Origin of the sequence: Leifsonia sp. NPDC102414 (assembly GCF_044765685.1) — a bacterium.
In the GTDB taxonomy this organism is placed as follows: domain Bacteria; phylum Actinomycetota; class Actinomycetes; order Actinomycetales; family Microbacteriaceae; genus Leifsonia.
Genome location: NZ_JBIWKN010000003.1, coordinates 53,953 through 165,457 on the forward strand (window position 1 = coordinate 53,953; position 111,505 = coordinate 165,457).

Below are 111,505 nucleotides of genomic sequence, written 5' to 3' on the forward strand. Positions count from 1 at the left end.
CACCAGGAGCGTGTCGTCGACCATGGAGGGTGAGTGGGACTACGACCTGAACTGGCGCCCGGTCAGGGGTTTCGCTGTGCGCCCTATGTGGCTGGCCGCGGTCATGGCAGGGCACGCGCGCGTGGCGTCCGGTCTGGCGATCGACGCTCCCGTGCTCACGATGGTGTCGGCGCGCTCCACGATTCTGCCGAGGTGGACGCCGGAGATGCTGAGCTCGGACATCGTCCTCGTGGTGGACGAGATCGCCCAGCGCGCCCTCAAGCTTGCCCCGACCGTGACCGTCTCCCGCATCGACGGCGCCCTGCACGACATCTTTCTGTCCCGCGAGCCGGTGCGAAGGCACGCGTACGCTGAGCTGCGCCGCTGGCTGCACGGCTATCTGCGCTGAGCACCGGACGAACGGGATGCACGGGATGCGCGCGCCCGCCGGCGCAGGACACCGCGCATCCCGGACCGGCTAGCGGAAGTTGACGAACTGCAGCGCGACGTCGAGGTCGGCGCCCTTGAGCAGGTTCATCGTGGCCTGCAGGTCGTCGCGGCTCTTGGAGGAGACGCGGAGCTCGTCACCCTGGATCTGCGACTTGACGCTCTTCGGCGCTTCGTCGCGGATGAGTTTGTTGATCTTCTTGGCGGCGTCCTGTTCGATGCCGTTCTTGATCCCGGCCTCGATGCGGAACTCCTTGCCGGACGCATACGGCTCGCCGGTGTCGAGCGACCGGAGGGAGATGCCGCGCTTGATCAGCTTCGACTCGAACACCTCGAGGACGGCCTTGACGCGCTCCTCGGTGTTGGCCTTCATCAGGACCTTCTCACCGCTCCACTCGATGGAGGCGCCGACGTTCTTGAAGTCGTAGCGCTGCTCCACCTCTTTGCGCGCCTGGTTGAGGGCGTTGTCGGCCTCCATCTTGTCGACCTTGCTGACCACGTCGAACGATGAGTCTGCCATTCGTCGCCACCTTCCTGAGAGAACCACGGGTGCCGTGCGGCACCACACAATTCAAACAGGGTCGGCCGCGAACGCCAATACGGGGCGACTACGCGGTCTGCTGCAGTTCGGCCAGATAGGTTACGTGGCAGCCGTCTCCGCTGCACTCCACGCACACCGTGACCTCTTCGTCGTGCTGGAACGGGTCGGCGCCGGTTCCGTCGCACCGTTCGCAAATCTCCAAGGTTCTCATGCCGACGATTCTGCGCCGCACCACCGACATTGCGGGCAGTGGATGCGGGGTGTCGCGGATCGGCGCTGAGCCCGCAGTGCGCATCTCCTCCTCCGGTCGAACCGCACGTGGTACGAGGGTCCGACGACACGCCGCCGCGCGCTTCCTAGGCTCAGGGGCATGCGACTCACATACGACCCGGAGCTCGACGTCGCGCACTTCCGCCTCGACGTCCCGACCGATCCGTCCCTGCCAGACCGCTCCGCCGTTCCGGATGCTCCGGCAGCAGGGGCGCATATCGATGCGGAGTTCGACGCGGCCGGGTTCCTCGTGGGGTTCGAGGTGCTCGGGGCGCACCTCGTGCTGCGGCCGGACGTGCTCGCCGCGGCCGAGCGCGCGAGCCGCGCCTAGCTCGGGGACGCTCCACCCGCATCCATCGGGCGCACCAGCGGCAGGTAGATGGTGTCGATGATCTCGGCGACCGTCTCCGGCGGCACCGGCTTCAGCGTCATGATGGCGTCGTGCCGGAAGAGGTCGAACGGCAGCGCAGCGATGCGCGGCGTGAGGCGTGCAGGGTCGATCTCACCGCGGGCGATCGCCCGCTCGAGGATGACGTCCATCGCCGTCGTGCTGCCACCGAGGAGGACCTCGCGCAGGTCGGCGAGGCTCGTTCCCGTCTCGGCGAAGTAGCCCCCGAGGTGCACGCTGAGCGCTGCGGCGAACCCGAGCCTCGTCCGGTTGGCGATGTCCAGCAGCGCGATCAGGTCGCCCCGGAGGCTGCCCGTGTCCGGGGTGGCCGGACGGTCGCGGGTGCCGGCGCGGGCGATGGCGGCCCGCACGAGTTCCTGCCTGGTCGGCCAGCGACGGTACACCACGGGGCGGCTGGTGCCGGCGCGGGCGGCGACGGCGTCGATAGTGAACGCGGCGTAGCCGTTCTGCACCAGCTGGTCCCAGGCGGCGTCGAGGATCGCGTTCTCCAGCTCGACGCCTCTGCGGCGGCGAGCGGGTGCTTCCTGCTCGACAAGATCCATTTGCGTATCTTATCGCGTCGGCCTATGATCGCCATAAGATACAGTCGCGTACCTTAAGGAGACATGGTGGCGGAGAAGACCAAGCTCGATCCAGGGGTGGTCCGCATCGCGGTCGTGGTGATCGTCGGCGCGCTCGCCGTGATCTTCGACACGACGATCGTGAGCGTCGCCCTGCACACGCTCGCAACGGAACTGCACACCTCCGTCGACACCATCCAGTGGGTCAGCACGGGATACCTGCTCGCCCTCGGAGTCACCATCCCCATCGTCGGCTGGGCACAGCAGCGCATCGGCGGCAAACGGCTCTGGATCATCGCCCTCGCGATCTTCCTGCTCGGCTCCGTGCTCTGCAGCCTGGCCTGGGACGCGCCCAGCCTGATCGGGTTCCGCGTGGTTCAGGGGATCGGCGGCGGCATCATGCTCCCGCTGATGTCCACCCTGGTGATGCAGGCGGCGCACGGCCAGAACCTGGGCCGCATCATGTCGGCGGTGAGCCTCCCCGCGGTGCTCGGCCCGATCCTCGGGCCGGTGCTCGGCGGCCTCATCCTCAGCTTCCTCGACTGGCGCTGGCTGTTCTGGGTGAATGTGCCGTTCTGCGCCGTCGGGATCGTCCTCGCCATCCGGATGCTGCCCAGGGACACGCTCGGCGCGCGTCCCAAGCTCGACTGGGTGGGACTCGTGCTGCTCTCACCGGCGGTCGTGGGACTGCTCTACGGGCTCTCGAACGTGAGCAAGGACGGCGGCTTCGCGCGCGGCGACGTGCTCGTGCCCGTGATCGCCGGCGCGCTCCTGCTCGCTGCGTTCGCGTTCTGGTCGGCGCACCGTGCCGGCGCAGCGCTCGTGGACGTCCGGCTGTTCCGGCACCGCCCCGTCTCGTCGGCGTCGGCTCTGCTGTTCCTTTCCGGCGCATCCCTGTACGGCGCGATGCTGCTCCTACCTCTCTACTTCCAGGAGGTCAGGGGGACGGACGCGCTCGGCGCGGGCCTGCTTCTCGTACCGCAGGGAATCGGCACGCTGTTCAGCCGGGCGGCGGCAGGGCGGTTCACGGATCGCTTCGGCGCCCGCTGGGTGTCCGTGATCGGGTTCGCGATCGTCGGCATCGCGACGGTGCCGTTCGCATTCGCCACACCGACGACGAACGAGTGGATGCTCATGGCAGCGCTCCTCGTCCGCGGCTTCGGGCTCGGGGCGGTCACCATCCCGCTGATGACGGTCGCGTTCGTCGGGCTGGAGCGCTCGGACGTTCCGCACGCGAGCATCCTGACCAGGATCGCGACCCAGCTCGGCGGATCGTTCGGGGTGGCGCTCCTCGCGGTCATCCTGCAGGGCGCCGCGGTGGGGGCGCACTCGCTGGCCGGGATCGCAGACGCGTTCGACCAGGCGTTCTGGTGGGCGATCGGGTTCACGGTGCTGGCGATCGGACTGTCGCTGCTGCTCCCCGGCAGGCCGGCGGCAGCAGACGTGGCGCCTGCCGCGCCCGCCGTCGCCGCCCCGCCCGCCGTCGCCACCGCCCCCGCAGCCCCGGCGCCCGCACCCGCATCCGCACCCACCGGGGATATCCCCCTGCGGTAGGGGGCACGAAGTACCGCCGGGTGACGCGCCGCGCATCCCGTCTTCCTAGCCTCGGATATGGGCGGAATACTCCGTCCGTATCCGAGGGGAGCACGGGATGGACGCAGTCAACGAGCTGATCGCACAGACGGTGTCATCGCCGTGGATCTATCTGGTGGTCGCCGTCGTCGTCTTCGTCGACGCGTTCTTCCCTCCGGTGCCCAGCGAATCCGTGGTGATCGCGGCGGCCGCCGCGAGCATCACGCTCGGCCAGCCGAACATCGCGCTCATCGTGGCGTGCGCCGCGGTCGGTGCGATCGTCGGCGACAACGTCACGTTCGCGATCGGCCGGCGCGTCGGGGTCACCCGCTTCCGGTGGATGCGCCGGCCCAGGATGCAGGCGGCCGTCGGCTGGGCGCGCGCCGGTCTCGACCGCCGCGCCGCCGTGCTGCTGCTGACCGCGCGCTACATCCCGGTGGGCCGCGTCGCCGTGAACCTGGTGGCGGGGGCGTCCGGCTTCCCGCGGCGCCGGTTCTTCGGGCTTTCCGTCCTCGCCGGGCTGTCCTGGGCGGCGTACTCGGTTACGGTGGGACTGCTCGCAGGACACTGGCTGCACGGCAACCCGCTGCTCGGGATGCTCGCAGGCATCGCGATGGGACTGGCGACCGGTGTGCTCGTCGACGTGGGGATGCGGGTGGCCGCACGCAGGCGGGCGAAGCGGGCGGCCCGGACGGCGCCGGAAACGGAAACGGAGCCGGAGCCGGGACTGGAGCCCGTCCCGGGCACCCACCCCGCAGCAACGCCCCCCGGCGCACACGCAGGTGACCGCACGACGGGGTGGCAGCAGGCGGAACTGACGTCAACGCGACGTGCAGGACAGACGGAACGACGATGAGCGGATTGACGATGACGACCAACCAGCCCCCTCTGCGCAGCAGACTCGACGGCCCGCTCGTCCTCCTCTGGGGCGTCGGCTCGACCGCCGCGGTGGTGATCCTGGTGCTGACCTCCGCGCTCGGCTCCGCCGTCTATGGCATCCCCGTCGTCCTCGCGCTCGGTCTCGGCCTGGCGCAGGCGGCGTCCATCGTGCTCGCGATCGTCGCTCCGCGACCGGCCGTCGTGGTCTCCGTGGTCGCCTTGGTCGCTGCCGCCTTCGCATCCGTCCCCGACGGCGCGAGCCCATGGCCGATCGCCGTCCCATCGATCGTGGCGCAGTGCTTCGTGCTCGCGATCGCCACGCTGCGCTCGGATTGGCGGGTCGGCCTGGTCGGCTGGGCAGGGGGAGCCCTCGGCGGCATCCTGGTCGCGCTCATCGCGGCGCGGCCCCCTGCGACGTCCGGTGCTGTCATCGCCGACCTCATCGTCTTCGGCTCGGTCAGCGCTGCCGTGCTGCTCGGCGCGGTTCTCGTGACGAAATGGCAGGATGTCCGCCGCGAGCTGATGAGGGAGCAGCGGATCTCTGCCGCTGAGCTGTCGCGCCGCGAGCTCGCGGAGGAGCGCACCAGGATCGCCAGGGAACTGCACGACGTCGTCGCCCACGGCATGTCCGCCATCCAGGTGCAGGCCTCGAGCGCCCGTTACCGCATCCCGTCGTTGAGCGAGGAGGCGGCGGAGGAGTTCGACGACCTCGCGGCGACGGCCAGGGCCGCGATGGCCGAGATGCGCAGACTGCTCGGCGTGCTGCGCAGCGAGGACACCGTGGTGGAGACGGCGCCGCAGCCGGGGATCGGCGAGATCGCCGGCCTGGTGAGCCGCGCATCCCGTGCCGGCGGCAGCGTCGTCTTGGAGGACCGCCTGCCGGACACACCGCTCGACCCCGCGGTCTCACTGACGGTGTACCGCATCGTGCAGGAGGCGCTCAGCAACGTGGCCAGGCACGCCACGGGAGCCGCGACCGTCGTGCGGCTCGAACGGACGACGCAGACGGACGGCTCCGGCGACACGCTCGACGTCTCCGTGCGCAACGAGCGCGCCCCAGGACGCCCAGCCTCCGCCCCAGCGCCGGACTCGGGTGGACACGGGATCAGGGGGATGCGCGAGCGCACCGCTCTGCTGGGTGGCAGGCTGGAGGCGGAACGCACGGACGACGGCGGCTTCGTCGTCCTGGCCAGCATCCCGGTCCCGTTGAAAGGAACAGCATGACCATCACCGTGCTCATCGCCGACGATCAGGCGATGGTGCGGGCAGGGTTCGCCGCCATTCTCGACGCGCAGGACGACATCACGGTCGTCGGCCAGGCGGCGGACGGCGAGGAAGCCGTCGCGCTCGCCAGACGCCTGAAGCCGGACCTGGTGCTGATGGATGTCCGGATGCCCGGAATGAACGGCATCGACGCCACGAGGGAGCTCGTCCACCCGACCACCAGGGGCGAACCGCATCAGCCGCTCGTCCTGGTACTCACGACTTTCGACGCGGACGACTATGTGCACGAGGCGCTGTCGGCCGGCGCGAGCGGGTTCCTCCTCAAAGACGCGACACCGGGCGACCTCGTGCAGGCGGTGCGGGTGGTGGCGGCAGGGGATGCGCTCCTCTCGCCGCGCGTGACCAAACGCCTGCTCGAACGGTTCGCGGCGCAGCGCCCCGCCGGGACGCGGCACGCGCTCCAGCTCGCCGACCTCACCGAACGGGAGCGCGAGATCCTGGTGCTGATCGGCAGGGGCCGCTCCAACGGCGAGATCGCGGCCGAGCTGTTCATCGCGGAGCAGACGGTGAAGACCCACGTCAGCCGCATTTTCAGCAAGCTGGGCCTGCGCGACCGCGTGCACGCGGTGATCCTGGCGTTCGACGCCGGGCTGGTCGAGCCGGCGCCGTAGCCACGTCGCGGAGTCCACGCACCCCATACGGCGGTACGGGATGCGATTGGCTCCGCGGACGGACGACCCCGCCGAAACCCCGTTGAGACGCTTCCCCCGACGGCCCACCGCGGGCCGGACGGGAGAGATGGCATGTCGCGCTCGATGGTGGCGGAGGAATCGCGTGCTCTGCACGGCGGGGTTCCGGATGGGGTGCACGCTGGGGTGTCCGGCGGGGTGGGGGTCCGTTGTGAAGCTGGAATCGAGCGTGCCGCATCCACTCGGGACGCGGCGGTCGACATCGCCAGGGCGGGGTGCCTGGTGGTCGTCGTGCTGCTGCACGCGCTGATGGTCGGGGTGAGCGTGTCCGGTGGCGCCCCCGTGCTGCAGAACGCACTCGACGGCTGGCCAGGGCTCGCACCGCTGACCTGGCTGGCGCAGGTCATGCCGCTGTTCTTCGTGCTCGGCGGGTTCTCCAGCTTCCTCCACTGGTCAGGGATGCGCGACAGAGGCACTGCGCCGGCCGCATACCTCGCCGGGCGGATGCGACGGCTGCTGCTGCCGGCCGTGGCCGCCATCGCCGCCTCCGCCGTCGCGCTCTCGGTGCTCACGCTGTGCGGGGTGCCGTCGTCGATGGTCGCCACGGCGGGATTCCGGCTGAGTCAGCCGCTCTGGTTCCTCGGGGTGTACCTGCTGTGCACCGCAGCAGTGCCGCTGATGGTCGCCGCGCACCTGCGGTTCCCGATCCGGACAGTGGCGGTGCTCGCGGCGCTCGCGGTGGGCGTCGACATCGTTCGCGCATCCACGGGGCTGACGGCGATCGGCTTCGCCAACCTGCTGTTCGTCTGGCTCCTGGTGCAGCAGCTGGGCTTCTGGCTGGCGGACGGCACGGTCGCTTCGCTCTCCCGCCGGACGCGCGGCGCAATCGCCGTCGGCGCCCTCGGGACGCTGGTCGTGCTCGCGGCCACGGGCGTGTACTCCTTCGACCTCCTCGCCAACCTCAACCCGCCGACGTTCGCCCTGGTCCTGCTCGGCGTCGCCCAGCTGAGCGTCTTCGACCTCGCCCGTCCTGCCCTGCGCCTCCTGGCGGGCACCCGGATGCTCGCCACGGTCGTCCGCGCGATCAACGCCCGCGCGATGACCATCTACTCCTGGCACATGCTCGTGCTCATCGCGCTCGCCGGAGTGCTCCTGCTGTCCGGGATGCCGCTGCCGCAGCCGCGCACGGCGGACTGGTGGGCGACGCGCGGGCTGTGGCTGGCGGTCGTGGCCGTCGCGGTGACGGCGGTGGTCGCTGTCGCGGGACGGCTGGAGGCTGGGCGGGTGCAGTCTGGTCAGCGGACGGCACGGGTGCCGTCTCGTGCAGTGGGGGCGGCGCTGGTGGACGATGGCCGTTGGGCCGGTGCGCCGCGCGTCTGGCTGTCCGTCGCATCCGGAGCAGGAGGCGTTCTGGTGGTGCTGCTGGCCGGGTCGGCGGTGGCGGGCTGGGTCATCGGCTGCGCGCTGGTCGCCTGCGCCATCGTGCTGGCCAGGTCGGGCACGCCAGCCGCCGCGACCGCTGCGCGGATTCTGCCGTGAGCAGAATCCGCTGGAGGTGCGGGCGCGTCGGGGAGAGCGGGCCTAGGCTGGCGGACACGTCGACGAGACGAGGAGGGGACATGCTGCTCAGACATGCGATCGGGGCCGTGCTCCGGCGGTTGCGGCTGGAACGCGGAGAGACCCTGCGTCAGCTGTCCGAGACCGCCAGCGTCTCCATCCCGTACCTGTCGGAGATCGAGCGCGGCCGGAAGGAGGCGTCGTCCGAGATCCTCGCCACGCTGTGCCGCGTCTTCGACATCAGCGAGGGCGAACTGCTCACCAGAGTCGCCGCCGAATTCGCCGCAGCGGACCTCGTCCGTGTCCATCCCGCCCACACCACGCCTGTGCGCGAGCTCGCCCCTGCCGGGCACCTGGTCGCGTCCGCGCCAGGTGAGCTGCGTATCGCCGACGACCTGCGCACCGCCGACGAGCTGCGCATCGCCGACGAACACGGCCTCGCCGTCGGCGCTTCAGCCGACGTCCTGCTCGCGGCCTGACGGTCCTGCCCCGCCTGGCGCGCATCCACCACCGGACGCGCATCCGCCTTCGGGCTCGCGTCCGCCGCCTGGCCCGCATCCTCGGCCATGCGCTCGTCGGGGCGCGGCCTCTCGTCGCCCGAGTCGACGTGCAGCATAGGTCACCCTCTCGGTAGCGCCAGCGTCGAGCCGACCACGTGGTCGACGAAGCCGTATGACAGGGCTTCGTCGGCGGTGAACCAGCGGTCGCGGTCGCCGTCCTCGAGGATCTGCTCGATCGGCTTGCCGGTCTGGATACTGGTCAGCTCCGCCATGCGCCGCTTGAAGTAGAGGATCTGTTTCGCCTGGGTCTGGATGTCCGCCGATGTTCCGCCGAACCCGCCGTGCGGCTGGTGCATCACGACGCTCGCGTTCGGCAGCGCATACCGTTTGCCGACGGCGCCGGAGGAGAGCAGGAACTGTCCGGCCGACGCCGCGAAGCCGAGGGCGACCGTCGCGACGTCCGCCTGCACGAAGTTCATCGTGTCGAAGATCGCGAACGCCGCGGTGATCGAGCCGCCAGGAGAGTTGATGTAGAGGTAGATGTCCCTCTCCGACTCGATCGAGTTGAGGATGAGGAGCTGGGCGCAGATCTCGTTGGCCGAGTCGTCTGTGACCTCGCTTCCGAGGAAGACGATCCGCTCCTCGAGGAGGCGTTTGAAGATCAGCTGATCCGGTGTGTTGTCGGTCATTGTGCTCATGGGCCAATCCTGTGAGCGGAGGCTGCGCGGGCGCCAGCGTTTCTGCCCGGCGCGAATCTGCCGACGGCAGAGGGGACGAGCGCGAGGCAGGGAGCAGGCTGGATGAGCGCTGATTTCCGCTGCGGGCGTTGGAACAGTATCCTTGTCGAGCGCCTTCGATCACGAGAACACTGGTGGTCGGGAGCGCCAACGGCGAGTTACCCAAGCGGCCAAAGGGATCTGACTGTAAATCAGACTGCTCAGCATTCGGGGGTTCGAATCCCTCACTCGCCACATCGGTAGAAGAAGGGGCTCCCGCAGCAAATGCGGGAGCCCCTTCTTCGTCCATACGCGGTGGGTGTGCCGCCTGCGTGCGGCGGCGAGGGCTGCACGTCGGGGTCAGGCAGTTGCAGCAGGGTCGTCGTTACTGACGTCGAACCACTTTGCCGCTGAGCCGCCTTCCTCTTCCCAGTCCGACTCAGGCGACGTCCCCGGAGTCGGAACCGTGAAGGTGATCGCCGCGGCCGCCAGAGCCACCAGCGCCACCCGATCGGTCTCGCGCTCCGTCGCGTCGCGGAGTTCTGCCGCAAACCGTTCGTGATCTGCGACGACGCGCAACCCGATCTCGTGGAGGCGTTGCGCGATGACGCCCGCGAGGCCGGAGTTGAGCTCGGCGAGGTTGGTGTTCGATATCTCAAGCCGGCGGTCGGAGACCCGCACCTCGACCGTCGAGTAGCCGGCGCGATTGAGCGTGTCGCGCGTTTCCGGGCCGAGGATGGATTCGATCTCAGGGCGGGTAGGGCGGCGGGTGAAGACGGCCGAGACCGTGTAACGCTCCGGAGCATCCGGAGTCAGCAAAGTGGAGGGGAGAGCGTCGGCCAGCACAGCGCCGAGCCCCAGTTCCGCCACAGACGGGGAACCGATTTGTGCATTCATGATCGGACGTTACGCCTGCACACTGTGCCCCTTCCCAGCTTCCCTGGTGTGCGTGACGAGGTGGCGGACGCGCGTCGATTCTTGCAACTCGTCACCCGTCCCACACGCCCCCGGTGTCTGCCAGGCTGTCTTCATGCCTTCCAATGCCGAACTCCGGGATATCGCGCTCACCGTCGCCCGTCGCGCCGCCGACCTCGCATACCTGCGCAGGTCGGAGGGGGTGGAGATCGCCGCATCCAAGTCGTCGCTGACCGACATCGTGACGCGGGCGGACCGCGAAGTGGAGCACCTGGTGCGGGAGGCCATCGCGGCATCGCGGCCGCGCGACGGGTTCCTGGGGGAGGAGTCCGGCGGCGGTGAGGGGACGAGCGGGCTCACCTGGGTCGTCGATCCGATCGACGGGACCGTCAACTACTTCTACGGCATCCCGGCGTATGCGGTGAGCATCGCGGTCGTCGAAGGCGACCCCGATCCCGCCACCTGGCGCACCATCGCCGGCGCCGTCGTCAATCCGGCGAGCGGCGAGGCGTTCACGGCCTCGGCCGGGGGCGGGGCCAGGCTGAACGGCCGGGAACTGCACGTCAACCGGGATGTCCCTCTCGAACTCGGCCTCGTCGGCACGGGGTTCGGCTACGACGCCCGCAAACGGGAACGGCAGGCGGCGTTCGTGGCGCAGCTCATCGGTCAGGTGCGGGATGTGCGGCGCATCGGGGCGGCGTCGCTTGATCTGTGCAGCGTGGCGGCCGGGCGACTGGATGCGTACTTCGAGCGCGGACTCAACCCGTGGGATCACGCGGCGGGCGCCCTCGTCGCGCGCGAGGCCGGGGCGCTGGTCGGTGGGCTGGGAGGCGGACCGGAGGGGGAGGACCTGCTGGTGGCGGCGCCTCCCGGACTGTACGAGCAGCTGCATCCGCTCGCCGACGCCTTCTACTCGGAGTGGCGCTGATATACCGATCTGGCTGGATTTCTTGCGGAACGGTTTGGGAAGTCGGTTATCTTTTCGTTACATTGGGAGGGTTGCCCAGCATCAGTGCAAGGGCATTCCCCTGTGAACGTCTGAGAAAGATCGAAAGCCGACCGCTCCGTTGACTCCCGACCGCCCGACCTCCCCGATGCCCGCGCGCTCCAGCGAGACGTCGGCGACTCCGGATGCGGGCCAGCCGACCCGGCGGGAGCTCAGGGAGAAGGAGCGGGAGCTGGCGGCAGCTTCCGCGAAGGTCCCGCGTCGATCCCGCCACGAGCAGCCCCCGGCCCGGTCGACCCCCTCCAGCACGCGCCCCCGCGCCCGCACGGGCCTCAGCGTCACCGCCATGACCTTCGTCATGGCCATCGGCGTCGCCACCTCGGTCCCAGCTATGGCGCTCCTCACCGAGGAGGACGTCCGCATCCAGGCGCTCAAGGCCGAGTACGTCGCTCCGAGTGCGCCGTCCGGCTCTGTGCAAGACCTGGCCATGCCCGTGGAGGTCGGCGTCGCATCCATCGCCCGCGACGGCGTGCAGGTCAGCCCGAGGGAGAAGGTCGCCGGGCTCCGCTCGATGCGCATCGCCGACACGTTCACGAACAACCCCGGCGGCGCCGTCCAGTGGCCGTTCCCCGTCGGCGTGCCGATCTCCGACTGGTTCGGACCGCGGTCCGCGCCGACGGAGGGCGCATCCACGAACCACATGGGGGTCGACTTCACGCCGGGGTCCGGCGTCCCCATCCAGATCATGGCGGATGGCGTCGTACGCGAGGTGGTCAGCGGAGACAACGGCGGATGCGGCGTCAACGTCACGATCGACCACATGATCGGCGGTCAGCTCGTCAGCAGCAAGTATTGCCACATGCAGTCCGGCTCTGTCCGGGTGAGTGTCGGTCAGCAGGTTCGGGTGGCGGAGACGGTGGGGCTCGTCGGCAACACCGGTGTGTCGACCGGAGCGCACCTGCACTTCGAGATCCTGCTCGACGGCACCCGTCAGGTCGACCCCTATGCGTGGCTGAAGGCCAACGCGTCCTGACAACGACGAGATGCCAGCAACTGTGCTCGCATCACGGGGATGCGGCGCAGTTACTGGCATCTCGCCAGGCCGGTGGAGATCCTAGGCGCGGAGCCAGACCGTAGTGTCCTGGGGAAGCTCGCGGCCGATGAGGTCAGCACTCGCGAGGAGCACCTCACCGTCCGGTAGCGCCACCGGCCCTGTGCCGACGTTCGCCATCACGAACACATTCCCCGAACGGAATGCGAGCACATCCTGTCCCAGGTCAGCCCACTCCAGCGCGCCGAATGCGAGGTCGTGCTCGCGGCGCGCGGCCAGCGCATCCTGGTACATCGTGAGGGTCGAGCCCGCGACGCCCTCCTGGGTGTCGCGCGTGTACGACGCCCAGGATGCGGGCTGCGGCAGCCAGCTCGCGGCTCCCGGCCCGAAGCCGTACGAGGGCTCCGTGCCCTCCCAGGGCAGAGGAACGCGGCAGCCGTCGCGGCCGTACCGCTCGCCGTTGGTGCGGAACCAGGTCGGGTCCTGGCGCGCGGAGTCCGGCAGGTCGATCGCCTCAGGCAGCCCGAGTTCCTCGCCCTGGTACAGGTACGCAGAGCCCGGCAGTGCCAGCATCAGCGCTGTCGCGGCACGTGCCCTGCGGAGCGCGAACGCCGTGTCGGGGATGCCCGTGGACTTCGGGCCGATGCCGTGACCCTGCAGGTTCTCGCCCTCGAGGGCGAGCCGGGTGGCGTGGCGGACGACGTCGTGGTTGGACAGCACCCAGGTGCTCGGAGCACCGACGCTCGCGAACACCGAGATGGAGCGGTCGATCACCGTGCGAAGCGCTGCGGCGTCCCACGGCGTTTCGAGGTAGCCGAAGTTGAAGGTCTGCTGCATCTCGTCCGGGCGCACCCAGCGGGCCAGCTTCTCCAGCGGCTCGACCCAGGCCTCGCCGCAGAGCACGCGGTCGCCCTCGTACTCCTCGAGGACCGTGTGCCAGTCGCGGTAGATGGCGTGGACGCCGTCCTGCGCGAAGTACGGAGGAGTGGGCGGCTCCGTCGACGCGTGCGCGCCGATCTCGGGCTCCAGGGCGACGCCGCCCATGCTGCCCGCGTTGGCAGGGGGCGTGTAGTCGGGGAGGCCGGCCTCCTTGACCATGCCGTGCGCCACATCCACGCGGAAGCCGTCGACGCCGCGGTCGAGCCAGAACCGCAGAATGCTGCGGAACTGCTCCCACACCCAGGGGTTCTCCCAGTTGAGGTCGGGCTGCGACTTGTCGAACAGGTGCAGGTACCACTGCCCGGGGGTGCCGTCCTGCTCGGTGATGCGGGTCCAGGCCGCGCCGCCGAAGATCGACTCCCAGTTGTTCGGCGGCAGCTCTCCGTGCTCGCCATTGCCGTCGCGGAACATGTACCGCTCGCGCTCTTCGCTGCCGGGAGCAGCGGCCAGTGCGGCCTGGAACCAGGCGTGAGCGCTGGAGCTGTGATTCGGGACGATGTCGATGATGACGCGCAGGCCGAGGCTGTGCGCGCGCTCCAGCATCGTGTCGAAGTCGGCGAGCGTGCCGAACAGCGGGTCGACGTCGCAGTAGTCGGCGACGTCGTATCCGCCGTCGTTCTGCGGCGAGGTGAAGAACGGGGACAGCCAGACCGCATCCACCCCCAAGCTGCGGAGCGCAGGCAGGCGGTGGGTGATGCCGGGCAGGTCGCCCATGCCGTCACCGTCGGCGTCGGCGAACGAGCGCGGGTACACCTGGTAGATCACGGCGGAGCGCCACCACTCCCTGCCGGGGCTGCTCGGCGCCAGCGCGCCAGTGGATGCGGTCGGCTCAGCGGACGCGTTCTGTTCGGGCGCGGATGCGGGGGACGTGATGGTGATCACCTGTCTCGGAAGTGTGGGATGGATCGCGGCTCCGTTGGCGCTCACCCGACATGCTAGCTGCCCCCGCCTCAGCGCTGGATGTGCGCCGCCTGCCGGGAGTGGATGCGGTCTAGTCGCGCCAGTGCGACGGCCGGAGCAGGCCCTCGGGGAGGAGCGTGCGCGCATCCCCTCTGGAGGCGTTGACCTGCACCTGCGTGAGGTAGATCGCGGTGCGCAGGTCGGCGCCGGCGATGTTCGCGTCGCGCAGGTCGGCGCCGATGAGCTCGGCGAACGAGAGGTCCGCCCCGGACAGGTCGGCGGCGATCAGCAGCGCGCCGCGGAGTTCTGCGCCGCGCAGGTCGCGCCCGGCGAGTTTCGCGCCGAGCAGGTCGGCGCCGGGAGAGATGCGCCGATCGGGCACTGTGGCCGGCGCATTGGCCTCGCGGGTGAGGCGGCTCGCGATGCGCAGCAGCTCGGCGACGGGCGCGCGCAGGTCGTCGACGTCGACACCCAGGATGCGGTCGGCCGGCGCGTCAGCGACCAGCGCCACCTCGTCGCGCGCCGCATCCAGCTGGGGTCGCAGGGCGGTGGCTGCCGGCATCCGCGCGGCCTCGTCGATGTACCAGAGCAGTTCGTGAAGCTGGCGCATGATCGGGAAGACGGCGAACATCTCGCCGCGAAGCTCTGGGCGTTCGCGCCAGTCGCCGCCGTCGAAGGTGTGCTGGGTGACCTGCTGGCCCGCCCCGAAGCAGTCGAACACCGTGCACCCGCTGAAGCCGCGCTCGCGCAGCTCGGGGTGGATGCGGCAGCGGTGGTCGTCGTCGAGGTTCACGCACGGTTCGCCTGCCGCTTTGTCGAAGGCGAACTCGGAGGAACGGGCGAACGCGAGCGCGACGCAGCAGAGTCCGACGCACCGCGCGCAATCGGCGGCGAGGTCGGCGCGGTCGCCCCGTTCGATCGTCTGCATTTCTCCACACTATTCACACCGCGTAACTTCTCCACATCTTCAGGCGTTCCCGGAATAGGGCACAGGCACCCGCGTTAGCGTGAGAGCACGGTCAATCGACGCCATCGAAGGAGAACCACGAATGACAGCACCCCGCCGCACCATCGGATCGTCCGACCTCTCGGTCTTCCCCCTCTCGCTCGGGGGCAACGTCTTCGGCTGGACGGCCGACCAGGCCACCTCGTTCTCCGTCCTCGACGGCTACCTGGATGCCGGCGGAAACTTCATCGACACGGCCGACGGATACTCCGCCTGGGTGCCGGGCAACACGGGCGGCGACAGCGAGCGCATCCTGGGGCAGTGGTTCCAGGCGCGCGGAAACCGCGACGACGTCGTGCTCGCCACCAAGGTCAGCCAGCACCCCGACTTCAAGGGTCTCGCCGGCGACAACATCCTGCGCGCGGCCGACGCATCGCTGGAGCGCCTCGGCTCCGACCACATCGACCTCTACTACGCCCACTTCGACGACCAGACGGTTCCGCTGGAGGAGACCGTCGGCGCGCTGTCGAGCCTCGTCGACGCAGGCAAGGTGCGCTACATCGGCATCTCCAACTACTCCCCGGAGCGCATCGAGGAGTGGTTCTCGATCACCGAGGCGAACGGCCTCCACCGCGCCGTCGCCCTGCAGCCGCACTACAACTTGGTCGAGCGCGACTTCGAGGAGAAGTACCGTGCTCTGGCCGAGCGCGAGAACCTCGGCGTCGTGCCGTACTTCGCGCTCGCCGCCGGGTTCCTCACCGGCAAGTATCGTGACGGCGTCACGGTCGACAGCGCCCGCGCCGCCGGGGCGTCGACGTACCTCGACGACCGTGGCCGCTCCGTGCTCGACGCGCTCGACGAGGTCGCCGCTGCACACGACGCCTCCGTCGCCTCGGTCGCTCTCGCCTGGCTCGCCGCGCAGCCGACCGTCGTGGCGCCCATCGCGAGCGCACGCACCATCGACCAGCTGCCAGACCTCCTCGCCTCGGTGACTCTCGAGCTCACCGCCGACGAACTGGACGCGCTCACCGGCGCCTCCGAGGAGCGCGAAGCGGCCTGACCTGCGCGCGATCCGCCGGGCCTCGGCCAGGGGCGGCCCCCGCTCCGAACCGCGGCCCGGCGGGTGTACGAAGCACCCTCGCGCAGATGGTATTCTCTTACGGTTGCCAAAAACGCGAAGCGAAAGCTCGCAGGCTTCGCCCCCTTAGCTCATTGGTAGAGCACTTCCTTGGTAAGGAAGAGGTAGTGGGTCCGATTCCCACAGGGGGCTCCCTCCTCCCGACACACGTCAGCGGGAGGCAGCGGCGGGGTAGCTCAGGTGGTTAGAGCACACGGCTCATAATCGTGGTGTCGCGGGTTCGAGTCCCGCTCCCGCTACTGGCCCCGAGATCTCGCCATCTCGGGGCTTTTTTGCTGCCCGCTGCCGGACGAACTCCACGTCGTCGCGCCTTGCCGCGCAACAATAGACCCATGTCCGAGCTCACGTCGTCCGGTCTCAGCCATCGGCTGGTCAGGATGCGCGGCCGCGACCCCGAGGAGCAGCATCGGGCGGCGACGCCGCTCGAACTGCTCTTCGACCTCGCGTTCGTGGTCGCCTTCGGGCAGGCGGGCGACCAGCTCTCGCACCTCGTCGCCGGCGGGCACGTGCTGCCGGGGCTTGGCGCGTTCGCGTTCGCGATGTTCGCGATCTGCTGGGCGTGGATCAACTTCTCCTGGTTCGCGTCCGCCTACGACACCGACGACTGGTTCTACCGGGTCACCACGATGGTCCAGATGATCGGGGTGGTCGTGCTGGCGCTCGGCCTGCCTGCGATGTTCGCGTCCGTCGAGCACGGCGACGCGTTCGACAACGGTGTGATGGTCGCCGGGTATGTCGTGATGCGCATCGCGATGGTGGCCCAGTGGTTGCGGGCAGCCGCGCAGGACGAGAGCAGGAGGAGCGTCGCGCTGACCTACGCGGGCTTCGTGACCCTCGCGCAGATCGGCTGGGTGCTGCTGGCGTTCGCCGCCGTGCCGTTCGACACCGTCCTCATCCTGGCGCCGCTGCTGTTCATCGTCGAGTTAGGCGGGCCGATCATCGCCGAGGTGAGGCTCGGAGGCACGCCGTGGAACGCATCCCACATCGCGGAGCGGTATGGACTGTTGACGATCATCGCGCTCGGCGAGGTGCTGTTCGGCACCGTCACCTCGGTGGCCGCGCTGGTGGCGAAGCAGGGGTGGAGTGTCGACGCCGTGCTCGTCGTCGTCGCGGGGGTCGGGCTGACGTTCGGGCTGTGGTGGTCGTACTTCATCGTGCCGTCCGCGCAGGTCCTGCGCCGCCATCGACGGCGAGCGGTCGGATGGGGATACAGCCACATCGTCCTGTACGCGTCGATCGCGGCGACCGGCGCTGGGCTGCACGTCGTCGCCTACCTGGTGCAGGGCGAAGCGGCGATCGGCGAGACCGGCGCCATCCTCAGCGTCGCGATCCCCGTGCTGGTGTTCTCGATCGTCCTGTTCCTGCTCTACACGTATCTGATGCACGAGGGCGACCCGTTCCACCTCGGGCTGTTCGCCGGGACCGTCGCGATGCTCGCCGCTGCCGTCGTGGTCGCCGCCGTCGGTGGGCCGATCGGGGTGAGCCTCGTGCTGATCACGCTGTCGCCCGCCGTGGTGGTCGTCGGCTACGAGCTAGTCGGCCACCGGCACCAGGCCGCAGCCCTCGCGAGGCAGGCGCGGTAGAGCCACCGTGTCGAATTGAGTCCGGCGCTCTGTACAGTGCGTATAGCCGCGGTGATCTCGGCCGCACCTACGATCGCCGTGAGTCGAAGAACGAACAACACCGACTGAACGGGACGGAAGACGGACTATGAGCAGCATCGAACGTGACGTGGTGATCGTGGGCGCAGGCGCCTCCGGTCTGACAGCGGCCACCGAACTGAAGAAGGCCGGGCTCAGCGTCGCCGTGCTCGAAGCGCGCGACCGCGTCGGCGGACGGCTCTGGACCGACGACGTCGACGGCGTCACCCTGGAGATCGGCGGCCAGTGGGTCTCCCCCGATCAGGATGCGCTCATCGGCACCCTCGACGAGCTCGGCCTCGAGACGTACGAGCGCTACCGCGAAGGCACCAACATCTACATCAGCCCGACCGGAGAGCGCCGCACCTTCGACGGCGAGATCTTCCCCGTCCCGCCCAAGACCGAGCACGAGATCGTCAGCCTGATCGACAAGCTCGACGCGCTGGTGGCCGAGATCGACCCCGACCGGCCATGGGAGCACGCGAGAGCGGAAGAGCTCGACGAGATCTCGTTCCGCCGCTGGCTGGAGACCCAGACCGACGACGAAGAGGCCCGCCTCAACATCGGGATGTTCATCGCCGGCGCCATGCTCACCAAGCCTGCCCACTCGTTCTCCGCCCTGCAGGCGCTGCTGATGGCCGCATCCGCCGGAAGCTTCTCCAACCTCGTCGACGCCGACTTCATCCTGGACAAGCGGGTGAAGGGCGGTCTGCAGCAGGTGCCGCTGCTGCTCGCGGAACGACTCGGCGACGACCTGCACCTGAACGCGCCTGTGCGCGTGCTGCGCTGGGACGATGCGGGCGTGACCGCCGTCGCCGACGGCGTCGAGGTGAAGGCGCGGTTCGCGATCCTCGCCCTCCCTCCCGTGCTGATCAGCCGCATCTCATACGAGCCGCCGCTTCCCCGCCGCCAGCAGCAGCTGCACCAGCACCTGTCGATGGGCTTCGTCATCAAGGTGCACGCCGTCTACGAAACGCCGTTCTGGCGCGAGGACGGATACTCGGGAACGGCCTTCAGCCCGTACGAGGTGGTGCACGAGGCGTACGACAACTGCTACGACGGCGATCCCCGCGGCACCCTCGTCGGCTTCGTCTCCGACGAGGCGGCGGATGAGGTCTTCCGCCTGTCGCCAGAGGAGCGCAAGGCGCGCATCCTGGAGTCGTTGTCGCACTACTACGGGCCCAAGGCGCTCGACACGGTGGTCTACTACGAGAGCGACTGGGGCAGCGAGGAGTGGACCCGCGGTGCGTACGCCGCGAGCTTCGACATGGGCGGGCTCGCGCGCTACGGCGCCGATCTGCGCACTCCTGTCGGCCCCATCCACTTCTCCTGCAGCGACATGGCAGGCAAGGGCTACCAGCACGTCGACGGCGCGATCCGCGTCGGCCGCGAGACCGCTGCGGCCATCATCGCGAAGGCGTAGCGACTGCTCGCCTTCGCCCCAAAGCTGGGCGCGGCCCGTCGTGGAGTGCCGCGCCCGCCCCGGTCGCGTCCCGTCCGTCCGCGGACGGGGCGCGACCTAGACTGACCAGGTGGAAACGGGTCAGGTCATCGTCACGCTGCAAGATGTCGCCGACCGTGCTGGAGTCTCACGTTCCACGGCGTCGCTCGCCCTCGCAGGCAAGGGCAGGATGTCGGACACCACGCGTCAGCGGGTCCGCGCCGCGGCGGACGAGCTCGACTACGTCGTCAACATCATCGCCAGGAACCTGCGCACCGCGCGGTCCGGCGCTGTCGGACTGTATGTGCCGGACCAGACGCTGAGCTTCCGGTACTACATGGATGTGGCCTTCGGGGCCGTCGAGCGCGCCCAGGAGTCCGACCTGCTCGTCACCCTGATGCCCACTGCGTTCACACCGCGGTCGGGGATCACGGAGCAGCTGGACGGCTTCCTGGTCATCGACCCGGTCGACGACGACCTGATCGTGCAACGGCTCCTCGCGGGGCGCAGCCCCGTCGTCGCAGGCGAGCACGTCTCCGACGAGATGCGCGAGCCGTGGGCGACGGTGTTCGGCGACCACCGGGCCGGCATCAGGATGCTGCTCGACCACCTGTGGGAGCGCGGCAGCCGCAGACCGGCCGTGATGCTGCCCGACCCCGCCATGGCGTGGGGGCGCGAGATGGCGGACGGCTACTACGCCTGGTGCGCGGAGAAGGGCGTCGAGCCGCAGCGGCTGCTCGGCTGGTTCGACACGACGATGGATGAGGTGCGCGACGCGCTCGACGCTCTCCTGGCGGGGGAGGGGCGACCGGATGCGGTGATCACCGCACCCGAGGGGGTCGCGATCGTGGCGCTCGAGTCCATCCGTGCGGCGGGGCTGGAGCCCGGCCGAGACGTTCTGATCGCAAGCTATGTCGACAGCGATTCCCTGGCGGTTACGCAGCCCTCGATCACCGCGTTGGATCTCCGGCCGCGGGAGATGGGACGGCGGTGCATGGAGCTGCTGGTGCGCGCTCTGGAGGGCGGCGAGCGGGAGGACGTCGAGATCCCGATCAGCATCATCGAGCGCGGCTCGACAGCAGACGGCGTCCCCACCGCCTGATCGCACCCGGGTGACAGCGTACATTCGGTGCGCTCACAGCTTCGGAATCAGTTGTGAAGAATCGGTTTTGCAAAACGATTCTTTCGTGCATAATCGATTCACTTCACGAAATCGATCGAAACCTGTGACGCGCTCGAAACACGGGCTCCATACAGTCGGCTTACCGAATCGACCCAGAATCGACACCGAGCCGTTCAGATCACAGAATCAGCACTGACGCCTCGAGCAAAGGAGCCGGGCCCATGGGCCTCACCGACACCACCCCGACAGAGCCCGCCGACGTCGGCGGAGCATCCGGAGCATCCGCCGCCCCCGCCACCGGCAGCCTGCGCACCAACGCGCTCGGCACGGGCGGCATCGTATTCATGGTGATCTCCGCCGCGGCGCCGCTCACCATCGTCGCCGGAATCGCACCCCTCGCGATCCTGATCGGCGGCATCGCAGCGCCCCTGGTCTACACCGTGGCAGGAATCGTCCTCGGCATCTTCGCCGTCGCATTCATGGCCATGACGAAGTACGTCAGGGCCCTCGGCGGTTTCTACACCTACATCAGCGAGGCCCTGGGCAAGGCGGTCGGTCTCGCCTCCTCGTTCGTCGCGCTGTTCTCGTACAACGCTCTGCAGATCGGCCTGTACGGGCTGCTCGGAGCCCAGGGGCACGACCTGCTGAAGAACGAGTTCGGCATAGACGTGCCGTGGTGGGCCATCGCGATCGTCGGCGTGCTCGCGGTGTTCTTCGTCGCATACCGGGGCGTGGACGTCGGCGCGAAGGTGCTCGGTGTACTCCTCAGTTGCGAGGCGCTCATCCTGGTGATCTTCGCGGTGGCCGTGCTCGTCCAGGGCGGCGCGGAGGGCATCACCTTCGGCACCTTCAGCTGGGACGCGCTGCTCAATCCCGGCCTGCTGGGGATCTTCGGCTTCGGGTTCGCCGCCTTCATGGGTTTCGAGTCCACCACGCTCTACCGCGAGGAGGCGAGGAACCCGGAGAAGACCATCCCTAGGGCCACGTACATCTCGGTCGCGTTCATGGCGATCTTCTACGGCTTCGTGGTGTGGGCCGTCATCGTCGCGGTCGGAGAGTCGCACGTTCAAGAGGCGGCGTCGAAGGACGCGGCCGGACTCGTGTTCGCTCAGGCGGGGCACTATCTGGGGCCGTGGGCCGAACTCACGATGTACCTGCTCGTCATCACAAGCGTCTACGCCAGCCAGCTCGCGTTCCACAACGCGATCAACCGGTACACCTTCTCGCTCGCCCGCGACGGCGCCCTGCCGCGCATCCTGCACCGCACCAACCGCGCGGGCTCTCCGTGGATGTCCGGGCTCCTCCAGACGGCCATCGCGCTGGTCGTGATCGTATTCTTCGCAGCCATCGGCGGCGACCCGTACCTGCAGTTGCTGCTCTGGGTGAACAGCCCCGGCGTGCTCGGCGTGATTGCCCTGCAGATCATCACCTGCGTGGCCGTCGTGGTGTTCTTCGCTCGCAACCGCTCGCTGCCGCGGAAGTGGTACGTCATCCCGAGCGCCGTGGTCGCCGGCCTCGCAATGCTGGCCGTGCTCTACATCCTCTGCGCCAACCTCGACCTGCTGACGGCGGGCGGTCCCGTCGTCAACGCGATCATCCTGGCGTCCGTCGCCCTGGTGTTCGTGGTCGGACTGGTGCTCGCACTCGTCTGGAAGCGCACCCGCCCCGGTGTCTACCAGCGCATCGGCGGAGCATCGGAGGCGGCAGATGTCTGAGCGCTTCGATCTCGTCATCGTCGCCGAGACGGTGCTCACCCCGGACGTCATCGACGGCGCGGCGCAAGCCGGCAGGCTCGCCGTCGCCGTGCGCGACGGCCTGATCGCCGGGGTCGCCCCAGAGCGGGAGGCACGCGACGCCGGGTGGTTCGACCTCGCCGGCCGCGTGGTCGACGCCGGCGACGCCACGGTCGCAGCAGGCTTCGTGGATGCGCACATCCACCCGGTCATGGGGCTGCGGCTCACCAGGGGTCTCGACCTCTCCGGGATCACCGACCGTGTTGCCGTGCGCAGCGCGATCGACGATTACGTCGCCTCCTTGGACGGCGCCGGTTCCGACGCCGCCTCCGGCGACTGGGTGCTCGCCTGGGGGCTCGACCCCGCCGTGTTCGACGGCGGCGCGTTCGGCAACGATCTGCTCGACGGCGTCGACGGGGGCCGTCTGCTGTTCATCACCCTCTTCGACGGTCATTCCGCCCTCGCATCGACGGCGGCCGTCGCGGCCGCAGGCATCCGCGGCGACGAGGTGTTCCCCGACGCGTCGTCGCTCGGCCTCGACGAGGCCGGCCGCCCCAACGGGATGCTGTACGAGTTCGCCGCTCAGCAGCTCGTGCTCGCGCGCATCCCCGACCTGACCTTCGACGACAGGGTGGAGCAGTTGCGGCGTCTCCTGCGAGGGATGGCGGAGACGGGCATCGTGGCAGGGCAGATGCTCGACCTGATGGACCCGGATTCCTTCGACCTGTTCGCAGAGGCGGAGCGTCGCGGCGACCTGCCGATCTCCGTGCGGATCTCGCCGTCCCTGTTCCCTGGCTTCACGGACGCCGACCTGGAACGCTACGTCGGGTTCCAGTCGCTGGCCGGTCGCCGTTGGCACGTGCGCGGCGTCAAGCTGATGATCGACGGCACCATCGACAACGGAACGGCGTGGCTGTTCGAGCCGGACACCCGCGGCGAGTCGACGGAGTCGATCTGGCTCGATCCATCGGAATATCAGCGCGCGGTGCGCTTCTTCCACGAGCGGAGCATCCCGACCACGACGCACGCGATCGGCGACAAGGGCATCTCGTTCGTCGCAACGACGCTCGGCACGCTCACCCCGAACGGCACGCAGCACAGGATCGAGCACATCGAGACGCTGCCGGACGACGTGCTGGATCAGATCATGGCCGCGGGCGCAGCGGCGAGCATGCAGCCGACGCACTGCACGCACTACACGCGAGCGGACCACACCGACAACTGGTCGCAACGGCTCGGGGACGCACGCGCGGCATTGGCCTGGCGCACGCGTGACCTCAGGGAGCGCGGGGCGATCGTCACGCTGGGCTCCGACTGGCCGATCGCGCCGTACGATCCGCGCGGCATCCTGGCGGCCGCGCAGCTCCGGCGTCCTGCCGGTCGCCCCGAGATCGAACCGGTCGTCCCCGACCAGGCGCTCACCGCCCGCGCATCCCTGGAGGGGTACACCAGCGAGTACTGGCGCTCGGTCGGAGAGGCGGGCGGGATCATCGCGGTGGGGATGCCGGCGGACCTCACGGTGTTCGCCGACGACCCGCTGCACACCGACCCGGATGCGTTCGCCGAGACGGCTGTGCTGCTCACGGTGGTCGGCGGCGAAGTCGTGGTGGATGCAGTGGCGCTGGTGGATGCGGTGGCGCCGGCAGATGCGGTGGACGCTGGCGTGGGGGCGGCCGGGCAGTAAGCCGGCCGCCCCAGGGCGTCAGGCCGTCACGGCGTGTGGAACCGCCCGGCCGCCGCGTCCTCTGCCGACTGCTTCTTGAGGATGAAGTGCTGCTTCTTGCCCGTCGCCGTGTACGGCAGCTCGGTCACGAAGGCGTAGCGGCGCGGCCGCTTGTAGTCCGCGAGCGACACGCTCGCCCTGCAGTGCGCATCCAGGGCAGCAGCCGCCGACTCCGGATCCTCCAGCCTGCCCGTCCGCGGCTGCACGTACGCGACCACGATCTCGCCCCACTCCTCGTCGGGAAGACCGACGACGATGCTGTCCGCCACGTCGGGATGCGCCGCAAGCACCTCCTCCACCTGCACGGGATGCACGTTCTCACCGCCCGAGATGATCATGTCGTCCTTGCGCCCGATGATCGTGACGATCTCGTTCTCGTCCCAGCTGGCGAGGTCGCCCGGATACATCCAGGCCCCGCGGAACTTCCTGGCCTGCTCCTCGTCGTTGTGCATGTACGCGTAGCCGCTCTTGACCGTGCGCATGATGACCTCGCCGATCTCGTGGCCGTCCTTCTTGGCGAGGTCGTCAGGGGCGGCGATCCGGTCGTCGCCGTAGACCTTCACCACCGCCACGTCGTCGTCGAGGCAGGCGCGCCCTGCCGCTCCTGCCGCGTCCGGCAGATCCTCCGGACGCAGGTAGGTGTTCCAGAACGCCTCGGTCGTGCCGTAGCCGTTGGCGATCCGCTGGGTCAGCACCCGCTGGTAGCGGAGCGCCGCAGCCCGGTCGAGCGGGGCTCCCATCGTCACGATGCCGTGCAGGGACGACAGGTCGCGAGGACGCGCATCCTGAGCGTCGGCGAGCCGTTCCAGGTTCGTCGGCGCCCCGATCACGTACGTCAAGCGGTGGTCCTGGATGCTGTCCAGCACGAGGTCGGCGTCGAAGCGGGGGAGCGCGACCACCTCGGCGCCGACGTAGAACGCCGTGTTGGGGCCGGCGCAGTAGTTCCCCCCTCGGTGGAACCACGGCGACATGTTCATGGTCTTGTCGGTCGGGGCGAGCGGGAAGTGCATGATCACGTCGTGCGCCGTCAGCACCTCGTTGAGGCTGGTCAGCGGAACCGCCTTGGGCATCCCCGTGGTGCCGCTGGTGTAGAGGCGGGAGGTCTCGTCCCACACGGTCGCGCCCTCCGGCGCGCGGAACGACGGAGCGTCCGGCACGAGCAGGTCGTCGAACCGGATCGCGCCGTCGATGAGGCGGCCGTCTCCGACCCCTGCCAGGACGGCCGGGCGGTGCGCGGCGATGGCGAGCGCCGTCTCGACGTCGTCGGCGGCCGCCGTGTCGTAGACGAACACCGCTGGGCGGGAATCGTCCAGGATGTGCGCCGTCTCACCGGGCGCCAGGCGGAAGTTCATCGGCGAACTCACCGCACGCAGGCCTTGAGCCGCGACGTACAGGAAGGCGAACTCCGGGGTGTTCATGAGCTGGTACGCGACGATGTCGCCGACGCCGACGCCGTGCGCGGCCAGCCCGGCGACGAGGCTTCCCGTCACCCGGCCGAGTTCCGCGTATGTCCAGCTCCGGCCGGTGGGCGGGTCGGTGAGCGCCGGTCGGGACGCGTAGCGGTGGGTGTTTCGCTCCACGGCCGACGCGTATGTGAAGTGCTGTTCGAACACGGAACGGAGCGTGCTCGGGTCGTACTCGGTGTTCGGCTCCGCGACGGCTGGGTGCGATGGGTCGGTGAGGGTCATGTCTCTCCTCGGGTCGTGGCGTGGGTTCAGGCGTCCGTCGGGCGTCGACCCCGTTTCTCTTCTGTGGGGGGCGTGTTCCGTCCGAACTCGGACCAGAACGGGGGTGCGACGACGGTGAGCCCGCCGTCGACCACGAGCGTGTGGCCGGTGATGTAACCGGCGCCTGGGGATGCGAGGAAGCGCACGGCTTCGGCGATGTCGTCGACCGTGCCGAGCCTGCCGAGAGGGATGCGGGAGGTCATCGTGTCGAGGTCCGGCACGCCGTCGTGGCCATAGAAGTAGTGCAGGGAGTCGGTGTCGACGAGCCCGCCGTTCACCGCGTTCACCGTGATCCCGTCCCGGCCGAGCTCGGCGGCGATGTGCCTCGTCCACGATTCGACGGACGCCTTGTCGGAACCGATCGAGCCGTAGAGCGGGAAGGCACGGTGGCTGCCGTAGCTGGTGACGGCGACGATGCGTCCCCCGCGTCCTGCACCGGACCGTTCGTCCCGCATCCGTTCTGCTGCGCGCTGGGCGAGGAGCACGAACGAGCGAACATTGGTCGCCCAGGAGCGTTCGAGGTTCTGCGCGCTCAGCTCGGTGAACGGTTTGAACGCGGACGCCGCCGCGCTGGCGACGAGGACATCGAGGCCGGAGCCGGGCGGGAACTCATCGTCGAAGAGACGGTCGATGTCCTCCAGGCTCTCCAGCTCCAGCCGGTGAGCTCGCGCGGAGCCGCCGTCCGCCGCGATCCGCGAAACGAGTGCCTGAGCCTCGTCTTCCGATCGGCGGTACGTGAAGACGACGTCGGCACCGTCTGCGGCGAGCGACTCCACGATCCGGCGGCCGATGCCGCGCGACCCGCCGGTGACCAGCGCCCTGCGCGCTGGCGCGCGATCATTCGCGTTCTGCGCTCGGTTGGCGCGGTCGTTCGTGCCGTCAGTGCCGGCGGATCGGGTGTCGTTCGTCGTCGCTCCCGCTGAGTGAAGATGGGTCGTCGCGATGCTGCGTCGGCCAGTCTAGTCTCGGCGGAGGGTGCCTCCGCAACCGGCGGGTCAGACCGCGGGCTGCTGCTGCGTGATGCAGTGGATGCCGCCACCGCGGGCGAACAGCGGGCGTGCATCCACTGCCACGACGCGGCGGCCGGGGTATGCGTCGGCCAGGATCGCTGCCGCTTGGTCGTCGCGCTCGTCGCCGAAGCTGCAGGCGATGACGCCGTCGTTGACGAGCAGGTGGTTGATGTAGCTGTAGTCGGTCCAGCCGTCGTCGTCGCGGAGCGTAGCCGGCGCGGGGACCTCGATGATCTCGAGGGACCGGCCGGCCGCGTCCCGTGCCGCTTCGAGCGTCTCGCGGATCTCGCGCGTCACCGCGTGATCGGGATGCGCCTGGTCCGTCTGAGCGTGCAGCAGCACCACGCCGGGCCTGGCGAACGCGGCGACGATGTCGACGTGACCGCGCGTGCCGAAGCGCTCGGAGTCGCGGGTGAGGCCGCGCGGAAGCCAGATGGTCGTCGTCGCGCCGATGGTGCGCTCGAACTCCGCCTCCACGTCGCCGCGGGTGATGCCGGGGTTCCGTCCAGGGTCCAGTTGGACGGTCTCGGTCGCGAGCACGGTGCCCTCCCCGTCGACGTGGATGCCGCCGCCCTCGTTCACCAGGGCGCTCGAGACGATGGATGCTCCTGCCAGCTCGCCGACGACCTCGCCGATCCTCGCGTCCAGGTCCCACTGGGCCCAGTCCTGCGCGCCCCAGCCGTTGAACACCCAGTCGACGGCGCCGAGACGGCCGTCGTCGCCGACGACGAAGGTCGGGCCCATGTCGCGCATCCACGCGTCGTTGAGCGGCGCCTCGTGCACCTCGATGTCCGCCGACAGGTAGCGCGGGGCGATGGCGCGGTCGCGCGGGTCGATCACGACGGACACCGGCTCGAACTCTGCCGCGGCGTTCGCTACGGCCGCCCAGGTGCTGCGCGCCTCCTCTGCGTCCTCTTCTGTGTCGCCGAGCGTGTAGCCGGCCGTCGGGAAGGCGAGCCAGGTGCGCTCGTGCCGCGCACCCTCGTGGGGCATCCGCCAGCTCATCGGGTGGCCTCCGCTCCGAGCACGCCGTACGTGTCAGGGCGGCGCGTGGCGAGGAACGGGAACAGCGCCAGCCAGTCGCCGCGCTGCGGCAGGTCGAGGTCGACGACGAGCACCCCCTTCTCATCGCGCGGCGCCTCCGCCAGGATGCGGCCGTACGGGTCGCTCACGAACGACGAGCCGTAGAAGGTGTTGCCAGGGGTACCGTCCGGTCTGGTCTCCGACCCTGTGCGGTTCGGGACGACCATGAAGGTGCCGTTGGCGATGCCGTTGCCGACGATCACCTGGCGCCAGAGCGGCTGCGTGTCGAACTCCGGATGGTCGGGCTCCGAGCCGATCGCCGTCGGGTAGACCAGCACGTCGGCACCCTGCAGGCTGTACGCGCGGGCGACCTCGGGGAACCACTCGTCCCAGCAGGTCGGCAGGCCGAGACGGGCGGGAATGCCGGCGACCTCGTGCACGGGGTACGGCTGGTCGGCTGGACCGGCGCGGAAGTACTTGTCCTCGTAGTATCCGGCGGTGACCGGAATGTGCAGCTTGTGCGTGGTGGCGACGATCTCGCCGCTCGGGGCGACGATGATCGCGGTGTTGAGTCCACGGCCGTCCTCGTCGCCGGTGCGCTGGTAGAGCGACGCGTGCACGTAGACGCTGTTGGTGGCGGCGGCGCGCGCTGCCCAGGTGCGGGTCGGACCGGTCTCGAGGTCTTCGGCGAGCACGTCGGCGCGTCCGTCCGGAAGCGTGTCGGCCGGGTAGCGGGAGAGCGTCAGCTCGGGGAGGAAGACGATCTGCGCGCCCTCCTTCGCCGCCAGGGCCACCGCGCCGTCGAGCTCTGCTTCGAGCGCGGCGATGTCGGGCTGCCAGGCGTGCTGGACGACGCCGATGCGCAGGGGAGCAGCGTCGTCGCGGCTTCCCTGCACGCGGGCGAGGGAGGTGGGAGGGGTCGTCGCGCGGACGAGGGCGAAGGTCATCGTGGCCATCCGGTTTCTCGGGGAGCAGGTGCTAAAACGAATAGTGTTCGTTTATTATGCACAGGAGACGTGAATGATGGAAGAGGGGGCGCAGAGATGCCGCGACCGACATCGCCGATCCTGAGTGCCGAGCGGATCGCAGACGCCGCCATCGACCTGGTCGACGCCGGCAAGCCGTTCGGCGTCAACGCCCTCGCGCGGCAACTGGGCGTCACGCCGTCGTCGCTCTACAACCACGTGGACGGCCGGGATGCGATCGTCGAGCTGATGCGCGGACGCCTCGCCGAGCGTGCGGCCATCGTCGTTCCTGCCGGGCTGGCGTGGGATGTGGTGGTCGAGTACGTGGTGCGGGAGCAGCGTGCGATGTTCGCCGCGCATCCACTGGTGCTGCCGCTGCTGGTCGGCAAGCCCGTCACCGATGCGCTGGTGCTCGGCTACTACGAGGCGCTCGCCGAAGCGCTGCTTCGCGCCGGGTTCCCCGACGAGGACGTGCTGGTGATCGTCGCTATCCTGGATGCGTTCGCCCTCGGTTCCGGGCTCGACCTGTCGGCCCCTCCCGACGTGTGGCGGGCACAGTCCGGCACTGCGCTCGCCCGACTGGTCGAGAGCGGGGAGCCGGGAAGCGTCCGTGCCGATCGGGCGTTCGACCTCGGCGTCGAGCTGCTGATCTCCGCGCTGCGCGCCCGCCTCGCAGGGCATTCCAGCCCGGCGCTCCAACGCCCGGAAAGGCTTTCATAGCACAGGACCGGATCATAAAATTTGGCATTCGGCATGTAGGATGGCACCACGAGGCCGTGAGTGATCCGGCATCTCGTGCGGACGGATCGCCTGAACGGGTACAGGCGCCGCCCGGATTACGCGAGCGTCCTAGCGCGCCGCGTCGGTGCCCCCAGCTGTTTCGGGTTCAGCTGGGGGCATCTTTCCGTCCCGCACCAAAAGAACGAGCCCGGACTTCTTCAGGCGACACCCCGTAGGGCACCGTGAAGAAGTTCGGACTCGATGGCTTCGGTGGATTGGATCAGACGGCGCGGATCGTCCAGCCCGCGGTGGCGGAGGCGCCGGGGGAGAGGACGACGAGGTCCGTGCCGGAGTTGAAAGCGTCTGGCGGGCAGGTCATCGGCTCGACGGCGAGGCCGATGCGGTCGGTCGCGGGATCGTCGGTGTCCGCGGTGTGCACCTGCACCCACGGGCACGCGCTGTCCCAGCTCATCGAGACCCCGCTGCCGTCGGCGGCGTGCAGCCAGACCGTCGCGGTGTCGGACTCGTCCCTCTGCAGCCCGGTGAACGCGTGGTCGATGAACGTGTCTTCGATCGGGCGCGGCTCGCGGAAGTCGAACACCCCGTCGCCCTCCGTCGCCACGTCGGCCAGGCCGACGGGGATGAGGCGGTCCTCTGTGACGGTGAGCACCGTCGCCGCGGGCAGGGTGAGAGTCCAGTCGTCCACGCGGCCGTCGCCCGCGACCAGGTACGGATGCGGTCCGGTGCCCCACGGCGCGTCATCGTGCCCGGTGTTGGTGGCCGTGACGGTGGTGTGCAGGCCGTCCTCGTCGAGTTCGAAGGTCACGACCACGTCGACGCGGTGCGGATATCCCGCCTGCGCCTCGACGGTGGCGGAAAAGGTGACACCGCTCCCCGAGCGCGCGACGGCGGCGAAGTCGAGCCAGCTCGCCAAGCCGTGCAGGGCGTGGCCGCGGCCCGGCTCCGTGAGGGGGAGCTGCTGCTCGATCCCGGCGAACGTGTACCTCCCGTCGACCACGCGGTTCGGCCACGGGGCGAGCGTCGCCCCGCGATAGGCGGGCCGCACCTCGTCGGCGTCGAAGGGGACGATGAGCGGCCGGCCCTTGTACTCGAGGGTGCGCAGCGACGCGCCGACGGACGCGATGGTGGCGTGGTAGTCGCCGGCGGTCAGGCCGAAGTGCGTTCCGGAGATGGGGGTGGTCATCCGTCCATTCTGTTGCACCGGATGCGTCCCCGCATAGCGGCAGGGATCGCGAGCGCTGCGCTGGACGGTGCGGCTGTGCTCCCGGCCCGGCATCTCGGGCGACGTCGAGCCGTCCACCGCGCTCTTGTCATTCGTCGGATCAGTCGCGCGAGCGCGTCGCGGCGCGCAGCGCGGCGTACAGGTCGGCGCGCGCCGCGAAGCTGCCCAGGTCGACGCCCAGGATGCGCTCGGCCTCGGCGACCCGTGTGCGGAGCGTGTGCCGGTGCATCCCGAGCTCGCGGGCGGCCACGTCGTATACCCCGTTGTGGTCGAGCCAGACCCGCAGGGCGCTGGGGAGGTCCTGGTCGGCGTCGGCGAGCGGGGCGATGGCGGCCGTCGCGACGGCGCGGGCGTCCGGGGTGTCCAGCAGGGCGAGCATCCCGCCTCCCGCGATGTCGTCGAAGCCGCGGAGCGGCCGGTCGGCGTCCGCACGCTCGCGCGCCGCCGACGCCTGCGCGAGAGCCGACGACAACTCCGTGAGGGGCCCAGCGGCGGAGATGCCGCCGCGGAGGTCGAACCGGGCAGCGAGCTCCGGCAGCCCGGACGGGGCGGCGTCCTCTTCGAGGACGACCAGGTCGTGTCCGTCGCGGGCGAAGAACAGGCCGGGCCGTGTCTCCAGCACGTCGGCAGCCGCCGCGATCGCGGTCCCGCCGAGCACGGCGACGCGCACCGGCCCTGACGGCAGTGCGCCGAGCACCGGCTCGGCCACCGTCTCCGCCAGCGCTCGGTCGCCGGCGAGCAGCGCGCGCCACACCGCCGTGCGCAAGCGGGTGCGGGCTGCGTCGGTCGCTCTGCTCTGCTCGAGCGCGAGACCGGCCAGCGCGACGACGCCCGTGACCACCTGCTGCGCCGCCTGATCGAGTCCCGCAGACCCGACCGCGAGCACACCGCGCAGACGTCCGGCCGCCCCGAGGGTCTGCAGCGCGAAGGTCTGGCTGCCGTCAGCGCTGCCTCCTCCGTCGACGTCGGCGCCGCCGTCGGCTCCCGCCCCGCCGCCCCTGCCGCCGCCCGCGGTGCCCGCGGCACGGCGGCGGGCCCGCAGCAGCGGCTCTGCCGCCGCTGTGATCGCGTCGCGTTCGACCGCCGTGAGCGCACCGGCCGGATACGCCCTGTCCAGTTCTCCGTCCGCCCCCACCAGGGCGACGGGCCGCTCGATCTGGCGGGCGAGCTCCGAGAGCACGGCACCGAGCGCATCCGGTCGCAGCGCCGCCAGCGAAATGGCACGCGAGGCGCGGAGCGCCCAGGTGTTGCGCGCGTAGGTGTCCGCCGCCACCCGATCGGCCACGAAACGCGCGATGGCGATGAAGGGTGTGCGGTACGGCACCTCGAACAGCGGAAGCCCGAGCCGTGTGCACGCCTCGACCAGTGCATCCGGGGTCCCTGCGCGCACCACCTCGGTGCCGAAGCCGAGGCCCGCGATCCCGTGCTCGACCAGGCGCGACACATACGACTCCACCTCCCCTGGCTCTCTGGTGATGAGAAGCACCTGGCCGGGGGCGAGGAACCGCGTCGGGTCGTCGATGTCGGAGCTGTGCGCCCAGTGGATGCGCGCATCCAGTGCAGCAGACACGTTCGGGGTGAGGAGGCGCAGGCCGAGATCCGGCCGCGCGAGCAGCTGGGCGATGGTGGCGGGCACGATCCACTCCGATCCGCCAGGCTGTCCAGTGCTGGCGAACAGATTGTACACGGTGGCTAATTGACGACGGGGTCGGCCTCCATACGATTCCCCCATGACCATCCTCGACTCCTCTCCCACCGTCACCGGCGGCCCGGCTCTCCCGCAGGAGCGCAGGCTCGTCACCGCCATCCCCGGCCCAGAGTCGCGCAAGCGCGCAGAGCGCAAGGCGCAGGCCGTCGCGGCGGGCGTCGGCACCACCCTCCCCGTGTACACTGTCGCCGCTGGCGGCGGGGTGATCGTCGACGTCGACGGCAACTCGCTCATCGACTTCGGCTCCGGCATCGCCGTCACCGGGGTCGGCAATTCGGCTCCGCGCGTCGTCGAGGCCGTCACCGCGCAGGTGGCCGCGTTCACCCACACCTGCTTCACCATCGCGCCGTACGACTCATACGTCGACGTGGCCGAGGCGCTCAACCGGCTGACGCCCGGCGATCACGCCAAGCGCAGCGCCCTGTTCAACTCCGGCGCGGAGGCCGTCGAGAACGCGGTCAAGATCGCCAGGCACTACACCGGCAAGCAGGCCGTCGTCGCCTTCGACCACGCCTACCACGGCCGCACCAACCTCACGATGGGCCTCACGGCGAAGAACCAGCCGTACAAGAACGGCTTCGGCCCGTTCGCTCCGGAGATCTACCGCGCCCCGCTCAGCTACCCGCTGCGCGACGGCGGGCTGTCCGGCGCCGAGGCGGCCAAGCGCTCCATCACCATGATCGAGAAGCAGATCGGCGCGGCCAACCTCGCCGCGATCATCATCGAGCCGATCCAGGGCGAGGGCGGCTTCATCGTCCCGGCCGACGGCTTCCTGCCGGCGCTCGCCGACTGGGCGGCCGCGAACGACGTCGTCTTCATCGCCGACGAGGTGCAGACCGGCTTCGCCCGCACCGGCACCATGTTCGCCTCCGAGCAGTTCGGCATCGTGCCCGACCTCATCGTCACCGCCAAGGGCATCGCGGGCGGCCTGCCGCTCTCCGCCGTCACCGGCCGTGCCGAGATCATGGATGCGCCGCAGCTCGGCGGCCTCGGCGGAACCTACGGCGGCAACCCGCTCGCCTGCGTCGCCGCGCTCGCCGCGATCGAGACATACGAGACCGAGGACCTCGCCGCCCGTGCCCGCGCGATCGGCGCGATCCTGTTCGACAAGCTCGGCGCCCTGCGCGACGCCGACCCCCGCGTCGCAGAGGTCCGTGGCCTCGGCGCGATGGTCGCCATCGAGCTCGTCGACGAGAACGGCGAACCGGATGCCGCCCTCACCTCCAGGGTCGCGGCAGCCGTCCACGCCGCGGGCGTCGTGCTGCTCACCTGCGGCACGTACGGCAACGTCATCCGGTTCCTCCCGCCTCTGAGCATCCCGGACCACCTCCTCGTCGAAGGCCTCGACGTCGTTACGGAAGCACTGGTGAACGCATGAGCATCGCAGAAGAGACCACGACCGCCACGCTGACAGAGCGCGAGAGCGACCTGCTCTCCCGCGTGCCGGACGGCCTGTACATCGACGGCCGCTGGGAAGCGGGAACCCGCGACCCCATCGAGGTCATCGACCCTGCCACCGGCCGCGTGATCAAGCGCATCGCCAACGCCACGCCTGAGGACGGCATCCGGGCGCTCGACGCGGCAGACGCGGCGGCGGAGGCGTGGGCGGCGAGCCCGCCCCGCACCCGCGCGGAAATCCTGCGGAAGGCGTTCGACCTGCTGCAGGAGCGCCGAGACGACTTCGCGCTGCTGATGACGCTGGAGATGGGCAAGCCGCTGGCCGAGGCCAACGGCGAGGTCACATACGGCGGCGAGTTCCTGCGCTGGTTCAGCGAGGAGGCCGTGCGCATCGGCGGTCGCTACGGCCAGAATCCGGAAGGCACGGGCACGATGGTCGTCTCGCAGCGCCCGGTCGGCCCGTGCTTCCTCATCACGCCGTGGAACTTCCCGCTGGCGATGGCGACCCGCAAGATCGCCCCCGCCCTGGCCGCGGGATGCACGGTGGTCGTCAAGCCCGCAGAGCTCACTCCGCTCACCACCCTCTTCTTCGCGAAGCTGCTGGAGGACGCCGGGGTTCCCGCCGGGGTCGTCAACGTGATCCAGACCAGCACGTCGAGCACCGTGTCAGGGCCGATCATCGCGGACCCGCGGCTCAGGAAGCTGTCCTTCACGGGCTCGACCCCTGTCGGGCAGCGGCTGATCGCCCAGGCGGCGCAGAATGTGCTTCGGACCTCGATGGAGCTCGGCGGCAACGCGCCGTTCGTCGTGTTCGAGGACGCGGACGTCGACAAGGCGGTCGAGGGCGCGATGCTCGCGAAGTTCCGCAACATCGGCCAGGCGTGCACGGCGGCCAACCGCTTCATCGTGCACGAGTCCGTCGCGGAGGAGTTCGCCGAGAAGGTCACCGCCAGGGTGAACGCGCTCCGGCTCGGCCCTGGCACGGAGGAGGGCGTGACCATCGGCCCACTCATCGACGCCAAGGCTGTCGCATCCATGGTCGAGCTGGTAGGGGATGCGGTCTCCCGCGGAGCCCGCGTGCTCACCGGAGGGAACGCGCCGGAGGGCGACGGCTTCTTCTTCGAGCCGACCGTCATCGTCGATGTGCAGCCGGGCAGCACGATCCTGGCCGAGGAGATCTTCGGACCGGTGCTCGCGATCACCACGTTCGCCACGGAGGACGAGGGCGTCGCTCGCGCCAACGAGACGGAGTACGGCCTGGTCGGCTACGTCTTCACCGAGGACCTGGCGCGCGGTCAGCGCATGATCGACCGCATCGCCACCGGCATGATGGGCCTGAACACCGGCCTCGTCTCGAACGCCGCCGCGCCGTTCGGCGGCATCAAGCAGTCCGGCCTCGGCCGCGAGGGCGGCGCGGAAGGCATCCACGAGTACCTCTCCACCAAATACACCCTCATCCCCGCCTGACCCCCCCGCGAAACAATCGAGTCCGGACTTGTTCACACTCGTGACGGCGTGTCGCATGCATAAGTCCGGACTCGATGGTTTGGGGGAGGCGGTTCAGAGGGCGTTGGCGCTGGCGATCCCTCCGAGCCAGGCGAGGGAGGGCTTGGGGGTGCGGACGAAGGTCTCGCGGTCGACGGCGATCAGGCCGAAGGTCGGGCGGTATCCGCTCGCCCACTCGTAGTTGTCGAGCGCGCTCCAGTGCAGGTAGCCCTCGAGCCGGATGCCGTCCTGGATGGTCGCGTGCAGCTCCCGGAGAGCCGCATCCGTGTACGCGATCCTGCGCTCGTCGTCACTCGTCGCGATCCCGTTCTCGGTGATCATGACCGGCACACCGCCGGAGAGCTCCCAGGCGCTGCGGACGCCCTCCGCGGCGGCGGGCGGGTAGAACTCCCAGCCGGTCAGCGTCGTCTCGACGTCGTCGGCCACCGGAAGAGGACCTTCCGGGCCGATGAACGTGCGCGTGTACGCCTGCACGCCGACGAAGTCGTCGCCCGCGGACTGCTCCAGGTACCAGTCGTCGCGCGGATAGCCGTACTCGCGCAGCTTCTCCTCCGACCCCGGCTCGCCGTTCGAGCGGAACGCCTGCGTCGCGATCGTCCAGCCCGACTTGAGCCCCGGCACCTGCGACAGCACCTCGCGGGAGCGCTTGTGCGACGCGAGCAGAGCATCCGCGACTCCGAGGTCCGGGTTCGGCAGGCCGTAGGCGACGAGGTTGGCCGCGTCCTCTCCGCCGGCGAGCATCGCCGCGATGTTCGGCTCGTTGATCGTGCAGACGTAGTCGACGCCGTCGGAGACGATCGGAAGCGCCAGCTCGGTGTACCGCGCGAACAGGTCCGCCGCATCCGGCGCCCGCCAGAAGCCGTCGCGCTCGAACCAGCGCGGCACGGTGAAGTGCATCAGGGTCACGACGGGGTTGAGGCCGAACTCGTGGGCCGCGTCCACCATGCGGCGGTAGTGGTCGATCTCGGCGCGCGAGACGAAGCCGCGCTCCGGCTCGATGCGCGCCCACTCGACGCTGAACCGGTAGGTGTTGAGGCCGGCGTCCGCCAGCAGCTTCATGTCCTCGCGGTAGCGGTGGTAGCTGTCCATCGCGTCCCCGGACGGCTCGACGATGGAGGTGCCAGGCGTGTGCTCGTGCACCCACCAGTTGCTGTTGATGTTGTTGCCTTCGATCTGGTGCGCCGCGGTGGCCGCGCCCCAGAGGAATCCATCGGGAAAGGTGAGCACGTTACTCCTGTGGTGTTTCGGTTGACGGTCGGGAGGAAGTGATGGTCGAGAGGAAGGCGTCCAGCGCGGAGAGGGTGGCCTCCGGGGCTTCGAGCTGCGGGGAGTGGTGGCCGCCCTCGATCACCGCGTAGCTCGCACCGAGCCGTTCGGCCATGTGCTGCTGCATCGGGATGGGCCACGCGTCGTCGAACTCGCCGTGCGCGACCAGCACTGGGACAGCGGATGCGCGGAGCGCGTCGGTCGTGTCGTGGTCGGCGCGCAGGATCTCGGCCCCGGCGAGCAGGTTGTCGCTGGACGTGCGCTCGGCGCGGAGCCGGAGGAACGCCTCGTCCGGGCTGAGCGCGGAGTCCGGCTGTCCCACCGTGTGCGGGTTGTCCCGGTTCCAGAGGCCGATCGAGCCGGACTCGGACACCGTGTCCGTGGTCTGCTGGTGGCGGCCGGGCCAGCCGGTCGGGCCGGAGCAGAGCATGGTGAACGACGCGAACGCATCCGGAGCCGCGATGGTCGCCTCGCGCGCCACGACACCGCCCAGACTGTGCCCGATGAGGTGCACGGGGCGACCGTCGCCGATCAGGCGGGACACCTCGACCGTGTCAGCAGCGAGTGCGTCGAGCCGGTAGTGCTCGACGCCGGAGGGCGCTGCAGAGTCAGCCTGACCGCGCTGGCTGTACGCCCACACATCCCAGCCCTCCGCGGCGAGCAGGGGAAGGAAGGTGCGGAAATCCTCCTTGGAGCCGGTGAAGCCCGGCACGAAGAGGACAGTGCCGCGCGCATCCGTGCCGGTTCGCGCATCCCGTGCCGGCGCGTGCAGCGCGGTGAGTGTGCCGACAGCAGCGGGGAGGCCGACGACCTCGACGCCGTCCGGGATGGGCATGGCGCCGAACGGGGCGATGGGGGCGAACGCGGTCATGCCAGTGCCTCCCTCGCGCGAGCGGGGTTGGGCACGGCGTCGAGCAGTTCGATCGTGTACGGGTCGGACGGGTGCCGAAGCACGTCGGCCGTCTTCCCTCGTTCGACGACGCGTCCGGAGTTCAGCACCATGATGTCGTCGGTGACCAGCCGCGCGGAGAGCAGGTCGTGCGTGATGTAGAGGAGCGAGACGCCCCACTGTTCGCGCAGGTCCTCCAGCAGGGCGAGCACTCCGGCGCGCAGCGTCACGTCGAGCATCGAGACCGGCTCGTCGGCGATGAGCACCTGCGGGTCGCTCGCCAGCGCGCGCGCGATGACGACGCGCTGGCGCTGACCGCCGGAGAGCTGGTGCGGGAGCTTGGAGGCGAACTGCTCCACCGGGGTGAGGCCGACGGTCTCCAGCAGTTCGAGCACCCGGTGACGGGCATCCTTGCCGCGGAGGCCGGTGAAATTGACCACGGGACGGGTGAGCGCGTACTCGACCGTGTGCAGCGGGTTGAGGGCGGCGTACGGGTCCTGGAACACCATCTGGACGTTCTTGTGCAGGTCGCGGATGCCGCGCCTGTTCAGCTTCGCCACGTCGGCGTCTCCGAATCGCACCGTGCCGGAGGTCGGCTTCTCGACGCCGGTCAGCAGCTTCGCGATGGTCGATTTGCCCGATCCGGAGGCGCCGACGAGCGCGAGCGACTGGCCGGGCTCGAGCGTGAACGAGACGGCGTCGACCGCCGTCACCTCGCTTTCGCCGCGCCGCGGGGCCGGGTACACCTTCGAGACGCCGTCGACGACGATGGCCGCCTGTGCTGCGCGTCCTTCGCGCTGGCGAACAGCCGTGGATGCACCGGGTGCGGCCACGGATGCGCCGGCGCCGGATGCAGTCGCGTGGGCCGCGCTCGCGTCATCGCGTCGCGCCGGGAACCCCGGGAGCTCCACCACCTCGGCGCGCGGGTCGGCGTAGTGGCTCAGCAGCATCCGCGTGTACTCGTGCTGCGGCGCCTCCAGGATCTGCCTGCTCGACGCGTCCTCGACGATGCGGCCGTCGTGCATCACGAGCACGCGCTGGGTCGCTTCGAGCACGACGCCGAGGTCGTGGCTGATCAGGATGGCTGTGAAGCCCTCCGACTGCTGCAGCTCGGTGATCGTGTCCATGATCGCGTGCTGCACGAGCACGTCGAGCGCGGTGGTCGGCTCGTCGAACACCATCAGGCGGGGTTCGAGAGACAGGGCGAGCGCGATCGAGACGCGCTGGCGCATCCCACCGGAGAGCTCGCCGGGGAAGCGGGCGAGCACCTGCTCGGTGAGGCCGACCTTGCCGACGAGCTCGCGCATCCTGTCGTCCCAGCGGCCCTTGGGGACGTGGCCGTGGGCGTGGAAGATGTCGGCGAAGTGCTTGCGGATGGTCCGCACGGGATTGAGGGCGTTCATCCCGGACTGCAGCACCATGGCGAATCCGCCCTGGCGCTGGCGGCGCAGCTCCTCGTCGCCGAGTTCGCGGATGTCCTGGCCGCCGAACAGGATCTCGCCTCCGTTGGTGCGCGCCGGCGGCTTCTGCAGCCTGGTTAGCGCGAAGCCGAGCGTCGACTTGCCGGAGCCGGACTCGCCGACCAGGCCGACGAACTCGCCTGCGCCGACCGTGAACGACACGTGGTCGACGGCCTGCACCGGCGTCTGGCCGGCCGATTCGTAGATGACGGAGAGGTCGCGGACCTCGAGCAGCTCGCTCATCGTGCGCTCTTTTCTTTCGCAGGGCGTCCTTCTCGGAGGCGCGGGTTGCTGATCGCGTCGACGCCGAAGTTGATGAGCGTGAGGCTCATCGCCAGCAGCGCGATGCACAGACCGGGAGCGAACAGCAGGATCCACTGCCCGGTGAGGAGGGCGTTCGAGTTCTGCGCCCAGTAGAGGATGGTTCCCCAGCTCACGATTGACGAGTCGCCGAGTCCGAGGAACTCCAGACCGGCCTCCGCGAGGATTGCGGCCGTGGCCGCACCGAAGAAGCTGCCGGTGATGAGCGAGGTCATGTTGGGCAGGATCTCGTTGAACACGATCCGGAACGGCCGGTCGCCGGAGAAGCGGGCGGCAGTGACGAAGTCGCGCGAGCGCAGCGACTGGGTCTGGCTGCGCAGCACGCGGGCGCCCCACGCCCATCCGGTGATCACGATGACCGTCACGATCATGAACAGCCCGCCGTTCTGCAGGTAGGCGGCGATCACGATCATCAGCGGCAGGCCGGGGATGACGAGGAAGAGGTTCACGAAGAAGTTGACCACCTCGGCGCCGAAGCCCCTGATGTATCCCCAGCTCAGGCCGATCAGCACGGCGACGACCGTGGAGAGCAGGCCGGCGATGAAGCCGACCGCCACGCTCACGCGCGCCCCGTAGATGAGCTGGCTGAGCACATCCTCGCCTGCGGCCGTCGTGCCGAACCAGTGCTCAGGGCTCGAGTCCGCGTTGCGCGGGAAGCCGTCCTGCGTCGCGCCGTACGGGGCGAGCAGCGGCGCGAAGATCGCGACGAGCACGAAGAACGCCAGGATGATGAGGCCGAGCCTGGACTTCCAGTTCGACCACAGCGTGGATGCTGCGCGCCCGATGAATGCGAGCCTGTGCGGCGGCTTCGCCCCTCCCGAGGTCGAGGCATCCGTGGAGATGGACTTGAAACTCTGTGTCGTGGTCATCGGCGGGTCCTTGGGTCGAGTACGCCGTACAGAATGTCGACGAGGAAGTTGGCGACGAGAACGCTGACGGTGATGAGGAGGAACAGCGCCTGCATCAGCGGGTAGTCCTGGCCGATCACCGCGTTGAACAGCAGGAAGCCGATGCCGGGGTAGCCGAACACCTGCTCCACCAGGATCGAGCCGCCGACCACGCCGCCGAGGGCGAGGCCGAAGCCGGTGAGGTTCGGCAGGATCGCGTTGCGTGCGGCGTACTTCATGGCGACGGTGCGGCCCTTGAGGCCGTTCGCCTCGGCGAACGTCACGTAGTCGTCGCCGAGCGTGTTGATCATGGCGTTGCGCATCCCGAGGATCCAGCCGCCGATCGACGTGATCAGGATGGTGACGGCCGGGAGGATGGCGTGATATGCCACGTCGACGATGAAGTCCCAGCTCCACGACGGCGTGGCCGTCGGCCCGAAGGCGCCGGAGGTGGGGAACCAGTGCAGCACGTAGCCGAGGAAGAACAGCAGCAGCAGCGCCGTCCAGAAGTACGGGAACGTGCTCGCGAAGGTGCCGGTCAGCGTCGGCAGCGAGTCGAGCCAGGTGTTGCGGCGCCAGGCGGCGAGCACACCGAGCAGCGTTCCGAGCACGAACGCGACGATGGTCACGATGCCGAGCAGCACGATCGTGTACGGGAATGCCTGCCCCACCAGCTCGGACACGGTCTGCGGATAGAAGGTGTACGAGACGCCGAAGTCGAACGTGACCACCTGGTGCAGGTAGCTCACGTACTGGTCCCACAGGTTGCCGCCCGGCACGCCGAGCTGGGCCTCGATGGCCGCTCGGGTGGCGGCCGTGACGGGTCCATTCTGCGACAGCTTCGCGATGGCGGCGTCGGTGGGGGAGCCGGGCATGAGCCTCGGCAGGATGAAGTTCAGCGTGACCGCCGCCCACAGAGTGAGGACGAACAGGCCGAGTTTGCGGAGCGCGTACGCCATCGGCCTACTCACCGTCCTTCCTGAGCGTGAGATGCGTGAACACGAGCAGCGGGGTCTGGTCGTAGGTCTGCGGCGGCGCGTACGGGTTCTTCGCGTCCGGCCAGCCGGTGAACTTCGCGTCGTTGTATAGGCCCCAGAGTCCGCCGTAGTACAGACCGATCACCGGGAACTGGTCGTAGACGACGCGCTGCAGCTCGTGACTGAGCTGGAGCCGCTTCGCCTCATCAGTGGTGACCTTGTACTCCTGCAGCAGCTCGTCCGTGGCGGGATCGCTGTAGCGGCCGAAGTTGCTGGCGGTCGCCTTGCCCATCGGGGCGGCGAACTCGCTGGAGAGCAGGCCGTTGTACGCCTGGAAGATGATGCCGCCTCCCATGCCGCCCATCGCGACCTGGAAGTCGCCGTTCTGGATGGCCGCCTGATACCCGGGCGGCTGCGGCTGCTTGATGGAGACGTCGATGCCGATGGCGCCGAGCTCCTTGCGGACCTCCTGCACGGCACGGAGCCAGTCGGAGTAGCCGTTGGCGGTGGTGATGGAGAAGGAGAACTGCTTGCCGCTCGCATCCACCAGCTTGTCCCCCTGCTTGGTGTACCCGGCGGCGGCGAACGCGTCGAGGGCTCCTGCGGTGTTCTGCTTGATGATGCCCTGATCCGGGATGCTCGGGTCGAGCTCGTCCTTCTGGTTCGGCAGCATGAGCCCGGTCTGGCCGGCGGCGGTCATGTAGCCTTCCGTGGCCGCGTCGGCGATCTTGTCCTTGTCGAGCGCGAGCGAGATGCCGCGCCGCACATCCAGGTTGTCGAAGGGCTTGACCGTGAGGTTGGGCATGAGACTGATGACGCCGCCCGGTGGGAACCAGTACTTGTTGTTCTTGTTGGCGGAGACCCAGGTGCCCTGCACGTCGCTCATGAAGGCGTACGCCCAGTCGAAGCCCTTGGTGGCGATGTCGAGCTCGCTGGTGGCCGAGGGGAGCACCAGGTGCTTGACCTGCACCTTGTCGGCCTGCCAGTACGACTCGTTCTTGTCCATCGTGTACTGCTGCGAGGAGAAGTTGCCGAGCGTGTACGGGCCGGTCCCGACAGGGTTCGGGTCGCGCCAGGTGTCCGGGTTCTTGACGTCCTTCCAGATGTGCTGGGGGACGATCAGCGTCTGCGAGATGATGTCGGACGCCGGGGCGTCCGCCTCCTTGAGGTGGACGATCAGGTGGTCGCCCTTCACCTCGAGAGTCTTGATGTGCTGCCAGGCGCCCTTGAGGTCGAGCGTCGGGAACTTCTTGATCAGGTCGAGCGTGAACTTCACGTCCTGGACCGTGAACGGCTTCCCGTCCGACCACGTCGCACCGCTACGGATGGTGTAGTCGATCGTCTGCGGGTCCGGCAGCGCGATCTTCGACGCCAGCCAGGGCGTGCCCTTTCCGTCGAGCACGTTGATGACCACGAGCGGCTCGTAGATGTAGCTCGCTGCTGCTCGCTTGTTGACGAGATACGGATTGAAGTTGCGCTCCATCATCGGAGTGCCTTTGTCTGCGGCGAGCAGCATCGTGTCCGCCGGGATCGACGGGTCCTGCTGGCTCTGGATCTTGATGCTGCAGCCCGAGAGGGCGAGAGCGGCCGCAGCCAGCGTCGCGAGCATCGCGAGTCCCCGGCGTCTGGTGCCGGTGTGTTTCGTGTGCGTCATTGCCACCATCCTTGCTTGGTACGCGGACCACTGTAAGCGCATACATTCACTTTTGCAAGGTGTCCCCCAAAGTGGGGTCCCCCGGAATGAGGACAGACCGGTATAGTCGGGGTACGCCATCGGCTTCCCGAAAAGCCGGCGGAGTCCTCTCGGCACCGTCGAGAGCGTTTACCCGCTTCGCCTGTCGATGCGGTGCATGGGGGATCGTGCTAGGGAAGCGTCTCCGTGACCCGTTGTCGGGCGTGTATGTATGGAAAGTACCCGACTTCCATGTCCACAATCTCTGACACCCCTATGCCCGCACCCCTTCTGTCGGTGGTCGACGACGTCGCCCCCGGCCGCTGGATCGCCATCTCATCGCTCGACGCCTCCCGCAGCGTCGGACTGGCGAGCGGCGCCACTGTCGAACGGCTGACCGCCGCTCTCTTCGGCGTGCTCCCGATCAGCGCTGCGACGGCGACCCCGCTCATCGGCTGGCTCGCCGACCCAGGCGACGACGCCAGCATCGACGCGTTCTACACGGTGCAGGGCACCGCACGGGACGCCGAGCGCCGCACCTTCGAGATGCTCAGTCTCACCGCCGTCCCCGACGACGCCTGGCACGCAGTGGATGCGGTGATCACCGTCGACGCGCCGCAAGACTTCGTCTTCTTCGTCTGCGTCGGCGGCCGCGAGCCGCACACCGTCGTCGACCTGCTCCGCGAGCGGGTGACGCTGGCCGCGTGAGCGCGTGAGCGCGTGAGCAGAGCGCCCGACGAAAACCGAGTCTCGCCGGGCGCCGCGGCTACAGAGTCGCCGTCGTGCTCCACACGCGGTAGCTCCACAAAGAGTTCGGGTCGAGAGTCGATGTCGTGACCAGCGCTGTCAGCTTCGACTCGTCCGGCAGTGTCCCGTATACGGTGCGAGCGAAGCCAGGATTATGTGTTCGTGCGTACCCAGTTACCCCCGACCCGATCGAGCTGAGCACCGTCCAGTTCCCCGTGCCCGACCACATCGCCGACCCGGAGATCGAGTCCACCTGCACCGAGCTGGAGATGTAGTTCGGATTGGAGGTGGGATACGGGTGCGCTTCTCTGATCAGGAAGAACACGTCACGTGTGGGGGAGTACGCGATGTCGAAGTTGTTGAGGTAATCGGCTGCGCCTGTGCTGTCCGTGAGGCCGGTCGTCTGGATCTGATGGCGGCTGCTCACGACGGGCGCGCCGGTGGCGAAACTGATCTGGGCGAAGTTGCCTTTCGAATCGGACGGTGTGCTGGTGTAGCCGGAGGTCCAGGTGAGCACGACCGTGCCAGCGGCGGGGTCGACCGAGGTTGCGCTCGGCTGCCCTGCGCCCCACTGTGTCGTCGGCTGCGCAGGGTCGAACGCGATGACAGGCGATGGATACTTCGTCCAGGGCCCGTCGAGACTCGTGGCGAAGGCGACGCCGATCTGGTTGTGGCATGAGCAGTCGGCGTCGTTGCCGGTGTAGAACATCGCGTAGCTGAACGCGGTGCCCGCGATGGTCGCGTTGACGGCGACGACGCTCGGATCGCAATTGTGGAAAGAGTCCCATCCTGTTCCGGTTCCGCTGAGGACGGAGGCGCTGGAGACCAGGGTTGCGCCGTTCAGCTTCGTCTCGAAGATGTCGTCGCGTACGGTGCCGGATGTGCGGCTGTGGCAACTCCACATCCGGTTGGTGGTGCCGGGGATGAGGTCGGGTGCGTAGCTGTATCCAGTGGTCTGGACGGAGGTCGGCGTGTAGACCAGCGAGGGCGTCGACCACGACCCGATTGCGGTCGCCGTCGTGGGCACCGATACCGCGACCAACATACCGATCAACACGGCGGCAGCCGGCCGCCACCCTCCGATGCGTCGCCGGCCGGATCGCCGTTTCTCGTTCTCTGACATCGTTGTCTCCTTCTGCGTGGTCGAGCTCTCCGGTTGTCCGAGCCCGATGGCCCAGGAAGCTACTCCTGTAGATAGGAAAAACGCAAGCATCTGATTACGATTCTATAAATCCTGACGTGCAAGTTGCGACGGCGGATCTACACGAGTAGAGTCCCATCAGGCAGCGCGGCTGATGAGGGTGAACGCTCCATCCGCTCCTGCCGGCCCGATTCGCGAGAGTCACGGTAGAACACCAGAGACGATACCGGCGCCACTCAGTGGCGGAAGGAGCACCCATCCATGACCCAGCTCAGTGCCGCTGACAGCGCGACACGGGACTCGCCGGCATACGTTGACACGTCGCCGACGTCGATTGTGCTCGATACCGACATCGGAACGGATGTCGACGACATCCTTGCCCTGGCGGTCATTCTCGGATCGCCGGAACTCTCCCTGAGCGGTGTGACCACCGTCTACGGCGACGTCGAACTCCGTGCTCGCATGGTGGCGAGGGCCATACGCTCCGCCGGCGCATCGCTGCCGCCGATCGTGCCAGGCCGATCACAGACCAGGTCCGGGCGACCGGTGTGGTGGCCGGGACACGAGGGACGTCTCATGCATGGCCTCGAGGACGAGGCGATCGACAGCGGCGACGCCGTCGCCGTGCTCGCAGCGAGCGAGACGGTCGTCGGCATCGGGCCCCTTACCGACCTGGCGGCGCTCGCCGAACTGCCGGGCCGCCGCACCAGCCACGCATATCTGATGGGCGGCGATTTCGGTGCACCATCGCGTGTCGAGCACAACATCCGCTGCGACGTCGCTGCGGCAGATGTCGTCTTCCGCTCCTCGCTCCAGCTCACCGTGGTGGGCCTCGACCAGACCGAGAGGGTACGAATCGACGCGCGTATGCTCGACCGGATCGCTGACGCCGGCGAGTTCGGTGCCATGCTCGCGGCCGAGGTGCAGCAGTTTTGGCGGTTCGCCGAACAGGACTACAACGTCCCGCACGACGCGATAGCCGTGTTGAGCGTGATCAGACCCGACCTTTTCACGTTCTCCTCCGGAGTCATCGAGGTCGACACCTCCGGGGAGTCCGCAGAACTAGAGGGCATGACCCGCTTCACTTCTGCGGAGGGCGGCCGCCACCGTATCGTCACCGATCTCGACACCGCCGCGGTATCGGACGAGATCGTACGCCGCATCCTGAGATCCACACGTCACAGCAGCACCCCACTCAATGAGGAGAATCACCGATGAGACTGTCACGAACAAAGATCGCTGCTCTGGTCGCCGTTGCGGCCAGCGCTGCCATGGTCCTGGCCGGATGCTCGGGAGGAGGCGGCTCGTCCAGCGGAGACAAAGTCACGCTCACCTTCGCCAACGCCGACCCGTCTGCGACCTGGGCGAAGGTGATCGCCGGGTTCGAGAAGGCCAACCCGAACATCACGGTCAAGCAGCTCAACATCCCGTACGCGCAGTACACGAGCACGATCAATCAGCGTATGGGCCAGGGTGGGGGCGGCATCGATCTCCTGGTGGTGGATGCGGGCGGCGCGGTCGCCGACTTCGCGCACCGCGGCTATCTCGCCGACCTGAGTGACATGAAGGCGGACGCCGTGAAGGCCGCGGTCAGTCCGGACATGGTCAGTTCGCGCGAGGTGGATGGCAAGCTGTACGCATTGGAGACCTGGACGACGTCGCAGTTCCTGTACTTCAACAAGGACATCCTGGCGAAGGCCGGGATCGAGGCGCCTTCCCCCGACCCGACGAAGCCGTGGACGTATGAGCAGCTCACGGAGGCCGCCACGAAGGTGAAGGACGCCAACGCGGCACAGTATCCCTTCCTGTTCGACCAATGGGACTCGTACTACCAACTCCAGATGGTCGGTGTCTCCGCCGGCGGAGGCGACGGTATCGACGAGAAGGGCACAGTGACGTTCGCGGATGCCGGCTGGCAGAAGGCCCTCACCTGGTATCACGACCTCTTCACATCGGGACTCTCCCCGCGCGGTATCACGAACGACAAGAACGGCGCCCTGTTCCAGACGGGCAAGAGCGCGTTCATCGTCTCCGGCCCGTGGGGTCTTCCGGTCGCGCTCAAGGGCAAGCTGAACTTCGGTATCGCTCCTGCGCCGTACTTCGCAGCCGGCAAACAGGCGACGTCGACGGACTCCTGGTCGGTCGCAGTCTCTGCCAAGTCGAAGCAGCAGGAGGCGGCCAAGAAGTTCCTCAGATACCTCACCATCGACGCGACAGGCAATGCGCAGTCGGCCGAAGTTGCGGGAATCACCCCGACCAACGAGGTGGCATTCGACGAGTACGTCAAGGCGGCCGACGCCTCGGTAGGCGCGGCGTCAGCGAACTTCGGCGACATCCTGGAGTACCAGCTGAAGAACAACGCGGTGCACCGTCCAGCGGTCGTCGGGTACAGCCTGTTCGAACCAGGCGCGAATCAGATGTTCTCCGACATCCGCAACGGCGCCGACCCGAAGTCCCGTGCTGAGCAGGCCGATACTGAGATCCAGGCCCAGATCGAACGGCTCAAGTAACGATGCAACTCGTGCACGAACGGGCGGCGACGCGCACATCGCGTGCGCGCGCCGCCCGGCGATCCCACCGGGGCCGGAGGAACGCGCTCTTCGGCTTCGCCCTGCTCACACCGGCACTCGTGGCGTTGATCACAATGCGAGTCATCCCGATGATCAGTGCCGTCGGACAGAGCTTCCAGCATCAGTCGATGGCTACAGGTCAGACGACGTTCGACGGCTTGGCGAACTACGTATTCCTTTTCACCGACCCAGGGTTCTACTCGGTTCTGCTGGTGACCCTCGTCTTCAATTTGATCCTCAACCCGGTGATCGTGGTCATCGCGACCGCACTGGCGCTGCTGCTTTCTCAGCGCATCCCGTTGGTGGGGCTGTGGCGGTCCCTCATCTTCGTCCCTGCCGCTGTTCCCGGCGCGGTCGTTGCGCTGATCTGGAGCACGGCCCTGCAGCCGGACGGTTTGGTGAACGCAGTGCTCACCTCTGTCGGCCTTCCAGCCCAGCCGTTCCTCACCTCGAGCGGTCAGGCGGCGTTCTCGATCGGGATCATGGTCACCTGGGGCGCGATCGGCTACTGGATGATATTCATCATCGCGGGACTCGGTGACATCCCGGAGTCGCTGTACGAGGCGTCGAAGCTCGACGGCGCCGGATGGTGGCGTCGACTGTTCGCTATCACTCTGCCTCTGCTGAAGCGACCCATGTCGTTCGTGCTGATCGCCTGCACCGTCGGCAGCTTCCTGCTTTTCGCGCCGATCCAGATCCTAACCAAGGGTGGCCCGGAAGGCTCCACCAACCTGATCATGTACGACATTTACAACCGCGCCTACCTGCTCAACGACCTGGGCGTCGGCCAGGCTGAGGTCGTGGTGCTGCTGGCGATCCTCTCGATCGTCGTCGCTATCCAGTTCCGGCTCCTGAAGGACGATACGAAGTGAAGCAGACCAAGACTGCCCGATTCCTCCTGCTCGCTGCCGCGGTCGTCACAGCGGTCGTCGTGTTCCTGCCGCTGTGGTGGGTGTTCGTCTCATCGCTTCGACCGGGCAACACGTACGTGAATTACATGACGCCGCTGTCTTGGATGGCGTTCATACCGGTCGGCGGCGACTTCAGCAACTATGCGGGGCTTCTCTCCGGACAGTTCGCGCTCGGCCTGTTCAACAGCTTCTTCGTCGCGGCGCTCACGATCTTCTTCGGCCTCGCCATCGCGGTCCCGGCCGCGTACGCGCTCTCGGCGATCGAGTTCCGCGGCCGGGGTCTGGTGTTCGGGTTCATCGTGCTTGTAGCGATGATCCCATTCGATGCCATCGCCATTCCGCTCTCCTCGCTCTTTCAGCAGTGGAGCCTCAGCGATTCGTATGCCGGGCTTGTGCTGCCCGCACTTGCCAACGGCTTCGCCATCTTCGTGCTTCGGCAGTTCTTCCTCGGCATACCAAGCGAGCTCATCGACGCTGCGGAGGTGGATGGTCTCGGTCACTTCGGCACGCTCTGGCGAATCATCCTCCCGCTGTCCAAGCCGGCGCTGATCGGCGCGGGGATGATGCTGTTCCTCTCGCAGTGGCAGGCGTACCTCTGGCCGCTGTTGATCGGAACATCCCCGGAGCGACAACTCGCACCGATTGCCCTGGCCAATCTGAGCACGCTGTTCTCCGTGGACCTCGGCCAGATCCTCGCCGGGTCGTTCGTGCTGAGCGTCATCCCGATGATTCTGCTGCTGTTCTTCCAGAAGCAGTACACACAGTCGCTGTCGACGACCGGTCTGAAGGGATGACCAGCGCAAAGGGCCAGGTCGTCGCTGTCGGTTCGATCAACGCCGATGTGACGTTCGCGGTGCGCCAACTCGTGCGACCTGGCGAGACGGTCGCCGCGCTCGGTTCTCGTACGACGCCCGGCGGCAAGAGCGCCAATCAGGCCGTCACGTCCGCGTTGCTCGGGGTGCCCACGCGCCTGATAGCGACTGTCGGGTCCGACCAGAACGGCGAACTGGCGCTGCGCGAAATCTCCGCAGCCGGGGTGGACGTCGACGCGGTCAAGGTCGTGAGCGGCGCAGAAACCGGAGTCGCCTTCATCTGCGTGGACGATGCCGGCGAGAACGCCATCGTGCTCTCGCCGGGCGCGAACACGCTGCTGACAGCGGAGACGATCGCGGGAGTCTCGTTCGACGACGCGGCGGTCGTGACGTTGTGCTTCGAGGTCGGCGACGAGACGGTCGTCGCCGCCGCCCGGTCGGCTAACGCCGCTGGTGCGCAGGTCGTGCTTAACCTCTCCCCGGCCCGGCCGCTCGACGTGGGACTCGCGACCCTACTGACCGTCCTCGTCGTCAACGAGCATGAGCTCGGGATCGCCGCTGGTGCGACGCTGGATGCGGCCGATGACGCCGACCTGTCCGCCGCTGCCGACGCGTTCGGCGTTCCTGCGCTCGTGGTCACCTGTGGCAGTTCGGGTGCCGCGGTCGTGTACGGAGTCGGCGCCGATAGGAGTATCGTCCGCGTGCCCAGCCCCGCCGTCACGGCTGTCGACACCACAGGGTGCGGCGACGCGTTCCTGGGAGCGATCGCCGCAGAGCTCGCGCAAGACTCGACGCTTCTGGACGCAGTGAGGACGGCCGTGCTCGTCGGAGCATATGCGGCGACAGGTGCAGGCGCTCAGCCGTCGTATCCAACGCGCGCAGCACTCGAGGACTGGCTTCGGTAGCAGTCCGCCTCGTCCCCCGGCCGGTTCAGTGCGTGCCGCACGACTCGCGAATCACCAGACGGACGGGGATGCGACCAGGCCCTCTCTGGCCAGGCCGAAGCACAGCCGCGAGGGCCGCGGAAGCGATCTCGTTGACGGGCTGCTCGATAGCGGTCATCGGCGGGTCGCTGTATATGGCGTCGTCCGTGCCGTCGAACGAGATCACGGCGAGGTCGTCTGGCACGGCAACCCCCAGCTCTCGTGCTGCGCGCAGGAGCCCGAGGGCCTGGACGTCGGAACTGACGAAGACCGCATCCGGCCGGTGGTCAGGATCCTGCAACAGAGCTCGGCCCGCTTCGTATCCGCCCTCGCGGGAGAATTCGGCGCGTTGCAAGAAGGCGAGTCCCGCTGTGGCGTCGGCCGCGCGCAGGGTGCGCTCCCAGCCATTGACGCGATCGTCGGCTCCGGGGGCGCCCTCGGGGCCGGCGATGTGCGCGATAGTTCTCTTGCGGTGGGCGAGAAGGTGCTCCACCGCTTGTCTGGCCCCGTCGGAGTTGTCGACGAGGATCGACGCTTGGCCTGCCTGAGTGCGGTGGTCGAGGTAGACGGTGGGGACATCCCTCGTCTCGTCGACCGACGACGGTTCGAGACTGACGACGATCAGTCCGTCCACCTGGCGGCCGACCAGGGACTCGACCTGAGCCGCCTGGCGCGCTGGGTCGTTGTCGGAGTCGCCCAGGAGCAGCGCGAAGCCCTCGTCGAACGCTTGGTTGGTGATCGCCCTGGCGAGGGAGCCGAAGTAGGTGTTGCTCACGTCGGGGACCACGAGGCCGACCGCAGTGGCTTTGCGGGTGCGCAACGCCCGCGCCGCCGCGTTCGGGCGGTAGTCCAGGGCGTGCATGGCGTCCAGGACGCGTTTTCGCGTCGCGGCGGCGACAGGGCGAGGGCCGTTGTTGATCACGTAACTGACGACCGCCGTGCTGACGCCAGCACGGGCGGCGACATCCGTACGCGTCGCGGCGCGCACCGGCTCGTCCTCCCGCGGTTTCCTCGCAGAGCGACCGTCCGTCATTTGTTCCCTTTCGTCACATCACATCATGGCGCACTTTGTAGTCTATTCGAGTAGACTCGCGATATGGCGACACCTGTCATCTCGATCACCGACCTCTACCACCCGCCTGAGGACCCAGGGGACAACTTCGACATCGTGCTCCCGTTTGGTAGCGACAGGGTGGCTCCGAGGCGTCATCCTGGACGCTTCCATCGAGAAACGCGAAGCCGTCGTGGGCGGTGTCGACGGGTACCCGGGGCCGCGCGACCCCGGCATCATCCCCGTCTCCCAGCTCAACGCCGTCTTCGGCACCAACGTGCCGTTCGGAACCGCGCCGTTCGCGAGGATGCGCGCGCTCGACGACACGATGGAGGACGTGCCAGCCTTCCAGCAGACGGGCATCGATCTGCTGCTCGGGTTGCTCGCGGAATCTGCGGAGCCGGTGCATCTGATGTGCTTCGGTTCTGCCAGACCCCTCGCCGTTGCGTTCAACCGCGATCCTGGCCTCCTCCGCGAGAAGGTGGCGCGCGTGCACCTCTCTGCAGGCTCGACCTCGCTCGACTACCTCGAGTGGAACGTCTACCTCGACCCGATCGCCATGTGCAGAGTCGTCGAATCGGGCCTCCCGCTCGCGCTGTACCCGTGTGCCACCGGTGTCGACTGCTACTCCTACGACACCCACAACACGTACTGGAGATTCAGCGACCTTCGCTGGATCGAGGACCTGCATCCCGCGCTTCGCCGTTACCTGCTCTACGGACTCGGCCGCTCCAGTAGGATCGACTTCCTGCGCGCGCTGGACGAGGAACCGCCGGAGAGTCTGAAGGCCGACGTCTACGGGCGACAGCACGCGGTCTGGGAGACGGCAGCGTGGATGCTGGTATCCGACTCCGAACTGGTGCGTCATCACGACGGTACGTATGAGATCGTCGGCAGGGAGAGTGTCGTCGCCTCGGACGCGGTGATCCTGAACCGGCAGGTGCCATGCGTGGTCGATTCGCATCCCACCGGCCTGTACACGTTCTCCGTCACCGACGGCGACGGCGACGGAGCGCGTGCGACCGTCTTCGAGCGCGGCGATCCCGCCGAGTACGAGAGGGCATTGCAGGAGGCGCTCCCGCGGCTGTACCAGTCGTTCGCGCCGTCCGCCGCGTCATGGCAAGGCACGACCACCGGGCTGAGAGAAGACGGCCTGCCGCGGACGTATGCCGGTCCTCTCTGATCGGTGCGATGTTGATCAGCTCGGCTCTGAGCTCTCCCGGAGGTAGACCTCAACCGGGAGGCGCACCGAACCGGCCGGGCGATCCGGGTCGGCCAGACGCCGCACGAGCAGTTGCACCGCGGCGCGGCCGAGCAGTTCCATCGGCTGCTTCACCGTGGTGAGTCTCGGGGTCGACAGGCGTCCGGCGTCGATGCCGTCGAAGCCGGTCACGATCAAGTCGCCGGGCACGTCCACGCCGCCGATGCGGGCGGCGTCGATCACGCCGAGGGCCATCTGGTCGTTGGCGCACACCACCGCGCGCGGCAGCGCACCGCCTGCGAGCAGCTCACGGCCCACCCTGCGGCCGCCGTCGCGAGTGAAGTCGCCCCTGTGCTCCGGCGCGTCCGGCACGGGCAGCCCGCGCTCGGCGAGTGCGGCGCGGAAACCGGCCCAGCGCTCTGCGTCGTCGGGGGAGTCCAGGCTTCCTGCGACGTAGACGAGGTCGCGCACCCCGAGGTCGTCGACGAGGTGCCCGGCGAGGGTGCGCATCCCCTCGTCGTTGCTGACAGAGACGTGGTCGAGTTCGTCTCCGCTCCTGGCGCCGGCCATCACGACCACGGGGATGCGGCGGGCGAGCTGCGAGAGTTCCTCGTCGCTCGCGCTCCCCGCCAGCACCACCAGGCCGTCGACGCGCCCCGCCATCTCCCGCACGGTCTCCGTCGACGTGGCGCCCCTGCCCACTCCGACGAGCAGCACGAAGCCGTTGCGCCAGGCCTCCAGCTCGCTGCCGCGCAGCACCTCGTCGAAATAGAGATTCAGCTGGCGCGTGTCCGCTGCGCCGCCGACGTCGCGGATGATCGTGGTGCGACTGGCGGCGTCGTCCGGGGCGTCGAGCGGCACGTCGGAGATATCGTCCATCGCGTCGAGGCCGGGAAAGAACAGGCCGAGCACGCCGGTCTTGCGGGCGGCGAGGCCGCGGGCTGCTCCGCTCGGGACGTACCCGAGCGCATCCACCGATGCCTGCACGCGTTCGCGCGTCGCCTCTTTGACGGTCTCCGGGCGGCTGAACACGCGGGAGACCGTCGCAATCGACACACCGGCGTGTGTCGCGACGTCGTAGACGGTCGGATTCCGGCCCATGTATGCGCTTCCTTACTGCTTCGAGCATCCCCACTATACGCAGGCGCCTCCGCGGACGCCGGGTTCGTGGGAGGCTGGCAGCATGGACGAAACGATCGAAGTAGTGGTGGTCCGCGTCTTCACGGACGACCGTGGCGCGAACGGCAACGAGCTGGGCATCGTGCGCAGCTCCACGGCGACGGCCGGGCGGGAGCAGGCGATCGCCTCGGCGCTCGGATTCAGCGAGACGGTCTTCCTCGACGCGCTCAGCGAGGACGGCGAACTCGGGCGCGTCGCGACCATCCGCATCTTCACCCCCGCAGCAGAGCTGCCGTTCGCCGGGCACCCCAGCGTCGGCACGGCGTGGTGGCTGGCCGAGCAGGGCACACCGATCACGATGCTGCGCGAGAAGGCCGGCGTCGTGGACGTGACGTACGGCTCCGAGGACGAGCCGACCTGGATCACCGCGGAGGCCGAGTGGGCGCCGACGTTCCAGTGGCTGCCGCTCGAGTCTCCCGCCGACGTGGATGCGCTCGACCCGTTCGCGTTCACCGAGGGGCAGCACTACGCATACGCCTGGATCGACGAGTCGGTCGCCCACCTGCGCTCGCGCATGTTCGCCCCGGCGATGGGCATCGTCGAGGACGAGGCGACAGGGGCGGCGGCGATCGCCCTGACCGCGCGCCTCGGCCGCGACCTGCGGATCAGCCAGGGAGAGGGCTCCGAGCTGCTGACGGCCATCGAGGGCGACGACCGCATCGGGGTCGGCGGCCGCACGGTGTACGACCGCACGATCAGCGCGACCCTGTGACGGCGGCCGTGCGGATCGTCGAGCATCCCGTCGGGGAGCCGGGCGAAGGCCCGTACGGGGTCGCGGTCACCAGGGACGGCGGGGTGTGGTTCACCCTTGTGCACGGCGGCCGCGTCGGCCGGTTGTCGCCCGATGGCACCGTGGCATACCTGTCGCTCGGCGACGGCTCGCAGCCGTCGCTGCTCGCCGCCGCGACGGAGTCGACAGTGTGGGTGACCGACAGCACAGGCAACCGCCTCGTGCACCTCGGGCTGCGGGACGCGGCGATCGACCTGATCGGAGAGGTCGCCGTCCCGACGCCTGACGCCCAGCCGTTCGGGGTCGTCGCGCTCGACGACGGCACCGCCTGGTTCACCGAGCTCAACGCAGACGCGCTCGGCCGCATCGACATCCTCGGCAGGGTGGAAGAGTACCCGGTCGGCCGCGCCGGTTCGTTCGTTTCCATGATCGCGACCACCGGAGACAGCCTCTGGTTCACCCTCAACGCGGCCGGCCTGGTCGGTCACGTGCGCGGAGGGGATGCCGCCATCGCGTTCACCGAGCTGCCAGGCGACCCGTCCGGCCCCGTCGGCATCGCCGTCGCAGCGGACGGCGGCGTGTGGGTGGCGCAGATCCTCGGCGACGCGCTCGCGCGCATCCATCGGGGCGTTGTCTCCGAGGTGCCGCTTGCGCAGGGCGCGAAGCCGCACGCGGTCGCCGCCGACGAGGACGGCGGCGTGTGGGCGACCCTTTGGGGGGCGAACCAGCTCGCGCACGCGACCGCCGATGGCGAGCTGACCCTGCACGATCTGCCGACGGCAGAGTCGGAGCCGCACGGCCTCGCGGTCGCGGCGGACGGCACGGTGTGGGTGGCACTGGAGTCCGGCGCGCTCGCCGAGGTCGCTCCGAGCCGACCGGCTTAACCAGGTGTGGTCCCCGGCCGAAGCCGGGGACCACACGATGGATGCTGGGACTAGCCGGCGACGCCGACGTACTCCGCCGACTCGTCCGGGGTGGACGTGCCGTCTGCGAGGTTGGCGCGGAGGGCGGCGCCGAGCGTCGCATCCACGTTGGTCCAGTACTGGATGGCACGCTCGCGGATCTCGGCGTTCTTCACGCCGCCGACTGCTCCGGTGATCGTCTCGAGGAAGCGCTCCTTGGCCTCGGCGTCGTAGACGTCGCGGTAGAGCGTTCCCGCCTGGCCGAAGTCGGAGTCCTCTGCGTGCAGGGTCGCTGCCGAGCGCACGAGGGCGCCGTCCGACTCCCACGAACCCTCGCCGGCGCGGGCGGCGTCTGCGACGGGCCCGCCCTTCGAGTTGGGCGCGTAGACAGGGGCCGATGCCGGCTTGAAGCCGTGGCGGCCCGCGCCGTCCTGCGAGTAGTTGTGAACCGGAGCGTTCGGCGCGTTGACCGGCAGCTCGTTGTAGTTGGTGCCGACCCGGTACCGCTGGGCGTCCGGGTAGGAGAACACGCGCGCCATCAGCATCTTGTCCGGGCTGATGTCGATGCCGGGGACGGTGTGGGCGGGGGAGAACGCCGCCTGCTCGATCTGCGCGAAGAAGTTCTCCGGGTTCTTGTTCAGCGTGTGCACGCCGACCTCGATCAGCGGGTAGTCGCTGTGCGGCCAGACCTTGGTGAGGTCGAACGGGTTGAAGCGGTACGTCTTCGCATCCTCGTACGGCATGACCTGCACGGAGACCTTCCACGCCGGGAACTCGCCGCGCTCGATCGCCTCGTAGAGGTCGCGGCGGTAGTAGTCGGCGTCGGCGCCTGCGATGGCCTCCGCCTCCGCGCCGTGCATCTCCTCGTTGCCCTGGAAGGCGTGGAAATGGTACTTGACCCAGAACTTCTCACCCGCGGCGTTGATCCACTGGTAGGTGTGCGAGCCGTAGCCGGGCATGTGCCGCCACGATCGTGGGATACCGCGGTCGCCCATCAGGTAGGTGACCTGGTGTGCAGACTCTGGCGAGAGGGTCCAGAAGTCCCACTGCATGTCCGCATCCCGCAGGCCGGAGCCGGGGAGGCGCTTCTGCGAGTGGATGAAGTCCGGGAACTTGATGCCATCGCGGATGAAGAACACCGGGGTGTTGTTGCCGACGATGTCGTAGTTGCCCTCGGAGGTGTAGAACTTCACCGAGAAGCCGCGGACGTCGCGCCAGGTGTCGGGGGAGCCCTGCTCGCCGGCGACCGACGAGAAGCGCTGCAGGGTCTCGGTGGTGGTGCCTGGCTGGAACACCGCGGCCTTCGTGTACTGCGACACGTTGCCGGTGACGACGAACGTGCCGAACGCGCCGCCGCCCTTGGCGTGGACGATCCGCTCCGGGATGCGCTCGCGGTTGAACTGCGCGAGCTTCTCCACCAGGTAGCGGTCGTGCAGCGCGGTGACGCCGTCCTCTCCTGCGGTCAGCGAGTGGGCGTCGCTGCCGACCGGGGTACCGGTCTGGGTGGTCGTGTAGTTCTCCGACATTCAGTCTCCTTCGTCACTCGACGCGCGACGGGGCTTTCGCCGCGCGCTCCTGGCAGGACGGGCACAGTCCCCAGAACGTCACCTCGGCCGTGTTCACCGAGAAGCCGGACGCGTCCGACGGGGTGATGCACGGCGCGTGGCCGACGACGCAGTCCACATCCGCCACGGCGCCGCACGAGGTGCAGACGACGTGGTGGTGGTTGTCGCCGATGCGCCGCTCGTACAGAGCGGGCGAGCCTGCCGGCTCGATGCGCCGCACGAGGCCGGCGCCGGTCAGATCGCCCAGGACGTTGTGCACGTTCTGGATCGAGGTGCCCGGCAGGGCTTCGAGCACGCTGCGGAAGACAGCGTCGGCGTTCGCGTGGGGATGCGTGGCAAGGGTCTCGAGCACCGCGACGCGGCCCGCCGTGACCCTGAGCCCTGCGGCGCGCAGTGCGCTTTCGAGCTGTGCCGTGTCCATGTCACGAGCCTAGTCTGTTTTGAATGATTCAAAAAATGCGGACGATCAGTGCCGCACATTGCGCGACTGCAGCCTGGTCTCCTCCAGGTCGAGCATCGACTCCGCTTCCTCCAGGATGCGCGATGGGTACGCTCCGCGCGTGCGCTCCTCCAGCAGGCGGTCGCGCTCCGCGTTGACCACCGCGAGGCGCAGCGTCCGGTAGAGCTGATGCGGCCTGCTGTCGGCCGGCACGTCGTTGAGCAGGATGCGCTCCCAGGCGGACTCCGCACGCAGATAGGACGACTGGCGCACCCGCTCGACCACCTCGGGGTCGATGGGGTCGGAGACGCCGGCCGCGCCCTCCGGGTCGTCGAGCACGGCGAGGCCGTCGTTGCTGAGGTCGTCGAGCAGGTGGGCGAGCTGCTGCCTGTCCGACTTGGTGTCGATGCCCTCGATCTTGAGCACGCGGATCAGCCAGGGCAGCGTGCCGCCCTGCACCACGAGGCTGACCACCGCGACCGTGAAGGCGATGAGGATGAGCTGCGGACGGTACGGGATGCTGCCGTCGTCCGGCAGGGACTGGGCCGCGGCGAGCGTGACGACGCCGCGCATCCCCGACCAGCCGAGGACGACGCCGCCTCGCCAGTCGATGTCCTCCTGGCGGAGCTGCTCGAGGTCGGCGCGGCGCCGCGCATACCTGGTCTCGAGGCGCTGCTTGCGGAACGCCTCGCGCCTGGTGCGGACCGGATGGTCGCGGAAGTAGCTGATCATCAGCCACTCCCGGAAGGTGGCGTTCTCCGCCAGCCGCGCGCGTTGCCGGAGGGCGAGCACGAGAGGGCCGATGAGGACGAACCGGATGATGACGAGCGCGAGCGTCGCCAGCAAGCCGATGCCCACCGCATCCCAGACGCTGAGGATCTCGGGGTGCTCGACGTCGGCGACGAGCGTGCGGATCTCCAGGCCGATCAGGAGGAAGACGCCGTTCTCGAGCAGGAACTGGATGGTGCGCCAGTTGATGCGGTCGGTGATCCTCGCCTGGGCAGTGAAGTGCTTCGGGGCGGCGTGCCCGGTGTAGAGGCCGGCGATCACGACGGCGAGCACGCCGGAACCGTGCGCCGCCTCTGTCGGCATGAACGCGGCGAACGGCACGGCGATCGACAGAGCCGTGTCGAGCACGGGGTCGTTCAGCTTCGAGCGCACCCAGACGGAGACGATGCCGGCCGCCAGTCCGATGCCGAGGGCGATCACCACGGCGTAGAAGAAGTCGAACACGCCTGCCCACGGCGTCGCGAGTGCCCCGACCGCCGCAGCGATGGCCGTGCGCAGCAGAACCAGGGCGGTCGCGTCGTTGACCAGGCCCTCGCCTTCGAGCACGGTCAGCAGGCGCGGAGGGAGTCCGAGCTTGCGGCCGATCGAGGTCGCGGCCACCGCATCCGGAGGGCTGATGATCGCGCCGAGGGCGACGGCTGCCGCCAGGTTGAGGTCCGGCAGGATCGTGAAGAGCAGGAAGCCGGAGGCGAACGCGGTGATGATCACGAGGATGACCGAGAGGCCGGCGATCGGGGCCAGGTTGCGACGGAAATCGGTGAGCGGGACGCTGATGGCCGCCGCGTAGAGGATGGGCGGCAGGAGGCCGTCGAGGATGATCTCGTGCGGGACCTCGATCTCCGGGACGCCGGGGAGATAGGAGAGACCGACCCCGACGAGGACCAGGATGATCGGCGCCGCGACACCGAGCTTTCGTGAGAACGCGGCCACGGCGACGATCACCGAGATGGCGATCACCGCGTAAAAACCGAGTTCCATATATCCAATCCTAGAGGGCTACGTGCTGGTGCGCGGTCGTGGGATGTCGCTCGACGGGGTCAGTGGGCGCGGAGTCCGTCCATCGCGATGGCGATCACGCGGTCCCGCTGGTCGTCGTCGTCGAACGCGACGCTGGCGATGCCGGAGAGCATGCGGACCACGTCCTGGATCTCCGCGTCCTCGCGCATCTCGCCGGCGGCCTTCGCCCTGTCGAGCAGCGGTTCGCCGGCGTCGTAGAGCGACGTGCGGCAGGTGAGGAGGACGGGGGAGTCCTTGTTGAGGCCGTCGACCAGCGCCTTCTTGGTGCCGATGTAGCTGACGAACCTGCGCACCCAGGTCTCGAATCCCGCCCACGGTTCGAGGGACTCGGCCGCCTCGGCCGCCCTGACCACTGCATCCACCTCGTCGACGTATACCGCTTCGACGAGGGCGTCGCGGGTGGGGAAGTTGCGGTAGAGCGTGCCGATTCCCACTCCGGCACGGCGTGCGATGTCCTCCAGGGATGCACTGGTGCCGTTGGCCGCGAACGCCTCCCGCGCCGCGGCGAGCAGCGCGTCGAAGTTCCGTCTCGCGTCCGCCCTGTGCGGGCGGGTCGAGACGGCGGTCGGGGTGGTGCTGGCCAATTTCTCCTCCGGAAGGGGTTGCAAAGTGGAGGCACCCTCCGCTACTGTGGTGTAAGCGGAGGCAACCTCCGATCGGAGCCAGCCTCCATTCTAGCCGATATCTGCATCGGCCACACCCCTCGAGAACGGAAGAACTCAATGTCTCGAACCCGTCCGGGCCTCACCTTCGCCGTCCTGGCGCTGAGCGCAGGCTCCTTCGCCACTCTGCAATCCCTCGTCGTCCCCGTCCTCCCCGTCATCCAGACCGATCTCGGCACCACGACGGCCGGTGTCACCTGGACCATGACCGCGTGGCTCATCTCCGCCGCCGTCGCCACCCCGCTGCTCGGCCGCGTCGGCGACATGGTCGGCAAGCGACGCATCCTGGTGCTCGCCCTCCTCGCCGTCGCGCTCGGCAGTGTGGTCGCCGCCGTCGCGCCCACCATCGGCGTGCTGATCGGCGCCCGCATCATCCAGGGTCTCGGCGGCGCCATGTTCCCGCTCGCGTTCGGCATCATCCGAGACGAGTTCCCCGCGCACCGCCTGCCGTCCGCGATCGGCGCCATCGCGTCCATCATCGCCATCGGCAGCGGTCTCGGCACGGTCCTCGCCGGGCCGCTCGCCGACGTGCTCAGCTGGCGCGGGCTGTTCCTCGTCCCCGCCGTGTTCACGGTCGCAGGCGCGGTGCTCGCACTGCTCTTCATCCCCGAATCGCCGACGCGCGCCGTCGGCGGGGTCAACCCGTGGTCGGCCGTGCTCCTCTCCGGCTGGCTCGTCGCCCTCCTGCTCCCGCTCAGCACGGGTGCGCAGTGGGGCTGGGGGTCGCCGGCCGTCGTCGGGCTGCTCGCGCTCTCCGCACTGCTGCTCGCCGCCTGGATCATCGTGGAGCTGCGCTCCCGCGCGCCGCTGGTCGACATGCGGCTGATGCGCGAGCCTGGTGTGTGGTCGATGAACGCGGCGGCGGTGTTCGTCGGAGCGTCGATGTTCGCGGTGTTCGCGTTCTTCCCGCGCTTCGTGCAGACGCCGGTCTCCACCGGGTACGGGCTCGGCGCATCCGTCGCCGAATCCGGGATGCTGATGCTCCCGATGCTCGTCACGATGGCCGTCACCGGCTTCCTCAGCGGACCACTCGCCCGCTGGATCAGCTTCCGCAGCCAGATCGTGCTCGCCGCAGCGCTGATGGCGCTCGCCGCGATCTCGCTCGGGCTGCTGCACGGCAGCCTCGTGGAGGTGGCCACCGCATCCGGAGTGTTCGGGATCGGCCTCGGCCTGGTCTACGCGGCCATCACCAGCGTGGTGGTGCAGAGCGTCCCTGCAACGCAGACCGGGGTGGCCAGCGGGATGAACGCCAACTTGCGCACGGTCGGCTCGGCGATCGGGGCGGCCGTAATGACGGCGCTCGTCACCGGCTCCACGGCCGCGGACGGGCTGCCGACGGAGGCGGGCTACAGCGAGGGCTTCGTGGTGGCAGGGCTGCTGTCGGCTGGAGCGCTCGTGGTGACGGTGGCGGCGATGGTGCTGATGCGGGCGCCGCGCGAGGCGGCGGTGGCCGAGGTGGCGGCGCTCACCCCCGAGGCGGAGACGGTCACGGAACTCGCGCCGGTCGCCTGAGCTCGCCCGGCGTCGCCTGAGCTCGCCGGCGTCGCCCGGCCGACGGCCGCACGGTGCGAAACTGGATGCGGTGAGAGAGGGGCCAGGATGGGGATCTTCGGCCGCGGGCGTCGGTCGCGCAGGGCGGACATGCGCCCGTTCGACGGCAGCGCGCTGGACTCCCCGAAGCCGACCACGCTCGCGCACGCGCTCGACGAAGGCCTGCTGATCGCCGACTACGCCGTGCGCATGGCGGTGCGCAACCGGATGATGACCGAACTGCTCACCACGGACAGCGCCTTCGACGCCTCCCACTTCGCCGGGGTCGCGGCCGAGGCCGTGCTGCGACTGGCCGACGAGGCGGACGCGTCGGAGGCGCGCATCGTGCGCGAGCAGGCCTGGGCGGAAGTCCAGGACGGTCGCGCGGAGCACACCCACGACTACCGCACGGCGGACACGCTCAATCTCCGCCGTCGCGAGGCCCTCGCCAAGGCGACGGCGGCAGCCCTCCGGGAACGCGCGGCCGACACCGAGTACCTCGCCGGCATCGTCGAGGAGTCCAGGCTGGATGCCTGGCGGGAGCTGTCCGGCGTGGTGGAGGAGACGGTGCGCATCCAGTCGGTGGGGGTGGACGACACGGGCAAGCCGCAACGACTGGATGCGCTCCGTCGCGACCTCGCCGCCCTCCGCCGCGCCCGCACCGTGCGCAAGCGGCGCCGGTGACGGGAGCCGCCTGCCGGAGAATGGACGCATGACCTTCCACGCCTCCGACCGGCTCGTGCCTGTGACGGTGAACCGGATCGAGATCGAGGCCCACGTGCCGTTCGAGACGCTGCGGCGCGCGTTCGAGGCGGAGGTGCCGCTGGTGGATGCCGCCCGGTTCGAGAAGCTCGTCGCCGACGGGGCGGAGTGGAAGCGGTTCGCGCAGGAGGCGGAGGGCAACGGCATCCACCGGTTCGTCGCGTTCTGGCGGCACTACCCGACGCCGATCATGCGGGTGGGCGGGGCGGACATCCCCAGCGCGAGCTATCTGATCGGCGACTACGTGACCGCGTCCAGGGTGTTCCGGCACGATCCGGCGGCGATGCTCTACACGCCGACCAGGATCGAACTGCACGCGGGCCGCAACGGCGGCACCATCGTCACCGTCGACCAGCCGAGCTCCCAGCTCGTGAGCCTCGGGAACAACAAGATCACGCAGGCGGGCTACGAACTCGACCGGATGCTCGGCGACCTGCTCGAAGAGCTCGGCCTGCCGCGTCCGGCGGCGCTGCGGCGGTAGCCGCCTCGCAGCTCCTCAGACTGTGCGCGACGGCGCCTCCGCCTGGGCGACCGGCACCAGCCGCTGCAACTGCGTCACGTGCTTCGGGCTCAGCTCGTCCAGGCTCGCGACCTCCAGGAGCTGCATGGTGCGCACGATCTGGTCGCGCAGGATTTCGATCGTGCGGTCGACGCCCGCCCTGCCGCCCGCCATCAGGCCGTACAGGTATGCGCGCCCGATCAGCGTGAACTTCGCCCCGAGCGCGTACGCGGCCACGATGTCCGCGCCGTTCATGATGCCGGTGTCGATCGCGATCTCGGTGTCTGCACCGACTTCGCGCACCACCTGGGGGAGGAGGTGGAACGGGATCGGGGCGCGGTCGAGCTGGCGGCCGCCGTGGTTGGAGAGGACGATGCCGTCGACGCCGAGGTCGACCAGGCGGCGGGAGTCCTCGACATTCTGGACGCCCTTCACCACGATCTTGCCGGGGAACAGGTCGCGGATGATGGCCAGGTCGTCGAAGCTGATCGACGGGTCCATCGCCGCGTTGAGAAGGTCGCCGACCGTGCCCCCTGTCGCGGAGAGCGACGCGAACTCGAGCTTCGGGGTGGTGAGGAAGTCGTACCACCACCACGGGCGGGGGATCGCGTTCACGATCGTGCCGAGCGTGAGCTGCGGCGGGATGGAGAAGCCGTTGCGCTTGTCGCGGAGCCTGGCTCCGGCGACCGGGGTGTCGACGGTGAAGAACAGTGTGTCGAAGCCGTTGGCCGCAGCGCGGCGGACCAGTTCGTACGAGATCTCGCGGTCGCGCATCACGTAAAGCTGGAACCAGTTGCGGCCGGTGGGGTTGGCGGCTTTCACATCCTCGATGGATGTGGTCCCCAGCGTCGACAGCGTGAACGGGATGCCCGCAGCCGCGGCAGCGCCGGCGCCGGCGGTCTCGCCCTCGGTCTGCATCAGCCGGGTGAACCCGGTCGGCGCGATGCCGAACGGCAGAGCCGACGGTCCGCCCCAGATCGAGCACGAGGTGTCGACGGTGGACACGTCGCGGAGGATCGACGGGTGGAATTCGATGTCCTCGAACGCCTGCCTCGCCCTGGCCAGCGAGAGCTCGCCCTCCGCCGCACCCTCCGTGTAGTCGAACGCCGCTTTCGGGGTGCGGCGCTTGGCGATCCTGCGCAGATCGTCGATCGTGAGCGCGCCCTGGAGCCTGCGCTTCTTGGCGTCGAGCTCCGGCTTCTTGAACTTCATGAGCTCCAGGAGCTCGGCGGGCTTGGGAACCTGGCGAGTGACCATACTGTGCTGCCTAACGCGTCTCGTGGTGATTGGTGGACGCCGCGGGGGAGGCGTCCCGGTAGTACCCGCTGATGTGGTCGTGGACGAGGGCCTGCGATCCTGCCGGGTCGCCTGCGCCGATCGCGGTGAGGATTCCGCGGTGCTCCTGCCGCAGCCGGTCCGCCATCGCCGGCCAGTCCGGGATGCGTTCCGCTCCGCCGATCACGTAGCTCTCGATCGAGCTGCGCAGCCCGGCCATCATCGCCGCCACAACGGTGTTGCCTGAGGCTTCGGCCAGCGCCAGGTGGAAGCGGGCGTCGAGCGCCAGGAACTCCTGCGGGGTGAGGCTCCGCGCATCCATCGCGTCGAGGAGCTGGGCCGCCTCCGCGAGGTCGACGTCGTCCGGCCGATCTGCGAGGTCGACGGCCACGGAGGTCTCCAGCAGCAGGCGGGTGCGCACCACGTCGGCGACAGGGAACCCGCTGGCCGCGACCTGCAGCCGCATGAGGGCCTGCATCCCGCCGACCGGCCTGGCGACGATGATCGCGCCGGAGCTCGGCCCGGACCCGGTCTGCGTGCGGACGAGGCCCATCGCTTCGAGGACGCGGATTGCCTCGCGAACACTGGAGCGGGCGACGCCGAGGTCGGCCGCGAGCGCCCGCTCAGGCGGGAGGTGGTCGCCGAGCCGCAGGTCACCGTCGACGAGGCGGCCCTCGATCGACGCGAGCACACCCTCCCAGGCGCGGGGTTCGGTCGGCATCTCACTCCCTCGTGTGTGGTCTGACCATGTGGTCAGTCCACAGTAACCGTCTGACGCCGCGCTGTCCAGGCTCCCCGGGCAGACGGATGGTCCCACGGTCTGACACCCGTGGGACCGCCGCGCGATCCGCCCACGCCATCGCCGCCCGTAGCGTCGAAGCATGAGCAACAGCCCGACCGCATCCACGCCAGCAGCCGACAGCACGCCCCCACCCGGACGACGCGTGAGGAAAGGGCTGAAAGTCACCCTGCTGTCCATCGCCGGCGTACTCGCCGTCGTGGTGGTCGGCCTGATCGGCACCACGACCGTCAATGCCATCGCCAGCGCCTCCGAGGCCGACGACATCGAACGGTACGGCCGGCTGGTCGACGTCGACGGCAAGAAGATGAACGTGGCTGTGCAGGGCGCAGGCGACCAGACGGTCGTGCTCCTGCCCGGGTTCGGTACCGCATCCCCCGTGCTCGACTTCGCCCCGCTGGTCGACGAGCTGAAGTCGCACTACCGGGTGGTCGTGGTCGAGCCGTTCGGCTACGGCCTGAGCGACGAGACCGAGAAGCCGCGGACGAGCGCGAACATCGCCGGCGAGGTGCACGAGGCGCTGCAGCAGCTGTCGATCGACAGGTATGCGCTGATGGGCCACTCGATCGCCGGCATCTACGGCCTGGAGTACGTGAACCTGTTCCGCGACGAGGTCACGGCGTTCGTCGGCATCGACAGTAGCGTTCCCACCCAGCCGGGAATGGATGCGGAGTTCCCGATCGACGCACTCCGCACGGCGAAGTCGCTCGGACTGGTCAGGGTGCTCAGCGCTGCGGCGGGCGATCCGTACGCCGGTCTCCCGTTCAGCGACGAGCAGAAGAAGCAGATGGGCATCCTGTCGTTGCGCAACGGCTTCACGGCGACGTATGCCGACGAGATGGAGCACTTCGCATCCAACTTCCGGGATGCGCAGAGGCTGTCCTTCCCGAAGGACCTGCCGCTCCTGCTGTTCGTCCAGGACGACAACACGGACGTGCCTGGCTGGCTGGCCCTGCACGAGGAGCAGGCCGCCGCCTCCGATCGGAGCGAGCTCGTGCGGCTGAAGGCCGGGCACTACCTGCACCACACGAAGTCTCCGGAGATCGCAGCGGCCACCGAGGCGTTCCTGGCTGCGGGATAGCATCGTCCGTGGCAGGATGCTTGCGATAGGGCATCCTGCCGCCACGCATCCGATTGCCACGCATCCGATCGCTACAGGAGGTCGACGTGACCGACCGCAACCACCGCGTCGCCGTGCTCGTGCTCGACGGCGCTAAGCCGCTCGACGTCGGCATCCCTGCGCAAGTGTTCTCGCACCGCCCGAGCATGCCGTACGAGGTGCGGGTCTGCGGTGCGGCGCCCGGGCTCGTCACCGGAGGCGACGGCCTGTCGTACCATGTCGCCGGGGGGCTCCGCGCCCTCGAAGACGCGGACACCGTGTTCGTTCCCGGCTACCGGGAGCCGGCGACCACCGAACCCCCGGATGCGGTGGTCGCCGCCCTGCGCGCAGCCCACCAGCGCGGCGCACGGCTCGCCGCCATCTCCACCGGGGCGTTCGCGCTCGCCGCGGCCGGGCTCCTCGACGGGAAGAGGGCGACGACGCACTGGCACTACACCAGGGCGCTCGCGCGGCGTCATCCGCTGGTGCGGGTGGATGAGAACGTGCTGTTCGTCGACGAGGGAGACGTGCTGACCTCGGCGGGGGCCGCATCCGGGATCGACCTGTGCCTGCACCTGGTTCGCCGTGATCATGGCGTCGCGCTCTCCAATCGCGTCGCCAGGCGGCTGGTCGCTGCGCCGTACCGCAGCGGAGGGCAGGCGCAGTATGTTCCGCGCAGCGTGCCGGAGCCGCTTGGCGACCTGTTCGCCGGGACGCGCGCGTGGGCGCTCGAACACCTCGCCGAACCGCTCACCCTGGAGCAGCTGGCGCGCAACGCCAACGTCTCGGCGCGGACGTTCTCTCGGCGCTTCGTGGAGGACACGGGGTACACGCCGATGCAGTGGGTGTTGCGCGCCAGGGTCGACCTGGCGCGCGAGCTACTGGAACGCAGCGACCTCGGCGTCGAGCAGATCGCGGCTCGTGTCGGGCTGGGCAGCGGAGCGAACCTGCGGCTGCACTTCCAGCGCATCCTGGGCACATCGCCGACCGAGTACCGGCACACGTTCTCGGCCTGACGCGGGCCGGGCGGATGCGCGGGGATGCGCGTGGCGCGATCCTTGCGACCGGTGGCATTCAACGCGGCGAGATCCTTGCGCACCGTGTCCTCCACGCCACTGTTACTCGCCTCGTGGCGCTCGCAGCATGGGATGCGGAACGAAAGGAATCCCTCTCCATGACCCGCATCGCCATCAACGGCTTCGGCCGCATCGGACGCAACACCCTCCGCGCTCTCCTCGAGCGGAGAAGCGACCTGGAGGTCGTCGCTGTCAACGACCTCACCGCACCGGAGACGCTCGCGCACCTGCTGAAGTACGACAGCACCCTCGGCCGTCTCGGCCGCACCGTCGAGGTGGACGGGACCGATCTCGTGGTCGACGGCCGCCGCATCCGGGTGTTGGCCGAGCGCGAGCCTGCCGACCTGCCGTGGGCGGAGCTCGGCGTGGACATCGTGCTCGAATCCACGGGGCGCTTCACCTCGGCGGACGCCGCACGAGCGCACCTCCGCGCCGGTGCGAAGCGCGTGCTCGTCAGCGCGCCCTCCGACGGTGCTGACGTCACCCTGGCGTACGGGGTCAACACCGACGCGTACGACCCGGCGACCCATCTCATCGTCTCCAACGCCTCGTGCACCACCAACGCCCTCGCTCCGCTCGCCTCCGTGCTGGACGACCTGGCCGGAATCGAGCACGGCTTCATGACGACGGTGCACGCGTACACGCAGGAGCAGAACCTGCAGGACGGCCCGCACCGCGACCTCCGCCGCGCCCGCGCCGCCGGCGTCAACATCGTGCCGACCACCACCGGCGCGGCCAAGGCGATCGGCCTGGTGCTTCCGAACCTCGACGGCAAACTCTCCGGCGATTCCATCCGCGTGCCTGTGCCTGTCGGCTCGATCGTCGAGCTGAACACGACGGTGTCGCGCGAGGTCACCCTCGACGAGGTGCTCTCCGCATACCGGGACGCGGCGGCCGGACCGCTGAACGGCGTTCTGCAGTACGCGGACGAGCCGCTGGTGTCCTCCGACATCACCGGCCAGCCGGCATCATCGATCTTCGACGCCGCCCTCACCAGGGTGAGCGGGAAGCACGTCAAGGTCGTCGCCTGGTACGACAACGAGTGGGGCTTCTCGAACCGCGTCGTCGACACGCTGGAGCTGCTCGCCTCCTGAGGCAGCAGCAGCGCTTCCAGCCGCAGCGCGCCCGCAGTGGCACGCCCTGTCTACCGCCCGTGTTAGTCTCGGCAGGTTCGAGAACGGAGCGGTATGGGGGACAGAGAGAGCGTCTCCGACTCTGTTCTGTGGCTGGAAGCGACCTCCGGAATGGAACGGTCGTTCGCCGCCCTGTTCGACCGGCATCGCGTGAGGATCTTCCGCAAGGCGTATGCGCAGGTGCGCTCCGTCGCCGACGCGGAGGACGTCGTGGCGCTCGTCTTCCTCGAGGCGTGGCGGAGCAGGCAGAAGGTCCGCATCGTCGACGGCTCGATCCTGCCGTGGCTGCTCACGGTCACCTCGTATGTGATCCTCAACCAGTCGCGCACCGCCCGTCGCTACACGCGTCTCCTCGCGGCGATGCCCGAGCCGGAGCGAGAGCCCGACCACGCGGAGGACGTGCTGGAGCGACTGGATCGCGACGCGCGCCTCGTCGCCGTCCGGGATGCGATGGCGCAGTTGAGCGCACACGAGCGGCAGATCATCGACCTGTGCATCATCGAAGAGCTGCCGATTGCAACCGTCGCGTCGGTGCTGGACATCCCCCTAGGAACGGTGAAGTCGAAACTGCACCGTGCCAAAGAGAAGATGCGCAAGCGGATGCCAGACGCCGACGCCGCCGTAGACCTCGCCGGCCGGCTGGACGGAGTGCAATCGTGACCCCCTTGTACGACGCGGACGACTTCCCCGCCATGACCGAGCGGCGCACCGATGCCATCCGGGATGCGCTCCTCACCCAGCTCAGGACCGAGAAGGAGCGGAAGCGCCGCACGCTCCGCCGTCGGTTGGCGATCTGGGGCGGCATCGGCTGTCTCGTGGTCGGCGGCGCTGCTGTCGCCGGCACCGCCGTCGTGTCGTCGCGGCAGGTCACCAACAACGACAGCGTGTACTGCTTCGCCTCCGCCGAGCGCGGCGTGAACGGCGAGTACGACATGTCGGGCGCGACGATGTACAACCCGGACGGCGGAGGTGGCCGGGTCGAGAACGCCCTCGAACTGTGCACCACGATGTGGCGCCAGGGTGTTTTCAACCCGGACCACGACCCGCTCGCCGCCACAGCGGGAACCGGCACCGTGCCCGACCACCTGCAGGTTTGCGTGATGGACGACGGCGCGGCGGCGGTGGTGCCCGGACGGCCCGGCGTCTGCCAGGCCGTCGGGCTCTCCCCGGAGAAGACCGGCTGAGCGCTCTGCCCCGTCTGCACGGCTGAGGGGTGTGCGCGGCTGAGGAGTCGGCGGCTGGGCGCCGGTGGGAGCGATTGCGTCGGGAATCGGGAACCCGATCGCCTGGTCCGGACATTCCCCTGTAGTGACCAGCCTCAGGTGGTCCGCATCACGAACCTCGTAGCCCGAATCGACAGGGGGTCGACCGGTTACGAACGACGTGCACGGGAAGTTCCAGGGGGGAACGCTTCGCTTCGGCCATGTGCACGGCGAAGGCCGCACCCCGCGTCCGACACGACGCGGGGTGTGGCCTTTCTTCTTGGTGGTTTCGCTGTCGGTCCCTGGTCACTCCGCGCCGCCGAGTGCCGCAACCTCGAGCACTGCCGCCGCGACCGCTGCGTGGTCTTTCCGCAGGATCGCGCCGTGGTTGCTCGGCACCTTCGCGCTGATCGCGATGTGGGGGTTGCGGGCGACCACCTCGTCGAGACCGGCGCGGATGACCTCCTGCTCGTCGCCGCGGCTGCCGAGCGACGTGCCGGAGGCTACGACGTGCCTGGTCGGCACCACGATGCCGTCCAGCACAGGGCCGAGCTCGCTCGTGCTGCCGAGCTTGCCGAGCTCGATGTTGCTCTCCGCCTGCTGTGCTGCGCTCATCCGGGGCGTGAGCCCGGTCGGGCGCAGCAGCGGCGTGAACCAGCCCATCCGGCGGAACAGGGTGCGGATGCGCTCCTCCATCGCGTCGTCCAGCCAGTCGTACGGCTGGGCGCCGTCGACCAGGACGGCCCCGATCGTGCGGGAAGGGTTGCGGTTGGCCCAGTGCGCGGCGACATACGCGCCGTACGACCAGCCCACCACGAGCGCCCGGTCGACGCCGCGCGCCGCGAGCACCGCATCCACATCCCGTACGGCGGCCTCGAAGGAGTAGTCGGCGGAGGTGCCGGACTTCCTGCCGCGCGCACGCTCGTCGTAGGTGATGTGCCGCCAGGACGGCCCGAGGTCGGAGATCACCCTGCGCCAGTAACCCTGGGTGGCGAACTGCCCGTTGAGGTAGACGATGGGGGTGCCGGAGCCGCCGGTGTCGGTGACCGCGAGGGCGGTGTCATCGACCGGCACCATGCCGGTCCACGGTGCGCTGGTCGAGGTGGCGCTGCTGTTCGTCATGATCTTCTCCTGGTTCTGCTGGATCGTGGTGGGTTCTGGTGGGGGGCAGCCGGTGCCGGTCAGACGGTGTGTGCGTCGATGTCGCCGGATGCGGTGGTCGCGTGGATCTGCAGCACGGGTGCGCCGCCGCTGTTCGCGATCGTGTTGCTGATGCGGCCGAGCGGCGTCCCGGCGTCGAGTCCGGCTGTGATGCCGGATGGGACGCCGACCGACACGTCGCCGAGTTGCGTGCTGACGACCACGTCGCCGCGGAGGGCCTCCGTGATCTGCACGTCGCCGCGAGCGGTGGTGATCTCGCCGGAACCGGTGAGCCGGCCGATGACGACGTCGCCGTCGATGGCGCTGATGCGAACGGTCGCCGCCTCGTCGAGCTTGATCGGCCCGAACGATCCGTCGACGGCCACGTCGCCGAGGCTGCCTGCTCCGCGCAGTTCCGCGCTGCCGTTCGCCAGGATGCTCGACCCTGCCGGAAGCTGCACCGTCACCTCGACGGAGCCGCTCGGCCCGAAGGCCGCGTTCTTCTCCGGTGTCGCGATGCGGAGGACGCCGTCGGCGAATCCGATCGTCGTGCGTTCGGCTGCCTTGATGTCGCGCGCCTTGGAAGTGTCGAGGGGGTGGATCTCGACGCGGGTGTCCGTGCGTTCGGCTGCGATGAACCGCAGGTGGCCGGCCGGAACGTCGATGACAGTGGTGACGGGGTTCGGGGTGTCGAAGGTCTGCATTGTGCTCAACTCCTGTGGTCGATGGTGCGATGGATGTTTCTGATAGTGGAAACGCTACGTTGCGTTCACATATCGAGCAACGACACAGTTGCGTTGTATAAGTAAAAAGGCTGGTCAAGCTGAACTAATCGTTGCACTGATTCAGAAACTAACGCAATCGCGAGGACTAAATGCGTTGCACTGACATGGCGCTGAACGCTACGCTCGTGCCGTTCACGACTCGTTCCATCCATCACGCGGAGGCCACCAGATGCCCGCAGGCAGGCTCACCAGGCAGGAGCGCCATCAGATCGCGCTCGGACTCGCCGACGACCTCGCGTACGCGGAGATCGCCCGCCGCCTCGACCGCCCGACGTCGACGGTCACCCGCGAGGTCATGCGCAACGGCGGCCCGGCCGGATACCGCGCCGATCTGGCTCAGAGAGCGACGGAGCAGCGCGCCCACCAGCGCCGCGCGACCGCCCCAGGTGCGCCCCGCGCCCAGCGCGCGGACGGGCGCGACTCACCGGCCGTGCGCGAATACGAGGAGACGTTCACCACCCTCTTCATGCAGTCCGGCCTTCCGCGCGTGGCGGCGGGCATCCTCACCAGCCTCTACACGACGGACGCCGGAAGTCTCACCGCGGCCGAGCTGGTCAGGCGGCTCGAGGTGAGCCCGGCATCCATCTCGAAGGCCATCGCGCTGCTGGAGGGCCAAGGCTTGGTCATCCGGGAGCGCGGCGACGGTCGCAGGGAGCGGTACATCGCCGACGCGGACGTCTGGTACCAGTCGATGATCGCCGCAGCAAGGTCCAACGCGCAGATCGCTGCGACGGCTCGCGACGGCGTACGCCTCCTCGGCCAGGACAGCCCAGCGGGAGCCCGCCTCGAGAACATGGCCCGGTTCATGGACTTCGTCGGCGAGAGTATCGCCCGCGCCGCCGAGCAGGCGCGCGGGCTGCTGGGCAGCGGCGGAGAGGGGGACGCGCCGCGGGAGCGGTGACGGTCGGTCGCCGCTTCGCCGCTGCCCGCAGGCCGCCCGCAGGCCGCTTGTCGGTCAGGTCAGGCGGCGAAGAGCTGCCGGAACCGTTCGATGTCGGATGCGGTCAGCCCGAGACCGTCCTGCGCGTACCGCTCGATCGTGCCGAACTGTTCGTTCAGCTGGGCGAAGGCCGCGTGCAGGTAGTTCTCCCTGACCCCGAGCACGGGCAGCAGCACGTCACGGCCGACACCGGCCGCCTCTGCCCTCTGGAGCACCGGTTCGAGCGCTGGCAACAGGTCGGTGTTGGTCTGCAGGTAGTCCTCGTAGACGGTCGTCTCGTCCACGCCGAGCAGGGTGAGGATGGACGCCGCCGCCCACCCGGTTCGATCTTTGCCGGTGGTGCAGTGGAAGAGCGCCGCGCCCTCACGGTTCTCGTCGAGGATCCCGAGGTACAGCTCGCGATACGACGCGAGCGCTGAGGGCAGCCGGACGATGTCCCGGTACGTCTCCTCGAACAACCGCTCCGCCTTGCCGTCGCCGAGCGTCGCGGCGAACCCCTGCGGGTCTGCTGAGAGGTCGCCAAGGCGGGCCGCGACGCTGAGCGAGCTGTCGGCCAGCACATCCAACTCGATGCTGCGCGTCCCCTCCGGCAGCCGGTCGGGAGAGGCGGCGACCTCGTCGGCGGTGCGCAGGTCGTACACCGTCTCGATGCCCAGACCGGCGAACTGCGTGCGGTCGGCATCGCTCAGCGTGGCGAGGGTCGCGGAGCGGTAGACGAGACCGCGCCTGACCTGCCCGTTCCCGGCAGGAAGCCCACCGAGGTCGCGCAGGTTCGGAGCGGTCGGGATCGAGACCTTCCTGCCGTACTGGTCGCTCATTCGTTGCCTCTCTCGAACATCGTGGATGCGGGATGCGGTTCAGACGATCATGGCAGGTCGGGCGCGCCGCGCCGCGGGCCGAATGTCGGTGGTTCCGCATAAAATCGGGGTATCACCAAAAAAGTTTGAAAACACTACATGTAGTGGAATGACAATCGTGTCATTCGGGTTATATAGTGGGTGAACACCGCAAGACGCGGAGTACAACGAGACTTCTAGGGGAGGCCATCATGGACTACGAAAGCGACAGTGTTGGCGGCTACTCGGTTCCCGTCGACCCCATGGACCTGCTGCAGTGCGACAGCTGCCAGTAGGCAGCAGCACCAGCACGAGAACCCCGGTGGCTTCGGCCGCCGGGGTTCTTCTTTGTGTGGGGGACGTCCCGCCGAGCAGGCGCGGCCGAACTGCTCTGTCGAGCTGCGCCGCGAAGCGGGCGACCGGCCGGTTCCGCGGGCATCCGTAGAATGGGCGGGTGGCAGTGAACCCAGAGTTGCAGGGGCGGACGTTCGCCCCGACCAGTCCCTATCTCGTCGGGCGGGAGAAGATCCGCGAATTCGCGCGGGCCGTTCTCGCCACCAACCCGATCAGTTTCGACGTCGAGGCTGCGCACGCGGCCGGACACGCCGACCTGGTCGCACCGCCGACGTTCCCGGTCGTGGTTCAGGAGCAGACACTCGCGCAACTGCTGGCCGAACCGGATGCGGGCATCGACTTCAGCCGTGTGGTGCACGGCGACCAGCGGTTCAGCTACACGCGCCCCGTCGTCGCGGGTGACGAGCTGACCGCGACCCTCACCGTCACCAGCGTCAAATCACTCGGCGCGCACGCGATGGTCACGGCCGAGTCCGTCATCGTCGACGCGGACGGCGAGCATGTCGTCACCGCCGTATCCACCCTGGTCGTTCGAGGAGACGAGTGATGCCCGAGTTCGACACCCTCGCCGTCGGCGACGTCGTCGCCGAGCAGAGCTACCACCTCACGCGCGACACCCTCGTGCGCTACGCCGGCGCATCCGGCGACTTCAACCCCATCCACTACCGCGACGACATCGCGACGTCCGTCGGTCTCCCCGGCGTCATCGCGCACGGGATGCTCACGATGGGTCTCGCTGTGCAGCCGGTCGTCGACTGGGCGGGCGACCCCGCACGCGTCGCCGACTACCAGGTGCGCTTCACCAGGCCGGTGGTCGTCGACCCCGCGAACGGCGCGGACGTGGCCGTCGTCGCCAAGGTCGGCCAGCTGGATGCGGATGCCCGCGCCGCCCGCATCGACCTCACCGTGACCTTCGCCGACGCGACGGTGCTCGGCAAGGCGCAGGTCCGCGTCACGTTCGCCTGATGCCCGACCACGCTCCCCAGAATCCAGCCCAGGCGGCGTCCGGCGCGCAGGCGCCGACTCCGGCGCTGTCGACGCTGACCACGATGCAGGTGGGCGGCGTTCCGGAGCGCCTGCTCGAACCGCTCACGCTGGGCGACCTGGTCGAGACCGCGCGCGACGTGTGGGACGAGGGAGGGGAATGGGCACTCCTCGGCGGAGGGTCGAACACTATCGCGAGCGACGACGGGTTCGACGGAACGATCATCCACGTCGTCACCCGCGGCATCGAACGCCTCGACGCGCCGTCCGGACGCATCCGGTTGCGCGTCCAGGCGGGAGAGCCGTGGGACGCGCTCGTCGCCCACACCGTCCGCAACGGCTGGTCGGGCATCGAGGCGCTGTCCGGCATCCCCGGCTCGACGGGCGCGGCCCCGGTGCAGAACATCGGCGCGTACGGGCAGGAGCTGGAGTCGGCGCTGCTCGGAGTCGAGTTCCTCGACGCTGCCGCGGGGGAGTTGCGCACAATGACGCGCGCCGACCTGCTCCTCGGCTATCGCACCTCCGTGCTCAAGCAGGGGATGCGCGGCGTCGTGCTGTCGGTGGACCTCGAACTCGTGGACGGCAACCAGCCCGGCGGTTTGGGGGCGCCGCTCAGCGCACCCATCGCCTACGCGCAGCTCGCTGACACGCTCGGCGTCGCCCTCGGATCCCGGGTTCCTGTCGCCGAACTGCGTCGCGCGGTGCTCGCCCTGCGTGCGTCGAAGGGGATGGTGCTCGACCCCAACGACCAGGACTCCGTGAGCGCCGGCTCGTTCTTCACCAACCCGATCGTCTCCGAGAACTTCGCCCGCTCACTCCCCGCCACCGCGCCGCGCTGGCCGGTGACCCCGCCGGAACCCGACCGCGTGCTCGGCCTGGAGGCCGGTGGCGTGTGGCCCGGCGACATCCCGAGCCTGGCGGGAGGCCCGTACTCGGTGAAGATCAGCGCCGCCTGGCTGATCGAGCAATCCGGCATCCGCCGCGGCTTCTCCCTGCCGGGTTCCCGCGCTGCGATCTCGGACAAGCACACCCTCGCGATCACGAACCGCGGCGGAGCGACGGCCGCCGATGTGACCCAGCTCGCCTCCTACGTTCAGGCCCGCGTCCAGTCCGAGTTCGGCGTCATCCTCCATCCGGAGCCGGTACTGCTCGGCGTCGCTCTCTGACGGCCTTCGGCAGGAGGCCCTGCGCGACACGCCCGCGCGTTCTCCGTCCGAACGGAGAATAGCCGCGAACGTGGCGAAGGCTCCTGGGGTGCCGCCGGGACGGTGAAAGGTCCTGCCGGGCTGTCCGGCCGCCGCGCCCGGACGCGCGCGCTGTTCGCCCGCCGCGTCACGCGCGCAGCGCCGCCGCGAACGGCAGCACTGCGGAGGCGCCGGCTTTGCGCAGCGTGCGCCCGGCGACCGTGATCGTCCAGCGACTGTCGACCAGGTCGTCCACGAGCAGCACCGGCACGCCCTGCGGGATATCGAGCCCGTCGGCGGAGAAGCGGTTCCAGACGGAGGACAGCCGGAACGCACTGTTCCCTCCCGCCTCGCCGGGCGGTCCGCCATCGAGCAGGTCGAGCGTGCCGATGAACGGGAGACGACCGGCGTCGGCGAACCCGCGAGCGAGCGTCTGGACGAACTGCGGGCGACGGCGAGACGGCATCGCGACCACCGCGGCAGGGCGCTCAGCCCAGTTCCAGTCGGCGAGCACCCGGATGCACGCGGCCAGCAGCGCGGGAGGGCACGGCTGGTCGTCCGCGCCGGTGCCGAGAAGCTCGCGCAGTGGACCGCCCCAGCCGAGGTCTGTGAGCCGCGCGAGCGCGCGGCCGGGTTCGAGCTGCTCGTCCGGCCCGATCTTGCCCTTGACCGGCACGCCGAGCCTGTCGGCTCCTGTCGGCCAGAGCTTGCGCGGCTCGATCTCGACGCCGACCCTGTCGAGGGCCGTCGCCACCGAGGAGCTGGCCGCCTCGGCGATCGCGGCGGGATACCAGGGGCCGGCGCAATTGTCGCAACGACCGCACGGCTGCGCATCCTGGTCGTCGAGCGCGCGCTGGAGGAACATCATGCGGCACTGGTCAGTGGACTCGTAGTCGAGCATCGACTGCTGCTCTGCCGTGCGTGCGGCGGCGATCCGTTCGTAGCGTTCGCGGTCGTACGTCCACGGCGTGCCCGTGCTGATCCAGCCCTTGGCGACGCGCTTGACCGCGCCGTCGACATCGAGCACCTTCAGCAGCAGTTCGAGCGTCGATGGCTTGAGGTCCACCTGGCTCTCTAGGGCGCGCGTCGACTGCGGCTCGGAGTGCAGGGCGCCGAGCACCGCATCCGCCTTCACTTCGGACGGCATGGATGCGGTGGCGAAATAGTCCCAGATCGCCCTGTCCTCCTGCCCTGGCAGCAGCAGAACATCGGCGTTGTCGGTGGCGCGCCCCGCGCGCCCCACCTGCTGGTAATAGGCCACCGGCGACGACGGCGCGCCCAGGTGCACGACGAATCCGAGGTCCGGCTTGTCGAAGCCCATCCCCAGCGCGCTCGTCGCCACCAGCGCCTTCACCTCGTTGCGTTTCAGCCGGCCCTCGAGGTCTTCGCGCTCCGCCGTGTCGGTCTGCCCCGTGTACGCATACGTCTCGTGCCCTGCCTGGTGCAGCAGCCGGGCTGTGTCCTCCGCCGCCGACACCGTGAGCGCGTAGACGATGCCACTGCCGGGCAACTGGGCGAGGTTGCTGACCAGCCAGGCCAGTCGAGCGCCCGCGTCGGGCAGCGTGAGCACGCCGAGCCGGAGCGACCGCCTGGCCAGCGGACCGCGGATGGTGAGCACCGCCTCGTGGCTGCCCGTGCCCATCTGCTCCGCGACGTCGGCGACTACCCGCTCGTTGGCGGTCGCCGTGGTCGCCAGCACAGGCACACCGTCCGGCATCGTGGCGATCAGGTCGCGGAGCCTCCGGTAATCGGGGCGGAAATCGTGACCCCAGTCGGAGATGCAGTGAGCCTCGTCGATCACCAGCAGGCCGCTGCGCGCGATCAGGTCGGGCAGGAACTCGTCGCGGAACTGCGGGTTGTTGAGGCGCTCGGGGGAGACGAGCAATGCATCCACGGTGTCGTCGCGGAGGCGTTGCGAGACGTCGTCCCACTCGTGACGATTCGCGGAGTTGAGCGTGACCGCGCGCACGCCGGCGCGCTCCGCCGCCGCCACCTGGTCGCGCATGAGGGCGAGCAGCGGGGAGACCAGGATGGTCGGCCCCGCTCCGCGCGACCGCAGCACCATCGTGGCGACGAAGTACACCGCGGATTTGCCCCACCCCGTTCGTTGCACCACCAGCGCCCGCCTGCGGTCGTCGACGAGCGCGGAGATCGCCTCGAACTGCCCGTCGTGGAACTCGGCCTGGGGGTCGCCGACGAGTGCGCGGAGCGTGTCGACGGCCTGGTCTCGTGTGGTGCTGGTGGTGCTCATGGACTCATCGTTCCAGAGAGGACCGACGCCGACGGCCCTCCGGTCGAGATCAGTGGAGAACTCGCGGGTGTGGACAACGCCCGCACATCCAGCCGGCCGCGCACAGTGCGGTCAGGCTCCGTCCTTCCGAATCCACCGGAACGTCAGCCGGCACGCCACCAGCCCGGCCACCAGCCAGATCAGCAGCACAACGGCCATCCAGCCGAGCTGCCAGCTCCCGCTCGGCTCCTGCGACTCGAACCCGGCCGGCAGGAACACGCTCCGCATCCCCTGCGCGATCCACTTCAGCGGGAAGATGCTCGCAATGTTGCGCAGCCACTCCGGCAGCAGGTTGAACGCCAGATACACGCCGGAGATGAACTGCAGCACGAGCACGATCGGGATGATCACCGCCGTCGCGCTCTTGCCCGTCCGCGGCACGGCGGACAGAGCGATGCCCAGCACGGCCGACGTCACGATGCCGAGTGCATAGATCCACGCGAACCGCAGCCACAGCGCTGGGTCGGTCGGCAGGGCGACCCCGAACAGCAAGCGGGCCATCAGGAGCAGCAGTGCCACCTGCAGGATGCTCGTGACGATCACCTGCCCCATCTTCCCGATGAAATAGGACACGACCGGAAGGGGAGTGCCGCCGAGGCGCTTCAGGGTGCCGTCGCTCTTCTCCACCGCGATATCGACGGCGAGGTTCTGCACACCGCTCAGCAGGATGCCCGCCGCGATCATCCCCGGCAGGTAGTAGGCGGCCTGCGTGATGCCTCCCGAACCGTCCGGCGCAGCGCCGACCTTGCCGAGACCCTGGAACGCGACGGAGAAGATGCCGAGCATGACGACGGGGAAGAGGAAGGTGAAGAAGATCGTGTCCGCCTGCCGGAAATAGGTGAGCACCTCGTACCTGATGCGGACGAAGCCGAGCGGGAGAGTCCTCATGCTGCCGACTCCCCGGACGCAGCGCCGGCGCTCGCCGACTCCGATGCCGTTGCGGCCTCCGCCGCCTGCACCAGCCCCAGGTAGACGTCCTCCAGGCTCGGCCGGATCACCTCCAGGTCGCGCGGCTCGCCCCCGGCCTCCGCCGTCAGCCGTGCGACCACGGCGGCGGGCGTCTCTGTCCGCTCCTCGCGCACCTGCCCGCCGGCATCCCGCCAGCGGACGATCGGGATGCGCGCCGCCCTGTCGCCGATGGTGTCCACCGCCCCGATGTCGATCAGCTCTCCGCGCGCGATCACCGCGACCCTGTCGCTGAGCTGCGCGGCCTCGTCGAGGTAGTGCGTGGTGAGGAGGATCGTCGTCCCCTCGCGTTTCAGCTCGCGGATGAGCTGCCAGAACTCGCGCCGCGCCTCAGGGTCGAAGCCGGTCGTCGGCTCGTCGAGGAACAGCAGCTCCGGCCGTCCGATCACTCCGAGTGCCACATCCAGCCGTCTGCGCTGACCACCGGACAGGTTCCGGATGCGCACCTTCGCCTTCTCCGCCAGGCCCACCGCCGCGATCAGCTCGTCCACATCCCGCCGTTCGGGGTAGAAGCGGGCGAAGTGCGCCACCTGCTCCCGCACGGTCACGTCTGCCGCCTCGCTGCCGGACTGCAGCACGATCCCGAGCCGCGCCTTCCAGGCAGACCCTCCCCGGTGCGGGTCGATGCCGAGGACGGTGATGTCGCCTCCGCTGCGATCCCGGTAGCCCTCGAGGATCTCTATCGTGGTGCTCTTGCCTGCGCCGTTGGGGCCGAGCAGGGCGAAGGTCTCGCCATGCTCGATGTCGAAACTCACGCCGCGGACGGCCTCGAACGAGCCGTACGACTTCCGCAGGTCGCGCACGACGACGGCGGCGCCGCCGGAGGGGCTGGAGCTCATGCCCCATCATGCCCGTCGGCGGCGCTGCGCGCTCCTCACTCCGCCGAGAACGGCGAGCACGACGATGATCCCGCCTGCCACCGCGAGACCGAGCGCCCAGGCGCTCGCCGGCGTCAGGGATGCGAACCACAGCTGCGCGGCGATCAGCCGGTCGCGGGCGGAGAGCACGGCGAGCGTGCCCGCGGCGAACGCAATGAGGATGACGCCCCACACCACGCCGCCCCAGCGGATCTGTGCGCTGCCGCGGGATGCGGACGGTCGCGGCTGCGCGCCGGCGCCCGTTCCCGTGTCGAAGACGAGGGTGGGCTGGTCGTCCTGGTTCCTGGTGTCGCTCATCGTCCGTCCTCCGTTGTGCTGTTCTGCTGAGCGCTGGTGTCGGAGACGACGCTCACCTGGCTGGATTGGTCGACCCGCACGATCGCATCCGCCGTGGTCGACGGGCCGACGACCGTGCTCACGGTGCAGCGGCCGTCGCTGCCAGGAGTGCAGGCGTGCGCGATCGTGTTGCCGTCCCGGCCCGTGACGTTGACGCCCGTGCCGTCCGTCACGGCCACGATTTTGACGGTCACATCGCCCACGAGGTTGACGTGCGTCTCTCCGCTGCCCTTCACCAGGTCGATCACCGGGGTGCCTCTGCCGGAGAGGACCGTGTCGTCGACGCTGATCGTCGTGTCGCCGTACGCCTGGGCGTACTGGCTGCTGCTGGTCGGCACCAGGAACGCCCCGTCGAAGACGAGCTGCCTGTCGCGCGGCACCCAGGCTGAAACGAGGGTGACGACGGCGAGCAGGATGCCGAGGAAGATGAAGAAGCCGCTCCTGCGACGCGCGAGCCCCGCGATGAGCACGGCGACGCCGAACACGAACGTCGCGGCGGCGAAGGCGGCGGTCACGCCGTAACCGGACAAGCCGGTCGTCGGCTCCCATACGGCGGAGACGATCGCTGCGGTCACGAGTGCGAGGCCGATCGTCGCCCAGCCGAAAGCCGCGCCGATCCGCGGGTTCGCCGCGCGGTACGCCCTGCGCTGCGCTGCAGCCTCAGCGGTGGCGACGGAGGCCTGGGCGCGCAGCTCGGCCGCACGCTGCCGCTTGACGGCGCGCATGTCCTCGTCGAGCCTGGCCTTCCACTGCGCGTGCTCCGCCTGCCAGGCGGCGTGCCTGGCCCGCCAGTCTGCGACATCCTGCGATGAGGCGCCGAGCGTCGGCGCCGGCGGTTCGGACGGTTCGGCGGTGACGTCCAGGGTCGGTTTGGCCACCGTGGGGTCGGCGCTCGCCGCCGGGTCGAGGGGGACGATGTCTGCCGCATCCGGTGCCGCGGTTGTGCTCGGGGTGGCGTTCGCGGTGTCTGTCGAACGCTCCTGCTGCGTGGATGCGCCGGTCGCGTCTGCCATCCAGACGCCAGGACCAGGGGCGCCTGCCGCAGCGCCGGATCCCGTGGCTGCTCCTGCATCGGAGGCCGTGGAGGCAGCGCCGTCTGGGACGGTCGATGTGGAAGGGCCGGCGGCGGAGGTGGAGCCGGCGGAGGAGGAGGCGAAGGTGGATCCGTTCTGCCCGGTGCCCGCTGCACGGTTCGTCCCCCACGCATCCCGCCCCCAGTTGCCGCGCACGGCCCAGACGATCAGCCCGGCGATCAGCGCGAGCACGATCAGCGTCCAGATCACCCGCCCGATCACGTCGCCGAGCGACGGAGAGCCCCAGAAGCCGCCGTTCGCCCACCAGATCCCCGGCGCCCACGGCAGGAGCGCCAGAAGCGCGAGCACGCCGATGCCGACGATGGCGGGCTGGAAGTCGCCGTCGAACAGCCGCTGCAGGTGGATGCGGTTCTCCCTGTCCGGAAGGAGCGCCCACGCCGCGGCGTAGATGAGCAGCATCGGGGCGCCGAGGATCGCGGCGACGACCACGATGCCGCGGACGATCAGCGGGTCGATGCCGATGCGGTGGGCGACGCCGGCGCAGACGCCGCCGAGCCAGCCGTCTGAACGCGTGATGCCGAGGCCGCGCATCCAGGTGAAGAAGGTGGTGCCGCGTCCGGCGAGGCCGCTGGCAGGGCCGCCGTAAGGCGCGCCTGGCGTTCCTGGAGGGGGCGGGGTGGTCGAGTCGTGCTGTGACATGCTTCGATCCTGGCGCGGCCCGGATGGGCGCCGGTATCGGGTATCACCCTGAGTCGTCCCTGATTCGCGGCGCCCGGGGTGTCGGGGATGAGCGGAGTCTGCTTGGATTTCACCGTGACCGACACGTTCGCGCCTGGAAGCGCTCCAGCCGCCCGCCCTCCGCGGGTGCCGCTGGCGCGCCCGCGGATATGCGAGCTGAGCGGGGTGAGCGTCGCGCTCGCCGACCACCTGGGCTGGCCGGTCACGATGGTGCGCTGGCTGTTCGTGGCCCTCGGTCTCGTCGGCGGAGCGGGCGCGCTCCTCTATCTGTGGCTGTGGGCGCTCACCCCGCTGCGCCCTGCGACAGCGGCCGACCCGCAGGAGCAGGTGGTGCGTCGCATCCCCGTTTCCTGGCTGCTGCTCGGGGCCTCGGGGGTCGCCGGAGTCGCGGCGGTGGCGCTCGCCGCTGTCGGATCGTCTCCGTTCGGGCTGCTCGCGGCGATCGGTGCGAGCATCCTGTTCGCCGTGGCCTGCGTCGCCTGGGACCAGCTCGTCGACATCGGGGACGTCGCCCGCGGCCCTGCCACCTCGCGCACGCTGCGCATTGCGGCCGGCGCGTTCCTGGTGGTGATCGCTGTCGCGCTGAGCTCGCTTGTCGACAGGGCGGGCACCGGCTGGCTGTGGCTCGGGATCATCGCGTCCACATTCGCGGGAGCCGCCGTACTTGTCGGACCGTGGGCGCTCCGGCTGTGGCGTGAGCTGATCGCCGAACGAACGGCGCGCATCAAGGAGGAGCAGCGCGCGGAGATCGCGGCGCACCTCCACGACTCCGTGCTGCAAACGCTCGCGCTCATCCAGAACAGGGCCGGTGCGTCGAGCGAGGTCGCCCGCATCGCCCGCGCCCAGGAGCGCGAACTGCGCGAGTGGCTGTACGCGGACGCAGGCGACGACAGGGATGCGCAGGTCCGCGACCTCGCCTCCGACCTGCGGGCCGCGGCCGCTTCCCTCGAGATCGACCACGCCGTGCACTTCGACGTCGTCGCCGTCGGCGAGCCGGTCGAGCACGCGCCGTCCGAGCTCGCCGCCGCTGCCAGGGAGGCCATGCTGAACGCGGCTCGCCACGCAGGAGGCGAGGTCTCCGTCTACGTCGAGAGTCGCGCAGGCGGGGTGGACGTGTTCGTCAGAGACCGCGGCCACGGCTTCGACGTCGACGCGCTGCCGGAGGGCAGGCTTGGCGTTCGGGAGTCGATCATCGGCCGGATGCGCAGGGCGGGCGGACACGCGACCGTCACCTCGCGCGAGACAGGCACGGAAGTCCAGCTCAGCATCGAGTACGCGAACGAGGCACCATGACAGACCACCAGAACGACGCACAGGATGCCGCATCCACCGCACCCGCAGCGGATGCCGCGGCCGACCGATCGGACGCACCCACCGCATCCACCCCGGCCCCGATCACCGTCGTGATCGTCGACGACCACTCGATCTTCCGGTCCGGCCTGCGCGCCGACCTCGACCACAGACTCACCGTGGTCGGCGAGGCCGCCGACGTGGATGCGGCGGTCGCGGTCATCCTGGCCACCCGCCCCTCCGTCGTCCTCCTCGACGTTCACCTGCCTGGCGGCGCGGGCGGCGGGGGAGCCGAAGTGGTTCGGAAGACCATCGCCGAGTGCCAGGACACCCGTTTCCTCGCCCTGAGCGTCTCCGACGCTGCAGAGGACGTGGTCGGCGTCATCCGGGCCGGCGCCCGCGGTTACCTCACCAAGGGAAGCTCCGGCGGCCAGGTGAGCGACGCCGTGGTCGGCGTCGCGGGAGGGGACGCCGTGTTCTCACCGCGCCTGGCCGGTTTCGTGCTCGACGCCTTCGGGGCGGCAGCCGGGGAGCAGGCGGAGTCCACGGACGAACTCGACAGACTGTCTGCGCGCGAGCGCGAGGTGATGCGCCTCATCGCCCGCGGGTACTCGTACAAGGAGGTCGCTGCCGACCTGTTCATCTCGATCAAGACCGTCGAGACCCACGTCTCCGCTGTGCTGCGCAAGCTGCAGCTCTCGTCCCGCCACGAGCTCACGGCGTGGGCACTGGAGCGGAAGCTGCTCTAGGCACCGTCCGGCGAGGCGAACAGGCGCTGCATCCTGCGCACGCCTTCGAGCAGTTCGTCGTCGCCGAGGGCGTACGACAGCCGTAGGTAACCGGACGGCCCGAACGCCTCGCCCGGCACCGTCGCGACCTCCGCCTGCTCCAGGATGAGGTCGGCCAGCTCGAGGGATGTGGTCGGCGTAACGCCGCCCCAGGTGCGACCGAGCAGCCCGGAGACGTCAGGGTAGACGTAGAAGGCGCCCTGCGGGGTCGGGGTGACGATGCCGTCGATCGCATTCAACTCCGCCACGATCGTGCGGCGGTGACGGTCGAACGCAAGCCGCATCTGCTCCTCCGGCTCCTGCGTGCCCGTGAGGGCTTCGAGGGCGGCGCGCTGCGAGATGTTGGAGACGTTCGACGACAGGTGCGACTGCAGGTTGGCCGCTGCGGCGATGATGTCGGATGGGCCGACCATCCAGCCCACCCGCCAGCCGGTCATCGCGTACGTCTTGGCGACGCCGTTGACCAGGATCGTGCGGTCCGCGAGCGATGGGACGGCCTCGACGATCGAGACGGCCTTCACGCCGTCGTACGTGAGGTTCTGGTAGATCTCGTCCGCGATCACGAACAGGCCGTTCTCGTCGGCCCAGCGCCCGATCTCCTCGACCTGCTCCGGCGAGTACACGGCGCCCGTCGGGTTGGACGGGGAGACGAAGAGCAGCACTTTGGTGCGGTCGGTGCGGGCGGCCTCGAGCTGGTCGACGGTCACGAGGTAGCCCTGGTCCGCCCCGGCGAAGACGTCCACCTGCACGCCCCCCGCGAGTTTGATGGCCTCGGGGTACGTGGTCCAGTACGGGGTCGGGACGAGCACCTCGTCGCCGGGGTCGAGCAGCGTGGCGAAGGCCTGGTAGACGGCCTGCTTCCCTCCGTTGGTGACGACGACACGGGATGCGGGCACCTCCAGCCCTGAGTCCCGCCGCGTCTTCTCCGCGATGGCCTCGCGCAGCTCGGAGAGACCCGCCGCCGGCGTGTACCGGTAGTTGCGGGGATCGTTCACAGCCGCGACGGCCGCGTCCACGATGTTCTGCGGCGTGACGAAGTCCGGCTCTCCCGCTGCGTAGCTGATCACGGGGCGGCCCTGCGCCTTGAGTGCCTTCGCCTTCGCATCCACCTTGAGCGTCGCCGATTCGGCGATGGATGCGATCCGTCTGGAAATGCGCTGCTGTGCGGTCACGGGGCCCAACTTTACAGTGCGGTCCACGTCACATACACTTGGTCGCGGTAGTTGAAATCTGCCAAGCTTTTTTGCGCCCTTTTTCACTTGAGGACGGTCGGCGGAACTGCCTCGCTCGCTGAGGAATCTCCGAGCGTGATCGGCTAGCCTTGGTCGAGAAGGTGCGCGGGAAGGCTACGCGATTTCGCTTTCATAGGGCGGTGGCTCAATTGGTAGAGCAGCGGTCTCCAAAACCGCAGGTTGCAGGTTCGAGTCCTGTCCGCCCTGCAAGTCGTCGCTTCAGGTGGCGACCCACGAAAGGTGTAACAAGGTGGCCCGAAAAGTTATCGACGAGCCGAGCGAGGAAATCGTCGCCAACGCGAAGAAGGACCGCGCCGCAAAGCGTGGACCCTTCGCACGGATCGCTCTGTTCATCCGCCAGGTCATCGGCGAACTGAAGAAGGTCGTCACCCCGACGCGCAAGGAACTCCTGAGCTACACCGGAGTCGTGCTCGTCTTCGTGGTGATCATGATGGCGCTCGTGTCCCTGCTCGACTGGATCTTCGGACTCGGTGTCGTCTGGGTCTTCGGAAACCCGTCCTGAACCCTCGCCGACGTCACGGCCTTCCCGAGAGCCGCGTGACCGGCTACCGACAGAAATGGAATGAATTCAGTGTCTGAGACAAATCGCGACGACGTGGACTGGGCGACCGCAGCCGAGCAGTCCTCCGAAGACGATGAGGCGCAGACCGGCAACGTTCTGGCCAGCGAAGAGGAGTCGGTCGACGCAGCGGAGCACGAAGCCCTCCACGTCGTCGCAGAGGACGGAACCGAGATCGACCTGGATGCGGTCCTCGACGCGATGGCGGAGGCCGTCGACCCCGAGGCCGACCGCGCCGTGGACGAGGCCCTCGAGGTCGACGACGACCAGGAGGCGGAAGCCGCCGTCGAGGCCGTCGAAGACGAGGACGAGGCAGCGACGGACCCGTACGAGGAGTTCCGCGCCGAGCTGCGCAGCAAGATCGGCAAGTGGTACGTCATCCACTCGTACGCCGGTTTCGAGCGCCGCGTGAAGTCGAACATCGAGAACCGCATGGTCTCCATGAACATGGAGGACTTCATCTTCGAGGTCCAGGTTCCGATGGAAGACGTGGTCGAGATCAAGAACGGCCAGCGCAAGATGGTCAACCGCGTGCGCATCCCCGGCTACGTGCTCGTGCGCATGGACCTCAACGAGGACAGCTGGTCCGTCGTGCGGCACACGCCCGGCGTCACCGGCTTCGTCGGCAACGCGCACAACCCGACGCCCTTGCGCTTCGAAGAAGCATTCTCGATGCTGAAGAGCCTCGTGCAGATCGAGGCGGCTCCGGCGAAGGGCGCGGCGAAGGGCCAGAAGGCCGCTCAGCGCGTCATCCCCGCAGAGGTCGACTTCGAGATCGGCGAGACCATCACGATCAAGGAAGGCTCGTTCGCGGGCCTGCCCGGTTCGATCAGCGAGATCAAGCCGGAGAGCGGCAAGCTCACCGTCCTCGTCTCCCTGTTCGAGCGCGAGACCCCGGTCGAGCTCAGCTTCGACCAGGTCACCAAGCTCTGATCGACGAGAGCCCCAAGCACCCAGTTTTCTAGAACACCGGATCTCGGAAAGGCCGAGAAACCGGGAGAGCCGTTCAGGATCGCATCCCGAACGCTCGAATACACAAAGAAGGAAGAAACATGGCACCGAAGAAAAAGGTCACTGGTCTGATCAAGCTTCAGATCAACGCCGGCGCCGCCAACCCCGCACCGCCGATCGGTCCGGCGCTGGGTCAGCACGGCGTCAACATCATGGAGTTCTGCAAGGCGTACAACGCGGCGACCGAGTCGCAGCGTGGCAACGTCATCCCGGTGGAGATCACCGTCTACGAAGACCGTTCGTTCACGTTCGTCCTCAAGACGCCGCCGGCCGCTGAGCTCATCAAGAAGGCCGCAGGCGTCCCCAAGGGCTCCGGCGTCCCGCACACCACCAAGGTCGGCAAGCTGACCCAGGAGCAGGTGCGCGCGATCGCCGAGCAGAAGATGGTCGACCTGAACGCGAACGACATCGACGCAGCGTCGAAGATCATCGCAGGCACCGCCCGTTCGATGGGCATCACGGTCGAGGCGTAAGCCCTCGTCCTTCACAGACACATCCGTGGCAGAGCCGGCCAGGCTCGCACCACATTCTCGACAGGAGAAACCACATGGCACAGAAGTCAAAGGCCTACCGGGCCGCGGCCGAGAAGATCGAGGCCGGAAAGTTCTACACCCCCACCGAGGCCGTCACGCTGGCGCGTGAGACCGGCTCGAGCAAGTTCAACTCGACCGTCGAGGTCGCGCTGAAGCTCGGCGTCGACCCGCGCAAGGCGGACCAGATGGTCCGCGGTACCGTCATTCTTCCTCACGGTACCGGCAAGACCGCGCGCGTCATCGTGTTCGCGACGGGTCCGGCCGCCGAGGCTGCGATCGCCGCAGGCGCTGACGAGGTCGGCGGCGCCGAGCTCATCGAGAAGGTCGCCGGTGGATACACCGACTTCGACTCGGCCGTCTCCACCCCGGAGCTCATGGGCCAGGTCGGCCGTCTCGGTAAGGTGCTCGGCCCGCGTGGCCTCATGCCGAACCCGAAGACCGGCACGGTGACCCCGGACGTGGCCAAGGCCGTTTCCGACATCAAGGGTGGAAAGATCGAGTTCCGCGTCGACAAGCACGCCAACGTGCACTTCGTCGTGGGCAAGGCGGCCTTCACCGCCGAGCAGCTCGACGAGAACATCAAGGCTGCGCTCGAGGAGATCATGCGTCTCAAGCCTTCCTCCTCGAAGGGCCGTTACGTGCAGAAGGGCGCCGTGTCGACCACGTTCGGCCCCGGCATCCCGCTGGACGTCAACGCCATCTAAGCAGGCTCGTTTCGTTCGAAAAGGTCGTCTCCGGTTTCCGGAGGCGGCCTTTTCTGCGTGCGCGAGCTGTTCTGCGCTGAGAATTCTTCAGTCGTGTAAAAGAATGCAACAGAACTGTCTACCCCTCTTGTGGCGGTAGAACTGTGGGGTCTACTCTCGCGATTGGCGCGCGTCGCGCGCCGCTCACTGTCGAGTAAGGATCAACTTCATGACAACTCGCACCACCAGACGCGTCCTTCACAAAAGGACCGTCGGAATCATCGCCACCGCGGCCGCCGCGGTGGCTTTGTCGATGGCGGGGACCGGAGCAGCGAACGCGGCCGACAGGGTCACCTTCGCCGACTCCGTGCCGAGCTGGGCGACTGCAGCAAACGATGCAGGAGCCGCCCCGACGGACGAGACAGTCCAGGGCGAGATCTACCTCCCCCTGCGCGACCAGAACGGCGCAGAAGCGCTCGCGAAGGCCGTCTCGAATCCGGTCACCTCAGGCTTCCGCAAGGCGCTGAGCCCGAGCCAGTGGATCAACAGGTTCTCGCCGACGCAGGCGGACGCGGATGCTGTCGTCAGCTTCCTGAAGACCGCCGGCCTCACGATCACCGCTGTCCCTGCGAGCAGGCAGTACGTGGTCTTCCGCGGAACGCCCGACCAGCTCGGTTCGATCTTCGGAACGTCGCTGCACTCGTTCGACTACGCGGGCAAGAAGCTCGTCGCGCCGACCTCCGCACCGTCGCTCCCCGCAGCGGTCGGCACGAAGGTGTCCGGCATCAGCATCGAGCAGTCGCGCACGCTGACCAAGCCGGACTCGATCAAGCAGGGTGACCTCGGCGCATCCGGCACCCCGCAGCTCAGCCGCAAGGCGGCAGCTGCCCCGGTGGTCGCGACGCCGTGCTCGCACTACATCGGCGAGCACGTCGTGACCGTTCCTGCGAGCTACAACGGCCAGACGCAGTACAGCACGTTCAACTGCGGCTACACCCCGTCGCAGCTGCGTACGGCGTACGGCCTCGACAAGCTCAACAAGAGCGGCGTCAACGGTTCCGGCCAGACAGTCGCGATCATCGACGCGTACGCGAGCCCGAGCATCGTGAAGGACGTCAACTCATACTCGCAGCAGAACGGCGAGCCCGGCCTGAACAACTCGAACTACCAGCAGCTGGTCCCGAAGCCGAGTGACTTCACCGACCAGGAGCTGTGCCAGCAGCCGAGCGGATGGCAGGGCGAGCAGACGCTCGACGTCGAATCCGTGCACGGCATCGCACCTGGTGCGCGCATCCTGTACGTGGGTGGCACGGACTGCAGCGGTGGCCTCGACGTCGCCATGTCGAAGATCCTCGACAACAAGCTGGCCACGATCGTCAGCAACAGCTACGGAAACGTCGGAGAGGCTGTCCCGGCCGATGTGATCCAGGGCGAGGTCAACCTGCAGCTCCAGGCGGCGGGCGAGGGCATCGGCCTGTACTTCTCGAGCGGTGACAACGGCGACGAGGTCGCGAACCTCGGATACCCGTCGCCCGACTTCCCGGCTTCCTCCCCGTGGGTGACCTCGGTGGGCGGCACGAGTCTCGGCATCGACAAGAACAGCAAGATCTCGTTCGAGACCGGCTGGGGCGACACCGTCGACCAGATCGTCAAGAACCCGGACGGTTCGCTCGCATACGCTGAGCCGCTGCCAGGCACGCGGTTCGTCGGCGGAGCTGGCGGTGGAGTGAGCGCTGTGTTCGCTCAGCCCGACTACCAGAAGAACGCCGTCCCCGCCGCGCTGGCGAACGGTCACCGCGTCTCTCCTGATGTGGCCGCCCTCGCAGACCCCTACACCGGGTTCTCGATCGGCATCCGTCCGATCATCGACGACAGCACCCTGGAGACGGGCGACTACGTGAACGAGACGTACGGCGGAACCTCGCTGGCCACTCCGATCGTGGCGGCCCAGATCGCGATCGTGCAGCAGGCGACGCACGCGCAGATCGGGTTCGCGAACCCGACCCTGTACGGCATCAAGCGCATCCTGCCGAACGCCTTCCGCGACGTGCTGCCGCAGAACCCGACGCAGGCCGTGGCATACACCAGTGCCACCAGCGGCAACAGCTACCTGGTCTCCTTCGATCAGGACACCACGCTGAAGACCGCCAAGGGATACGACGACGTCACCGGCCTCGGCGGTGTGTCGTTCAACCTGCTCTCCCTGGTCGCAGCGGGACGCCACTAGCGTCCGCAGCGCACTGAAACGGCCGGTCGTCCCTTCTGGGGCGGCCGGCCGTTTCAGTATGGTGGTCTGGTGACCGTCATCATCCGCTCCGCAGAGGCACGGGATGCGCGGGGCCTCGCCGCCGTCGCCGCCGTGACCTTCCCGCTCGCCTGCCCTCCGCACACCACAGAGGAGGCGAAGGCGGCGTTCGTCGCGACGATGCTCTCCGAGGAGAAGTTCGGCGAATACCTCGCAGACGACGCCCGCGTGCTGCTGATCGCGGAGGGCGAGGACGGCGAAGCCGTCGGATACACGATGGTGAACCTCGGCGAGCCGGCGGACTCCGACGTGAGTGCCGCCATCCGCATCCGCCCGTCCAGCGAGCTGAGCAAGTGCTACGTGATGCCGGGCCACCACGGGGCAGGGGTGGCGAGCGGGCTCATGGAGGCGAGCCTCGCGGCTGCGGCGCAGGCTGGAGCATCCGGGATCTGGCTGGGGGTCAACGAGGAGAACGCCAGGGCGCAGCGGTTCTACGCCAAGAACGGGTTCGAGCGGGTCGGCTCCAAGCAGTTCCTGGTGGGCGACCGGCTGGAGGACGACTGGGTGATGGAGCGGGCGCTCTAGCCTTCCGCCACCTTCAGCACGATCTTGCCGCGCGTGTGGCCGGATTCGATCGCTCGGTGGGCCTCCGCGATCTGTTCGAGCGCGAAGATCTGATCGACGTGCACGCGCACGTTGCCTGACTCCAGCAGGCGGGAGATCACGGCGAGCGTATTGCCGTCCGGTGCAACCTTGAAGTCGGTGCCGCGGACTCCCGCTGCCGCCGTCTCCTCTTCGAAGGTCGGCCAGCTCCCGGTTGGCGCGTTGACGATGAGTCCGCCGGGGCGGAGCACCCGCAGCGAGCGAGTGCCCGTGTCGTCGTGCACGTTCCCGATCAGATCGATGACCACATCCACTTCGCCGGCGACGTCCTCGAACCTGGTGGTCGCGTAGTCGATGACCGACGACGCGCCGAGCGTGCGCAGCCACGAGGCGTTCGACCCGGATGCGGTGGCCGTCACCTGCGCGCCGAAATACGACGCGAACTGGACCGCGAAATGGCCGACGCCTCCGCTGCCGGCGTGGATGAGCATCCGCTGCCCCTCGTGCGCCTTCGCAACCTCCACCACCATGCCCCACGCGGTGAGCGCGGCCAGCGGCGCGCCGGCGGCCTCGATGTGCGAGAGGGTCGACGGTTTGCGCACCACGCTGAGACTCGGCACAGACACGTATTCGGCGTATGTTCCGCTGAAGCGGGGGACCATCACCATCCCGAACACTTCGTCGCCCGGCTTGATCGGATGCGCGCGGTACGGCGACTCGACGACCACCCCGCTGAAGTCATGGCCGAGCACGGCAGGCAGGTTCCTGATGGCGCCGAAGACCCCACGACCAGCCCTGGTCTTGGCGTCGATCGGATTCACGCTCGCCGCGACCACCTTGACCAGGAACTCGGCGTTCACCCGGTCCGGTGTCGCGATCTCGCCGATCCTCAGCGCGTCGGCGTCGCCCGGCTGGGCGAGAAGCGCGGCTCGCATCGTCTTCTGCATTCGTCGTCCCCTCATCGGCTGGTTCTCAGTCAATCCCGCCAATGCTTCAGGGGTGTTTCGGTCGCATCACCGCTGATGAACAATGCGTTTCGGATACCCCCAGGACGTTTCCAGGGGCGGTCTGGTTAGGATGCTCCTCGTGAGCAGAGTGCTGCGTGTGGTGCGCCAACCGTTCGCGGCACCCGTGCTCGCGCGCGGCTGGCAGCGCGCTGTGCCCGTGCTGCTGGCGCTCGGGACGATCGCGGTGCTCGGGGGCCTGACCATCATCTGGGCCGCGCGGCTGACCGTGCCGTACCCGGTCTACGTGAGCGAGCTCGGCGCCCAGGGCGCGCCGACCGCGACGCCGTTCGCCATCGCGCTGCTCTGCATAGCGGCCGGCGGGTTCTCGATCGCGCTGGCGAGCGGGCACATCCGGTCGTCGGCCAGGCTGCTGAACCGGTGGGCGCCAGCTGTCACGCTCGGGTTCGCGGCGATCTGCTTCGTGGTCGCGTCGCAGGTCACCTGCACTGCCGCGTGCCCCGTTCCGATCGCGGACCCGCGGTCGACGGTGCAGGACCTCGTGCACACGGCGACGGCCGTGCTGGGCTTTGCGGCGGCGTGCTATGCGATGCTGCAGGTGGCGTTCGCCGGCACGGTGCCTCGGGTGGCCAGGTTCTCACTGGTGAGCTGCTTCGCGGTTGCCGCCATCACCATCGTCGGCGGACTGCTCGCGCTCGTGCATGTGGCGACCGACGTCGGGGCGTGGCTGGAATTGATCGGCACGACCGTTGCCATCGCGTGGCTGGCGATCTACTCGCTCACCCTGGTGCGCGTTCCCGTCGTCGCGGACTAGACGAAGAGGACGCCTAGGACGATTGCGGGCTGGTGGCGCGACGCAGCGCGTCGATGAGGTCGCCGGCCAGCGCCACGAGCTTCGCGATCTCGTTCTCGTCGCGGTCGACCCAGCGGCACTCCGGCTCGTCGTGCAGCGGCACGAACCCGGAGTGCTGCTCCCAGACGAACAGGGTGCGCTCCGCCCCGAGCACGTATTGCTGCCACCAGATCTGCCTCAGGTAGTTGCGCGGGACACTGCGGAACGGCTTGTTCGTGGTCTTGATCTCCGCAAGCTCGATGCTGCCGCTCGCGCGGACGGTCAGGCCGTCCGGTGTCGCGAGATGACGCCTGTCCCGCTCGGCGTGATAAAGCGCATCCGACGGCTGGATGCCGTGAGTGGCGGCCACCCACGCCGCGATCTCCGGTTCGCGGGAGCGGCCGTGCTGCGTGTACACGTTGCCGGAGAACCCGGTGCCGTGCAGCTTGTCATACGCAGCGGACTGCACGGAACGCGGCGTGGAGAGCTTGGCGACGTCTGTCGCGGTGATGCCGCGGCTGCGGGCGCGCAGCCAGCCGACCCTGTCGCTGGAGTGCGCGACGACCCTGGTGAGGTGCCCGCGGAGGACGCGGTCCGCATCCGGTGCTTCGAGGTGGAACTCGAGCTCGGCCTGCACGCGCTCCGCCTGCACGACCTCCGCCGGCCGAAGGTCGACGAGGGAGGCTGGGCGGGTCAGAACAGGATCGAGCACCCGTCCATTCTCTCTCGCATCAGCCGGCCGTGGCGGACCCCACGCCTGTCACGCCGAGCTGGCGGCGGGCCTCGTCGATCGTCTCGATCGTCTGCACAGCCTCGGCCAGTGGATGCACGGGCGAGTCGGTGCGACCTTCCGTCACGAAGCGCGCGAGCGCTGCCGCCTCGTACGACATGCCCTCACGATGCGGGCGGCCGTACGGGTCGTTCCAGTCGAGCACGGGCGCATCCCCGCCCTGCACCAGGCGCAGGCCGCTCGCCGACCAGAACGGGCTGCCGGTCTCGACGCGCGCCTCTGAGCCGCAGATCGTCGCGAGCGACGGCGTCGCGGCGCGCAGCCCGGTGCTGAGCAGCGCCTGCGCCCCGCTCAGCGACGAGAGGATGAGTGACACCTGCTCGTCGACACCCGTGGGCGCGAGCGTTCCTGCCGCGATCACTCCTGCCGGTCGGCCGATGGCGAACGACGCCCAGGACACGACGTATACGCCGAGGTCGAGCAGCGCGCCTCCGCCGAGCGCAGGATCGAAGAGACGACTGGTCGGGTCGAAGCGTGCATTGCCGCCGAAATCCGCTGTGACGATGCGCACGTCGCCGAGCACGCCGTCGTCCAGGAGCTGCCGGATGATGTCGGTCTGCGGCAGGTAGCGCGTCCACATCGCCTCCATCGCGAACACCCCGGCGGCTTTCGCGGCGCGCTCGATGCGACGAGCATCCTCCGCGTCGGCGGCGAGCGGCTTCTCGACCAGCACACTCTTGCCTGCTGCGATGGCGAGGAGGGCGTGCTCAGCGTGCTGGGTGTGCGGCGACGCCACGTAGACGACGTCCACCCCCGGATCCTCGACCAGCTCCACGTACGAGCCGTACGAGCGCTCAACGCCGTGCGCGGCGGCGAACGCGGCGGCGCGCTCCGCCGATCGGGACCCGGCTGCCACCACCCGCTGCGTCGTGTGCTTGTGCAGCGCATCCGTGAAGTCGGCGGCGATCCCGCCTGGCGCGAGCACGCCCCAGCGGAGCGGAGGCGCGTCCGTCGGGTCGGGGTGACGCGGGTCGGGGAGTGAGGTGATTCGGACCATGGGAACAGTCTGGCGCAATCGCCCAGCGTCGCTCCACACGAGAGAGAAAAACTCCTGTTATTAAAACATATCAATACTAGAACTGCGTATTTGTACCTATTAGCCTGAAGTTTCTGTTGAAACGGCTGGGTGCGGAGGGTCGCGCCCGCTCTTGTGAAAGGACTCGGATGCGTAAGCCCCTGTATGTGCGGCGATGGACGACGGGTGCCGCAGCCGCCGCCACGCTTGTGTTGTCGGCGTGTATCGGAGTCGCTCCAGCCGGAGCCGTGGGCGCTCCGGTCCCACCGACTGACTTCATGACCTATGACTTCGACACGGGCGAACGGATTGCGGACACTCCATACGATGGGGCCACGGGAAACAGCGGCTTCGTGACCGAAGTAGCCGACAACGCATTCCGCTTCACCGTGAAGATCGCAGCGGCGGCACGGGCTGAGCAGTACCGTCCGGTTCTGCAAGCGGTCGCCAACGAACTGCGGGCAGCAGGGGTCGCCGATCTGACGATTGCTCCCGGGCAGTTCTCACTCAGTCCCGAACCAAGCGCGACGCTGCCCCTTCACGAGATCCATTTCTTCACCTTGCCGTCCGGCCCGTGTGGGGCGGGTTTTGCCGGGTGCGCCATCGCTTATCAGCAGGGCAGAGCGAGCGGCAAAGAATTCGACAACCTCGTGACGGCCGCGAAGAACTGGATCTACCCCGTCGTCGACGGCTATTCGCCTCAGAACAAGCATCACGTGGTCGCACACGAGATCGGCCACGCGCTCGGGCTGAAGCATTACGACGCGCCGTTCCAGGGTGTGAATCAGGTGATGCATCCGTCGAAGTACGACTCGTCGACGTTCCAGAACGGTGATCGGGCCGGCCTCGCCTACCTGGGACGCGATGAGCGGCCCATCGGGACGCTCGAGCCGGTGACGTTCCCGTCGTCAGGGAAGATTCGTGCGACGGGATGGGCGTTCGACCCGGATCAGTGGAACGCTGCGACGGTCAGGATCACAGTGGACGGCGCGATCGTCAAGCAGTTCGACACGAACGTCAATCGGCCGGATGTCAACGCGGCGTACCGGCTGCCCAGCTTCGCGCCGCGTGGGTTCGATGTGACGTTCGATGTCTCGGCGGCTTCGCACGTGGTCTGCATGACAGTGCTGAATTATCCGCGTGACACATATACTCCCGCCGGTTCGTGTCAGACCGTCACCTCGAAGGGTGCTTTGACCTCGACACGCATTCAGGGCGGCGACCGCTATGAGTCCGCTGCAGCGGTGTCGCGCACGGCCTTCCCCACGTCTGCCCCTGTCGTGGTGGTCGCCAGTGGAGAGGCCTTCCCGGACGCGCTGGCGTCCGGACCGGTCGCTGCAAAGCTGGGCGGCCCGTTGCTCTTGACGCAGGGAACCGCGCTCACTGCGCCGACGAAAGCTGAGATCGCCCGACTCAAGCCGAGCAAGATCATCGTGTCCGGCGGCACTGCGTCGATCAACGACGCCGTCGTGAACGAGCTGAAGAAGCTGGCCGGGTCGGTCGTTCGCGTGTCGGGCGCCGACCGCTATGAAACGTCTCGGAAGCTTGCGTCGTATGCGTTCTCGAGCGCATCGGTCGCTTTCGTCGCTTCCGGGGACACGTTCCCTGATGGACTCTCCGCTGGTGCGGGCGCTGCGGGCAGGGGTGCTCCCCTGCTGCTGGTGAGCTCAGGTCCGACCGCCGCGGACGCGGCGACGGGGAGCCTGGTGAAGTCGCTCAAGGCGACAGCGGTCAGGGTGGTCGGCGGCACGGCCGTCGTGTCCGCGAGCACGCTGAACACGGTGAAGGCATCCGTCGCCGACACACAGCGGGTGGCAGGCGCCGACCGGTTCCTGACGTCGGTCGCGGTCGCGAAGAACTACTTCCCCACGGCCACTCCGCAGGTGTTCGTCGTGAACGGACTGAACTTCCCGGACGGGCTGGTCTCCGCCCCACTCGCCGCGGTGAAGAAGGCGCCCGTATTCCTCTCACCCGGCCACTGCCTCAATCGCGAAGTACTGACCCAGATGGACAGGCTCGGCGCCTCTCAGCTCACTCTGATCGGCGGCACGACGTCGCTCAACGCTGATGTCGCTGCCGGACGGATCTGCTGATTCGACAGGGCCCGTCCGGAACACAATCGATAAGGAATAGATGATGCGTAAAACACCACTCACCGTAGCGACGATCGTGGGTGCTTTCGCCCTCGCATTCGCCGCCCCCGCCGCGAACGCTACGCCGACGGAGGCACCGCGCGTCACGGAGCGGCTGGCAGGCGCCGATCGTTTCGCGACCGCTGTCGCCGTCTCGGCGAGCGCGTATACCGATTCGGCGCCGGTCGTCTATCTGACCAGCGGCGTCAACTTCCCCGACGCGCTGTCAGCCGGGCCGGTCGCCGCCACTCAGGGCGGTCCTGTGCTGCTGACCAAGTGGGACCAGGTTCCCGCCGTGACGATAGCCGAACTCAAGCGACTCTCACCGAAGAAGATCGTCCTCGTCGGCGGGACATCGGCGCTCGCGCCCAGCGTCGAGAAGAAGATGATGTCACTCGCACCCCAGGTCGTGCGCGTCGCAGGGGCCGACCGATACGACACGTCACGGCGACTGGCAGAGGCCACCTTCACCAGCCCGGTTTCGACCGTCTATCTCGCCACGGGCAAGGACTACCCGGATGCGCTTTCCGCTGGTGCCGCCGCAGGAACAGTGGGCGGCCCCGTCCTTCTGGTCGACGGCGACGCCGATCGGCTTGACGCCGCCACGCAGGCGACCGTGAAGAAGCTCGCGCCGGGGAAGCTTGTGATCGCCGGTGGCCCGACGGCCGTCTCGGACGGCATCCTCGCAAACGCGATGTCCGTCGCTCCTGTCGCGTCCCGCGTTGCAGGATCGGACCGTTTCGAGACGTCGGCTGCGATCGGCAGCACATTCGGCAGCGCGACGCACGCCTACCTCGCCTCCGGCTGGAATTACCCGGACGCGCTCGTCGGATCCGCTCTCGCCGGCAAGAACGGTCAACCTCTGTACGTCATCATGCCCACGTGCCAACCAGCCGGCATCGTCCTCGGCGAACGCGAGCTGGGAATCACCGAGCTGACCATCATCGGCGGAACGCACACAATCAGGGACACCGCGATATCGACCCACGACGGCTGCAGCGTTCCCGGCCCTGCCATCCCCTGACCAACGACCGTGGGGGCCTGCGCTCATCGCCTCGACGAGCGCAGGCCCCCACGGGCGCGCGACCTACCTCGGCCAGACGCCCGCATCCGGGTTGGAGACCTCCGGCGCCGTGCGTGCGCCGGCCACGGGAGCCGCCCAGCGCACGCCGTTGGCGAGCACTCTGCGCACCTGAGGGTGGAAGTACACCGGGTACTCCTGGTCGCCTGGGCTGAAGTAGAAGATCTTGCCGCGGCCGCGCGTGAACGTCACGCCGGAGCGGAAGACCTCTCCGCCGGTGAACGAGCTGATGAACACCAGGTCGTCCGGGGTCGGGATGTCGAAGAACTCCCCGTACATCTCCTGCGCCTCGATCACGATCGGCTGCTCGACGCCCTCGGCGATCGGATGCGTCGGGTTGACGTTCCAGACCAGCTCGCGCTCTCCGCCCTCCGGATTGCGCCAGGCGAGCGAACAGGTCGTGCCGAGCATCCGGATGAAGATCTTCGAGAAGTGCCCGGAGTGCAGCACGATGAGGCCCATGCCGCCGAGGACGTGCTGGCGAACGCGCTCAACGACCTCGTCTGCGACCTGGTCGTGGGCGATGTGCCCCCACCAGAGCAGCACGTCCGTGTCGTCCAGAACCTCCTCGGTGAGGCCGTGCTCGTCGTCGGCGAGGGTGGCGGTGCGCACCGCCACGTCGGAGCCGAGCACCTCGCTCAGCCCTTCGGCGATGGCGCCGTGGATGCCCGCGGGATAGATCGCGGCGATGTCCGGTTGGGTGGCCTCGTGGACACCCTCGTTCCACACGGTGACGCGCAGTGCTGACATGCTCATGCTCCCTTCGTGGCCGGCTCGAGCACGACTTCGGCGTTGCGGCGCGCCGACTCGTACGCCGCGTCGATGACGCGGGCGCGGTCGAGGGCGCGCGAACCGTCGTACTGCGACCAGTTGGCCTGATCCGCGACGTGCTCGAGGAAGGTCTCGACCACGGCCAGGTGGCCGCGGCCGGGGTCGGCGGCGACGCGCACGTCCGAGGTCGCCTCTCCTTCTCCGGTGAAGATGGTCAGCTCTCCGGCAGGCGCGTAGTCGACGACGCGCAGATCGGCGCCGCCCTCCGTGCCGTACAGCGTGATGCCGAACTCGTCGCCAGCCGGACGGTATGCCGCCCAGCTCGTCTCGAGCACGATCGAGCCGCCGCCTTCGAGGCGCAGCAGCAGGCTGGCGAGATCCTCGACCTCGTATGCGGAGCCGACGTCCTGCTTGTTGCCTGCAGCGCCGCCTCGGCCGCGGGAGCCGAGCTCCGAGTGCGTCACAGCGGAGACCGCGGTCACCTTCGGCTCGCCGAACAGGTGCAGCGCGTAGTCGAGCACGTGAACGCCGATGTCGATGAGCGGTCCTCCGCCCGCCATCTCGCGGTTGGTGAACCAGCTGCCGAGAGCCGGGATGCCCGCCCTGCGCAGCCAGATCGCACGCGCGTGGTACGGGCGGCCGATCTGGCCGGCGTCGATCGCGGCCTTCAGCGCCTCGATGTCGCCGCGGCGGCGGTGGTTGAACGCGACCTCGAGCACGCGGTCTGCGGTGTGCGCCGCATCCACCATCGCCTGCGCCTCATCGGCGGTCCTGGCGATCGGCTTCTCGCTGAGCACGTGGATGCCGGCCTCCAGAGCGCCGACGGCGATCGGGGCGTGCAGGAAGGTCGGGACGGCGACGCTCACCACGTCGATCCCTCCGTCCTCGACGAGCTCGTGCCAGTCGCGGTAGAGGCGGGTGACGCCGTACTTCTCGCCGAGCTCGGCGCGCGGCCCGTCCTCCATGCCCGCGATGGCGACGAGTTCGACCCCTGGCAGGGTCGCGTACGCATCCATGTGCTGCTGGCCTGCCCAGCCGAGTCCGATGACGGCGGATTTGATGGTCTCGCCGGGTTTCGTCGCAGTGGTCACGACTGTCCTTCCGTTCTGTGTTCTGTGTGGTGTGCGGTGGTCGATGGGTTGTCGAAACGATTCGATTTCGCGGGGGTGGGGGCGGATGCGGGTGCTGGGGGACGGGCGCTGAGGCGGAGGTTCCTCGCTCAGCGGCCCAGGGGTCTCGCGTATCTCTGGTTGTCCTCGACGGGGTCGAGGGCGTGCTGGATCACCATGATCGCGGCGCCGATCACGCCGCCGGTTTCGCCGGAGCGCGACTGGGTGATCGTGAGGTACTGCGTCGCCAGCGGTGTCGACCGCTGGTAGACGACCTCGCGGATGCCGGCGAGGAGTTGCTCGCCGACCCGGGAGAGACTGCCGCCGACGATGACGAGCGAGGGGTTGAGGAGGTTGACCGACGTCGCGATGACCTCGCCGAGGTCGCGGCCGGCCTGGCGGATCGTCTGGAGCACGGTCGGGTTGCCTGTGCGGGCCAGGTCGACCACATCGTCGCTCGTGCGTGCCGGGATGCCGAGCGCTGTCAGCGTGCGCGCGATCGCCGGGCCGGACGCGAGCGCTTCGAGGTCGGCGTCCTGGGCTCCGTGGCTTGGGGTGTCCGCCCCGAACGGCACGCGTACGTGACCGAGGTCGCCTGCCGAGCCCTGCGCGCCACGCTGCAGCCTGCCGCCGTTGATGATGCCGGCGCCGATGCCGGTCGCCACCTTCACGAAGAGGAGGTCGGACTGGTCGGGCCACATGAGGGCGTGCTCGCCGAGCGCGAGCAGGTTGACGTCGTTGTCCACGAGCACGGGGACGTCGAACGTCCTGCTGACGTACGCGGGGATGTCGAAGCGGTCCCAGCCCGGCATGATCGGCGGATTGACGGGCAGACCCGTCGAGTGCTCGACGGGGCCGGGCACGCCGATGCCGACTCCGACCAGCTCGCTCAGCGGGCGGCCGGAGGCGGAGAACAGCCGCTCTGCGGTCCCGAGAGCCCAGTCGAGGATCGGCTCCGGTCCCTCGGTGATCAGGATGCGCTGCGACTCGCTGGTCAGGATGTTCCCCGCCAGGTCGGCGAGAGCGACGACTCCGTGCGTCGCACCGAGGTCGATCGCGATGACGACTCGCGACTCCGGGTTGAAGCGGATGCGGGCAGGCGGTCGTCCGCCCGTCGAAACGTCGTCGCCGGCAGGCGCGACGAGACCGGATGCGGTCAGGCTGTCGATCCGCACCGCGACCGTCGAGCGGGCGAGCCCGGTCAGCTCCGCCAGCTGGGCGCGCGTGCGAGGGACGCCGTCGCGCAGGATCGCCAGCAGGCCGGCGGCGTCCGGGGCGACAAGCGGCTGCTCGCGCACGCTGTCGGTCATGAGGGTATTGAACCACACGGTTCCTGGAGCGAACAAAGTCTGATTTCTCTCATGCGACTTTTGATTGACATTCGGCAGAAGTCTGGATTGAATGGGTACCGTCGCCATCAGGCGCGCCCCATCCACTCGACGAGGAGAAAAGTGTCGAAGTCCAACCTCTCCGTGCAGCTCTACACCGTTCGTGAGCTCCTGACCGACGACACGGTCGGCACCCTCAAGCGCATCGCAGACCTCGGGTTCACCCAGGTCGAGCCGTTCGCGTTCCTCGATTTCGGCGACGACCTGCGTCGCGGTCTCGAGGAGACGGGCCTGACTGCGCCCACCACCCACCAGGGATTCATCGGCGGCGACCTCGAGCCCGTCTTCGAGGCGGCCAAGGCCCTCGGCATCCCCACCGTCATCGACCCGTTCGTCGCGCCGGAGCGCTGGCAGACGGCGGAGAGCGTCGACGAGATCGCCGCTCAGCTCAACGAGGCGGCCGAGGTCGCGGCCCGCTACGGCGTCCGCGTCGGCTACCACAACCACGCCCACGAGCTCGAGAGCACGATCGACGGCGTGACAGCTCTGGAGTACTTCGCGAGCAAGCTCGCACCCGAGGTCGTCCTCGAGGTCGACACGTACTGGGTGGCCGTCGGCGGCCACGACCCCGTCGAACTCCTCGGCAAGCTGGGCGACCGCGTCGTCGCGCTGCACATCAAGGACGGCCCGGGCACCACGGAGACCAAAGACCAGGTCGCCGTCGGCAAGGGTTCGCTGCCGATCGAGCAGATCATCGCAGCGGCTCCGAACGCGCTCCGCGTGATCGAGCTCGACGACTCCCGCGGCGACCGGTTCGAGGCTGTCGCAGACAGCATCGAGTTCCTCACCGCCAAGGGCCTCGCGTGAGCGGCGGAAAGGTCGGCGTCGGCGTCATCGGCGCCGGCGTCATCAGCACCGAGTACCTGACCAACCTCACCACCTTCCCGGATCTCGACGTGCGCTTCGTCGCCGACATCGACGAGCCGCGTGCCAAGGCGCAGGCCGAGAAGTTCGGCATCGCAGGATCGGGCTCTGTCGCCGACCTTCTCGCCGACGACCAGATCGAGATCGTCGTGAACCTCACGCTTCCCCGCGTGCACGTCGAGGTGGCGCTGCAGATCCTGGATGCGGGCAAGCACGTCTGGAGCGAGAAGCCGTTCGCGCTCGACCGCGTCAGCGGCACCGAGCTGCTCACGGCTGCGCACGAGAAGGGGCTGCGCGTCGCGACGGCGCCCGACACCTTCCTCGGCGCCGGCATCCAGTCGGCTCGTCGTCTGGTCGAGAACGGCCAGATCGGCGCCCCGCTCACCGCCCTGACCCTCATGCAGAGCCCCGGCCCGGAGTCCTGGCACCCGAACCCCGACTTCCTGTTCCAGGAGGGCGCGGGCCCGCTGTTCGACATCGGCCCGTACTACCTCACCGCTCTCGTCCAGCTCTTCGGCCCAGTCGCGCGCGTCAGCGCGGTCGCGTCGAAGGCCAAGGAGTCGCGCGTCATCGGCTCCGGACCCCGCGCCGGAGAGGAGTTCGCCGTGACGGTGCCGACCCACGTCAGTGCGCTCTACGAGTTCGAGAGCGGGCAGACGGCGCAGAGCATCTTCAGCTTCGACTCCAAGCTCGGCCGCACGCAGTTCGAGGTGGCGGGTGTCGAGGGCACGCTGGTCGTCCCCGACCCCAACACGTTCGTCGGCGACCTTCTCGTCCACGGCGCCGACGGTGTCGAGACGTTCCCGTCGACCGGATCGACCTCGAGCAGGGGGACGGGCGTCGTCGAGCTGGCCCGCGCGATCCGCGCTGGGGTGCCGGAGCGCGCATCCGGTGAGCAGGCGTACCACGTGCTCGACGTCATGGTGTCGACCATCGAGGCCGGGCTCGCGGGTGCTCCCGTCGAGGTGCAGAGCACCGTCACGGTCGCACCTGCCCTGCCGGAGGATTGGGACCCGCGCGCTGCCACCCTCGGGCAGGATGGCTGAATGACGGAGAAGACGGCAGGACCGCGGCCGAGAGTCGCCATCGTCGGCGGCGGATTCATGGCGCAGGTGCACTCCAGGGCCGCCCGCAACGCGCGGGCGGAACTGGCGGGCATCGTCTCGTCCAGTCCGCAGAAGTCCGCCGCCGCTGCGGCCGACCTCGGCATCGCCAGGGCGTACGACTCGCTCGACCAGGTGCTCGCCGACGACACGATCGACGTTGTGCACGTCTGCACGCCGAACGCGCTGCACGCAGGGCAGGCCGCCGCGGTGCTCGCCGCAGGCAAGCACGTCGTCTGCGAGAAGCCGCTCACCACCACGGTCCGGGATGCGGAGGCGCTCGTCGCCGCCGTCGGCGACCGCACCGCGACGGTGCCGTTCGCCTATCGCTTCCACCCGATGGTCCGAGAGGCCCGTGACCGGTTCGCATCCGGTGCGGCAGGCCGGGTGCTCACCGTGAACGCGTCGTACCTGCAGGACTGGCTCCTCGGCGCCGACGACGACAACTGGCGGGTGGATGCGGCGTCAGGCGGCCGCTCCCGGGCGTTCGCCGACATCGGCTCCCACCTGGTCGACCTGGTCGAGTTCGTCAGCGGCGACAGGGTCTCCCGCGTCTCCGCCACCAAGAAGACCTACTTCTCCGACAGGGCGGCGCACTCCGGCATCACCACGGAGGACGCGGTCGCCGTCGTCATCGAGACGCGTTCAGGCGGCATCGGAACGCTCCTGGTTTCGCAGGTCGCCCCCGGCAGGAAGAACCGTCTGCTGCTCGAGATCGCCGGGAGCGCAGAGAGCGTCGAGTTCGACCAGGAGCAGCCGGAGACGCTGTGGGTCGGCAAGCGGAAGGGCAGTCTGCTCATCCCGCGCGACGCCGATCAGCTCAGCGCGGACGCCGCACGCCTGTGCGTCGTGCCGTCCGGGCATCCACAGGGCTACCAGGATGCGTTCAACGCGTTCGTGGCAGACACATACGCGGCCATCGGCGGGGCTGACCCCGACGGGCTGCCGCGCTTCACCGACGGGCTGCGCGCCGTTCGGGTCACCGAGGCCGTGCTCGACTCAGCGGAGTCCGGCACCTGGATCGAGATGGGAACAGAGGAATGACAGACAACGCGAACACCGGCAAGGAGCTCGCCAGCACGCATCCGGTGACGCTGTTCACCGGGCAGTGGGCCGACCTCACGCTCGAAGAGGTCGCCCAGTACGCGAGCGAGTGGGGCTACGACGGCCTGGAGATCGCCTGTTCAGGCGAACACCTCGACGTGTGGAGGGCGGCGGAGGACGACGCGTATCTGCAGGGCCGCCTCGACATCCTGAACAAGTACGGACTCAAGGTCTGGGCCATCTCCAACCACCTCAAGGGCCAGGCTGTCTGCGACGACCCGATCGACTTCCGCCACCAGGCGATCGTCGGCTCGAAGGTCTGGGGAGACGGCGAGCCGGAGGGTGTGCGCCAGCGCGCCGCCGAGGAGCTGAAGCTCACCGCGAAGGTCGCCCGCAAGCTCGGCGTCGACACGGTGGTCGGGTTCACCGGCTCCAAGATCTGGCCGTACGTCGCCCAGTTCCCGCCCGTACCCGCCGACGTGATCGACGCCGGATACCAGGACTTCGCCGACCGGTGGAACCCCATCCTGGATGTGTTCGACGGCGAGGGCGTCCGCTTCGCCCACGAGGTGCACCCCTCCGAGATCGCCTACGACTACTGGTCCAGTGTCCGGTCGCTCGAAGCGATCGACCACCGCGAAGCGTTCGGCTTCAACTGGGACCCGAGCCACATGATGTGGCAGGACATCGACCCTGTCGGGTTCATCGTCGACTTCAAGGACCGCATCTACCACGTGGACTGCAAGGACACGCGGCTGCGCCCGAAGAACGGCCGGGCCGGTGTGCTCGGCTCGCACCTGCCGTGGGGCGACCCGCGTCGCGGTTGGGACTTCGTCTCGACCGGGCACGGCGACGTGCCGTGGGAGGACTCCTTCCGTGCGCTCACCTCGATCGGCTACGACGGCCCCATCTCGATCGAGTGGGAGGATGCAGGCATGGACAGGCTGCACGGCGCCAAGGAAGCGGTCGGCTACATCCGCTCGCTGCTCTGGAAGCAGCCCACCGCGTCGTTCGACGCCGCGTTCAGCAACCAGGACTGAGTCAGACCGAACGATCCGGCACCGGCCGTCGGCGCGCAGGCGTCGGCGGCCGGTGCTTGGATGGGGTCATGACGGACAGTGGACGACGCAGCAGAATGCCCGTGACCGAGACGACGGTTCGCGGTGAGGACTGGTACGGCCGTGACCTCGACGGGGACGAGTTCGAGCGGGTCGAGTTCATCGACGTCGACATGACGGAGCTGACCAGTTCCGGCGCCGTCTTCACCGAGTGCACCTTCCTCAACGTCAAGTTCAACGTCAGCAGCCACACAGAGTCGGCGTTCGTGAACTGCACATTCACCCGCTGCAACTTCTTCGACACCAGCTTCACCCGCTGCAAGCTCACCGGCAGCCAGTTCGACGGCTGCGAGTTCGGCCTGCTGAAGGTCGTCGGAGGCAACTGGTCGTTCACGAGCTTTCAGAAGGCCGAGCTGCGCGGCGCCGACTTCACCGGCGTCCGGCTGCGCGAAGCCGATCTGGGCTATGCACGCTGCCAGGAGGCCACCTTCGCCGGGTGCGACCTCTCGGCGTCCTGGTTCGAGGGAGCCGACTTCAGCGGGGCGACGCTGCGGGGGAGCGACCTCACCGGCCTCGACCCCCGCAGCACCACTCTCAGGGGCGCCGTCATCGACGACCGCCAGGCGGTGGCAATCGTCGAGGCGCTCGGGCTGGTGGTTCTGCCGGCCTGAGTCAGGCCACGTCCTTCACTTGGCCGTGTTTGATGTGCAGGCGACGCTGCGCACGCTTCGCGACCGCGGAGTCGTGCGTGACGATCACCAGCGTCAGACCGCGGTCGCGCCAGAGCCCTTCGAGCAGGTCCATGATCTCGTCACGGGTCTCCTCGTCCAGGTTGCCCGTCGGCTCGTCCGCGAGCAGCACGTTCGGGTTCTTCACCAGAGCGCGCGCGATGGCGACGCGCTGCTGCTGACCGCCTGACAGCTCGCTCGGCAGGTGGCTGCCGCGGTCGGCGAGGCCGACGGAGGCGAGCGCTTCCGCCGCGCGCCTCTTCCGCTCATCGCTGCTCACCTTGAGCGGTGCGAGAGCGGTCTCGACGTTCTCCTGGGCTGTGAGCGTCGGGATGAGGTTGAAGCCCTGGAAGACGAACCCGATCTCGTTGGCCCTGATGGCGGTGAGCTTGCCGTCGCCGAGCCCGGACAGGCTGGACTTCTCCAGCTCCACCGATCCCGTCGTCGGCCGGTCCAGTGCACCGAGCATCTGCAGCAGAGTGGACTTGCCGCCACCGGTCGGCCCCTGGATGGCGACGAGCTGGCCGTCCGGGATGTGCAGGGTCACGTCGTTGAGGGCGACGACCTCGCGCTTCGACTGCGAGTACTTCTTCGTGACGTTGGTGAGCGTGTACACGTTCTCTCCTTGGGTGGGTCAGGCGACCGAGCGCAGGGCTGCGGCAGGACGGAGACGGGATGCGCGCCATCCGCCGATGGCGCCGGCGAGGAGGCCGCCGAGGACGGCGAGGCCGACGGCGATGACGATCACCCAGACGGTGACGGGGGCGTGCAGGGCGATGTCCGTCGTGGCGTTGGCCGCTGCGCTGCGCACTCCGGCGAATCCGCCCGTGCCGCCGCCGAAGCCTCCGCCGCCGAAGCCGCCTTCCGCGCCGCCCGTGCCGGCGCCTCCGCCCGTTCCCGTGCCTGTCCGTGCCGCCGCTTCGACGGTGCTGCCGCCGACGCGGCCGGAGAGGGTCGGGGAGATCACGTTGACGATGAGAACGCCGACGAGGCCGACCGCGACGCCGATGACGCCGCCGATCAGACCCTGCACCACCGACTCGCCTGCCACCTGACCGACGATCCGGCCGTTGGACCAGCCGATCGCCTTGAGCGTGCCGAACTCCCTGGTGCGGCGGGTGACGCCGGAGATGGTGAACAGGATCGCGATGAGGAACGCGGCGGCGAGCACGATGATCGACAGCCAGGTGCCGAGGTTGGCGATCAGGTCGCCTGCCGTGCCGAGCGAGCCGGAGACACTGGAGGCGAGGTCTGCCTGGGTGCTGATGGTCGCCTTCGGCAGGGCCTTGGTGAGGTCGGACTTGATCTGGTCGATGTCGCTGGCGGACGCCGCGGTCACGTAGACCGAGCTGACCTTGTCGGTCTGGCCGGACAGCTTCTGGGCGACGTCGAGCGGGATGTACGCGTTGGCTGCCGTAGTGGAGTCGCTGCCCGTCGCCGCCACGATGCCGACGACCTTGAAGTCGGTGCCGCCGATGGTGACAGTGTCTCCCACGGCCTTGCTGCCGGTCTTGGCATACGCCTGGTCGAGGACCACCACGTCCTTGCCCGCGTCGGACGCCGCGAACGCGCGCCCGCTGGAGAGGGTGACCGAGGAGAGTGGCCCGACAGACTTGCCCGCGGGGTCGAGGCCGAGGACGGAGAAGGAGTCGACGCTGAACGAGCTTCCGCCTGCGCCGTCCGAGCCGCCGGTCGGCGCCGGGTTCGGCACGGTGGCTTCTCCGCCCGTCCCGCCCGCCTGACGCTGCTCGCGCAGCTGCTGGAAGTTGGGGAGGGTGCCGGAGAAGCTGGTGTTGGTCAGCGAGAGCACGGAAGCGGCAGCGGAGACGTTGTCCACCTTCTTGACCGTGGCGAGGGTGGTCGCATCCATCACCGTCGCGCCGCGGGTGGGCTCGAGGCGGGACGTGTTCACCGAGCGGCCTGCGCCGGTGTCCGTGCCGGCGTTCGCCCCGAAGTCGAAGCGCGGGCCGCCGCCCTGCGCCTGGTTGGTGGTGGCGCTCTGCGCGGTCGCCGGCTCGCTCACGGTGACGTCGGTGCCGACGCCGTAGACCGACTGGAGGACACTCGCCTGTGCTGCTTTCACCCCCGCGGAGACGGAATTGACGATGATGACGAGTGCGATCGCGAGGGCCATGCCCACCGCGATGATCACTGTCTGCTTGCGGCGATTGAGGAGTTCGCGCCGCAGATAAGTCCCGAACATGCTGTTTCCGTATCTCTGGGGTCGGCTAGGGGCGATCTGGACGTTAGGAGCGCGGAATTTGGGAGGACTATGGCGCGGCTATGTTTTGGCTGTGTGCGGGGTCGAAGGCTCACAGAATTCCCATAGCTTTCGCATAGCCCTCATCAAGAGCACTCCTCATAATGAGAAAGGTGACCATGAACTCGCGTGCCGCCTCCGGCACCTCCACCCAGCCCCGTAGCCTGTTGCGCCGCGCAGACGGCACCGCGATCCGCGTGCTCGTCGTCGACGACGAGTCCACGCTCACCGACCTGCTCTCGATGGCGCTGCACTACGAGGACTGGGATGTGAAGACCGCATCCAACGGCCAGCAGGCGCTGCAGCTGTCCCGCGAGTTCAAGCCGGACGTGGTCGTGCTCGACATCATGCTGCCCGACATCGACGGACTCCAGGTGCTGTCCAGGATGCGCGCCGACGGCAACGAGGCCCCCGTCCTCTTCCTCACCGCGAAGGACTCGCTCGACGACCGCATTGCCGGTCTCACGGCGGGCGGAGACGACTACGTCACCAAGCCGTTCAGCCTGGAGGAGCTGGTCGCCCGCCTGCGCGGACTGCTGCGCCGGTCCCGTGCCGCCGTCGCAGACGAGAGCGACCCGGTGCTGATCGTCGGCGACCTCGTCCTCGACGAGGACAGCTACGAGGTGCACCGCGACGGCCAGCAGATCCAGCTCACCGCCACCGAGTTCGAGCTGCTGCGCTTCCTGATGCGCAACCCCCGCCGGGTGCTCAGCAAGACGCAGATCCTCGACCGCGTCTGGAGCTACGACTTCGGTGGATCGTCCAGCGTGGTCGAGCTGTACATCTCTTACCTGCGCAAGAAGATCGACTCCGGCCGCGCCCCGATGATCCACACCGTGCGCGGCGCCGGTTACATGGTCAAGGCGGCACAATGACGACAGCCCGCGCGACGGGCACACCGACCGACACCCCGGCAGGCACGCGCGGGATGCGCGGCCTGGTCAAGCGCATCCGGCCGTTCCGCTCGTGGACGCTCCGCAGCCGCGTCGTCCTCGTGGTCGTCGCGATGCTCGCCGTGCTCGGCGCGGTGATCGGGACGGTCAGCGTCGTGGCATTGCAGGGCTACCTCATCAGCAGGCTCGACGGCCAGCTCACCAGTGCGCTCGTCCGCGGCCAGCACGCGGCCGACCGCATCAACGCGGGTGGCCCGACCAGCCCGCAGGCGGCGGGCGTCGTGCAGACGCCCGGTCAGCCGACGGGCACTCTCGGCGCGGTGCGCAGCGCGAGCGGCGGGCTCCTCTTCCCGCCCGTGGTGCTCGCGGATCAGCCCACCACCACGAACCAGCCGCTCGAGCCGAAGCAGGTCACGATCAACGGGCTCGCGCTGCTGACAGTCCCCTCCGACGAGAAACCGCACACCGTCGATCTCGGCGAGGCGCTCGGTTCGTACCGCATCGCCGCGGCGCGCCTCGACAACGGCGACAGCGTCATCATCGGCCTGCCCCTGAGCGATGTGAACGCCACCGTCTCCCAGCTCACCCTCGTGATCGTGCTGGTCACGCTGGCCGGGCTGATCTTCGCCTTCCTGATCGCGAGCTTCGTCGTGCGGCTGGCGATGCGCCCGCTCGCCCGCGTCGCGGGCACGGCGCAGCAGGTGGCGGAGATGCCGCTCGACCGCGGCGACGTCGCGCTGTCCGTGCGCGTCCCGGAGGCGGACACCGACCCGCACACCGAGGTCGGCACGGTGGGTGCCGCTCTCAACCGGATGCTCGGCCACGTCGCCTCCGCGCTGACCGCCCGCCAGGCGAGCGAGCAGAAGGTGCGGCAGTTCGTCGCGGACGCCAGCCACGAACTGCGGACCCCGCTCGCCTCCATCCGGGGGTACGCCGAGCTGACCAGGCGCTCGCCGCACGAGTTGCCGACGGACGTGACGCGGTCGCTCGGCCGGATCGAGTCGGAGGCGACGAGGATGACCTCGCTCGTCGAGGACCTGCTGCTTCTCGCCAGGCTCGACGAGGGCCGCGAGCTCGACCGCGACCCCGTCGACCTCTCCATGCTGCTGATCGACGCGTTGAGCGACGCGCACGCCGCCGGCCCGGATCACAGCTGGTCGATCGTCCTGCCCGAGGAGCCTGTCGAAGTGATCGGCGACCAGCCGCGCCTCCATCAGGTGGTCACCAACCTGCTGGCGAACGCCCGCGTGCACACCCCGGAGGGCACGAAGGTCGTCGCCGAGCTCGCGGTCGACGCGGAGAACCATCGCGCCGTCATCTCGGTGAAGGACAACGGCCCAGGCATCCCGGACGAGGTGCGTTCAACGCTGTTCGAGCGGTTCGCCAGGGGAGACAGCTCCCGCAACCGCGCGACGGGCTCGACCGGGCTCGGCCTCGCGATCGTCAGCGCGGTCGTAGAGGCCCACGGGGGAGAGCTCACGGTGGAGAGCGAGCCGGGCGAGACCGTCTTCGCGGTGTCGCTGCCGCTGGAGGACCGCGAAGGCGAGGCGGAGGAATGACGCCAGACATCCTCGCCACGGCCCACTACGGCGATGCTGACGCCGAGCCGCTGCTGTTCATCCGCGCCCTCCCCGCCGAGGTCGACAACCCGCGTGGGGTCGACCGCCTCATCGAGCGGCTGATCGTACGCGGACCGGCCAGGGTCAACCGCGTGCACGCCGTCGGGCGTCCCGCCTACCTTCCGACCGACTTCGACATGTCGGAGATCGCGGACATCTACGGGCGGTATGTGCGCGAGCACTTCGACCGTTCCGTGGCCCTGATGGGGCTGTCGACGGGGGCGAGCGTCGCGCTGCAGCTCGCCGCCGACCAGCCGGACCTCGTGAAGTCGCTCGTCGTCGCCGCCGGCTCAGGCCGGCTCGGCTCACGCGGCCGGGCGATCCAGCGCAGGTACGTCTCCTTCCTCGCCGCCGGCGACCGCCGCGCGTATGCCGAGCTGGCGAGCGCGACCATGAACTCGAAGCACTTCGACCCGATCGTGCGGCTGGCCAGCCGTCTCGCCCCGAAACCGGACGACCCGGAGAGCCTGATCGCGCTCGTCCGCGCGGAGGACCGCTTCGACGTCTTCGACAGGGTGGACCGCATCACGGCTCCGACCCTGATCCTCTCTGGTGAGCGCGACGTCTTCTACCCGCCGGAGCTCGGTCGTGAAACGGCGAAGCGAATCCGGCACGCCAGCCACATCGTCTATCGCGGCCGCGCCCACGGCGGCGTCCCGCTGCACCCGCACTTCGCGCAGGACATCGCCGGGTTCCTGGCCGCCAGTGCCTGATTTGCGCCTGCCGCCCTCATCCCGTACGCTGTACGAAGCCAAAGACCGCTGGTTGTCGTGCTCGCATGACAAGAAGATCCACTCAGGTGGGCGCCCGCGCAGGTGTATGAAGCAGTTCTCGCAGGTTCTCCTGCGTCGCCAGCTCCGTGCCTCTGCGCCGGAGCTTTTTTCATGCCGGCGGTCTGGGCGCACATCGCTCCCGCGGTGTGCGACGTAGATATAGAGGAGTAGGCCATGGCGAACAAGGAAGCCACGGTTGCCGAACTCGAGAACCTGTTCACGAGCTCGACCGCCGTTCTGCTGACCGAGTACCGCGGTCTCACTGTTGCTCAGCTCAAGACGCTGCGCAAGTCCATCAGTGAGCACGCGACGTACGCCGTGGTGAAGAACACGCTGACCAAGATCGCTGCCAACAAGGCCGGGATCTCGTCGTTCGATGAGGAGCTCGTCGGCCCCTCCGCGATCGCTTTCGTTCACGGTGACCCTGTCGCCGTCGCGAAGTCGCTGCGTGACTTCACCAAGGCAAACCCTCTCCTGGTGGTCAAGGGTGGTTACTTCGACGGTAACCCGCTGACCGCAGAAGAGGTAGGCAAGCTCGCCGACCTCGAGTCCCGTGAGGTTCTGCTGGCCAAGCTGGCCGGCGCCTTCAAGGCCTCGCTGTTCGGAGCCGCATATCTGTTCAACGCACCGCTGTCGAAGGCCGTTCGCACGGTCGACGCGCTGCGTGAGAAGCAGGAGTCCGCTGCGTAGTCCATCCCTCGGGATGCACTTCCAGCGGTGAGTAAACGAGAAAGAATCTAAGGAGAAAATCATGGCAAAGCTGTCGACTGACGAGCTGCTCGAGGCGTTCAAGGAGCTCGCGCTCATCGAGCTGAGCGAGTTCGTGAAGAAGTTCGAGGAGACCTTCGAGGTCACCGCCGCCGCCCCCGTCGCCGTTGCTGCGGCCGGTGCTGGCGCTGCCGCTCCCGCGGAAGAGGTCGAGGAGAAGGACTCCTTCGACGTCGTCCTCGAGGCTGCCGGTGACAAGAAGATCCAGGTCATCAAGGAGGTGCGCGCACTCACCAGCCTCGGCCTCGGTGAGGCGAA

Annotated in this window: 106 protein-coding genes and 4 tRNA genes (2 of these 110 running past the window's edge); 65 read left to right on the forward strand and 45 right to left on the reverse strand. The window is 68.8% G+C overall.

The annotated features are described in order from the left end of the window. Window positions 1-388, forward strand: the 3' end of a protein-coding gene (locus ACIRCZ_RS13025; RefSeq protein ID WP_402853766.1) for an alpha/beta hydrolase. It extends 605 nt beyond the left edge of the window; 388 of the gene's 993 nt are visible here — the last part of the coding sequence; the start codon falls outside the window, past its left edge; it ends in the stop codon at window positions 386-388. Window positions 389-457: 69 nt separating this feature from the next. Here ACIRCZ_RS13025 and ACIRCZ_RS13030 read toward each other — a convergent pair whose 3' ends face one another. Together ACIRCZ_RS13030 and ACIRCZ_RS13035 are read right to left on the reverse strand one after the other, a co-directional pair. Continuing rightward, the gene (locus ACIRCZ_RS13030) at window positions 458-946 is read right to left on the reverse strand and encodes a YajQ family cyclic di-GMP-binding protein (RefSeq protein WP_055889880.1); all 489 of its coding nucleotides are present in this window, start codon (window positions 944-946) and stop codon (window positions 458-460) included. Between the two features lie 88 nt (window positions 947-1,034). Then, window positions 1,035-1,178 carry a hypothetical protein gene (locus ACIRCZ_RS13035; RefSeq protein ID WP_162255943.1) on the reverse strand — a complete coding sequence of 48 codons (144 nt, stop codon included), beginning with the start codon at window positions 1,176-1,178 and terminating at the stop codon, window positions 1,035-1,037. A gap of 159 nt (window positions 1,179-1,337) precedes the next feature. Here ACIRCZ_RS13035 and ACIRCZ_RS13040 point away from each other — a divergent pair, with 159 nt between their 5' ends. Then, window positions 1,338-1,568, forward strand: coding sequence for a DUF2283 domain-containing protein (locus ACIRCZ_RS13040; RefSeq protein ID WP_055889888.1), 231 nt, complete (start codon window positions 1,338-1,340; stop codon window positions 1,566-1,568). Here ACIRCZ_RS13040 and ACIRCZ_RS13045 read toward each other — a convergent pair. Then, window positions 1,565-2,188 (reverse strand): TetR/AcrR family transcriptional regulator, encoded by a 624-nt coding sequence (locus tag ACIRCZ_RS13045; protein WP_055889892.1) that lies wholly within the window; start codon window positions 2,186-2,188, stop codon window positions 1,565-1,567. The two genes, ACIRCZ_RS13040 and ACIRCZ_RS13045, sit on opposite strands and share 4 nt — an antisense overlap. 63 nt (window positions 2,189-2,251) lie before the next feature. Between ACIRCZ_RS13045 and ACIRCZ_RS13050 the strand changes: the two genes are divergently transcribed. The 6 genes from ACIRCZ_RS13050 to ACIRCZ_RS13075 all read left to right on the forward strand — a co-directional run bounded on the left by ACIRCZ_RS13050 (window position 2,252) and on the right by ACIRCZ_RS13075 (window position 8,606). Further along, a complete protein-coding gene (locus tag ACIRCZ_RS13050) occupies window positions 2,252-3,760 on the forward strand; it encodes an MDR family MFS transporter (protein WP_402853773.1) in 1,509 nt (502 codons plus the stop codon). A 97-nt stretch (window positions 3,761-3,857) separates the two neighbouring features. Further along, window positions 3,858-4,634: a DedA family protein gene (locus ACIRCZ_RS13055; RefSeq protein ID WP_402853776.1), complete on the forward strand. Its 777-nt coding sequence runs from the start codon at window positions 3,858-3,860 to the stop codon at window positions 4,632-4,634. Continuing rightward, window positions 4,631-5,881 carry a sensor histidine kinase gene (locus tag ACIRCZ_RS13060; RefSeq protein WP_402853779.1) on the forward strand — a complete coding sequence of 417 codons (1,251 nt, stop codon included), beginning with the start codon at window positions 4,631-4,633 and terminating at the stop codon, window positions 5,879-5,881. Before ACIRCZ_RS13055 ends, ACIRCZ_RS13060 begins: the two co-directional genes overlap by 4 nt. Then, window positions 5,878-6,552, forward strand: coding sequence for a response regulator transcription factor (locus ACIRCZ_RS13065; RefSeq protein ID WP_055889902.1), 675 nt, complete (start codon window positions 5,878-5,880; stop codon window positions 6,550-6,552). Before ACIRCZ_RS13060 ends, ACIRCZ_RS13065 begins: the two co-directional genes overlap by 4 nt. Before the next feature lie 132 nt (window positions 6,553-6,684). Continuing rightward, a complete protein-coding gene (locus ACIRCZ_RS13070; protein WP_402853782.1) occupies window positions 6,685-8,109 on the forward strand; it encodes an acyltransferase in 1,425 nt (474 codons plus the stop codon). An 80-nt stretch (window positions 8,110-8,189) separates the two neighbouring features. After that, a complete protein-coding gene (locus ACIRCZ_RS13075) occupies window positions 8,190-8,606 on the forward strand; it encodes a helix-turn-helix domain-containing protein (RefSeq protein WP_402853785.1) in 417 nt (138 codons plus the stop codon). A gap of 140 nt (window positions 8,607-8,746) precedes the next feature. On the opposite strand, the gene ACIRCZ_RS13080 is transcribed toward ACIRCZ_RS13075, so the two are convergent. Beyond that, entirely contained in the window at window positions 8,747-9,316 is a 570-nt protein-coding gene (locus ACIRCZ_RS13080; protein ID WP_055889909.1) for an ATP-dependent Clp protease proteolytic subunit, read from the reverse strand. 200 nt (window positions 9,317-9,516) lie between these two features. Here ACIRCZ_RS13080 and ACIRCZ_RS13085 point away from each other — a divergent pair. Beyond that, window positions 9,517-9,598 (forward strand) — tRNA-Tyr (locus ACIRCZ_RS13085). A gap of 105 nt (window positions 9,599-9,703) precedes the next feature. Here ACIRCZ_RS13085 and ACIRCZ_RS13090 read toward each other — a convergent pair. Further along, the gene (locus ACIRCZ_RS13090) at window positions 9,704-10,240 is read right to left on the reverse strand and encodes a hypothetical protein (RefSeq protein ID WP_402853788.1); all 537 of its coding nucleotides are present in this window, start codon (window positions 10,238-10,240) and stop codon (window positions 9,704-9,706) included. A 133-nt stretch (window positions 10,241-10,373) separates the two neighbouring features. Between ACIRCZ_RS13090 and ACIRCZ_RS13095 the strand changes: the two genes are divergently transcribed. Together ACIRCZ_RS13095 and ACIRCZ_RS13100 are read left to right on the forward strand one after the other, a co-directional pair. After that, window positions 10,374-11,186 (forward strand): inositol monophosphatase family protein, encoded by an 813-nt coding sequence (locus tag ACIRCZ_RS13095; protein WP_402853790.1) that lies wholly within the window; start codon window positions 10,374-10,376, stop codon window positions 11,184-11,186. 166 nt (window positions 11,187-11,352) lie between these two features. After that, window positions 11,353-12,237 carry a M23 family metallopeptidase gene (locus ACIRCZ_RS13100; RefSeq protein ID WP_402853792.1) on the forward strand — a complete coding sequence of 295 codons (885 nt, stop codon included), beginning with the start codon at window positions 11,353-11,355 and terminating at the stop codon, window positions 12,235-12,237. Window positions 12,238-12,318: 81 nt separating this feature from the next. On the opposite strand, the gene ACIRCZ_RS13105 is transcribed toward ACIRCZ_RS13100, so the two are convergent. Next, window positions 12,319-14,067, reverse strand: coding sequence for a glycoside hydrolase family 13 protein (locus tag ACIRCZ_RS13105; RefSeq protein WP_402854554.1), 1,749 nt, complete (start codon window positions 14,065-14,067; stop codon window positions 12,319-12,321). A 118-nt stretch (window positions 14,068-14,185) separates the two neighbouring features. Next, complete coding sequence (locus ACIRCZ_RS13110) at window positions 14,186-15,022, reverse strand: pentapeptide repeat-containing protein (protein ID WP_402853795.1); 837 nt, start codon at window positions 15,020-15,022, stop codon at window positions 14,186-14,188. Window positions 15,023-15,143: 121 nt separating this feature from the next. Between ACIRCZ_RS13110 and ACIRCZ_RS13115 the strand changes: the two genes are divergently transcribed. From ACIRCZ_RS13115 to ACIRCZ_RS13150, 8 genes are all read left to right on the forward strand, one after another. After that, the gene (locus ACIRCZ_RS13115) at window positions 15,144-16,100 is read left to right on the forward strand and encodes an aldo/keto reductase (RefSeq protein WP_402853798.1); all 957 of its coding nucleotides are present in this window, start codon (window positions 15,144-15,146) and stop codon (window positions 16,098-16,100) included. A gap of 138 nt (window positions 16,101-16,238) precedes the next feature. Continuing rightward, window positions 16,239-16,310 (forward strand) — tRNA-Thr (locus ACIRCZ_RS13120). Window positions 16,311-16,343: 33 nt separating this feature from the next. Beyond that, window positions 16,344-16,417 (forward strand) — tRNA-Met (locus ACIRCZ_RS13125). 93 nt (window positions 16,418-16,510) lie between these two features. Further along, on the forward strand, window positions 16,511-17,761 hold the full coding sequence (locus tag ACIRCZ_RS13130) for a low temperature requirement protein A (RefSeq protein ID WP_402853801.1): 1,251 nt from the start codon (window positions 16,511-16,513) through the stop codon (window positions 17,759-17,761). A gap of 127 nt (window positions 17,762-17,888) precedes the next feature. After that, entirely contained in the window at window positions 17,889-19,241 is a 1,353-nt protein-coding gene (locus ACIRCZ_RS13135) for a flavin monoamine oxidase family protein (RefSeq protein ID WP_402853804.1), read from the forward strand. A gap of 109 nt (window positions 19,242-19,350) precedes the next feature. Further along, window positions 19,351-20,361, forward strand: a complete 1,011-nt coding sequence (locus tag ACIRCZ_RS13140) for a LacI family DNA-binding transcriptional regulator (RefSeq protein WP_055889929.1) — start codon at window positions 19,351-19,353, stop codon at window positions 20,359-20,361. Window positions 20,362-20,603: 242 nt separating this feature from the next. Beyond that, entirely contained in the window at window positions 20,604-22,097 is a 1,494-nt protein-coding gene (locus ACIRCZ_RS13145) for an APC family permease (protein WP_082581135.1), read from the forward strand. Continuing rightward, a complete protein-coding gene (locus ACIRCZ_RS13150) occupies window positions 22,090-23,799 on the forward strand; it encodes an amidohydrolase (protein ID WP_402853809.1) in 1,710 nt (569 codons plus the stop codon). Before ACIRCZ_RS13145 ends, ACIRCZ_RS13150 begins: the two co-directional genes overlap by 8 nt. 26 nt (window positions 23,800-23,825) lie before the next feature. Here ACIRCZ_RS13150 and ACIRCZ_RS13155 read toward each other — a convergent pair whose 3' ends face one another. From ACIRCZ_RS13155 to ACIRCZ_RS13170, 4 genes are read right to left on the reverse strand one after another with little or no spacing between them, the layout of a single operon-like run. Continuing rightward, the gene (locus ACIRCZ_RS13155) at window positions 23,826-25,526 is read right to left on the reverse strand and encodes a class I adenylate-forming enzyme family protein (protein ID WP_055889935.1); all 1,701 of its coding nucleotides are present in this window, start codon (window positions 25,524-25,526) and stop codon (window positions 23,826-23,828) included. Between the two features lie 26 nt (window positions 25,527-25,552). Then, a complete protein-coding gene (locus ACIRCZ_RS13160; protein WP_321164217.1) occupies window positions 25,553-26,509 on the reverse strand; it encodes an SDR family oxidoreductase in 957 nt (318 codons plus the stop codon). A 51-nt stretch (window positions 26,510-26,560) separates the two neighbouring features. Beyond that, the gene (locus tag ACIRCZ_RS13165) at window positions 26,561-27,580 is read right to left on the reverse strand and encodes an agmatine/peptidylarginine deiminase (RefSeq protein WP_402853812.1); all 1,020 of its coding nucleotides are present in this window, start codon (window positions 27,578-27,580) and stop codon (window positions 26,561-26,563) included. Continuing rightward, window positions 27,577-28,554 (reverse strand): nitrilase-related carbon-nitrogen hydrolase, encoded by a 978-nt coding sequence (locus ACIRCZ_RS13170; RefSeq protein ID WP_402853815.1) that lies wholly within the window; start codon window positions 28,552-28,554, stop codon window positions 27,577-27,579. The genes ACIRCZ_RS13165 and ACIRCZ_RS13170 overlap by 4 nt, the downstream gene beginning before the upstream one ends. 87 nt (window positions 28,555-28,641) lie before the next feature. Between ACIRCZ_RS13170 and ACIRCZ_RS13175 the strand changes: the two genes are divergently transcribed. Beyond that, the gene (locus ACIRCZ_RS13175; protein WP_402853818.1) at window positions 28,642-29,283 is read left to right on the forward strand and encodes a TetR/AcrR family transcriptional regulator; all 642 of its coding nucleotides are present in this window, start codon (window positions 28,642-28,644) and stop codon (window positions 29,281-29,283) included. 280 nt (window positions 29,284-29,563) lie between these two features. Here ACIRCZ_RS13175 and ACIRCZ_RS13180 read toward each other — a convergent pair whose 3' ends face one another. After that, window positions 29,564-30,487, reverse strand: a complete 924-nt coding sequence (locus tag ACIRCZ_RS13180) for an aldose 1-epimerase family protein (protein WP_402853821.1) — start codon at window positions 30,485-30,487, stop codon at window positions 29,564-29,566. 139 nt (window positions 30,488-30,626) lie between these two features. Beyond that, complete coding sequence (locus ACIRCZ_RS13185; protein ID WP_402853824.1) at window positions 30,627-32,162, reverse strand: PucR family transcriptional regulator; 1,536 nt, start codon at window positions 32,160-32,162, stop codon at window positions 30,627-30,629. Between the two features lie 94 nt (window positions 32,163-32,256). Between ACIRCZ_RS13185 and gabT the strand changes: the two genes are divergently transcribed. Further along, window positions 32,257-33,612 carry a 4-aminobutyrate--2-oxoglutarate transaminase gene (gabT, locus tag ACIRCZ_RS13190; protein WP_402853827.1) on the forward strand — a complete coding sequence of 452 codons (1,356 nt, stop codon included), beginning with the start codon at window positions 32,257-32,259 and terminating at the stop codon, window positions 33,610-33,612. Further along, entirely contained in the window at window positions 33,609-35,099 is a 1,491-nt protein-coding gene (locus ACIRCZ_RS13195) for an NAD-dependent succinate-semialdehyde dehydrogenase (RefSeq protein ID WP_402853830.1), read from the forward strand. The genes gabT and ACIRCZ_RS13195 overlap by 4 nt, the downstream gene beginning before the upstream one ends. A 93-nt stretch (window positions 35,100-35,192) precedes the next feature. Here ACIRCZ_RS13195 and ACIRCZ_RS13200 read toward each other — a convergent pair whose 3' ends face one another. Genes ACIRCZ_RS13200 through ACIRCZ_RS13225 form a run of 6 tightly spaced genes read right to left on the reverse strand, consistent with a single transcriptional unit; the run spans window position 35,193 to window position 42,592 of the window. Beyond that, window positions 35,193-36,365, reverse strand: coding sequence for a glycoside hydrolase family 1 protein (locus tag ACIRCZ_RS13200; RefSeq protein ID WP_055889960.1), 1,173 nt, complete (start codon window positions 36,363-36,365; stop codon window positions 35,193-35,195). A 1-nt stretch (window position 36,366) separates the two neighbouring features. Continuing rightward, a complete protein-coding gene (locus tag ACIRCZ_RS13205) occupies window positions 36,367-37,275 on the reverse strand; it encodes an alpha/beta fold hydrolase (RefSeq protein ID WP_055889963.1) in 909 nt (302 codons plus the stop codon). Next, entirely contained in the window at window positions 37,272-38,996 is a 1,725-nt protein-coding gene (locus ACIRCZ_RS13210) for an ABC transporter ATP-binding protein (protein ID WP_055889965.1), read from the reverse strand. Before ACIRCZ_RS13210 ends, ACIRCZ_RS13205 begins: the two co-directional genes overlap by 4 nt. Next, window positions 38,993-39,943: an ABC transporter permease gene (locus ACIRCZ_RS13215; protein ID WP_055889968.1), complete on the reverse strand. Its 951-nt coding sequence runs from the start codon at window positions 39,941-39,943 to the stop codon at window positions 38,993-38,995. Before ACIRCZ_RS13215 ends, ACIRCZ_RS13210 begins: the two co-directional genes overlap by 4 nt. Continuing rightward, window positions 39,940-40,920, reverse strand: a complete 981-nt coding sequence (locus tag ACIRCZ_RS13220; RefSeq protein ID WP_055889970.1) for an ABC transporter permease — start codon at window positions 40,918-40,920, stop codon at window positions 39,940-39,942. The genes ACIRCZ_RS13215 and ACIRCZ_RS13220 overlap by 4 nt, the downstream gene beginning before the upstream one ends. Before the next feature lie 4 nt (window positions 40,921-40,924). Continuing rightward, window positions 40,925-42,592, reverse strand: a complete 1,668-nt coding sequence (locus tag ACIRCZ_RS13225; RefSeq protein WP_402853836.1) for an ABC transporter substrate-binding protein — start codon at window positions 42,590-42,592, stop codon at window positions 40,925-40,927. A 294-nt stretch (window positions 42,593-42,886) separates the two neighbouring features. Here ACIRCZ_RS13225 and ACIRCZ_RS13230 point away from each other — a divergent pair, with 294 nt between their 5' ends. Continuing rightward, window positions 42,887-43,318 carry a hypothetical protein gene (locus ACIRCZ_RS13230; protein ID WP_055889972.1) on the forward strand — a complete coding sequence of 144 codons (432 nt, stop codon included), beginning with the start codon at window positions 42,887-42,889 and terminating at the stop codon, window positions 43,316-43,318. Window positions 43,319-43,376: 58 nt separating this feature from the next. On the opposite strand, the gene ACIRCZ_RS13235 is transcribed toward ACIRCZ_RS13230, so the two are convergent. Continuing rightward, complete coding sequence (locus tag ACIRCZ_RS13235) at window positions 43,377-44,480, reverse strand: hypothetical protein (protein ID WP_402853839.1); 1,104 nt, start codon at window positions 44,478-44,480, stop codon at window positions 43,377-43,379. Between the two features lie 279 nt (window positions 44,481-44,759). On the opposite strand from ACIRCZ_RS13235, the gene ACIRCZ_RS13240 reads away from it, so the two are divergent. The 5 genes from ACIRCZ_RS13240 to ACIRCZ_RS13260 all read left to right on the forward strand — a co-directional run bounded on the left by ACIRCZ_RS13240 (window position 44,760) and on the right by ACIRCZ_RS13260 (window position 49,696). Then, window positions 44,760-45,716 carry a nucleoside hydrolase gene (locus tag ACIRCZ_RS13240; protein ID WP_402853842.1) on the forward strand — a complete coding sequence of 319 codons (957 nt, stop codon included), beginning with the start codon at window positions 44,760-44,762 and terminating at the stop codon, window positions 45,714-45,716. Then, window positions 45,713-47,008 carry an ABC transporter substrate-binding protein gene (locus ACIRCZ_RS13245; protein WP_402853845.1) on the forward strand — a complete coding sequence of 432 codons (1,296 nt, stop codon included), beginning with the start codon at window positions 45,713-45,715 and terminating at the stop codon, window positions 47,006-47,008. The genes ACIRCZ_RS13240 and ACIRCZ_RS13245 overlap by 4 nt, the downstream gene beginning before the upstream one ends. A 188-nt stretch (window positions 47,009-47,196) precedes the next feature. Beyond that, on the forward strand, window positions 47,197-47,940 hold the full coding sequence (locus ACIRCZ_RS13250) for a carbohydrate ABC transporter permease (RefSeq protein ID WP_402853848.1): 744 nt from the start codon (window positions 47,197-47,199) through the stop codon (window positions 47,938-47,940). Continuing rightward, window positions 47,937-48,773: a carbohydrate ABC transporter permease gene (locus ACIRCZ_RS13255; RefSeq protein WP_402853851.1), complete on the forward strand. Its 837-nt coding sequence runs from the start codon at window positions 47,937-47,939 to the stop codon at window positions 48,771-48,773. The genes ACIRCZ_RS13250 and ACIRCZ_RS13255 overlap by 4 nt, the downstream gene beginning before the upstream one ends. Then, on the forward strand, window positions 48,770-49,696 hold the full coding sequence (locus ACIRCZ_RS13260) for a ribokinase (protein ID WP_402853854.1): 927 nt from the start codon (window positions 48,770-48,772) through the stop codon (window positions 49,694-49,696). Before ACIRCZ_RS13255 ends, ACIRCZ_RS13260 begins: the two co-directional genes overlap by 4 nt. A gap of 25 nt (window positions 49,697-49,721) precedes the next feature. Here the strand turns inward: ACIRCZ_RS13260 and ACIRCZ_RS13265 are convergent, their stop codons facing one another. Next, window positions 49,722-50,747 carry a LacI family DNA-binding transcriptional regulator gene (locus ACIRCZ_RS13265; protein ID WP_402853857.1) on the reverse strand — a complete coding sequence of 342 codons (1,026 nt, stop codon included), beginning with the start codon at window positions 50,745-50,747 and terminating at the stop codon, window positions 49,722-49,724. 145 nt (window positions 50,748-50,892) lie between these two features. Between ACIRCZ_RS13265 and ACIRCZ_RS13270 the strand changes: the two genes are divergently transcribed. After that, window positions 50,893-51,948 carry a hypothetical protein gene (locus ACIRCZ_RS13270; protein ID WP_402853859.1) on the forward strand — a complete coding sequence of 352 codons (1,056 nt, stop codon included), beginning with the start codon at window positions 50,893-50,895 and terminating at the stop codon, window positions 51,946-51,948. A 15-nt stretch (window positions 51,949-51,963) separates the two neighbouring features. Here the strand turns inward: ACIRCZ_RS13270 and ACIRCZ_RS13275 are convergent, their stop codons facing one another. After that, a complete protein-coding gene (locus ACIRCZ_RS13275) occupies window positions 51,964-53,067 on the reverse strand; it encodes a LacI family DNA-binding transcriptional regulator (protein WP_402853862.1) in 1,104 nt (367 codons plus the stop codon). Window positions 53,068-53,149: 82 nt separating this feature from the next. Here ACIRCZ_RS13275 and ACIRCZ_RS13280 point away from each other — a divergent pair, with 82 nt between their 5' ends. Next, window positions 53,150-53,857: a PhzF family phenazine biosynthesis protein gene (locus ACIRCZ_RS13280; RefSeq protein WP_055889976.1), complete on the forward strand. Its 708-nt coding sequence runs from the start codon at window positions 53,150-53,152 to the stop codon at window positions 53,855-53,857. Next, a complete protein-coding gene (locus ACIRCZ_RS13285) occupies window positions 53,854-54,759 on the forward strand; it encodes a virginiamycin B lyase (protein WP_402853865.1) in 906 nt (301 codons plus the stop codon). The genes ACIRCZ_RS13280 and ACIRCZ_RS13285 overlap by 4 nt, the downstream gene beginning before the upstream one ends. A 50-nt stretch (window positions 54,760-54,809) precedes the next feature. Here ACIRCZ_RS13285 and ACIRCZ_RS13290 read toward each other — a convergent pair whose 3' ends face one another. Genes ACIRCZ_RS13290 through ACIRCZ_RS13305 form a run of 4 tightly spaced genes read right to left on the reverse strand, consistent with a single transcriptional unit; the run spans window position 54,810 to window position 59,171 of the window. Continuing rightward, window positions 54,810-56,303, reverse strand: a complete 1,494-nt coding sequence (locus ACIRCZ_RS13290) for a catalase (RefSeq protein WP_402853868.1) — start codon at window positions 56,301-56,303, stop codon at window positions 54,810-54,812. A gap of 13 nt (window positions 56,304-56,316) precedes the next feature. After that, window positions 56,317-56,763, reverse strand: coding sequence for a Fur family transcriptional regulator (locus ACIRCZ_RS13295; protein WP_055889982.1), 447 nt, complete (start codon window positions 56,761-56,763; stop codon window positions 56,317-56,319). Window positions 56,764-56,808: 45 nt separating this feature from the next. Further along, on the reverse strand, window positions 56,809-58,548 hold the full coding sequence (locus tag ACIRCZ_RS13300; protein WP_055889984.1) for a sodium:proton antiporter: 1,740 nt from the start codon (window positions 58,546-58,548) through the stop codon (window positions 56,809-56,811). Between the two features lie 59 nt (window positions 58,549-58,607). Beyond that, window positions 58,608-59,171: a TetR/AcrR family transcriptional regulator gene (locus tag ACIRCZ_RS13305; protein ID WP_055889986.1), complete on the reverse strand. Its 564-nt coding sequence runs from the start codon at window positions 59,169-59,171 to the stop codon at window positions 58,608-58,610. A gap of 138 nt (window positions 59,172-59,309) precedes the next feature. Between ACIRCZ_RS13305 and ACIRCZ_RS13310 the strand changes: the two genes are divergently transcribed. The 3 genes from ACIRCZ_RS13310 (at window position 59,310) to ACIRCZ_RS13320 (ending at window position 62,022) form a co-directional block, all read left to right on the forward strand. Continuing rightward, window positions 59,310-60,761, forward strand: coding sequence for an MFS transporter (locus tag ACIRCZ_RS13310; RefSeq protein WP_402853873.1), 1,452 nt, complete (start codon window positions 59,310-59,312; stop codon window positions 60,759-60,761). Between the two features lie 87 nt (window positions 60,762-60,848). Further along, entirely contained in the window at window positions 60,849-61,463 is a 615-nt protein-coding gene (locus ACIRCZ_RS13315) for a hypothetical protein (protein WP_402853876.1), read from the forward strand. Window positions 61,464-61,491: 28 nt separating this feature from the next. After that, complete coding sequence (locus ACIRCZ_RS13320) at window positions 61,492-62,022, forward strand: hypothetical protein (RefSeq protein ID WP_402853879.1); 531 nt, start codon at window positions 61,492-61,494, stop codon at window positions 62,020-62,022. A gap of 15 nt (window positions 62,023-62,037) precedes the next feature. Here ACIRCZ_RS13320 and ACIRCZ_RS13325 read toward each other — a convergent pair whose 3' ends face one another. Both ACIRCZ_RS13325 and ACIRCZ_RS13330 read right to left on the reverse strand, forming a co-directional pair. Continuing rightward, complete coding sequence (locus ACIRCZ_RS13325; RefSeq protein ID WP_055889994.1) at window positions 62,038-63,297, reverse strand: alpha-hydroxy acid oxidase; 1,260 nt, start codon at window positions 63,295-63,297, stop codon at window positions 62,038-62,040. 10 nt (window positions 63,298-63,307) lie between these two features. Continuing rightward, a complete protein-coding gene (locus ACIRCZ_RS13330; protein ID WP_402853882.1) occupies window positions 63,308-64,036 on the reverse strand; it encodes a FadR/GntR family transcriptional regulator in 729 nt (242 codons plus the stop codon). A 160-nt stretch (window positions 64,037-64,196) separates the two neighbouring features. Here ACIRCZ_RS13330 and ACIRCZ_RS13335 point away from each other — a divergent pair, with 160 nt between their 5' ends. The 5 genes from ACIRCZ_RS13335 to ACIRCZ_RS13355 all read left to right on the forward strand — a co-directional run bounded on the left by ACIRCZ_RS13335 (window position 64,197) and on the right by ACIRCZ_RS13355 (window position 68,606). Next, window positions 64,197-65,195 carry an alpha/beta hydrolase gene (locus ACIRCZ_RS13335; protein ID WP_402853885.1) on the forward strand — a complete coding sequence of 333 codons (999 nt, stop codon included), beginning with the start codon at window positions 64,197-64,199 and terminating at the stop codon, window positions 65,193-65,195. An 86-nt stretch (window positions 65,196-65,281) separates the two neighbouring features. After that, entirely contained in the window at window positions 65,282-66,229 is a 948-nt protein-coding gene (locus tag ACIRCZ_RS13340; RefSeq protein WP_055889999.1) for a GlxA family transcriptional regulator, read from the forward strand. 158 nt (window positions 66,230-66,387) lie between these two features. Next, window positions 66,388-67,383, forward strand: coding sequence for a type I glyceraldehyde-3-phosphate dehydrogenase (gene gap, locus ACIRCZ_RS13345; protein WP_402853888.1), 996 nt, complete (start codon window positions 66,388-66,390; stop codon window positions 67,381-67,383). A gap of 93 nt (window positions 67,384-67,476) precedes the next feature. Next, complete coding sequence (locus ACIRCZ_RS13350; RefSeq protein ID WP_055890003.1) at window positions 67,477-68,082, forward strand: RNA polymerase sigma factor; 606 nt, start codon at window positions 67,477-67,479, stop codon at window positions 68,080-68,082. After that, window positions 68,079-68,606 (forward strand): hypothetical protein, encoded by a 528-nt coding sequence (locus ACIRCZ_RS13355; RefSeq protein WP_402853892.1) that lies wholly within the window; start codon window positions 68,079-68,081, stop codon window positions 68,604-68,606. Before ACIRCZ_RS13350 ends, ACIRCZ_RS13355 begins: the two co-directional genes overlap by 4 nt. A 324-nt stretch (window positions 68,607-68,930) precedes the next feature. On the opposite strand, the gene ACIRCZ_RS13360 is transcribed toward ACIRCZ_RS13355, so the two are convergent. Together ACIRCZ_RS13360 and ACIRCZ_RS13365 are read right to left on the reverse strand one after the other, a co-directional pair. After that, on the reverse strand, window positions 68,931-69,746 hold the full coding sequence (locus ACIRCZ_RS13360; protein WP_402853895.1) for an alpha/beta fold hydrolase: 816 nt from the start codon (window positions 69,744-69,746) through the stop codon (window positions 68,931-68,933). A gap of 59 nt (window positions 69,747-69,805) precedes the next feature. After that, complete coding sequence (locus ACIRCZ_RS13365) at window positions 69,806-70,468, reverse strand: DUF4097 family beta strand repeat-containing protein (RefSeq protein ID WP_402853898.1); 663 nt, start codon at window positions 70,466-70,468, stop codon at window positions 69,806-69,808. Window positions 70,469-70,718: 250 nt separating this feature from the next. On the opposite strand from ACIRCZ_RS13365, the gene ACIRCZ_RS13370 reads away from it, so the two are divergent. After that, window positions 70,719-71,450 (forward strand): MarR family transcriptional regulator, encoded by a 732-nt coding sequence (locus ACIRCZ_RS13370; RefSeq protein ID WP_055890011.1) that lies wholly within the window; start codon window positions 70,719-70,721, stop codon window positions 71,448-71,450. 59 nt (window positions 71,451-71,509) lie between these two features. Here the strand turns inward: ACIRCZ_RS13370 and ACIRCZ_RS13375 are convergent, their stop codons facing one another. After that, complete coding sequence (locus ACIRCZ_RS13375; RefSeq protein ID WP_055890013.1) at window positions 71,510-72,307, reverse strand: tyrosine-protein phosphatase; 798 nt, start codon at window positions 72,305-72,307, stop codon at window positions 71,510-71,512. Window positions 72,308-72,779: 472 nt separating this feature from the next. Here ACIRCZ_RS13375 and ACIRCZ_RS13380 point away from each other — a divergent pair, with 472 nt between their 5' ends. The 3 genes from ACIRCZ_RS13380 to ACIRCZ_RS13390 are packed head-to-tail and all read left to right on the forward strand — an operon-like array spanning window position 72,780 to window position 74,829. Beyond that, on the forward strand, window positions 72,780-73,226 hold the full coding sequence (locus ACIRCZ_RS13380; RefSeq protein WP_082581176.1) for a MaoC family dehydratase N-terminal domain-containing protein: 447 nt from the start codon (window positions 72,780-72,782) through the stop codon (window positions 73,224-73,226). Beyond that, window positions 73,226-73,645, forward strand: a complete 420-nt coding sequence (locus ACIRCZ_RS13385; RefSeq protein WP_402853904.1) for a MaoC family dehydratase — start codon at window positions 73,226-73,228, stop codon at window positions 73,643-73,645. The genes ACIRCZ_RS13380 and ACIRCZ_RS13385 overlap by 1 nt, the downstream gene beginning before the upstream one ends. Further along, on the forward strand, window positions 73,645-74,829 hold the full coding sequence (locus tag ACIRCZ_RS13390) for a UDP-N-acetylmuramate dehydrogenase (RefSeq protein ID WP_402853907.1): 1,185 nt from the start codon (window positions 73,645-73,647) through the stop codon (window positions 74,827-74,829). The genes ACIRCZ_RS13385 and ACIRCZ_RS13390 overlap by 1 nt, the downstream gene beginning before the upstream one ends. Window positions 74,830-74,995: 166 nt before the next feature. Here the strand turns inward: ACIRCZ_RS13390 and ACIRCZ_RS13395 are convergent, their stop codons facing one another. The 5 genes from ACIRCZ_RS13395 to ACIRCZ_RS13415 all read right to left on the reverse strand — a co-directional run bounded on the left by ACIRCZ_RS13395 (window position 74,996) and on the right by ACIRCZ_RS13415 (window position 81,050). Continuing rightward, entirely contained in the window at window positions 74,996-77,098 is a 2,103-nt protein-coding gene (locus tag ACIRCZ_RS13395; RefSeq protein ID WP_402853910.1) for a RecQ family ATP-dependent DNA helicase, read from the reverse strand. 111 nt (window positions 77,099-77,209) lie between these two features. Further along, on the reverse strand, window positions 77,210-78,025 hold the full coding sequence (locus ACIRCZ_RS13400; RefSeq protein WP_055890322.1) for an ABC transporter permease: 816 nt from the start codon (window positions 78,023-78,025) through the stop codon (window positions 77,210-77,212). Then, entirely contained in the window at window positions 78,022-78,942 is a 921-nt protein-coding gene (locus ACIRCZ_RS13405) for an ABC transporter ATP-binding protein (protein ID WP_402853914.1), read from the reverse strand. The genes ACIRCZ_RS13400 and ACIRCZ_RS13405 overlap by 4 nt, the downstream gene beginning before the upstream one ends. A gap of 6 nt (window positions 78,943-78,948) precedes the next feature. Continuing rightward, a complete protein-coding gene (locus ACIRCZ_RS13410; protein WP_055890327.1) occupies window positions 78,949-79,278 on the reverse strand; it encodes a hypothetical protein in 330 nt (109 codons plus the stop codon). Then, window positions 79,275-81,050 carry a PspC domain-containing protein gene (locus ACIRCZ_RS13415; protein ID WP_402853917.1) on the reverse strand — a complete coding sequence of 592 codons (1,776 nt, stop codon included), beginning with the start codon at window positions 81,048-81,050 and terminating at the stop codon, window positions 79,275-79,277. Before ACIRCZ_RS13415 ends, ACIRCZ_RS13410 begins: the two co-directional genes overlap by 4 nt. 114 nt (window positions 81,051-81,164) lie before the next feature. On the opposite strand from ACIRCZ_RS13415, the gene ACIRCZ_RS13420 reads away from it, so the two are divergent. Next, window positions 81,165-82,382, forward strand: a complete 1,218-nt coding sequence (locus ACIRCZ_RS13420) for an ATP-binding protein (protein WP_235500271.1) — start codon at window positions 81,165-81,167, stop codon at window positions 82,380-82,382. Next, window positions 82,379-83,128, forward strand: coding sequence for a response regulator transcription factor (locus ACIRCZ_RS13425; RefSeq protein ID WP_235500272.1), 750 nt, complete (start codon window positions 82,379-82,381; stop codon window positions 83,126-83,128). The genes ACIRCZ_RS13420 and ACIRCZ_RS13425 overlap by 4 nt, the downstream gene beginning before the upstream one ends. Here ACIRCZ_RS13425 and ACIRCZ_RS13430 read toward each other — a convergent pair. Then, window positions 83,125-84,339: a pyridoxal phosphate-dependent aminotransferase gene (locus tag ACIRCZ_RS13430; protein WP_402853921.1), complete on the reverse strand. Its 1,215-nt coding sequence runs from the start codon at window positions 84,337-84,339 to the stop codon at window positions 83,125-83,127. The genes ACIRCZ_RS13425 and ACIRCZ_RS13430 overlap by 4 nt on opposite strands. 194 nt (window positions 84,340-84,533) lie before the next feature. Between ACIRCZ_RS13430 and ACIRCZ_RS13435 the strand changes: the two genes are divergently transcribed. The 7 genes from ACIRCZ_RS13435 to ACIRCZ_RS13465 all read left to right on the forward strand — a co-directional run bounded on the left by ACIRCZ_RS13435 (window position 84,534) and on the right by ACIRCZ_RS13465 (window position 90,036). Continuing rightward, window positions 84,534-84,606: transfer RNA gene (locus ACIRCZ_RS13435), tRNA-Trp, on the forward strand. Window positions 84,607-84,649: 43 nt separating this feature from the next. Then, window positions 84,650-84,922, forward strand: coding sequence for a preprotein translocase subunit SecE (gene secE / locus ACIRCZ_RS13440; protein ID WP_055890336.1), 273 nt, complete (start codon window positions 84,650-84,652; stop codon window positions 84,920-84,922). 69 nt (window positions 84,923-84,991) lie between these two features. Continuing rightward, complete coding sequence (gene nusG / locus ACIRCZ_RS13445) at window positions 84,992-85,912, forward strand: transcription termination/antitermination protein NusG (protein ID WP_055890338.1); 921 nt, start codon at window positions 84,992-84,994, stop codon at window positions 85,910-85,912. A gap of 119 nt (window positions 85,913-86,031) precedes the next feature. Then, entirely contained in the window at window positions 86,032-86,463 is a 432-nt protein-coding gene (gene rplK, locus ACIRCZ_RS13450) for a 50S ribosomal protein L11 (protein ID WP_055890341.1), read from the forward strand. Between the two features lie 74 nt (window positions 86,464-86,537). Next, the gene (gene rplA, locus ACIRCZ_RS13455; RefSeq protein WP_055890344.1) at window positions 86,538-87,227 is read left to right on the forward strand and encodes a 50S ribosomal protein L1; all 690 of its coding nucleotides are present in this window, start codon (window positions 86,538-86,540) and stop codon (window positions 87,225-87,227) included. A gap of 208 nt (window positions 87,228-87,435) precedes the next feature. Next, window positions 87,436-89,433: a protease pro-enzyme activation domain-containing protein gene (locus ACIRCZ_RS13460; protein WP_235500279.1), complete on the forward strand. Its 1,998-nt coding sequence runs from the start codon at window positions 87,436-87,438 to the stop codon at window positions 89,431-89,433. A 69-nt stretch (window positions 89,434-89,502) separates the two neighbouring features. Beyond that, window positions 89,503-90,036: a GNAT family N-acetyltransferase gene (locus ACIRCZ_RS13465; protein ID WP_402853930.1), complete on the forward strand. Its 534-nt coding sequence runs from the start codon at window positions 89,503-89,505 to the stop codon at window positions 90,034-90,036. Here ACIRCZ_RS13465 and ACIRCZ_RS13470 read toward each other — a convergent pair. Beyond that, complete coding sequence (locus ACIRCZ_RS13470) at window positions 90,033-91,001, reverse strand: NADP-dependent oxidoreductase (protein ID WP_055890348.1); 969 nt, start codon at window positions 90,999-91,001, stop codon at window positions 90,033-90,035. The two genes, ACIRCZ_RS13465 and ACIRCZ_RS13470, sit on opposite strands and share 4 nt — an antisense overlap. Before the next feature lie 139 nt (window positions 91,002-91,140). Here ACIRCZ_RS13470 and ACIRCZ_RS13475 point away from each other — a divergent pair, with 139 nt between their 5' ends. Beyond that, a complete protein-coding gene (locus ACIRCZ_RS13475; protein ID WP_402853934.1) occupies window positions 91,141-91,833 on the forward strand; it encodes a DUF998 domain-containing protein in 693 nt (230 codons plus the stop codon). Window positions 91,834-91,846: 13 nt separating this feature from the next. On the opposite strand, the gene ACIRCZ_RS13480 is transcribed toward ACIRCZ_RS13475, so the two are convergent. Then, window positions 91,847-92,488 carry a YqaJ viral recombinase family protein gene (locus tag ACIRCZ_RS13480; RefSeq protein ID WP_402854557.1) on the reverse strand — a complete coding sequence of 214 codons (642 nt, stop codon included), beginning with the start codon at window positions 92,486-92,488 and terminating at the stop codon, window positions 91,847-91,849. A gap of 94 nt (window positions 92,489-92,582) precedes the next feature. Continuing rightward, complete coding sequence (locus ACIRCZ_RS13485) at window positions 92,583-93,638, reverse strand: Gfo/Idh/MocA family protein (RefSeq protein WP_402853937.1); 1,056 nt, start codon at window positions 93,636-93,638, stop codon at window positions 92,583-92,585. A 371-nt stretch (window positions 93,639-94,009) separates the two neighbouring features. Between ACIRCZ_RS13485 and ACIRCZ_RS13490 the strand changes: the two genes are divergently transcribed. Both ACIRCZ_RS13490 and ACIRCZ_RS13495 read left to right on the forward strand, forming a co-directional pair. After that, complete coding sequence (locus tag ACIRCZ_RS13490) at window positions 94,010-95,749, forward strand: cell wall-binding repeat-containing protein (protein WP_402853940.1); 1,740 nt, start codon at window positions 94,010-94,012, stop codon at window positions 95,747-95,749. A 43-nt stretch (window positions 95,750-95,792) separates the two neighbouring features. Then, a complete protein-coding gene (locus tag ACIRCZ_RS13495) occupies window positions 95,793-96,812 on the forward strand; it encodes a cell wall-binding repeat-containing protein (RefSeq protein WP_402853943.1) in 1,020 nt (339 codons plus the stop codon). Window positions 96,813-96,875: 63 nt separating this feature from the next. On the opposite strand, the gene ACIRCZ_RS13500 is transcribed toward ACIRCZ_RS13495, so the two are convergent. From ACIRCZ_RS13500 to ACIRCZ_RS13510, 3 genes are all read right to left on the reverse strand, one after another. Continuing rightward, entirely contained in the window at window positions 96,876-97,625 is a 750-nt protein-coding gene (locus ACIRCZ_RS13500) for a ThuA domain-containing protein (protein WP_055890358.1), read from the reverse strand. Then, entirely contained in the window at window positions 97,622-98,731 is a 1,110-nt protein-coding gene (locus ACIRCZ_RS13505; RefSeq protein ID WP_402853947.1) for a Gfo/Idh/MocA family protein, read from the reverse strand. The genes ACIRCZ_RS13500 and ACIRCZ_RS13505 overlap by 4 nt, the downstream gene beginning before the upstream one ends. Before the next feature lie 128 nt (window positions 98,732-98,859). Beyond that, window positions 98,860-100,059 (reverse strand): ROK family protein, encoded by a 1,200-nt coding sequence (locus tag ACIRCZ_RS13510; protein WP_402853950.1) that lies wholly within the window; start codon window positions 100,057-100,059, stop codon window positions 98,860-98,862. 141 nt (window positions 100,060-100,200) lie between these two features. Here ACIRCZ_RS13510 and ACIRCZ_RS13515 point away from each other — a divergent pair, with 141 nt between their 5' ends. From ACIRCZ_RS13515 to ACIRCZ_RS13535, 5 genes are all read left to right on the forward strand, one after another. Continuing rightward, on the forward strand, window positions 100,201-100,944 hold the full coding sequence (locus ACIRCZ_RS13515) for a sugar phosphate isomerase/epimerase family protein (RefSeq protein WP_402853953.1): 744 nt from the start codon (window positions 100,201-100,203) through the stop codon (window positions 100,942-100,944). Next, window positions 100,941-102,047 carry a Gfo/Idh/MocA family protein gene (locus tag ACIRCZ_RS13520; protein ID WP_055890365.1) on the forward strand — a complete coding sequence of 369 codons (1,107 nt, stop codon included), beginning with the start codon at window positions 100,941-100,943 and terminating at the stop codon, window positions 102,045-102,047. The genes ACIRCZ_RS13515 and ACIRCZ_RS13520 overlap by 4 nt, the downstream gene beginning before the upstream one ends. Further along, window positions 102,048-103,148 carry a Gfo/Idh/MocA family protein gene (locus ACIRCZ_RS13525; protein ID WP_055890367.1) on the forward strand — a complete coding sequence of 367 codons (1,101 nt, stop codon included), beginning with the start codon at window positions 102,048-102,050 and terminating at the stop codon, window positions 103,146-103,148. It abuts the gene before it with no gap. After that, the gene (locus ACIRCZ_RS13530) at window positions 103,145-104,188 is read left to right on the forward strand and encodes a sugar phosphate isomerase/epimerase (protein WP_055890369.1); all 1,044 of its coding nucleotides are present in this window, start codon (window positions 103,145-103,147) and stop codon (window positions 104,186-104,188) included. The genes ACIRCZ_RS13525 and ACIRCZ_RS13530 overlap by 4 nt, the downstream gene beginning before the upstream one ends. A 95-nt stretch (window positions 104,189-104,283) precedes the next feature. Continuing rightward, a complete protein-coding gene (locus ACIRCZ_RS13535; protein ID WP_402854559.1) occupies window positions 104,284-104,877 on the forward strand; it encodes a pentapeptide repeat-containing protein in 594 nt (197 codons plus the stop codon). 1 nt (window position 104,878) lies between these two features. On the opposite strand, the gene ACIRCZ_RS13540 is transcribed toward ACIRCZ_RS13535, so the two are convergent. Further along, entirely contained in the window at window positions 104,879-105,550 is a 672-nt protein-coding gene (locus ACIRCZ_RS13540) for an ABC transporter ATP-binding protein (protein WP_055890373.1), read from the reverse strand. Window positions 105,551-105,568: 18 nt separating this feature from the next. After that, window positions 105,569-107,137: an ABC transporter permease gene (locus ACIRCZ_RS13545; RefSeq protein WP_402853958.1), complete on the reverse strand. Its 1,569-nt coding sequence runs from the start codon at window positions 107,135-107,137 to the stop codon at window positions 105,569-105,571. Between the two features lie 176 nt (window positions 107,138-107,313). On the opposite strand from ACIRCZ_RS13545, the gene ACIRCZ_RS13550 reads away from it, so the two are divergent. The 5 genes from ACIRCZ_RS13550 to rplL form a co-directional block, all read left to right on the forward strand. After that, entirely contained in the window at window positions 107,314-108,069 is a 756-nt protein-coding gene (locus tag ACIRCZ_RS13550; protein ID WP_235500366.1) for a response regulator transcription factor, read from the forward strand. Further along, a complete protein-coding gene (locus ACIRCZ_RS13555) occupies window positions 108,066-109,646 on the forward strand; it encodes a cell wall metabolism sensor histidine kinase WalK (protein WP_055890378.1) in 1,581 nt (526 codons plus the stop codon). The genes ACIRCZ_RS13550 and ACIRCZ_RS13555 overlap by 4 nt, the downstream gene beginning before the upstream one ends. Continuing rightward, window positions 109,643-110,419 carry an alpha/beta fold hydrolase gene (locus tag ACIRCZ_RS13560; protein ID WP_402853962.1) on the forward strand — a complete coding sequence of 259 codons (777 nt, stop codon included), beginning with the start codon at window positions 109,643-109,645 and terminating at the stop codon, window positions 110,417-110,419. The genes ACIRCZ_RS13555 and ACIRCZ_RS13560 overlap by 4 nt, the downstream gene beginning before the upstream one ends. Window positions 110,420-110,653: 234 nt before the next feature. Further along, a complete protein-coding gene (gene rplJ / locus ACIRCZ_RS13565; RefSeq protein WP_055890383.1) occupies window positions 110,654-111,169 on the forward strand; it encodes a 50S ribosomal protein L10 in 516 nt (171 codons plus the stop codon). A 61-nt stretch (window positions 111,170-111,230) separates the two neighbouring features. Then, on the forward strand, window positions 111,231-111,505 hold the 5' portion of the coding sequence (gene rplL / locus ACIRCZ_RS13570; protein WP_402853966.1) for a 50S ribosomal protein L7/L12. 112 nt of this gene lie beyond the right edge of the window; the window shows 275 of its 387 coding nt (coding positions 1-275); it begins with the start codon at window positions 111,231-111,233; its stop codon lies off the right edge, out of view.

Bases quoted from the DNA above. Each gene is read 5' to 3' on its own strand.
- ACIRCZ_RS13030 (WP_055889880.1), bottom strand. From the start codon at position 946: ATGGCAGACTCATCGTTCGACGTGGTCAGCAAGGTCGACAAGATGGAG.
- ACIRCZ_RS13035 (WP_162255943.1), bottom strand. From the start codon at position 1,178: ATGAGAACCTTGGAGATTTGCGAACGGTGCGACGGAACCGGCGCCGAC.
- ACIRCZ_RS13040 (WP_055889888.1), top strand. From the start codon at position 1,338: ATGCGACTCACATACGACCCGGAGCTCGACGTCGCGCACTTCCGCCTC.
- ACIRCZ_RS13045 (WP_055889892.1), bottom strand. From the start codon at position 2,188: ATGGATCTTGTCGAGCAGGAAGCACCCGCTCGCCGCCGCAGAGGCGTC.
- ACIRCZ_RS13050 (WP_402853773.1), top strand. From the start codon at position 2,252: ATGGTGGCGGAGAAGACCAAGCTCGATCCAGGGGTGGTCCGCATCGCG.
- ACIRCZ_RS13055 (WP_402853776.1), top strand. From the start codon at position 3,858: ATGGACGCAGTCAACGAGCTGATCGCACAGACGGTGTCATCGCCGTGG.
- ACIRCZ_RS13060 (WP_402853779.1), top strand. From the start codon at position 4,631: ATGAGCGGATTGACGATGACGACCAACCAGCCCCCTCTGCGCAGCAGA.
- ACIRCZ_RS13065 (WP_055889902.1), top strand. From the start codon at position 5,878: ATGACCATCACCGTGCTCATCGCCGACGATCAGGCGATGGTGCGGGCA.
- ACIRCZ_RS13070 (WP_402853782.1), top strand. From the start codon at position 6,685: ATGTCGCGCTCGATGGTGGCGGAGGAATCGCGTGCTCTGCACGGCGGG.
- ACIRCZ_RS13075 (WP_402853785.1), top strand. From the start codon at position 8,190: ATGCTGCTCAGACATGCGATCGGGGCCGTGCTCCGGCGGTTGCGGCTG.
- ACIRCZ_RS13080 (WP_055889909.1), bottom strand. From the start codon at position 9,316: ATGACCGACAACACACCGGATCAGCTGATCTTCAAACGCCTCCTCGAG.
- ACIRCZ_RS13090 (WP_402853788.1), bottom strand. From the start codon at position 10,240: ATGAATGCACAAATCGGTTCCCCGTCTGTGGCGGAACTGGGGCTCGGC.
- ACIRCZ_RS13095 (WP_402853790.1), top strand. From the start codon at position 10,374: ATGCCTTCCAATGCCGAACTCCGGGATATCGCGCTCACCGTCGCCCGT.
- ACIRCZ_RS13100 (WP_402853792.1), top strand. From the start codon at position 11,353: ATGCCCGCGCGCTCCAGCGAGACGTCGGCGACTCCGGATGCGGGCCAG.
- ACIRCZ_RS13110 (WP_402853795.1), bottom strand. From the start codon at position 15,022: ATGCAGACGATCGAACGGGGCGACCGCGCCGACCTCGCCGCCGATTGC.
- ACIRCZ_RS13115 (WP_402853798.1), top strand. From the start codon at position 15,144: ATGACAGCACCCCGCCGCACCATCGGATCGTCCGACCTCTCGGTCTTC.
- ACIRCZ_RS13130 (WP_402853801.1), top strand. From the start codon at position 16,511: ATGTCCGAGCTCACGTCGTCCGGTCTCAGCCATCGGCTGGTCAGGATG.
- ACIRCZ_RS13135 (WP_402853804.1), top strand. From the start codon at position 17,889: ATGAGCAGCATCGAACGTGACGTGGTGATCGTGGGCGCAGGCGCCTCC.
- ACIRCZ_RS13145 (WP_082581135.1), top strand. From the start codon at position 20,604: ATGGGCCTCACCGACACCACCCCGACAGAGCCCGCCGACGTCGGCGGA.
- ACIRCZ_RS13150 (WP_402853809.1), top strand. From the start codon at position 22,090: ATGTCTGAGCGCTTCGATCTCGTCATCGTCGCCGAGACGGTGCTCACC.
- ACIRCZ_RS13155 (WP_055889935.1), bottom strand. From the start codon at position 25,526: ATGACCCTCACCGACCCATCGCACCCAGCCGTCGCGGAGCCGAACACC.
- ACIRCZ_RS13165 (WP_402853812.1), bottom strand. From the start codon at position 27,580: ATGAGCTGGCGGATGCCCCACGAGGGTGCGCGGCACGAGCGCACCTGG.
- ACIRCZ_RS13170 (WP_402853815.1), bottom strand. From the start codon at position 28,554: ATGGCCACGATGACCTTCGCCCTCGTCCGCGCGACGACCCCTCCCACC.
- ACIRCZ_RS13175 (WP_402853818.1), top strand. From the start codon at position 28,642: ATGCCGCGACCGACATCGCCGATCCTGAGTGCCGAGCGGATCGCAGAC.
- ACIRCZ_RS13180 (WP_402853821.1), bottom strand. From the start codon at position 30,487: ATGACCACCCCCATCTCCGGAACGCACTTCGGCCTGACCGCCGGCGAC.
- gabT (WP_402853827.1), top strand. From the start codon at position 32,257: ATGACCATCCTCGACTCCTCTCCCACCGTCACCGGCGGCCCGGCTCTC.
- ACIRCZ_RS13195 (WP_402853830.1), top strand. From the start codon at position 33,609: ATGAGCATCGCAGAAGAGACCACGACCGCCACGCTGACAGAGCGCGAG.
- ACIRCZ_RS13205 (WP_055889963.1), bottom strand. From the start codon at position 37,275: ATGACCGCGTTCGCCCCCATCGCCCCGTTCGGCGCCATGCCCATCCCG.
- ACIRCZ_RS13210 (WP_055889965.1), bottom strand. From the start codon at position 38,996: ATGAGCGAGCTGCTCGAGGTCCGCGACCTCTCCGTCATCTACGAATCG.
- ACIRCZ_RS13215 (WP_055889968.1), bottom strand. From the start codon at position 39,943: ATGACCACGACACAGAGTTTCAAGTCCATCTCCACGGATGCCTCGACC.
- ACIRCZ_RS13220 (WP_055889970.1), bottom strand. From the start codon at position 40,920: ATGGCGTACGCGCTCCGCAAACTCGGCCTGTTCGTCCTCACTCTGTGG.
- ACIRCZ_RS13225 (WP_402853836.1), bottom strand. From the start codon at position 42,592: ATGACGCACACGAAACACACCGGCACCAGACGCCGGGGACTCGCGATG.
- ACIRCZ_RS13230 (WP_055889972.1), top strand. From the start codon at position 42,887: ATGCCCGCACCCCTTCTGTCGGTGGTCGACGACGTCGCCCCCGGCCGC.
- ACIRCZ_RS13235 (WP_402853839.1), bottom strand. From the start codon at position 44,480: ATGTCAGAGAACGAGAAACGGCGATCCGGCCGGCGACGCATCGGAGGG.
- ACIRCZ_RS13240 (WP_402853842.1), top strand. From the start codon at position 44,760: ATGACCCAGCTCAGTGCCGCTGACAGCGCGACACGGGACTCGCCGGCA.
- ACIRCZ_RS13245 (WP_402853845.1), top strand. From the start codon at position 45,713: ATGAGACTGTCACGAACAAAGATCGCTGCTCTGGTCGCCGTTGCGGCC.
- ACIRCZ_RS13250 (WP_402853848.1), top strand. From the start codon at position 47,197: ATGGCTACAGGTCAGACGACGTTCGACGGCTTGGCGAACTACGTATTC.
- ACIRCZ_RS13260 (WP_402853854.1), top strand. From the start codon at position 48,770: ATGACCAGCGCAAAGGGCCAGGTCGTCGCTGTCGGTTCGATCAACGCC.
- ACIRCZ_RS13265 (WP_402853857.1), bottom strand. From the start codon at position 50,747: ATGACGGACGGTCGCTCTGCGAGGAAACCGCGGGAGGACGAGCCGGTG.
- ACIRCZ_RS13275 (WP_402853862.1), bottom strand. From the start codon at position 53,067: ATGGGCCGGAATCCGACCGTCTACGACGTCGCGACACACGCCGGTGTG.
- ACIRCZ_RS13280 (WP_055889976.1), top strand. From the start codon at position 53,150: ATGGACGAAACGATCGAAGTAGTGGTGGTCCGCGTCTTCACGGACGAC.
- ACIRCZ_RS13290 (WP_402853868.1), bottom strand. From the start codon at position 56,303: ATGTCGGAGAACTACACGACCACCCAGACCGGTACCCCGGTCGGCAGC.
- ACIRCZ_RS13295 (WP_055889982.1), bottom strand. From the start codon at position 56,763: ATGGACACGGCACAGCTCGAAAGCGCACTGCGCGCCGCAGGGCTCAGG.
- ACIRCZ_RS13300 (WP_055889984.1), bottom strand. From the start codon at position 58,548: ATGGAACTCGGTTTTTACGCGGTGATCGCCATCTCGGTGATCGTCGCC.
- ACIRCZ_RS13310 (WP_402853873.1), top strand. From the start codon at position 59,310: ATGTCTCGAACCCGTCCGGGCCTCACCTTCGCCGTCCTGGCGCTGAGC.
- ACIRCZ_RS13315 (WP_402853876.1), top strand. From the start codon at position 60,849: ATGGGGATCTTCGGCCGCGGGCGTCGGTCGCGCAGGGCGGACATGCGC.
- ACIRCZ_RS13320 (WP_402853879.1), top strand. From the start codon at position 61,492: ATGACCTTCCACGCCTCCGACCGGCTCGTGCCTGTGACGGTGAACCGG.
- ACIRCZ_RS13325 (WP_055889994.1), bottom strand. From the start codon at position 63,297: ATGGTCACTCGCCAGGTTCCCAAGCCCGCCGAGCTCCTGGAGCTCATG.
- ACIRCZ_RS13330 (WP_402853882.1), bottom strand. From the start codon at position 64,036: ATGCCGACCGAACCCCGCGCCTGGGAGGGTGTGCTCGCGTCGATCGAG.
- ACIRCZ_RS13335 (WP_402853885.1), top strand. From the start codon at position 64,197: ATGAGCAACAGCCCGACCGCATCCACGCCAGCAGCCGACAGCACGCCC.
- gap (WP_402853888.1), top strand. From the start codon at position 66,388: ATGACCCGCATCGCCATCAACGGCTTCGGCCGCATCGGACGCAACACC.
- ACIRCZ_RS13350 (WP_055890003.1), top strand. From the start codon at position 67,477: ATGGGGGACAGAGAGAGCGTCTCCGACTCTGTTCTGTGGCTGGAAGCG.
- ACIRCZ_RS13360 (WP_402853895.1), bottom strand. From the start codon at position 69,746: ATGACGAACAGCAGCGCCACCTCGACCAGCGCACCGTGGACCGGCATG.
- ACIRCZ_RS13365 (WP_402853898.1), bottom strand. From the start codon at position 70,468: ATGCAGACCTTCGACACCCCGAACCCCGTCACCACTGTCATCGACGTT.
- ACIRCZ_RS13370 (WP_055890011.1), top strand. From the start codon at position 70,719: ATGCCCGCAGGCAGGCTCACCAGGCAGGAGCGCCATCAGATCGCGCTC.
- ACIRCZ_RS13375 (WP_055890013.1), bottom strand. From the start codon at position 72,307: ATGAGCGACCAGTACGGCAGGAAGGTCTCGATCCCGACCGCTCCGAAC.
- ACIRCZ_RS13385 (WP_402853904.1), top strand. From the start codon at position 73,226: ATGCCCGAGTTCGACACCCTCGCCGTCGGCGACGTCGTCGCCGAGCAG.
- ACIRCZ_RS13390 (WP_402853907.1), top strand. From the start codon at position 73,645: ATGCCCGACCACGCTCCCCAGAATCCAGCCCAGGCGGCGTCCGGCGCG.
- ACIRCZ_RS13395 (WP_402853910.1), bottom strand. From the start codon at position 77,098: ATGAGCACCACCAGCACCACACGAGACCAGGCCGTCGACACGCTCCGC.
- ACIRCZ_RS13400 (WP_055890322.1), bottom strand. From the start codon at position 78,025: ATGAGGACTCTCCCGCTCGGCTTCGTCCGCATCAGGTACGAGGTGCTC.
- ACIRCZ_RS13405 (WP_402853914.1), bottom strand. From the start codon at position 78,942: ATGAGCTCCAGCCCCTCCGGCGGCGCCGCCGTCGTCGTGCGCGACCTG.
- ACIRCZ_RS13410 (WP_055890327.1), bottom strand. From the start codon at position 79,278: ATGAGCGACACCAGGAACCAGGACGACCAGCCCACCCTCGTCTTCGAC.
- ACIRCZ_RS13415 (WP_402853917.1), bottom strand. From the start codon at position 81,050: ATGTCACAGCACGACTCGACCACCCCGCCCCCTCCAGGAACGCCAGGC.
- ACIRCZ_RS13425 (WP_235500272.1), top strand. From the start codon at position 82,379: ATGACAGACCACCAGAACGACGCACAGGATGCCGCATCCACCGCACCC.
- rplK (WP_055890341.1), top strand. From the start codon at position 86,032: ATGGCACCGAAGAAAAAGGTCACTGGTCTGATCAAGCTTCAGATCAAC.
- rplA (WP_055890344.1), top strand. From the start codon at position 86,538: ATGGCACAGAAGTCAAAGGCCTACCGGGCCGCGGCCGAGAAGATCGAG.
- ACIRCZ_RS13460 (WP_235500279.1), top strand. From the start codon at position 87,436: ATGACAACTCGCACCACCAGACGCGTCCTTCACAAAAGGACCGTCGGA.
- ACIRCZ_RS13470 (WP_055890348.1), bottom strand. From the start codon at position 91,001: ATGCAGAAGACGATGCGAGCCGCGCTTCTCGCCCAGCCGGGCGACGCC.
- ACIRCZ_RS13485 (WP_402853937.1), bottom strand. From the start codon at position 93,638: ATGGTCCGAATCACCTCACTCCCCGACCCGCGTCACCCCGACCCGACG.
- ACIRCZ_RS13495 (WP_402853943.1), top strand. From the start codon at position 95,793: ATGCGTAAAACACCACTCACCGTAGCGACGATCGTGGGTGCTTTCGCC.
- ACIRCZ_RS13500 (WP_055890358.1), bottom strand. From the start codon at position 97,625: ATGAGCATGTCAGCACTGCGCGTCACCGTGTGGAACGAGGGTGTCCAC.
- ACIRCZ_RS13510 (WP_402853950.1), bottom strand. From the start codon at position 100,059: ATGACCGACAGCGTGCGCGAGCAGCCGCTTGTCGCCCCGGACGCCGCC.
- ACIRCZ_RS13525 (WP_055890367.1), top strand. From the start codon at position 102,048: ATGACGGAGAAGACGGCAGGACCGCGGCCGAGAGTCGCCATCGTCGGC.
- ACIRCZ_RS13530 (WP_055890369.1), top strand. From the start codon at position 103,145: ATGACAGACAACGCGAACACCGGCAAGGAGCTCGCCAGCACGCATCCG.
- ACIRCZ_RS13535 (WP_402854559.1), top strand. From the start codon at position 104,284: ATGCCCGTGACCGAGACGACGGTTCGCGGTGAGGACTGGTACGGCCGT.
- ACIRCZ_RS13545 (WP_402853958.1), bottom strand. From the start codon at position 107,137: ATGTTCGGGACTTATCTGCGGCGCGAACTCCTCAATCGCCGCAAGCAG.
- ACIRCZ_RS13550 (WP_235500366.1), top strand. From the start codon at position 107,314: ATGAACTCGCGTGCCGCCTCCGGCACCTCCACCCAGCCCCGTAGCCTG.
- ACIRCZ_RS13555 (WP_055890378.1), top strand. From the start codon at position 108,066: ATGACGACAGCCCGCGCGACGGGCACACCGACCGACACCCCGGCAGGC.
- ACIRCZ_RS13560 (WP_402853962.1), top strand. From the start codon at position 109,643: ATGACGCCAGACATCCTCGCCACGGCCCACTACGGCGATGCTGACGCC.
- rplJ (WP_055890383.1), top strand. From the start codon at position 110,654: ATGGCGAACAAGGAAGCCACGGTTGCCGAACTCGAGAACCTGTTCACG.